Raw genomic sequence first — 113,301 nt, 5'->3', positions numbered from 1 at the left:
AGGTGGCGCAGGATGAAGGCTGGCGCTGGAGTGCAGGGCGACTGACTGCCGTCAGCCGCTATGACGATGCAGGGGAATACACCCTGCTGGACGTACCGGAGGAAGACTACTCCGACGAGGAAAGCGCGCGACTGGACGAACTGGCAGAGGCTCTGGATGCGCTTTCCGTCGATGATGGCGAGGAAGCGGCAAACATCAGCGACGAAATCGCGCAGATTCAGGCGATTGCCACGGCGCGTGGCTGGTCAGCGGAGTCGAGGGAACTGGCTGGCGTGGTGGTGTCCCTCGGGCGCGGGGGCGTGAATATCCGGCGCGGGGTGGTGCGTAACAGCGACCTGCCGGAGAGTGTCGAGGATGCGGGAGACAGCGATGATACGCCGGAAACAGCCGACCAGAACGCAGACGGTACGGAAAGCGTCAGCCTGAATGACACGCTTCCGGCTTCGCTCATTCGCAGCATGACCAGTGAGCGTACCTTTGCCGCACAGGCGGCGCTGGTACAGCAGCCTCGGGTGGCGCTGGCACTGATGACGTGGACGCTCTGCCTCGGCGTGTTCTCCTGCTATGGCAGCAACAGTCCGGTGCGGGTTCACACCGATGCCCGTCACTACCTGCTCACCGACCACGCCCTCAGCGGTCAGGACGGGAAAGCGTATCAGGCGCTCATGACGCAACGGGCAGCGCTGGCGGCGACCCTGCCGGAGAACTGGAAAACCGACTTCTCCTGGCTGCTGGCGCGAAGTGATGCCGATATTCACGCCCTGCTGGCGTACTGCACGGCTCATGCGCTCGACGGGCTGGAGGAAAAAATCAGCGCCCGAGGCCACAGTCTCGACCGCGTGGAAGCGGCGATGGACTTTAATTTGCGCGAATGGTGGGAGCCAACCGCCGAATCTTACTTTCGCAAGCTGAACAAAAAGCAGCTTTCTGCGACACTGGCAGAGATGGGGAATGAAACAGCGGCGCGGGAGGTGCTGGATATGAAGAAAGACACCGCCGCCGCCCGTGTCGAACGGGAAGCCGCCGCCCTGAACTGGCTGCCTGACTGGATGGTGCGCCGCGAAGTGGTCACGGCGACTGCGGAAAACACCTCAGCGACAGACGAAGCCGCAAATGACGCTGCCCCGAATGCTGAACAGGCCGCCTGACGGCGAATAATAATAAACCCACACGCCAGCCCTGCGGGGCTGGCAGTAAGGATAAACCAATGAGCGTAACCTATGCCCCTGAGTTTCTGAACCGTATGACCTCCGATGAACTGGAATTTATCCGTGATACGGGATTGCTGGGCCGTCAGGTACTCACTGACAGCGTCATCGCAGCGCTGAACATTCCTGATGGCTGGCATATTATCGGAGAATGGCAGAATGAATTCGGCGGTCTGTTTCCGGTTCACTGTCGCCTGACCCCCGCCCCTGAGAAACCGCTGACGCTCAGTTTATGTAGTCCGGGTGACGTCAGCCCGCTATGGGTACTGGTGATACAGGCGCATCCGGCGCAGCGGGTGCGGGTGCTGCACGCCGCCGCCGAATTTTATCCTGATACGCTGTCTGACCTGCTGGAGCAGGTGGGCGTCATGCTGCGGAACGGATGCAGCACGTACGCGATAGCCGATGAACTCGGGGAGGCGGTGACATGGTGATTTGGTTCGCGGCCTGCGTCCGCCGCCTTGCGGGGCGGTCAGGCGGAAAAACCGTGCCGCCTGTTCGCGTGGTGCGACAGGAAAACCCCGTTGTGGCGTGGAAATACGCCCTCTCCGTGGCCTTCGCCAGCCAGGGAAAACTCTGTCTCGGCCCGCTGACGGATGCGGAGCGCCTGATGCTGTTTCCCGGGGTGCTGCTGCCGGAAAGACCGGTCACGCATAACCGGCTGCCGTACCACACCTGCGCACACCGACCGGAAAAACGCAGCGTGGTGGCGCGACTGTACCGTCAGGAGGAGGCCGCCCGCGCGGCTGTTGCCATCTGCTCCGCCTCACCGCACACCCTGCGGGGGGAGGTCAGGCACTGGCTGCACCGGGTCAGCCCGGATGACCTTGCGGAGATGCTCGCGCAATGGCAGGAGTGCCAGCCCGACGCGGCCGACATTACCGCTATGCGATGGACAAAAAAACAGCGAAATATTTTGTTACATGCAATTCTTCGGGTGGCATAATCATCATACATTTGTTGTTTTGTCAGTTTTTCAGGAGGGGGTATGGGCATCTTTAAGCAGCGTTACCGCTACGTGGTGGCGGAAGAAGGCGGCGCACCGGAATGGGACGACGAGCATATTGCCCAGTTCCGTAACCCGGTATCGCCGGGCGATCAGATAAAGCCCCGCCGGGCGGGTGAAGGTCTGCGTAAAGTTGTCCGGGTGGTGCATTACACGGAAGGCTCCGTGTTGTTCACTGTATCAAACCGCAGTATGCAGGGCTGAAGCCGGAGCGACTGAATGTCGAAGTGGAATCTGGCGCAGTTGCCGGACGAGGAACGAAAGCAGGTGAACATGGACAAGGCCGCCGCCGCCGTGGCGTATCTGGAGCGTATGGGCAAGCCCGTGGTGCCGGAAATGGAGATGCGCCAGTTCCCGCCGAGTCAGTGGCCTTTGTTTCAGGAGCGGCTCGCACACTACCGCAACATCAGCACCACGCTGCCACGGGGCAGTGACCTGGTGTACCTGAAGCCGGACGAAAAGCCCGACACCGGGCAGTAAATCCGCACCATTCGGATGTCGCCTGCGTCCCGCAGCGGCTCCGCTTTCTCCCGGGGCGTTTCGCCCCTTTACCCTCTTCAGCCTGCCCGCTCCGTGCGCCTGCGGCATTCGCCGTGCCTTCACGCTAACCCGACCGCAAAAAATACAAGGGTGCGCTGTCGCCGCCGTCCTCGCCCGTCCGCCGTGTTTTTTTTGATGTTCCTCGCCTGTCCTGCCGTCGTTATCCCGCTCAGTTTTCGCAGGATAACCGTGCGGCCAGTCTCCGTGTTTTCCGGCTGACGGCCTGCGGGTGCGCCCTGGTATTTTTCGCTGTTCGTCGGGTTGTTGTGTCGGCACGGCGAAAGCCGGTTCCGTTCACTCTGACAGCGAGGATACCGCGATGAACACCACCACCACCATGACACAGCCAGCCGTGTATGTCGGCACGTACCACAAATACAACTGCGGGAGCATTGCCGGTGCATGGCTTACGCTCACCGATTACGACGATGAGGCCAGTTTTTACGCCGCCTGCCGCGCCCTTCATGCAAACGAACCCGACCCCGAGCTGATGTTTCAGGATATCGAGGGTATCCCTGATGCGTTCGCGTCGGAATGTTCTGTTGACTGGTCTTTTGTTGAGGGCTTCAGGGAAGCCAGCGAGGCCGGAAAGGCGGGGGCGTATGTGGTCTGGACAGAGCTGACGGGCCGCACAGACTTTGACGAATTTGACGACGTCTACCTCGGAGAAACCACCTGCGAGGAAGCGTATGCGATGCACTACGTCGAGGAGCACGGTCTGCTGGACGGGATGCCGGAAGACATGCGCGACTATTTTGATTATTCCGCCTACGGCCGCGACCTGTTCCTGAATGGCCTGACGCTGGCAGACGGCTACGTGTTTGGCGCATAACCCACAGGGCGGGGCGCAGCCCCGCCAGATACCGGAGGACATATGACACTCACACCCTACAGCCGCGAGATTTTGCGTCACTACCGGACGCTGATTAACGCGCAACGCAAAGCGGCGGGCCTTTCACCGCTGACGACCGCGCAGGTGCTGGATGAGATTTGCGAGTACCTGAAACATCAGCCCGCGCTGTATATCGGGGGCCAGTATATCCGGCAGTGCTGAAGCGGAGCTGGTAACGACACGGGCGGAGGAGGCCGCCTGTCAGCCCGCCGAAAACCCCGGGGTGCCTGCGGCACCGCGAGGGCGGTGCTGTCGCACCGCTCACGCATGGAGGAGGTATGGTAGTGGAAAAGGGCATTGTTCAGTGCGGGTGGGAGAGTTTGTTCCTGGTATGGGTAATTTTGCTGCTGATAGTGCTGATACTGCTGCTGTCGGTATTAATACTGTTCTGGCGGTGGATGTGGATTTTTTGTTTCCACTCCCCTGTAAAAAGCCACAGTCGGGCGTCCTGTCGGCTGTCATGCTTCGCACTGAGCCAGCTTCGCTGTCTCCGCCCGGCCCTGCGGTAAACCGCCGGGCAGCGGGTATCCATCCTGACGCAACGGCAGGCTTGCAGACTCCGCCAGCGGCGTCGCCGCCCCTTTACGCGCCGTGGCCTGCGCTTGTCGCATCCCGGCAAAAAACGCCGGGATGTAAGGTGCAACGCCGTTTCGCTCGCCGCGTCTCGTCGTTGCCGGGGTGCCTGCCCTGCTGTTCCGTGCGCCCTTTCACCGTTTAAGCCCCTTCGCCCGGGAATATCCCGCCACAACCCGCCTGGCTGTCCAGTACCGCTGACACTCGCCGCCCACATTTTTTGCCGAAAACCCGGCAAATAATGTCGTCGCCGTACCGGACACCTGCACCGGGCCGTGTCCGTTCTTTCCCTTTGCGGCGAAGGTTCTCAAACGGGTGAGGTTCACAACCCGAAACAGACCGCCAGTCACCCCCAAAACGTCAACACCGCAGCGAAAGAAACTCAACGGGTGATGTTCTTTAAAAAACAGGAGAAAGCGAAATGCAGACACAGGCGATGCGTGTTTATCAGATTGCGTTTACCGGATGCGATGCAAAGGGCGTTTTACCGATGTTTACCCGCGTAAAGGCCATGACCGGAAAGGGGGCGATAAAGGCATTCACTGAACGTTACAACCCCGTTCGCGGCTGGTTTTTAGGCGACCCCGAAGACATTACCGACAAAGTGCAAAAGGAGGCAGAAGAAGCAGAACACAACGCGCAGAAATGAAAAAAGCAGGGAAAACCCTGCTTAAATCACGCCGTAAAAATCGCGCTAACGGTTTTTGCGGCTGTTTAGAACTCAGAAAAGGAGTCATCAAATGACGCCGATTATTGTCACACCTTCCGATGAGGCTGTAAAGCCCCGTCGTCATATCCGCATCCATCGCGATGATATCCCCGCACCGCTGATTGACCCCTCGCTAAAAGCGTTCGGGCGGCACATCGCTAAGAGTATCCGCAAGGGGCGCGGGGTGCGTATTCCCGCTATGAAAAACGCTGATTTTGGTCAGGTGCTCCGCACGCTGGAACTGAAACGCGCATTTAATTAACAAGGTGAGCCGCTCCGAAAAAGGGGCGGCAACAGCAGGAGGGAAAAGCACATGACACAGGCCACAGCAGAGGCGATTACCGTTGAGTTACAGCCCCACAACAGCGCAGGGGAGGTTATCCCTTCCCTTCCGGTAGAGCGCATTGTCGCGCAGCGCGACAGCGGCGTGACGATGTTTCTGGAGGCTATCGAACGGCTACGTGAGGCGCAGAAAATGTTCTTTGAAGCATCGGGGAGAGGGTGGATCTCCGGCATGACAGAAATCATCGAGCGCAGCCTGTCAGCCGACCGCAGCGCCACGCGGGAGGCGGCTTTAAAGCGGAGCGTACATCTCTATGCCGACCGTGATATCTGGACGCGACTGATGAATGACACGGGCATGTTTACGCTCATGAGCGAGGCGCAGCGCAAGGAATGGGATGCGCAGTTATACAGCAACGACTGCCCGGAAATCACCCTGGACAACGTGATCGCCACGTTTCGCCTGCTTAACGCCAGCAAGGGCGTCACGTTTGAACAAGGCGTGATCGACGTCTTCCGCAATCTGTCATGGGACTACAAAACGCATAACCCATGTTTGCTCGGTAAGCGCATCATCATTGACGGCGTTCTCGACAATCATCGCGGGCTGTATTTTTCCGTGCGCACGTATGCACAGAACCGGATCGACGATCTGGCGCGTCCGTTCTGGATTCTGGACGGAAAAAACGTGCCGGATAACCGGATCTCCGAGGGGGCGAATTTTAGCGCGTTTATCAGTCAGGGGGGCGCGGCGAGCGTGGGCGCGGTGTTTACGTGCGAGTATTTCTCGATCCGCGCCTACAAAAAAGGCTCCGCGCATATCACGTTTACCCGCCCTGACCTGGTGGAAAAGGTGAACGACATCATCGCGCGGCATTATCCGGGGGCGCTGCCGCCGGTTGTCTGACAGTACGGGCAGAAAGCGGGAAACCCCGCTTTCTGTTACCCTGACGGCAGAACGCAGAGAGAGGCGAATCATGCCAGAGAAGAAGCAACACAAAATCAGCCATCATGACCGGGTATTCAAGGCCGTGATGAGCGACCCTGCCGCGATGCGCGACCTGCTGAACGTGCATCTTCCGGCACAGTGGCGCGAGCGCTGCGACCTGAACACGCTGCAACTACAGCCGGGTTCGTTCATCGAGCCAGACCTGAAAGCGTACTACAGCGATATTCTGTACCGGGTGAACATCGACGGCGGCGAAAGCGGCTACATATACGTGACCGTGGAGCACCAGAGCCGCGCAGATGAACTCATTGCCTTCCGGCTGATGCGTTACGCCATCGCCGCGATGCAGCAGCATATCACGCAGCACAAGAGTAAAACGGTGCCGGTAGTGATACCGCTGTTATTCTACGCGGGGCAACCGTCGCCGCATCCGTACCCGATGAACTGGCTGGCCTGTTTTGACCAGCCGGAACTGGCGCGGGAAGTCTACAGCCGCGATTTTCCGCTGGCCGATGTGACGGTGATACCGGATGAAGAACTGATGCAGCATAAGAGCATGGCGCTGCTGTCTCTGGTGATGAAGCATATCCACACCCGCGACATGGCGGAGTTGTTCGACCGCTTTGCGCTGCGGGAGATGGAAAGAATACTGACAAGCGACCAGTTCAGCGCCATCATGCACTATATTTTGTGGGTAGGGGAAAACACAGATCCGGTTGTTTTCCTGGAAAAGATGAGAGAGAAGGCGCCACAGCGCGAGGGGGAACTGATGACAATGGCAGAACAGTTGATCAGCAAAGGGAAGCTGGAAGGGAAACTGGAAGGGAAACTGGAAGGGAAACTGGAAGCCGCCGAGAATATCGCGCGTAACCTGCTGAAAAATGGGATGTCAGTGGAATTTGTCCATCAAATGACACAATTGCCTACTGAAAAAATCGAAGCCCTGAAGCATTAATCCCGCTGACCGCGCCAGCAATGGTGCGGTTTTCGATTATCCCCAGGACTATGCCACCCTGGCGTGGTTCTGACCTTCCGATAATTCTTCCCCAAAACCGCCTGCGGCACGGTGGCGTTGCTGCGCTGACGCGCTGCCACGGCCACCTTTAACTCTGTCATGCTGCTTATCTCAGGCAAAGAGTCACCCTGTACTGATGTGTTGATGCTTATTCCTGCTGTTGTGCTTGCTGTTCTTCTTCCTGCTGTCGTTCTTCTGTTACCTGTGCTGACAAACAACACCAACCCGGCGACACCTTCGGCTCCCGACCGCGAAGCGTCCGGTCGTCAAGCCACACTCCGCTAACCGCGAAATGACGCGGTAAGCTCCGCCGAACCCGCTCGCGGTTTCGGGCCTCCCGGCTAGTGTCTGATGTCTGACGTCAACGGCAGGCTTGCAGACTCCGCCAGCGGAGTCGCCGCCCCTTTACGCGCCGTGGCCTGCGCTTGTCGCATCCCGGCAAAAAACGCCGGGATGTAAGGTGCAACGCCGTTTCGCTCGCCGCGTCTCGTCGTTGCCGGGGTGCCTGCCCTGCTGTTCCGTGCGCCCTTTCACCGTTTAAGCCCCTTCGCCCGGGAATATCCCGCCACAACCCGCCTGGCTGTCCAGTACCGCTGACACTCGCCGCCCACATTTTTTGCCGAAAACCCGGCAAATAATGTCGCCGCCGTACCGGACACCTGCGCCGGGCCGTATCCGTTCTTTCCCTTTGCGGCGAAGGTTCTCAAACGGGGGAAATTCAAAACCCAGAAAAGCACGGCAGACAGACCCAAAAGGTCAACACACGGCTCCTGATGCAAGCGGGAGATGCTCTTTAAAAAACGGGAGAAAGCGAAATGCAAAGACAGGCTATGCCCTTTTTGTCAGCCAGCAATTTCAGTCGCAGGGAAGCGGAAGCTGTCGCAGATGCGTGGGAAAACGCCTTTATCGAGGACGACCAGACAACGCATTTCAGGGTGGCGGTTCGTTATCCCGATGGAATGCTGATGGACAGAGCATGGAACTTTGAAGCGGGTGGCGGTGAAAAAATTAACCGCTATCTGGAGCAGAAAGGGATTCCGGCAAAGCAGGAGGTAAACGACACAGAACGTAAACCGCAGAGATGAAAAAAGCAGGGTAAACCCTGCTTAATCCACGCCGTAAAAGCCGATGGCAACGGTTTTTACGACTACTAACCACCATAAAGGAGTCATAGAAATGACACCGATTATTCTTGCACCTTCGGATGAGGCTGTAAAGCCCCGCCGTCATACCCGCATCCCTCGCGATGATATTCCCGCCCCGCAGATTGACCCCTCGTTAAAAGCGTTCGGGCGACACATTGCCCGGCGTATTCGCAAGGGAAACGGGGTGCATATTCCCGCCATGAAAAACGCTGATTTTGGTCAGGTGCTCCGCACGCTGGAACTGAAACGCGCATTTAACTAACAAGGTGAGCCGCTCTGTAAAGGGGCGGCAATAACAGCGAGGCAGAATATATGGTTCACAATACAATATCGGAGCAGGCGGCGCAGGAAAAAGCCGAGGCGCTGAAAACGAAAATTAGCCAGGTTATTTTTCGCTACCAGACCGGAGCGGATAAAGAAATACTGGTCAGCGAAACCAAACAAATGATTGCAGCGGTCAGCCTGGTCTTTGACAGCCCGGACTATCCCGGCGCAATAACCTGCCCGTTAAGCAAAACCATCAATGATGTGTATCAGTTACTTTATGCGGCAGAAATGTTTTCCGGTCTGACAATTGATGCCGCACTGGAAAATGACCTGCATACCTTTGCAAATATTCTGAATGCAGAAATAGACAGCCTGATTGCAGAGCGCGAGCATATCAGTCGCTGCGAATATGAATACCATGAAGAAAGGCAGCGACTGGCAAGCTGGCAGCCTTTTTATTATCAGGAGAATCGTTGCGAGTTTTACGGGGATGATTTACTGATGTGGTTAAAAAGTCAGGCCCGCCGTTTGTGGGAGGCGGGGCATTATCCGCAGCGTTACCTGCAACATGACCCGGAATACTGAGAGTGTATGGCAGGACGGCCCGACGTCAGGGCCGTCGATTCAACTCTCCGGGTGTTGATTTTCTTCCAGAATCTCACACCGCAGGTCAGCAAGCGTGTTTTCCAGGCGGGAAAGCACGCTGTCGCTGTCCTTTTCCTGCGATACCCGCAGCACATCGATGGCAGAGAGCGCGGCGGTTGCAAGTTCCACACTGCGGCTGATTTCTGTTGCGTTCTCCCATGTGTGCCAGGTTCTCAATGACACGCCCATTTCCCGCGCAGCTTTTTCCCGACTCCAGAACAGTGATTTTCGCCACAGCCTTAAATCCCATCCGGTCATTTGTTTTCTCCATTCTTAAAAAAAAGTGCAGTATTTGCGCTTTTACACAATTTTCCCGTTGATTCAAAAAATGCCTGATAAAGTGCAATATCTGCACTTTATCGCAGAACAATTTTTTCTCATCTAAAACCCTCTCCGGCCCGCATTGCGCACGACAGAGAATTATTTCCAGCCGTTAATCTGCCGTTCTGATACAGAAAGACGGTATCTGATGACCGCCAGACTCCCGATTACGGCCTGCAGAATCCGCCTTTCAGTGTGGGGTGCCTGATGACCGATGTCGGGGAACGGATGGCATCTCTTGCTGGCGAGGTGGCGACGGAATAAAGCCGGACAGACAAACTGGCTGACCGCAGAACGCTGCTTCGCGATATGCAATACCGGGAAAAACCCGCTATCAACTCAGTTGCCAGTTTGAGAAAAAACTGACTGAAGACAGACAGGCCATCATTGTGTGGCAATATCACACCGATAATAGCCTGCTCTCCGCGCTTATGCCGCCCCGGTTTTTTTTGGTGATGTCTTGTTTTTTGCGCCAGTACCGCGTGAATTCTTCTGAAGCATCTCCCTGATAGCCTTTTCTCCGATGTCATACCCTGCCGTTGCCAGTGTGCTTTTGATGTCCGCTACACTGTATCCCTTCGTTTTCACCAGTGCCTGAATGTCATCAGCAATTGCTGCCAGAAAATCCGGCAATGATTTTCGCTGCGTGGACAAATCGGGCAATTCTGACAGTGCTGTTTTTGCCAGTTCAATGTCGTCATCTGAATACCAGCGTTTACGAACCATACTTCCTCTGGGTGTGAATTTAACTCAGTAGCCAAAACATAGCATAAATCCTCTACACGAGGCAGTGCCCGGCACTGCCGATGCCGTCAACTTAACGTTGTGCTGCGACAATACCAACGCGTATAATGCTGTTGAAAAGAGGACAGGATGTGTAATTGTAATACCGTCGCACGCGACAGCATTAAATTACCCTCTGGTCAGGGCTTTGCCCCGACACCCCAGCGTGGAGTTCAGTATGAGTGATGTGTCAAAAAAAAAGAAAAGTGAGACCCGGCAAAAGACCGTTGTGAGAACACTCAGGCTCTCGCCGTCAGAAGATAATGACATCCGGAAAAAGGCCGAAAAATCAGGCATGCCTGTCTCCACATATCTCAGAAAGGCTGCGCTGGAGAAACAGGTCAATGCCCGAATCGATGACACGTTTTTGATGGAGTTAATGCGGCTGGGAAGGATGCAGAAGCACCTGTTTGTGGAAGGGAAACGTACCGGGGACAAAGAGTATGCCAGCGTACTTGTCGCCATCACTGAACTGACAACCACGCTGAGAAATCAGCTTATGGAAAAGTAAACACACGGCAATGATACCTGTCATCCCACCAAAGCGTCAGGACGGAAAGTCTTCTTTTGAAGACCTGGTGTCCTACGTCTCCGTCAGGGATGATGTTGTGGATGATGACCTGAAAGCGGTGGTGGAAAAGGGCCGCAATGCCCCGCACCGGAACCGTTTTAGCCGTCTGGTTGATTACGCCACCCGCCTGCGGGAAGGGGCCTTTGTCGAACTGGTCGACACGATGAAGGATGGCTGTGAATGGATAAATTTCTATGGCGTCACGTGCTTCCATAACTGCTCGTCGCTTGAGACAGCGGCGCAGGATATGGCGTATACGGCAGATAAAGCCCATTTCGGTGGCGATGATTCAGACCCGGTATTTCATTACATCCTCTCCTGGCAGTCACATGAAAGCCCCCACCCGGAGCAGATTTACGACAGTGTCCGCCATACGCTGAAAGCGCTGGGATTGTCTTCTCACCAGTACATGTCCGCCGTGCATACCGACACGGATAACCTGCACGTCCACGTCGCGGTCAATCGTGTGCATCCGGAAACCGGCTACTACAATTGCCTTTCCTGGAGCAAGGAGAAGCTGAACCGCGCCTGCCGGGAGCTTGAGCTGAAGCATGGTTTTGCACCGGACAATGGCTGCTATGTGATAGCCCCGGACAAACGCATCGTGCGGCGCACCGGCGCAGAACGTAACCGTCAGAGCGGCTGGACGCGGGGCAAGCCACAGACGTTCCAGGCGTATATTGCGGACACGGCGATAATGGGATTACGTGAAGCGCCCGTGACGGACTGGGCATCACTGCATCAGCGGTTCGCGCGTGAAGGGCTGTATCTGGCGATGACCGAAGGGCGGCTGGAAGTGAAGGATGGCTGGGTGCAGACCCGTGCCGGTGTTGACCTCAGTGGATTCGGCCCTTCCTGGTCACTGGACAGACTCACGCAGCGGCTGGGCGCCTGGACGCCACCTGCACAGGATATCTTCCAGCAGACCCCGGACGTCGGGCGTTATGACCTGACCCGAGTGCCGCCGATCACACGACCGGAAGTGATGCAGGTCAACCAGACGCTGGCAGAGTATGCCACCGAACATCTCCGGTCGTCGCTTGCCTGGATTGATGCTGAGCCGTCACGCAGACGTATCGGCATGATCCATGGACTTCTTGCGCAGTCAGGGCTTTTCCTGAAGGAGCAGAATGACGGACTGGTTATCTGCGATGGGTTCTCCCCGGGGCGCACGCCAGTGCGGGCTGAATATGTCTGGCCTGTGTTGACGAAGCCCCTCCTCAGCACTTACGAGGGAGGATGGCGACCTGTTCCTTCTGATATTTTTCAGCAGATTAAACCAGCGCGACAGTATACCGGCGGGGAGCTGGTTCCAGCACCTGCTACGGACGATCGCTGGCTGAAAATGCGTACAGGCACCGGCCCAGCCGGGGCGCTCAAGCGGGAAATTTTCTCCGACAAAGAAAGCCTGTGGGGATACGCGGCTTCACATTGCCGCCTTGATCTCGACCGCCTCATCAGTGCCGGTCAGTTCACCTGGCAGGGATGTCATGAACTGCTGGCCCGCCATGGGTTATTGCTTCGCCGTCAGCATCAGGGACTGGCGGTCGTGGATGCGTATCACCCCCGTTCCACGGGGGTTAAGGCCAGTCATGTTCATCCTGATTTAACCCTGGCGCGGGCAGAGCCGCATGCAGGGCGTTTTGAAGAGGTGGCGGCAGATATTTTTGAACGCGTCCAGGTCACCCATCGATACGATCCGGAGCAGGCCGTCAGTGACCGGGATATTCCGGGCATGAAGCGCGATCCCGAACTGCGTCGTCAGCGGCGCGAAGCGCGGGCTGCTGCCCGTCAGGATCTGCGGGCGCGTTATGAACTGTGGCGTGAAAGCTGGCGTAAGCCTGATTTGCGCTATGGCGAACGCAGCGGTGAAATTCACCAGACCTGCCGGATGAAGAAAGCCCATGCGCGGGTTCAGTTCCGCGATCCGCTGGTCAGGAAGCTGCATTATCATATTGCGGAAGTGCAGCGAATGCAGGCGCTGATCGCACTGAAACAGTCAGTGAGGGAAGAAAGGTTAACTCTGGTGGAGGCCGGTAAATGGTATCCGCCGACATTCCGGCAGTGGGTGGCAGGGGAAGCGATGAAAGGGGACAAGGCCGCGATATCGCAGCTGAGAGGATGGGATTACCGTTCGCGCAGAAATCCGGCCGCCAGCCGGACGACAGACACGCGGTGCGTGGTTATCTGTGAGCCAGGCGGTGAACCGGTCTACAATCATTTCCCCGTTTCCGGGCTTCATGCAACGCTAAAGCATAACGGACGCGTGCTGTTTACGAAGAAAAAGACAGGAGAGTATGTCTGCACTGATTACGGGGACCGCGTGGTGTTCCGCAACCATGAGGACTATGAAACGTTCAAAAATGTGCTGGTCAAAACCAGCCCGATTTTGTTCAGTCGACCCGAGGATGTGGCGATGGCACCTGAAGGGGAGAATGAGCAGTTCAACACAGCGTTCGCCAAAATGGTGGCCTGTCGGAACGTCACGACGGGTGATGGCCTGGAATATCGCGTTGGCAGACCAGAGCTGGACAGGCAGCGTCTGGAGCAGGAAGAAAGATACCGGGATATGGTCAACCCGCGCACGAATTATGCCGGGCCGGTCGAAGATGAACGACCTCGCTGGACACCGCCGTCTCCTCGTTGATTTTCTGGTTCGCCCCACAAAAGAGTGTGGGTGCATACCACACAATGAAACAGACACGCCAGAGATTGCGAAAGTCATGCTCGGAAGTGAGGGGCGAATCTTCTAAAATATCGTTCTGAAGCATTAAGTTTCATCCCGGTACAGCACGAGAAGTGAGTGGCTGCAGACAGGTGATCCAGCATGCCACTTTTTATTTCGTGCTCAAATGACTGTATGAGTTTTTTTATTTCTCTGCGTTTTTTGTTTCGTCTTCTCTTTTCCTGTCGTGGCGAGATGCCAATAAATGTTTTAACCGGGTGGGATGAGTGCGTATCTTTTTGTCTAAAGATGAAATCATAAATGAAGTTACTGATGTCGTACTCTTCCGGAAGTGAAATGTACCATCGCTTTCCATGATTTAATGTAGTTTCGTCTGGCATTAGAAATTCATTTGTGAAGCGAAGGGTGACTGACAGATGTTGCATTTCACCTTTCAGGTATAGATGGTGAGTCATTGGGTTGTAACTGGTCCAGTAATATAAGTGTTGTATGGTTTTGATGCGCTTGTTTAATTTAAATCTCATTCCGTGAAAAGAGTATTCATATTCTTCTTTTTGTATTTTGATGGTTTTCACTGACGTTCTCTTATCGGCATGGTCAGATGTGTATGACTGAATGATGGCGGTCTGCATAAATGCGTACCCTCTCACCGGTTAAGCATAAGCGATATTTTTATCGCTTAGCTTACGGTGGTGTAATCATGTCGGGCCATGAAATTCATCTATATATCGGCGTTTTCGTCATGGCAGCAATACTTTTGCCGGTGTGTGGATCGGCTGGCGTCTGTCAATAGTAGGGCAAGGCCCTCCATGCGTAGAACGATAATATGACCGCGCAGGACGACAGGCATGAGAAAACCCATAGCGGCCATTCACGTCCCGGCTTTCCTGATACGGCGAAATGCACCACCAGTGCGTACAGCAGCGCAGGCAGTCCCCACGCCGATATAAGGACCCCTGACATATAGATATCGGCGAGCGCTGTACGGATTTGCGGGGTAAATTCAGGGTGAAACGAAAAGGTGAGCATCACCATCAACATGGTCAGCGGCGCGGCGACGATTAACGATACACCGTTAATGCAGAACGCTCTTTTGAGTTGTGTCTGTAAACGATTCATGATGGCAATCCTCTTATATTATTGCATATGGAGTGATGTGGTTGAGGCTGCATGATGGCCTGCAGCCTGCAGCCTGCAGCCTGCAGCAATGGCGATGACTAGAACCTGACTTCCACTACTGGCTGCTCGCACTGGTCTGGGTCCGGGCTACTCGCTTTTTCTTTTCTTACTTCGGGAGATTTTGGTTCCGGGAGCGTGACCTGCTTCACCCCGGCTACCTCTAGTTCCGGGTTTGTTGCTGCAGCGTTTAGCGTGATGTAGCGTATCCGACGGTCTTCCCGTGACGTGTGCTGCAGTATTTGCCTTGCCGTTTTCCAGATGTCTTCTTCTCTGGCCTCCGGGCTGGTATCGAATCGCGCCAGCAGCGTCCACGCGGCCTGACGGTTCGCCAGTGCGCTCTGGAAGGTGTCGATAACGGCCCTGATATCCTGTGTTTTCCTGCGTCTGCGCGACGGTTTCTCCGTCAGGACGCCGGTGACAGCGCTGACATTCTCCGGTACCGGGAGGCGGCGGCGGGCGGTGCGGTCGACCAGACGGGCAAGATGCGTCAGGGGCGGCGCATCAACCGTGATGTAGCGGTTGATGACCAACGGCTGCAGCGGGGTGCTTTTCTCTTCGTCGGGGATGTAGAACGAGGCTGACGGGACGGCATCGCCCTGGAACAGCGTGAAGTGCTCGCCCTGCTGAAGCCGTATCAGCTCTTCAATACGGATTTTGCTCTCCATCCGGATGCTCACCTGGCGACCGTCCGTCCAGGTTTCACCGAGCAGGCCGTCCTGACGCTGAAGGTTGTCCATCTGTGCACGGGCCACCTCGCCAGCCGCACTTTTCAGCGTTTTTGCCGTCTTCTCATCGCTGACCACGCGTCCGGCGATTTTGGTTCCGGCGTTCTGCATCAGTGTTGCGGTGTTGTTGGCGGTCGTCTGCTCCTCGATACGCTCCTGGTCCTGCGCCATCATGATGAGGGCAAACTCCAGCGAGCGAACCTGCGTGGCTTCCACCGCGATACGGTCGGTGTAGTAGGCACCGACTTCATCCAGAAAACAGAGGTACGGGAAACGCCCCTTGTACTTTCTGACTTCCAGCGTTTCGCTGTCGGTCCCTTCAAGGCGGTGGCCGAGGTCGCGGGCCAGTATCATGCTCTGCTGGGTGACGAACATGCGCCCCAGCGCGGACGTGGTGTGAGAGGACGTATCCATCGCCGGTATCATGACCAGCAGAATGCGGTCGCTGTGAATACTGTCCCGCAGGTCGATATCGCCCGCGTCGGCGGCAAAGATATCCCCGAAGGTTTCGGTGAACGTCGACAGGGTTTCCGAGAACTGGCCCGAGAGGTAGGCGTGCTGTTTGCGCGGCTCCTCAGTCCATTCTGACGGGGTGCGAACCAGCGCCATATCAAACCCCGGGACATCCTGCAGGTAGTTCCGCAACGGGGTGAGCGCTTCTTCCGGCCACTGTTCATCGAGCGCCGTGCAGTACAGCCCGGCAAGTTTCTCCAGCGGCATGTTGTCCCGCAGCTGCTGCAGGGACATGGCTTTACCGTTTCGCGTACACCAGAAGGTGGTCCCGAAAACCAGCGCCTTGTTCATGGCAATCGCCCGGGACTGCCATTCGCCGCCCTGGACGTTCTGCGGCAGCATGGACTGCATGGTCTCAGCCGTGAAGGCTTCGGTGCTGTGGCAGAACGGATTCCAGGTGTTGGACTGCGGTCGGGCTTTGTCGCCGCTCAGGATAATCTCGCTGCGGGATTTGCCCCCGTTCATGAAGTTGATGACTTCGACATCGTCTTCACGTCCAAAACGACGGGCCAGATACCAGAGCGTGCGGGTGGTGTCATTCTGCGCCTTGCCATCCACGACCGTATACCCGCGCGCCCAGCACAGGGGGTTGATGGTCCAGGCGTAAATCGTTTCGGTTTTCCCGCCCCCGGTCGAGGCGAAGAACATCACGTGACGGGTGAGGTCATCCATGCTCAGCCAGAGTTCGCGTCCGATGTCTGCCAGCCGGCGGTAGCCGAGATAAAAGATACCGTCAGCCCGGGAGGGCTGAACCGCTTCATACTGAAACAGCGTGGGCCAGAAGGGTAGCAGGCTCTTGCGCACCAGGCGGTCGCGGGAGGGGTCAATGACGTCGAGGGTGGCCGGAACGCGCAGCGGGCAGCGCCAGCGCCGAAGGGAAAACAGCATCACGGCGACCAGGGTGAACAACAGGCACAGCGGCAGGGCCAGCGGCCAGATAATCCCGGCCAGCAGGGAGAGCAGTATCGCCAGCGCATGGCCGGGGACGCTCTGCAGGATTTCAAGGGCCGGGTTTGCCCAGGCCTCCCGGTGTATCAGGGCCTGATTAACGGCGGGTCTGTTCATCGTCGGGGGTTCCTTTGTCGGTGGTGTTCAGAAACAGCTTCACGGTACCGGGCGATGCCAGCAGACCGGTGCTGAGGTGCCAGCCGGTATCAGAGATAACCCACGGAGTCCCGGCAAAGCCGAACTGGCGGAAAGCCAGATTGTTCACATCGATGGCAGCGTGAGCGGCTTTGAGGCAGTCTTCGTCCGGTGACGGGGTGGACGTCGCGTCCGGCTGCATGCCGGCATCGGCGGCGTAGAGGCTCTGCCAGCCTGCGATACGTTTCTGCGGGTCTTTTTCACACAGTAGCGGGGCGACCGCTTTTGATGACGCGTCCCCGCCAATCACAGATACCGGCCAGACCAGCACGTTGAACTCGCTGGCCAGTGTTTCCAGTGCAGGCTCCATCAGGCGGCAGTTCGGGCACTGCGGGTCCAGAAAGGCGTGGAGGGTGCGCTTGTGGCCGGATGAGAGCGCGATGGTGAACATGCCGCGCTCCGCGTTGCGTTTCAGCACGCTGGCCAGATTCTTGCGGGCCGCGATGGCATCGCTGTCAGGGCGCGTTCCCGGGGCGGCTGGCGTGGGGTGGGATGCGGCTTCAGGCAGCGGGCCTGCTGGCGGGGTCAGGCGTTGCGGCATGTCAGGCGGTGCGGTGATGAAGGCCGGTCGCGGGGCATTGTCCAGATTCACCGGTCTGAAGAAGTCCATCGCACGGTACACGCCCAGCGCAATCAGGAGCGCAAACGCGATAACGGCGATATGCCTCATCGTCGTCAGGAATGCCGTTCGCGCCCGTTGCCCGTCGCTGATTTCAGTGCTGCGGGTGATGGCATTCAGCATCGCGGCGGCGTTGTGTTCTGCCGGTTCGACCAGGACAGACTCGTGCACGCCTGAGACATCGTGAAAAAGCAGGCAGAGGCGCGCATCCCGGATAATCAGGTGCGATACCTCGCTGACTTTCAGCCACAGAAGCGTGGTGGGGCGTCCGCTTGCATCGGTCGCGGACAGGAGAATATGGCGGCCCTGGCGGGTCGCGGAATAGTGGTAAGCAGACATGAGAAACTCCGGGTTTGAGAGAGGGGTGAATCAGAATGTGTGGTTGTCAGGGTTTTGGGGGGCGCGGGGGAAAACATCACCGGTGATGGACCAGCGGGTCTGGACCCGTCGCTTCCTGTCGTGGTCTGGCTGCGGTTCATCCCAGATAAGACCGATGCTGACGAGGTCGGCCTGCAGGCCGTTGATAGCCTGCTCCACGCACGGCTCCGGGCACGGCAGTCCACGCCGGATGGCTTCTGCTTCCGCACGGGCCACGGCGACGACGCCTGCACCTTCAATAAACACTTTCGTGGTGTTGGCGCGATGCAGGGCGTAAAAGAGCGTCCGGTCATTGCTTTTCAGCCACAGCCAGTTGGGCGGCGTCAGGCGCAGGTCGTGCGCATACAGACAGACCAGACCGCTGCGAACGTAGCGATGCTGTTTCAGCCACTGACGGGCCCCTTCCGAACGGATTACGCGGGCAAAGGCGGTGCTGGCCAGGGAGTATACCGGAACGGACCGGCTGCCGTGGTCCCTGCGGCTGCGGACGCGGCAGGAGTCATTCAGGGCATTCATGAGGCCGACGGCAGCGGGACGGTCATTCAGAAAGTGCTGCAGGCCGAAAATGGCAAAGAGCGCCCGCTCATGCGGTGCCAGGCTTTTCCAGCCTTTCAGGGGCCTGCCGAGCTGGGCGGTGAAGCATTCGCGGGCGCGGGCGACATCGAGCTGCATATTGCTGACCAGCGCGTGTTGTGTCACGAACGCCTCCGGTGTGAGGGCGGGGGCGCGGGCTTTGAGCTTCTTTTTGTGGTAGAGCGTACCGGGGTGTCCTTCACGAATGACCGGCGCGAGCGCGGGTGACAGCGGTGCCATGATGGCGGGGAGGCTTCGGATATTCACCAGGCGGCGGGTAAACCGGGATTGTGCCGGGTGTGAGAACCAGTCACGCAGCGCCCACAGCGTCAGCGGAACCAGAAAGACGTGCAGGATATACACGGTCTGCCCCATCACTTCGCGCCACTGTGAGAAAGTTACCGCCTGTGCATGGTTGCCCGTCTCCGCGAGCAGGTTGTAGCGGGGAGCAACAAACGCATGAAGGGGTCCCCAGTCGAACAGCCCCCAGAGGGAGTGGAGCACGACGCAGCTGAAGTACACCAGTTCGGGGAGGAACAGGTACGCAATCAGAATGAACACGCCCAGGAGGGCGAGCAGGGCGACAAAGAGGACGGTCGGGTCCTCGTTGTTGTAAGAAGGGGATGAATACACAATTAATCTCCGGCGTCGGATATGCAGGCGTAAAAAAACCGGCAGGATGCCGGTTTTACAATGCGGGTGGGCTGCTAGCTGTTGTGGGCTATGTATGTGATCATGAACGCTATCCAGACAACAGCGAACTGAAGCAGCAACAGCAGCCAGGCCGCCCGGGCATAGTTGCGTTTGTTTGGATTCACCGACGAGGAAAACGTCCAGTACAGCAGGAATATCAGGTTAATCCCTGGAATGTATGTCAGTACCAGCGTCCAGCACCATTCAAACGTCGGGATAACAGGTTTCATTTCTGGCATCAGGTTCTCCTTTGTATATTTATTTGTTTCTGAAATGAGAAAGCCGGTTAATTACAACCGGCTTTCTTATCTGGTGTTAATGGATTTTCGGGACAGGAAGTTTTGAGATGTTTTCCCATTCCTGTCGTTTGTTCTGAATTAATGCCGGGAAGTTGACATCATAATTAAATCCCTTTTCGGCCATAGCGTGCATACAATTAGCTATGGAAGAAGCCGACCCTTTAAAAAACTCCATTACAATGCACGGCAGAGTGACATATTTGCTGTACACCGTTAGTTTATTTGCATCCACAACGGTACGGGTGAAGTTGTGAATATCAAAACCGATGACATCCATTACGCCACCGGGATAAATGCGGACATAAAGCATGGTGCCTTTACGTGTGTCGATCCCAAAATACATGCTCTGCCAGAACGAACCCGCTTCATAGCCTTCAGCCGGGTTGAAGTAGCCTGACGCCTTGACGGCATTCACCACAGACTGGAGCGTGACCTGCCGTTTCTTAGCAGCGTGCCGACGCCAGAGGATCGGGAGGATAGCTGCAGCGAGACCACCGTAAGCGTAGATGTATACTTCAATAGTTCTGTCATCTAAAAAGCAAAAGCCGATTAGTGAATAAAATAAAGCGAGAGGTATTCCTGCAATAAAATATAACCTGCGGGCTGCAAAATACCATATCCACCATTTTGGAAAGCGTTCTTTCATTTTATTTATCTCCAGTAACATCCAGATCTATTTTAATTCACCTGGGTGCTACTGACAAGGATATTGTTATTGTATTCCGTCTTTATTTCCTTCTTTTCCTGAAGGTAACATGGATTTTAATTTATCTTCACGAGCCCCCGGTGCATGCTGAATATTTCTGTTGCTGCCTGCGATAATATCTTTAACACCGGATGCCATATTACCGAGGGCATTTGACGCTTCCCTTCCGCCGAGGAAGCTGATCACCTGGTCAGGCAGGTATGCCTGAAGTGAAAATAGCCCTGCCACCATGGTGGTACACATTCGCGCATAGACAAGCAAAAAACCGACCGCAGAGAACACGCCGGTGAAGGAATTGGCCTGTACATTGACAAGCGCGGTACCAAACAGCGCGTGAAGGATGGTCCCCCCTGCGACGATGCCCACCGACGCGAAGAAGAAACCAAAAACCATCAGCGGTGGGCGGATCATGGTATCTATCAGGTAGATATAGCCGTAGGCAGCGCGACTCCCCCTGTCCTGACGGGTGCCGAGGTGGGTGGCACCCCACAGAGGTCCGGCTGCACAGCCGACCAGCACACTGACAATCCAGTTTCCCACCCCGGTCATCCAGAAGATAAACGGAATGAGGGGAAGATATACCGAGAGTGCAAAGCCTGCCGAGAACATCAGGAACAGCAAAAAGTAGACAGGCGGCGAGAGGGCATCGAGCAATTTGTCCACCCCTGCAAGGATGCCTGTTGTGGCATTAACCAGTTTCCCCCAGATGGAGCTGTCCCCGCCCGCAACCAGCGCGCGTGTCACGGTAAATCCAAATAACATGGTTTCGGCTGCTGTCAGAGTATAGTCGCCAACGTTCTTCATTTTGATTAAAGGATTGACCTGATCGGCATTTGTTCCAGAGCCTGATAATGAAGTCGCGATATAGTCAGTTAACCGGACTACATATAAACCGCTCGTTTTCATAAACGCACTTTTTGGATCACTCATATCGCCGGCTTTCATCTCATCGGCGGTGACCGTGGTGCCGAGTGCGGGGGCATAGGTGGTGTTCTGCAGTTGCGTTCGGTACGCCTGGTAGATATTCCCCAGCAAATCCATGTCACCGATTTCGCCGAGCTGCGATATTGAGGATACCTCTGGGGTCCGCTCGGCCAGTTCGCCCAGCCGCTGATTGGCCGTGGCAAACGTCTGGTACCACGCACCCAGCGACACCCAGCCGTAGGTGTTCAGGTACGATTTCAGCGCATCCTGCTTTTCCGTTTCGCCGTTGTCTTTCGGCAGCGCATTCTGCACCGCCTGCTCATAGTTGTTCGCTGCCTTCTGAATCCGGGCCTCCATATCAGGCAGGTTTCCTTCCCCGGTATCCCGGCGGGCGAGGTATCCACTCACGAACCCCGAGGCCGCGTCGTCGAGATCGGCCAGCATCGCATCCATCGCGCTGCGCTGGGTCGACACCACACCGCTGTATTCGGACGCACGAAAAGGATTAAAGAATTTGCCGATGGCGGTCTGATTATTTGTGCCGTCGCCATCGAGGACGAGACTGGCGCTGCCACACAGGGCGCTGCCGTTGGATATCGTGACAGTGTAACGGGATGACGTGGTCTGCTGGCTTTCCGTCATTGGTGCGGTGGTATTCCGCCCGCCCTGACGATAGTCCGACAGGGCCGTGTTGACGGCGTGTTTGCACAGTTGCATGTCAAGTATCGCTCTTGCCGCTGTGCGGGTTTCCCCCTGAACAGGCTGGACCGTCATCGAATAGCCGCTGGCGATGTTGTCCGCCGCCGTCTGCACCATCAGGTTTGCCGAACCCACGCCCATCACAGAACTGCCCCACAACATGATGAGCTGGGCCAGGCTCCAGCCATTCCCGGACGGCACGATAGACATGAACCCCCAGACAATACTGAGCGTACCCACGATATCGCGGTCGGCGCTGAAGACTTTTCCCTGGTGGCCGGTGCCCACAATGTGGCGCAGGCCGATAAACATAAACCAGACCACCGCCATAATGGCGATAATGCCGTTGAAAAGACCGAACATGTTGCCAATGATGGTGTCGCCACTGCCGGAAAGCGGGTCGGTCACGACGTCACCAAAAATTGTGACCAGCGCCTGACGGGAGAGATCTTCCCTGTTTGTGGCCGCAGATAAAATGTCCTGATACGTCACGGCCATTGCCGGAAACACCGGCAACATCAGGGCGGCACTGAGTGCGCGAAATGAGAATTTCACATGAACTCCGGTTTTAATAATGAGGCGCACAACGCGCGGAACAGGAAAAGGCGGGCATCTTCTGATACGCTGCCGGTTGTCAACAGAGAGGCAGGCTGATGCCGAAAAAAAACAAAAGACAGACGGACGCGCATGACGCCGTCTTTAAAATGATACTGTCGGACCCGAAGGCCGCCCGCGATCTGCTGGAAGTCCATCTTCCCGAAACATGGCGGGGCGTGTGCGACCTGAGCACGCTGCGCCTGCAGCCAGGGTCCTTTGTGGAGCCGGATCTGAAGAAGTATTACAGCGACGTGCTGTATCGGGTGAATATGACCGGGCGGGAGTCCGGCTACATTTACGTGACGGTGGAGCACCAGAGTTCGCCGGACAGGCTGATCGGCTTTCGCATGATGCGATACGCCATCGCGGCGATGCAGCAGCACATTACGCAGCACAAGAGCAAAACGGTGCCGGTGGTGATCCCTTTGCTGTTTTATGCCGGGAAAACCTCACCGCACCCTTACCCGGTGGACTGGCTGGCGTGTTTCGATGAACCGGAACTCGCGCGGCGACTGTATACGCAACCCTTCCCGCTGGCCGATATCACGGTCATTCCGGATGAGGCGCTGCTGCAGCACCGCAGCGTGGCGCTGCTGTCGCTGGTCATGAAGCATATCCGCACACGCGATCTGATGCTGTATCTGAAAGATATCGTGATGCTGGTTACCCTGGGAACGATGACAGAAGAGCAGTTTTTGACCATAATCAACTATATTCTCCAGTCAGGCGAAAAAACGCAGAGCCGCGCCTTTCTGGAACAACTGATCCGTGAGATACCGCAGCATGAGGAGGGTTTGATGACTATCGCCGAACAGTTACGTGAAGAAGGCAAACTGCAGGGCATCCAGCAGGGCATCCAGCAGACAGCGGAGAGTATCGCCCGTAATCTGCTGGCGTCCGGCGTGCCTGTTGAGACTGTGAAGCAGGCTACCGGTCTATCCCTGCAGCAACTGGAACAGCTTACGCACTGACGAGGGTTTGATGACCATTGCCGAACAGTTACGTGAAGAAGGTAAACTGCAGGGTATTCAGCAGGGTATTCAGCAGGGCATCCAGCAGACAGCGGAGAGTATCGCCCGTAATCTGCTGGCGTCCGGCGTGCCTGTTGAGACTGTGAAGCAGGCTACCGGCCTCTCCCTGCAGCAACTGGAGCTGCTTAAGCACTGAGACACAGACCGCGCCGTCAGGCGCGGTTCTTTCCGTTGATTGCGTCTCCGGCTATCAGCGACCGTCTGAGCGCCGTCCTCCATCCCCGGCGGTCATCCAGAAAATCCCGGAACGTTCCCTTTTCCTCCAGACTGACCCGTTTTTCCAGTAGCTGCCAGAGCCGGTACGTGGCCGTCAGGGCGCGGGTGGCGCAGTACCCACTGCAGGCCAGCAGGCAGAGCAGGGTAATGAACAACCGCGCCAGCGTCAGCGGCGGTAACGCCGACGCATGCAGGGCCATCCCCCCGATAAACCCGGACAGCGTCAGCAGCGTCCAGAACGCCACGCGCCAGCGCCGGCGAAGACGACTGAAACGTCGCGTCAGTTCAGGCACAGAACGACCGCTGGCCGCCACCGCCTCCGCCCACGACAGCGTCGCATGCGCATCGTTTTCGTCCTCGCCGGGCAGCGCCGCTTTCAGCCGCTGTCGATGGCTGTTGACCATGTAACTCACCGCCCGGATGACCCAGCCGGTCTCCTTTACGGGCAGCACGATATTCGCCGTGCCGCTCATCAGGCGACGCCCCACCGTCCGGCGTGGATTTTGCTCTTTTTTGCTCATTTTGCCGTCCCCTGACTCATTTTCATCTCCAGCGGCTGCAGCCTCTCCGTGTAGTACGCCCGGGCTGAGAGCGTCAGCTGCTGACCGGCGATGACGTTGCCCTGCCGGATATGCTCTTTCAGGTCGTTGAGCTGCCAGTTCATCTGCGCGGTGGTGCGCACCAGTTCGCGCAACAGATTGTCACCCTGCATTTCCTGAAGGTCTTTCAGCCAGTCCGTGCTGGCATAGCGACGCCCGGCCTCGAAGGCTTCAAATTCACGCTGGCTCATTATGCCGTTTGCTTTCGCCTCCGGAGAGGCCGTCTGGTCGAAGTACGCCGCAGCCGATGATGACTGCAGGGCCTCACGCAGACCGTCGCGGGTACTCTCATTCGGCGTACTGTCAGCAATCAGTGACTGCTGGGGCCAGGCGGCCGCGTCCGTGATGCCGTTATATTCATTCTGCAGGCCGACATAATTCCGGCCGGTGATGGTGCCGACCTCGCCTTTCCCCGGGGTTCTGCCGGCAGACGGCCGGGCGGTGTTCTTCATGTAGGCCATCGCGGCATCGACCTGGGCCTGGTTAAAGGTCAGCGCCGGTGGCGTGTCCGCATCGCCTGCGCCGTAGAGTACCGACCGCACCTGGCTGTCGCCCCCGGGAAGCTGGCCAACGGACGGGCAGACCTCCGTGCCGCCAAAACGGGCATACTCCGCTTCGGTGCAGTACGCCGCATGTACCGCACTGCCGTCATACGCATCGCGCGTCCGGCTGTCGGCGGCCTGCTCCAGACGCTGCTGTATGGGACGACTGCTGACACCGCCCCCGCGCGACAGCGTGGTGGCGTGTGATACCGAGGTGTGCTTTCCCTGCGTCGCAGAGCCGGAAGCCGACTCGCTGCAGATAGCATCCGGGACCGTGTAGCTCTGGCGGGCCGCTTCCAGACGGCGGGTTTCTTCATTAAAAATCATCTGCTGGCGTGTCGCCTGCCCGTCATGGGACACAATCGCGCCGAGTTTGTCAGCGCTCTGTGTGATGGCCGTGCCGGTGGCCTGCTGCATGGCGAGGATTTCACCGAGCACACCGCTGATAACGCCCAGTTCAGGCATTATCTGGGCGGTGACGGGCTGGCTGGCCACCACGGTCACGGGATAAGCTGCCGCAGCCGGGGCGGTCAGCAGCGCCGCCAGCGCGGCGGTCGTCAGTATGGCAACGGGGGCATAGCGGATTCGTTCAGACACAGGGCATTCTCCTTGCAGGGACCAAAGGGGTGAACGGCACGCCGGACGGGAGACAGTCATCCGTCAGGGGGGCCAGCGGAAAGGCCTGGTAGCGCCGGACAATGATGCCCGACCGGTCGAGGGTATCGATAACGGACAGGCTGCAGCGTCGTGGCCGGCGCTGCGCGGTGGCGAGGACGTCCATGCGCGGCCAGTCTCCCGGACTGATGCGGGGGGCGTCCGGGGACAGATGCCAGAGCCAGGTGTCGTCGGTCAGTACCGGTGCCGGCGTGGCGGGCAACAGCCAGTGAACCACGTGCGTGATGAGCACGGGCGCCGCGTGCGGTAACGTGACCTGCCAGCGGGCCGTGGTCAGCAGCGTCTGCGGCCAGTCCCGCAGCTTCAGCCGGAGGGCGGCGGGCGTGGCCGATGGCCGGGCTGACACCACCTCCAGCACAAGAGGGGTGGTGGCGGGCGCCAGCCGCGTGCTGCGGACGGACACCGCGTAGTTCGCCTGCGCCGTGTGCAGCCACAGGCCGTCCAGTCTGACCACGCCATCAGGCGGGCGACGGCAGCGAGGCGTCAGATGAATGACAGTCAAAGGTCGTACCCCTGCTTTTTGATGAGTTCACCGGCGAGTGAATGAATGACGTTGTCGGTGTCATGTTCACTCGCCCGGTGGTCGATGAAGGCCTCCGCATCGCCGCGCGGGAAGTGGGTGGCCAGAATTTGCCTGGCCCGAACGGAGCCGATTCGGGCGGTGAGTTCGCGGCGCAGCGCCGTGTTTTTAGGTGAAGAGTTCAGCGCCCAGAGGGCCAGCGGGCCGACGGTGAATTTGAGTATTCGCGCCAGCATTCCCCCCTTCACGCGGAACACGCCGAGGATGTAGATACCGCTGCCGTCCGGCGCAGGCCCCTCTGGTAACCGGAGAAAGCGCTGAAGTATGGCTTCGTCTATACGGAAATGGTTTTTCAGCAATGGAATATCTTCCTGCCGGTAGCGAATAAGCCAGAGGGTGTTGGCGGATTTGAGAATACTTTCCGGGTAGTCCTTCAGGAACTGCGAGGAGAGCACGGTGCGGATACCAAACTTGCGCTGCTCGCGGTCCTGCGTATCCAGCGCATCCCAGATGAAGTCAATCCCCCGGGCGTTGTGAAGCTCTTCGTAGACCTTTGTTTTGATTTCCTGGTCGAGCTGGGTGATGCGGCGCAGAGCGCCGGCATGGTACGCCTTCGGCAGCGCGTCAAACACCTCATCCTGATACTGCGGCAACAAAAAGTCGCCCCCGGCAATTTGTCCGGCAATCAGGTACATGATCCCCGTCCGCAGACGGCCTGCCGGGGTTTTATCGCCCGCCACGTTGTTGAGGTCGACCGCCATGATGCGGGTGTCCGGGTTCAGCATCAGGCGGGTGCAGCCGGATATCATCGGATAGTCGCTGTGGCCCTGGTCCAGACAGCGGCGGATATACTCCAGCAGCGGCTCCGATGAGTTGTCGCGCTGCACCATCCCGAACACATCCCGGATCGATTCGTCGCCCAGATACGAGGACATCTCGGCCAGAACCGGCATGGCCCGGCAGTGCGCCCGCTGGGCCGCCGGGATGAGGCCGGCTTCATGCAGCATATCGCGCACCTCGAACCAGCTGGTCTTCGACCACCACCGGGCGTCATGCTGCTCCGCCAGACCGCTGTCCTGCAAGGCGCGGTCAACGTCCGGCTCGTCACCCTGACGGTACAGACGAGGCTGAAGGTCGCTCAGCGTGCGGTACGCCAGTTCGGTCAGCCGCGTCATAATCTGACGGGTGTCGTTCGGGTTGCAGGGCTGTCCCGTGGTGGTATCAATACACAGGGAAACCAGCACCTGAATAATAAAGTTCTTCTCCGGCGTGATGGGACTGTGCGCCCCGTAGAGAATGTCGAACAGGTTGCGGGTATGCTCCGGGTTATTGCTCAGAATGAGGCCAACCGCCTCATCCTTCCTCTCCGGCGGCAGGTTGTCACGGATGAGCTGTATCAGCCCCATCGCGCTGAAACCTTTGTCGATGTAGGCGATGAAAGGCAGGCTTTTCTGCGCCGAACTGATCTGGACTTCCGAGAGGGTGTTAATCAGCACCGATTTCCCCAGCCCGGAGTCGCCGGGCGTGAGTTCGGTATGTTTGTTTTGCAGGGAAGAGGCCAGGCCCACCTCAAAGGCTGCGCCGTCTTCGGTGTGCAGCATCAGATTGCCTTTCCCGCGCCAGACTGACCCTGCCCGGTTCAGGGGAAGCAGGGAAAGCGCATGGGATAACGGCGGATAGAGAAGGGCAGGGCCGGAAGCGGCCGAGGCGGCGGGCAGCGTGTTCACCCAGCCTCTGCGCGGGTCCCCGAAGGTTGTGGTGGTGCCGCAGACGCCCCAGCCTTCCAGGGTTGACTGGAGAACCGACAGGTTGCGGGCGCAACGTTCGCGGGTCTCCGCCCAGGTGGTGGCCACGATGGTCATTACGCAGACCGGGTCGTACTGGTCCACCTTTGCCAGCGTCTGCACCGCATCGTACATCGGACGTACCGCACCAATAAAACTGGAATAGGACAGCAGCGTCCGTTTCCAGCCCAGCGCGTCCATGCCGCCGGGCATGATGTCCATACGAATACGCCAGGGGATGGCGCGGGGAACCTCTTTGACCAGCTGATTGAAGGTGCGCGGATTCTGCGGCCCCAGCGTGATGGTCACCATCCCGTGCCAGAGTCCGCCGCACTGCACCAGATTGCCCCGGGCCTTCGCGTCCCGGCTGAACAACTGGATATTGAGCGGGGGCGTGTGCAGCGCAGACGCGTCTTCCCCGCGCCGCATACCCGCAGGGCCGGTGTCGCCGGGCAGGAACGGGTGCCAGTGGCGTGGCGTATGGTCCCGGTCGGTCTGTCGGCGGATTTCATACCCGAGCTCATGGGTGTCCATCAGGTGCAGCAGCAGCCCATCTGACGATTTGTTCAGGGCCTGCTCCAGCGTATCGATAAAGGCGTCGTGGCGAATTTTCAGGGCCGACATGGCCCATCGCCACGGGTGCTGGGCATGGAGTGCTTTCGGGGCGCGGGCATCCAGATTACGGACGCGCTCTTCATGGCCGCGCCGGTCGCCCTGGCCAACCAGTTCCGGCGAACTCCAGACCGCCAGCCAGCAGCGCTCGCGGACCAGCCAGGGGGAGAGGGTTGTGACTTTTTCTCCCAGCACGTCCTGGAGCTGAATGCCGGTGTGGGTCAGTGACCGGTACTGTGGCGCCAGCATGTCGTTGATTTCATCCTGGCCGCGCGCGGGGTCGCGCTCAAAAATAAAGGCCATCTTGTGACCTTTTTTCCGGTAAGTCGTGTTCAGCGAATCGCTGAGGTGCGCTATCAGCGACTCCAGTGACCCTTCGCGGACATTTTCGGGGTCTTCGTCCATCTCGCGCTGGGCGCCGAGGATTTCCATCACGGAGAGGTACTCCCCCCGATGGGTGGTGGCAATGTAAGGTGCTTTCAGCCAGGGGCGGCGTTCGCGGTCGGCTTTATCAAGGCCGATGACCGTATCGAGATCGCAGTAATCTACAAAGTCAGCCGTGACGGAATGGCGCGACAGTGTGTGAAAGAAATCTTCGACGGCAAAGATAAGGCGGTTGATGTTCATAGGCTCGGTATGACGAAATGGGTGAAAAAGGAACGTTGACGGCATGGCGCCGGGAAAGGGGGCAAAAAGGTTTTTCCCCTTACGGTCGGTGTGGTAAATTGTTGGTCCCTCTTATGAGGTCTCCAGCAACACAAAATCTTATAAAAATACGTTGAGATAGCCACTTTCCAGCCCCGACCCGCAGTCGGGGCTTTTTTTTTGCCTCAGTCTGGCCGTACCCGGAACCAGTAGCATTCCGGGCCGTATTTTATCGGCTCGATCATCGTTTCTCCTGTCTAGGAAAGGTGGGGTGATTCCGGAAAAGCGTCCGGTGTCAGCACCAGTGCCAGTCCCTGCATGTTGTTTCGCAATGCATCCCGCTGCGAGGGCGGGTGGCGGCGCAGGACGTCGGCAAAATCCACCGGACGCCAGCTGCGGTACCTCTCCTCCACGGCCACGCGATTCTGTAACAGGGCGGAAAGCACGGCCTTCCCTTCACGCCGCACGGTCTTATCTCCGGTCAGAATGGCCTTCAGCGTCTGACGGTTCAGGGCCACCACGCTCGACGGATGCAGGTCCGGCAACCAGACCATCATCCCCTGCGCTGCGGCTGCGCCGTTCAGGGCATGCCACGCGTGGCAGAATGCGCACAGCGCGAACGGGGCGGCGGCAGGCGAAAGGGCGTCATGCTCCCCGGCACTCAATGGAGATGTCTGCGTTATCTGGCGGTGAGGAATGTGTCGCAGGGCCATGCGTCGGGCGGCAAGCTGAGCCTGCAACAGCCCGTTGCGGGCGGCGTCTAGCGCGGCAGTTTGCCGGGCCTGTGCGGCCGGGGACGCGGGGCGCGGGGCGCTGTTCAGTCTGTCGAGCGTGGCGGTTGCCCGCTCAAGACGCCCCCGGACATCGTCCATCGCCTGCGCGACCGGCGTCAGAACAGAAGACTCAGGAAGCAGGAAGCGATGATGGCACGTTGCGTGGCAGCAGAAACAGCGCCCGCCGTCCGTCTGTTCCGGGGCCGGTAACAGCGGCGCATTCGTCCAGACCACGTCCGGGCGCGGGAGGGGGTACAGCCAGGTGTCGGTCTTTTCCATGGGAGAGTCCCGGTGAGGGGCGGCAGGCCGCCCCGGTGTGAGAAACGTCAGTTAACGGTGACGGCGGAGGTGCCCATCTGCTTCTGGGTACGGCTCAGAATTTCCGGGACGATAACCAGCAGGGCCCCGCAGACGAGCGAAACGATGCAGGCGATAAGACTTCCACCGCCCTGCCGTCCGACCTTTTTGAAGCCGATAACGCCGCCAATAAACAGCACCACGCCGATGAACTGTGCAATGGTCAGTGAGGCGGACTGGCTGGTCTTTGCACCGTCGCCGACGGCGCGCACCATGTCGGCAAGGTCGCCGTCCGCAAGCACGGCTTTGGGCAGCAGGATCAAGGGGAGGGCCAGCAGCACCCGGGTGAGGCGTTCACGCGCGTCGTGCAGGCGAACCAGAACAGAAAACATGAACGCCCGTGCACGGGCAGTGACAGCACGTAAGTGCGACATAGTCGTAACTCCTGATATGAACAAAAAAATAACTGAGAGGGTGAAGCGGGGGTGGCGTAACGCCGGGGTCAGAACGCTATCCCGAGGCTGGCCAGTGAGGCATCAAGTACGCGGTCGATAAAGACGAGCAGGACGCCGGCAATAAATTTGACGTTACCCCGGCTGACGGATTCGCTGGCGCTCAGGCCGGTGTGGCCGTCAAGTGACACCTTCCGCCATTCGCTGATACCGGACATGGCAAATCCGACGCCCGCCAGACGGGCCAGTGACAGCACGGCGTTGGCTGCACCGGCCGCCGCCCCGAACGTCTGGGGTTGTACCCAGGCGATGGGGCCGAACGTCTGGGCGCTGAAGCCCATCTGTGCGCCCCCGGCATTCAGCATGGACGGCAACGAAACCAGCATGGCGCAGGTAAACAGCCCCCCGGTGAAGCGGCCGGGTGACATGGGCACGGCACGATGGCCTTTTGCCCGGGCCAGCAGTGCGATCAGGCCGAGAACCCCGAGGAACTCCGACCAGGTGAAGAAAAAATCCATCCCGGCCTGAAAGATACTGTCCGCAAAATGCTCGATGGCGCTGAGGGCATCAGTACTCATCAGCGGACGGCGCCTCCGGAGGTGTGCAGTGTGCGGGTGGCGGGATCAATGCGGGTGATTGTCACCTTGCCCAGCGTGTCGCCCTCCCGTACCGCCCAGGTGCTGCCCTGCCAGCGGACCCAGGCCATGCCCGCTTCCATCGACACCACCTTCATCCCGCTGACGGCGCTGACCTTTTTCTTTGCCACCGCGCCCGGCGTGCTGGCGGTCGCGGTCGCGGTCGCGGCCGGCGCGGTGGCCTGCATCCCCGCAAGTGTCGCCTGCAGGGTGGTGAGCTGCTGACGGGTTTCCCGCGCGTAATCCTCATCCCGGCGCAGCGCATCCCCCAGGCGTTTGATGCTGTCCTGCATCATGGTCAGGCTGTCGTTGAAGGTTTTATCCCGCGCATCCAGTTCGGCCTTCACGTCCGACATGACCCGGGACAGGTCTGGCATGACCGTGTCGGGCGGCGAGGCGGGCGGGAACGCAGACGTCCCGGTGGAGCCGGGCGCAACGGTCTCGACAACCACATCACTGAAGGCGTTGTCAGGCGGTACGGACTCCCCCAGCTGGCGCTGCAGGAGGTAAACGGCAGCGGCGACCAGTATCAGGGTGACCCCCGTCAGCCAGATGGCATCGAGGCCCATGATGATGGGGCGTTTCCACCACGGCAGTGACGGGGTGGCATCATCGGCGATGTAATCCTCTTCATCGGTGTGTTCAGGTGTGTTCGACATGATTATTGTTCCTCCTGCCAGGGGTAGCGCTGGCGCATTTCCGCCCGGCGAGTTTCTGAAATGTTCTGCAGACGACGCTGGACGTCCCAGGACGTCTGCGTGCCGGAAGAACGGACGTCCGACGCAGAAAGGCTTTCCTGCGCCGGTGAAACGGCAGGTGTGGTGTCGGTGACCGCGTCAACAAACAACACGGAGATGACTTCCCCCTGAGCCACGTTAACCTGCTTAAACGGCACATCGCCGAGGGCTTTTGTCAGTACCTCGCTGCCGCGCTGCGCCGTACCACCGAGCATGACGCCCGCCACGGCCGCGCCATCCGGTGAACCCACCCGGCTGGTGACATCGCCAAAGTTGCCCTGAACGATACGCGTATTGGCATCCCGGTAGAGCTTGCCGAGGTCCCCTCCGCCTGAGAGAAGGGACGGCAGAACAATCTGCGTCACCCAGTGGTGGCTGACGTCTGTCGCCACGGACGACTGGAGGTCGGACTCCCGCTGTGCCCAGGCGTTGACCTTCAGGGGCAGGCCGCGCCAGCTCATCGACGTGAAGTGGATTTGTACGCCGTTCCCCGCGAGCTTCACGCCCGGACTGTGCAGCACCGCCCCTTTCCACGGCCCGGCCTGAAGGGTTGCGGTGACCTGAGACTCCGCATTGTCGGAGTTAATGGCGGTGTCAATCGTGGCGGGGACGCGGGTCAGCGCCGGAATAATCGTGACAGGCCCCCTGTTACTGCCTGCCCCGGCAGAAACGGCAACAGACTCACCGGTCAGGGAGGCGGTGGTGCGGGGCGTTGCACCGCCCCACATGGCCTTCGCCACGACCGGGGCCTGTCCGGTCTGGTGGGCGCGCAGACGGCTCAACAGCTGCTGCAGACGGGCCTGTCGCTTTTCATCCTCCGCGCGGGTGTCGCCTGATGCCGGGGGCGTCGGGGTCGTTTCACGCGGGGAGGTCGGCGGAGGCGTCACGGGCGGCGCCGGGGTTTCGTGGCTGTCCAGTCCCATCGGCAGGCTGGCGATGAACGTGGTGTGCTGGCGTTTTGCTGCCGCGGCCCCCTGCTCATTGTCCGCTTTCAGCAACTCACGGTAGCGCGGGCTTTCCGGGGTGCTGCCGCCGCTGCCGGAGGTGGCCCGGTTCAGGTTGACCGCAGAGGCCCCGGCGTCGTTTTGCGGTCCCAGCCAGGAGATCAGCAGATACCCGCCACCCAGCACCGTTAGCAGACCCAGCCCAATCAGAGAAAAAAGTTTTTTGCCGGAAGAGCCGGCTTCCTGTTCTTCGCTCATGAGGACTCCAGATCAGGGGTGATGTGAACGGACCGGCCTTCGACAGAAAACGTCAGCAACGGACTGAGAGGAAGCTTCCAGACGTGCGTACCGTCCGCCGAGGAGAGCGTCTGTTCAAACTCATCCCGCAGCATGGCGCGTGAACGGACGATCAGATTATCGCCCTGCTGCCAGACCGTGGTGTCAGCCAGGTTTCCGGTGAACCGGAGTCGCCGGATAGTGGGATCTTTCGGCGGAATACCGTCGAGAAAAGCCTGCAGAGTGGTGTCATGCAGGGCGATTTTTGCAGCCGGTGCGTCCGCCCGGGGGCTGCCCGGTCCCTGTCGGGGGATGCGCAGGTCAAGGCGACTGTCCGTTTCCTGGCTGGCGGCAGGGGTGTCGGTCTCGCCGCTGTTGACATTCAGGATGACGGGCACCGCCAGTCCTTTCAGATAGACCGAGACATTGCCCGCCGCCCACGGCCGGGTTGGCGTGATGGTCACCATGTTGCCGTTGTACTGGACGTCGAAGAAACCCGGGGCGGCATTGTACGGTGGATCAGACTGCGGCCAGGGCGTGCCGTTGATGTCCGAAAACGTCACCACGCTCAGGTTGTTAACCGCCGTGCGGACCAGCGGGAGGCTGGCGCCGGGAGAGAGGTTGACGGTCAGGGAGCTGATACGCGGCACGACGCTTGTGACGGGGCTGCTGACGGCCCGTTCATTGTCGGCGACCATGCCCCGCAATGTCCGGATTTCATCGGGTGACAGCGCGGCATCAAGGCGGGCGGCGTCGATGACGTCCGCAGAATTTCCCGAGGGTACCGGGACGTCACCGGTCAGGCGATCGGCCGGCACGCTGTCCGGGTGGGGATTCGGACCCGCCGGGGCGCCCGTCTGTGGCCCCCGGGCTGGCCGCCATCCACTGTCGGCGGTTTCGGCGGCCGTAGCCGCCATGCTGCTGGCCATCAGCAGGACGCATAAAAGAGAACGAAGTCGCATAACACTTCCTTTACGGGCGAAAAACAGAGAGCAGGGAATGCGTGACGCGTCAGTTTGCTGGCGCGTTGCGGGAGATCATCTGACTGATCTCCATCCCTGCAGGTTTAAGGCGCGGGTCGACGCGAGTGAGGGTGATTTCAAAGGTGAACGTTTGTTCCGGGCGCTGGGTGTTCTGCCCGATAAGGCGCAGACGGACCGGGTACTGCGCTGTCCAGAACCAGACGCCATTGCTGAAGCGCCCCTGACGGACAATGACGCCAGCGCCCGTTGTACCACTCAGGTTCATGCGGTCTTTTTTCAGCGCATCCAGAATGTTGGAGGCGTTTAACGCATTGACGTATCCGGCGTACCCGGCTTCACTGAAGCGCGGGGACAGGCTGCTGACCTGCTCGCGGTAATGAACAAAATCGAGATTGAATGCCCGGGTCAGGGTCTGGCTGCCGTAGGCCAGAACATCCTCCTGGCTCCAGCCCGGCTCGCTGGTTGGCACGAGAGGCACCAGTCGCCCGCTGTCGGTGGCAAAATATTCCCGCTGGACGTCTGTCGCCCGCCAGTACTGCACCCCGTTGCCCAGAAGGCTAATCAACAATGCCACGCCGGTGTTGGTGGTGATTTTCATCAGCTTCTGTAGCGTGACGGCCCGCTCCTGGGACTTTTTCAGGCTGTCGGTCACCTCTTTCAGCGGGTCGTCAGGCGGAGAAGGGCGCGCGGTGGTTTTTTTTGTTGATGTCACAGACTGCTCCCGTAGCTTTTCCAGGGGTCAATATTGCCGGGAAGCTTGTCGTTGACGCGGTCGACGACGGCGTCGCAGACCTCGTTACCGAGCTTCTCCAGCAGGTCGTTGAGGTTCGGAAACTGCGGCAGGGAGATCGTGGTTTTTTTGATTTTTGACAGACAGGACTGCAGGGACGATGCCACATCATTCTCCCGTTGCGACCAGGCCTGTGCTGCCGTGCGGGCGCGTTCATACCCGGCCTGACTGCCCGCCTGAGCTGCGGTAGCCGCGCGACACGTTGCCGCGTTCGCGTGGGCTGAGAGGAGAAGGAAAGCAAGCAGCACCGGCGTGATACCTTTGCGTAACGTCATGATGGCTCCTTACCGGCTCATCGGCCGGGGTTGTGGGATAGCGCCTGATGATGATGTTTTTCCTGTCTGTCCTCCGGCTTTGGGCTTGCTGACCACTGCTGCCAGGTCTGCTCAAAGCCGAGGCGACGGAAAAGGGCATCCGGCTGTTTATCCGGCGTGTAAAGCTGTGCAATCAGGGGCGCTTCGCGCTGTTTTAACGTGAACACCATGTGTTCAGGTGACGGATTCGGGTTATCGCGGTGGCGGTTAATCGCTTCACCGTATCCGGCAAACCGCAGTCCGGTCTCCGTGACGGCATTGATGACCAGTTGTGAACCGTCGACGGTGGGGGTGGCGAGCGCGGGGTACAGCGTCCCGTTCAGACGCACGACGCCCTGAAGGTGGTCCCCGGCTCCCTGTACCAGCAACAGGTCGGTTTCCCGGGTCTGGTCATTCACCGCCCCCATCACCGGAGCGAACCCTTTCGGCGCCTCGCCCGCGCCGTGAACCGGCCCCGTCAGCCTGTCCGGGCGCGAGACAGGATGGCGGTCTTCACCGAGCAGCAGGTCGCCGGTGAAGCCCTGCGGGACTTTCAGACCACGGGTTTCATCCGGCCAGGCGGCAACCACCTTTTCCATCACGGCATTGAACGAGGCGCGGTCATAAGCTTCAACCGTCATTCCCTGCTCGGGCCGGTCGTGTGACACGGCGATGCCGGGCGTCAACGGCGTCAGCGACCAGTGATTGCGGACGCGAGGTTTGTCCTCGCCGGGGAGCGTGAAGGACTCGCGATTATTGAGGGTGAGCGTCACGGCTTCTCCCGTGCGGATATTCTTCACCAGCGCCTCCAGTTCCCGGCCCCAGTAGCGTTGCGATCCGTCGCGGTTGCTCAGTTCAATAAAGAAACTCCGGCCTTTTCCCTGTCCGTACTCGGCCTCGCCGTAGCGCGTCAGCTCCGCCGTGACACTCTGTCCCGGAGACAGTTTTGGGGGCGGGGAAAGTTCTTCCGCCGGTGGTTGTGGTTGTGGTGAGGACGAGGGTGCCGGAGCAGCCGACGATGCCGGCGCGGACGGCTCCGGGGCTGTCCCTGCGGCTGTCTCTGTCCGGGCGGCCGGGGCGGCTGCTGATGGCCGGGCGGCAGACGTCGTGACGGGCGGCGTTTCACCGGGCGTGTTCGCCGCGAACATATCCGGCGTCGGTATATGCGTTTTCACCGCATCGCCTGTGCTGGCGTGTGTCTGGCGCAGTGCATCGAGACGGGCGCGCTGTGCGGGTTGCTTCATGCGCACATTGATGTCGTTCGTCACGATCAGGTGCATCGCCCGCTCCCGGAAGGCTTCGCTGCCGGTCAGCTCAATCACCCCGCCGTAGAATTTCGCCGCTACCGCCAGGGCTGCGAGGATTTTTTTGTCGTCAGCCGACGCACCATCCGCCATTTCCAGCCGGTTTCCGAGGTCCCGGAATGCAGGCTGGTCGTCCAGGCGATACAACACCGTATTGTCAGGGAGGACATCCCATTTCAGCTGCCGGACGATGGCATCAAGGTCGGCTCTCTCCGTGGCCTCCGGGCGGCGCGGGCCGTACACGATGGCATCGGGCGGCGGGGACGATGCCGGTGCGGCGGCATCTTCCCCCGGCGAAAGCGGGTCACCGGCGGTCGGCTGTGGCTGGCGGGGGACCGCTTCTGCCTCAGCCATATCCGCATTATCGTCGGCGGTATTCCGTGCTTTTCCCGGTGCCGTATCGACGGGTTGCGCCTCTGGCGAAGACGTCGCGTCTGCGGTGCTGGCAGGTTCCGGGGTGTCAGCCTGCTGTAACGACTCATTGACGGCAGGTGCGGTGTCGACGGGTTGTACCTCTGGCGAAGACGTCGCGTCTGCGGTGCTGACGGGTTCCGGGCTGTCAACCGGCTGTAACGACTCATTGACGGCAGGTGCGGTGTCGACGGGTTGTACCTCTGGCGAAGACGTCGCGTCTGCGGTGCTGGCAGGTTCCGGGGAGTCAACTGGCTGTAGCGGCTCGCTGACGGCAGGTGCGGTGTCGACGGGTTGTACCTCTGGCGAAGACGTCGCGTCTGCGGTGCTGGCAGGTTCCGGGGTGTCAACTGGCTGTAGCGGCTCGCTGACGGCAGGTGCGGTGTCGGAAGGTTGTACCCTTGGCGAAGACGTCGCGTCTGCGGTGCTGACGGGTTCCGGGCTGTCAACCGGCTGTAACGTCTCGCTGACGGCAGGTGCGGTGTCGACGGGTTGCGCCTCTGGCGAAGACGTCGCATCTGCGGTGCTGGCGGGTTCCGGACTGCCAACCGGCTGTAACGGCTCGCTGAAGAGGAACTCAGGTATGACGGGGGGCCCCTGTTCAGGTGTGGCGATGTCCTGCACGTCTGCCGGCGTCATCGTGTCCCATCCGGGCAGTCTTTCTGCAGGGGCCGGGCTGTCGACCGGCGGACCGGGCGGGAATTCTGGCGTATCGGCGGCGCGATACGGCTCATCATCGCGAGACTCAGTATCCATAGTATGTACCTCTGTTATCGGGTCAGCGGGAAAGGTGATATCTGCGGTGCGCAGCATGTCATGCAGGGTTCGGGTGAAGACTTCATGGCCCCGGACAACGGCGAGGTCATTGAAATCAGTCAGGCCCTGCGCGGTTTCTTCCGGGGAAAATTCGGGGACGATATACTGCCCGAAAGCCAGAATGGCGGCCTGTTGCGCGCTGGTGACGCCTTTATTCACGGGCAGATGCGCGTCGTTGTCGGCGCAGAAGACCAGCGGGGTGGCCGGAAGCGCCTCGCGGACGTTCAGGGCCACGTCGACCATATTGGCCGCATCGACCGTCATCAGGACGGGCAGTCCGGTGGCCTCGTGCAGGGTGGCCGCCGTGGCGTAGCCTTCAGCGAACAGCACCGGTGCGCCGCTGCGGTAGTCGCCGAAGGCGAAGAAGTTGCCGGCTTTTTCGGCCTCTTTCAGAAGTCGTGCATCTTTGCCTCCGCTCTCAGGGATGCGCTGAAACGAACGGATCTCGCCGCGAATATTGCTTAACGGCACAACCAGTTCCTGCCTGTCGTTAATGCGAATGCCCGGTGCGGCATGAATGCCCTTCCGGGTCAGGTACGGGTGTTCCGTAGCCTGCCGTAAACGCCCCAGAACCCGGCTGGCATAGTCAGCCTGCCGGCGATACTGCTGCTCACGGTGACGCAGGCTGTCATCGCGGTTCTGCTGTGCCTGCGCCCGCAGATGGAGCCGGGTGCGGGGATCGGCTTCCTCCCCGCCGGAGAATACCCAGTTCGTGGGTTTTGCCTCTCCGCTGCGGTAGTCGCGATACCAGCCAGCAGGGCGACCGTCCATCCAGGCGCGATAGGCCCCGCTTTTCCCGTCCCTGCGGTCATCGCGTGTCGGAACCCGTTGCAGGGTCCCGTCCATCACCGGAAGCCCTTTCAGGACCAGCCCGGCTTTCTCCAGCGTGAGCGCAAACTCGCTCACCGGATCGCTTTGCCCGGCGGAAAATTCCTGCGGGCGCGGAAGCCATTGCGCCAGCCTGTCGAGCTCCGTCCCGGGCCGGGCGTACCAGAGCTTGTGTTCGCCATGCCAGACCAGGGCGGGGCGTCCGTCATCCAGCGGCGGGTGAGCCTGTTGTGCCGCCTCTTTTTCATCGGCAGAGATGGCAAGCCAGGTGCGGTATTCTGATTTCATCGGGCCTCCCGATTAGTAACGGGTGATGTCAGGAATGCGGCCTCTTTCCCAGCGCGACTGCCAGTGGGTCAGGTACAGCGCGGCGATGTCGGGCATATGGCGGAGCACGACCACGTTTTCCGAGTTGTTTCTGACGGCCGCCCGGGTGTAGTTGTACGACCCTGTCTCCACGGTGTGGCCGTCTGCGATAATGATCTTTGTAGTGGTCAACTAATTTTGGCCACACGACCTGACTGTTCGTGGAACAGCCGCTCTGATTCATTTGGCGTTAACCCACCGTTATACCAGTGGGGCCGGATGGCACTGTAATAGCCCGTGATGTAGCGGATTATCGCGCTCTGAGCTTCTTTGAAGCTGTTATAGCCCTTCGTCGGCACCCATTCGGTCTTCAGGCTCCGGAAGAACCGTTCCATAGGGGCATTATCCCAGCAGTTACCGCGTCGACTCATGCTCTGCTTTATTCGACAGCGCCACAGAGCCTGCCGGTACTGGCGGCTGGTATAGTGACTGCCCTGGTCACTGTGGAACATCACTCCTGTTGGCTTCCCCCGATGCTCCCAGGCCATCTGCAACGCTTTGACCGTGAGGGCCGAGTCCGGCGACGTCGACATCGCCCAGCCCACAGGTTTACGGGCGAACAGATCCAGCACGGCGGCCAGATAAGCCCAGCATTTTCCCGTCCAGATATAGGTCACATCGCCGCACCAGATCTGATCCGGCGCTGTTACCGCGAACTGCCGGTCGAGATGGTTAGGTATTTCAACGTGTTCGTTCCCGCCGCGTTTGTATTTATGCGCCGGGGCCTGACAACTGGCGATATCCAGCTCTTTCATCAGCTTACCTGCAAGCCATCGCCCGAGTCTGACGCCCCGGCCGCTGACCATCGTGGCGATACTTCTCGCGCCAGCAGAGCCACCACTGGCATTCCAGACTTCACTGACGAGACTCCGTTTGACGGCCCGCTCAGCGTCAGAATCCCTGCCATTTTTACGAATGTAACGATAACTGCTTCGGTGAACACCGAACAGCCGGCACAATGGCGCTACCGGGTAGTGCGCCCTCAGACTGTCGATTATCGTGAACTTTTCAGGGAGTCCGACATCAAGAGCGCGGTAGCCTTTTTTAGGATTTCATTTTCCATTTCAAGGCGTTGTATTTGTTTTCTCATTTCCCTGAGTTCCGTCTGCTCAGGCGTCAGAGGCAGCCCCGGGGGCGTTTTCCCCTGGCGCTCCATACGTAACGATTTAACCCAGCGGTTGATGGCGGAGAGGCTGACGTTCATCGCTTTAGCCGCTTCACCGTGAGTGTAGTTCTGATCAAGAACCAGTTTTGCCGCTTCGGCTTTAAATTCAGCAGTAAATATTTTGCTCATTGGTTCACCTGTAAGATGTTGAGGTGAGCATATCACCTCTACTCAGGTGGCCAAATTCAGTGTGCCACTACACTTGTCGTGATGGATGGCCCATGCTGACACGGTGCGTACCGGGACATGCTGCGTCACCAGATAGCGCACAGCCTCCCGACTGGCGGGGTTACTCAGGCTGAAACGCTGATCAATAACCACGGCCACATCCACGCCGCGTCGGTGTGCGGCGACCAGCGCCCCGATAACATCCGGGTCGGTCAGCGCGTATGCCATCATGCGCACTGACGACTGCGCGTCGTTCACCGTCTGCAGGACCAGACTTCGTGCCGAACCATGAGGCGAAAACCCGACGGCAATATCAGGCGGGGCAGGCGACGCCATCGCCGGAGCCAGGAGCAGCGCCGGAAGCAGGGCGGCGCACAGGACAGGGATGCGAGGAAAACGCATAAGCAACTCCTCAGAGTCCGGTGTGGTGGCGGGGGGCATCGGTGCTGTGGCGATACCACCACGGGCGCCCTGCGGCGAGAGTGCCTCTGAGGCGGCTGTACAGACGGGTACATAACGCCCGGAGACTCCAGCCAGACTTGTCCAGCAACACGAACATGACGAGGATGCCGGTGCAGATCCACAGGGTGGATTTCGCCGGAAACGGAAAGAGCAGGACATAAATCAGGGTGAACGGGAGCGGGACCCCCCAGATGTTGACCGGGGGAGAGGCGTAGCGCCAGAAACCTTCACGCTTCATCGGCATCGTCCTCCGTCAGATACAGCGCCGCTTCCTCTGCCGTGACGTCCCCGGCCTGCAGCATGTCCTGCACCTGATCGACTATCCGGCGACGCGCCTTGCGTAATATCTCATCGAGATGATACCCCCACTGTGCCGACGGCATCCGCGACAGTGTGGCCTGCAGGCCCGGCGTCATCACTATGTATTCCCTGACAGCCCGTCGTTTTCCGTCGGTGGTGCGGACCAGCACCTGAACCAGAATAAAGCGCAGGACGCCCAGCACGGCGCGGGCCATCGCCTCGCGGATTTCGGGAGGGAATAACCCCAGCAGCCTCGGCAGCGTTTCACCCGGAGAGTGCGTGTGCATCGTGGCCAGACACAGGTGGCCGGTTTCGCTGGCCTGAACGGCGGCAGCGGCGGTTTCTGTATCCCTGATTTCCCCGATGCCAATTAACTCCGGGTTTCGGCGCATGGCAGAGCGAAGACCGTCAGCGAAGCTGGCCACATCCCGGCCCACCTGCGCCTGGTGCGGCGGAAGCAGGTCATCTTCCCGGCCGATGATGTACTCCACCGGATCTTCATACGTCACGATTTTACGGTCCGGCTGTGTATCGGCGCAGTGACGGTACAGGGAGGCCAGCAGCGTGGATTTTCCTGAGCCGGTTTCTCCACATACAAACCCGAGGCCCGACTTTGGCAACATGCCGCGGCGCAGTGCGGCTTCGATATTCAGGCTGTCAAACGGCGGGATTTCCGAAGGGATCACACGCAGCGTGATGGAAATGACTTTGTCTTCGTCGGCAGACGTCCCCTGGATCAGATGCGCGCGAAGCCGCACACGCTCACCTCTGCCGAGGCCGTAAGTCCGGGCGACGTCGCCGTTAATCTGAATGGCCCTGTCGGTCGGTACGCCGGAGAGCACGCGGGGAAGCACTTCACGGCCGAACAGGTCATCAGTGAGCGGATTCAGGCTCGTCACCGGAACCGGTCTGTCAGACATGCGCTCGCGACGCCCGTGGCGGCTGACGGAAACCGGCGAGCCGCCTACAATATCGACATCGCTGACCTGATGCGCCGCGCACCAGACAAAAAACGCACGAAATTCGGCGGCAGTGAAACGTACGAAAGGAAACATTTTATCGTCCGGGCGGGTCATAACGGCAGCCCCCGTGCGGTGATTTTACCGACAAAGGTTGTGCCCGGCAGGATATGCAGCGGGTCAGTTTTTTTCATGGAAAGGTCCTTGTGACGGGAGAACAACGGGACGCCAGTGGGTTTTGTCGGGATCAAACTGCGCACGTTGTTTCATGCGACGAACGTGCTCGCCGGTGACCATTTTGCTGCCGTCGCCGGTGACCGTCTGACGCTGGTCGGTGACAACCGGACGGGTGATTTTTCCCTGACGCCAGAGAGTGGCCCAGAGCATCATTCCGCGATAATCGCGGGTGAGGGTGTTCATGTTGGCCTGGAGTGTGAGATCGGCGTTTTCACGGCCTTCTTCCCAGCCTTCGCGGATGGCGGCTTCCATGACGCGCCGCTGGGCGCTGTTCTGTGGCACGGCGCGGGCTTCCCCTCCCGGTGTGGCCGAGGTGGAAAGGCCGCGCAGCAGCCAGTCGCGCCAGCCGGGCGGGTTACTGACGAAACGCTCGGGGCGCACAATCGTCCATACGCGGGATGCGGTGCGGATCTGGTCCGGGGTGATATGTGCGACATCCTGAGCCTCCCCGATAACCGGCGGCAACCAGCCCTCGGGGCTGATGAGTGGCCGGAAATCAAAGAGGGCATTCAGGGTCGACTCCCGCAGGTTCAGCGCCTGAATTAATTCCCATGCGCGGTGGGCTTTCCCGCCGCGAAATCCCAGCGTTTTGCCGGATTCCGTCAGGATCTGGCGACGGGTGGGGGAAATGCCGTCATCCGGGGGCGTATCGGGTGTCAGCCAGGCATTCAGGTCGGCAGGCGGTGCGCCGGTATCCGGGCGGGAGGCATAGTCATGGCTGCTGCAGCCGCCGAGCAGGGCGACGCAGAGCAAAGCAGGCAGATAAGCATTCATGGTCGGGCAGGCTCCGGGGGCTGAAAACTGAGGTGCAGCAGGCCGGGCATCTGTTGTATTGATGCCCGCCAGGCTGTCTGTGCCGTCACCAGACGCAGGGCGTTTTCCCAGGTCATATCCCGCACATGGAGGCTGACCGGCAGCGGCAGGCGCACGCCGCTGTAGCTGAATGCCAGCCCGCGGACCCGGGCCAGCGCTGCCAGCAGTTCCACCGCGTCACCCTCCTGGTCGAAGGAAACCCGGTCGCTGTTGGTCGGGACAGCAGACGACGGGGTGGCCGGTACCGGGGGCTGCACCCAGTGCTGATACTGCGTATGACGGACAATGGCGACCTGTGATGCGGCACCGTGCGGGTTCACAGGCGTGGAAGGTGACTGGCAGCCCGCGAGAACGGCGAGGGCCAGCACCGGAGTAAGGTGTCGTTTCATGATGAATACCGGTGTGATATGAAGTGAAAACGCACGGGCAGGCGTCAGCAACAGAGTATGTAAAACAGGGCTTTACATGCTCAGTGGGCAGGGTAGAATGCGCGTGCTTATAGTGTCCCCAGGGACCGGGGAAGCGTAGTAAATCCCGGAGGTGCGGTGCCTTTCGGGGAGAAAAAACAGGCTCAGGCCTGTTTTTTTTCGTCTGTTATCCGCCGACGGCGCTGAATATCAGGGGCAGCGCCATCATCAGCACAAACCACAGGCCGCTGAACACCATCGACAGGGCGTTGCAGATGACATCGCAGGGCCACACCGCGAGGCGTGCAATCACATACCCTCCGGCGTTCGCGAGCAGAAGTTCCCGGTTTTCCGGGAACTGCACGAACAGCATGGTTGATGTACAGGTCAGCATCAGCGCGGTGAGCAGTGCCGATTCCCGGCAGGGGAAAAGGGACGAGAATCGTCCCCGGGGGCGTGCGTGTTCGTTGTTTTTCATCAGAGACAGTGGATGACGCCCCAGGAGATACCCCCCCAGAAGGCAGCAAGGAATACGGCAATGACCAGCCATGCCCGTCGACGTCCGCGTGTATCCAGTAATTTTCCCATAGAATCCTCCGCAGGCGGAAAACCGCCATGCAAAACAGCTAAAGTGAGCGTCGTCCCGGGTGAGAGGCGACGCTGAAAGACATCAGATCCGGCTCAGCCGTGACCTGAAGTGTGGTTGATGCCTGCCATTCCCGCCATGCTGTGACGGATGCAGCCACTCAGGGGACGCCGATCCTGCATGAAGCACGTCGTGGCCAGCAGCGGACGAATCTGAAAAACGCCCGGGGCAATCGTCGGGCCGGGATGCCGGTCCGGGCGGTGTGGCGGAAGGACTCTCCGGTCGCACCACCACAAGCCAGGCGGTATCGGGTACGGTTATCCATCGCCATTCCTGAAGAAGCATCTGAATCCGGATGGCATACCGGACTGACCGGCGCAGCGGGATCTGACGGCAGCGCCAGCGCCGTTCAGGATAGCGGGAGGACATCATGTCCCGCAGACTCCGGCGATGTGACGGGCGCAACAGGTGTGAAACAAAGAACACCGGGCGCTCCCTGTGCGCCAGCGCCTTCTCCATTGCAGCCAGAAAGCTGTCGTGAAAAAGTCTGGCCCGGACACGGTCGAGGTGGCCGACGCGGTCGAATGACGACAGGTGCAGGGTGATGTAGCGCCGTCGATGTCGCCGTGCGGTGGCCAGCCGGAATCCCCGCCACGGGGTCAGCAGACAAATGACGAACATGACGGGGCCGAGCAGGACCAGCGAAAAAATGAAAATAAGTAACCCGATCACGGTATCTCCTGATACTGGCATCACGTCGCCGCCCTCCCTGAATTGAGGGGGCAGACCAGAATGCGGTTTTCGGCTTCTGCGGGAAGTTCGCCGGGGGCCGGGACTCGCTCCCCTTTCTGCGCCGCCATCGCCAGCACCCTCAGCAACATTTCGCTCGCACGTTCAAGCGCCGCCGCCTGCGTGGGTTCACGCGCAACCAGCCCTTCAAAGTCGCAGAGGGCGATTTCCGTCATACCCGCAGTGGGGCAGTTGTGGGTGATGGTCGCCGGATAAGGGACAAAATAGGGGGCGATTTTTTGCACCTGACGGCGACGCGCATCGAGGCGGGGAACCAGCTGATACGCCCGCAGGTGGGTATAGCGTTTGAGCATATTCAGCGACCGGTGCCCGGATATCGCCGCAACTTCCATTACATTGAGCGTCCCCAGTTCAAACAGCCGGCTGATGGCCTCATGACGCAAATCGTGAAAATGCAGATTGACGATTTTCAGCGCCTGCAGGGCAAGTCGCCAGGCGCTTTTCAGCCCGGATGGCGTGCAAAGGAACACGTTGCCTTCCAGGTGCGCGGGTAGCATCTGGAGCAGATTGCGCGCCTTCCGGGATAGCGGCACATCACGGGAGGCCCCGTTTTTGGTGTGGGGCAGATGAGCCACACCGTGCTGCAGGTCGATATGCTCCCAGCGGAGGCTGAGGATCTCACCCTGTCGCATCGCGGTTTCGAGCGCCAGCTGGAAAATAATGAAATACACCCTGTTCCGCTCCTGAAAATACCGGGCTATCCGGCGCTCTTCGGAGGCGGTAAGCCTGCGGTCACGACCTGGCGGCAGTTTTGGCTTGCGAACACTGGCAACAGGATTGTGCCGACAGGTTCCCCATTCCACGGATGCGACGGCAAAGACGGACGACAACAAGGCCAGCTCGAGGCGAACGGTGTTGCCGGATATCGCTTTGCCTGTGCGGGGATTCGTTTGCGACAAACGGTCATCCCGATAAGCGGCAATATCAACCGAGGTGATATTGCTCATGTCCTTGTCCACAAGGGGGTGCCGGATGATCACGCGAATGCGATAGAACTCCTGCATATAGCCTTTTTTTTGCGATGACTCAGTATGCAGATACCGGGCAAGTCCTTTTCGAAGCGTCAGACTTTTTAGCCGAATGATTGATGACATCAGATTTCCCAAAAGCAGGAAAAGATCTGCCGTTATTCGTTCCGGGTCAATGTTTGTGCCAATCCGGTGCGTGGCAGGGTGTCGGTATCGGGGAGGTCACTTTCTCACGGGAAGTCAGGCAGGGCCAAAGCGTGAACATCGGCAGACACCAGTTTTGTGCGCTGTCACAGGCGCGTTATGACTACAACAATTACCGGGCCTGCATCCTGACGCGCAATGGCGACGGCACATGGGAGCTCGCTGGTCGTCATGTCGGAAACGGTGAAGCTGCCTGCGTTGCTGCGTGTTTCTGAGACCTCTCACTGATAGGTCATGCAAGAGGCGATACAGCCCGTCTTGTACTCCCACTTATACCAGCGACGGGAACCCGTCGGTTGTTCAACGACCTGGCAATAGTGTTTATTCTCTGCATTTCCCATCCTTGATACGGCACAGAAATCAAACAGACCGAGGAATCCTGTCGTTGAAACTTGCCTTGATATGACTTTTCCGCCAATGCCTTTCCACGCACCGGATTGGCACTCAGGCAAAGGGGGCGTCATTTTGCTTCGACAATGTAGTTGAACGCGACGTTTTTCGGTCGAATTTCATTTCCATTGCGATAGTTATGTTCCATTCCACTGTGGTGTCCATGAAGGCGGCCACCTGTGTTTAGCGTCATGTTGCTTTGGTCATTCTGGAAAGACAGGATACGGCGACCAGAATCAAGCCCACGACCGTTATCCCACCCCCTGACGAATACACCGCGAAGATCCGGCAGTACACAATCGGTATATACGCGGGCCAGTCTGGGGTATGAACCGCAAGAAAAGCGCTGGCCAGCCATAATGAAGTATCCTGGCGGAGCCGTCACCGAAGGCCACGGAATAGGGCTTCCTACCGGGTAGCTTTCCAGTCCCTGCCACACACCGGATTGGCACGAAAGTATGCCGCCTTTCGTATCGCGGCCAACAAGGCCATCGGGATAGCAGCTTTGCCCCGCCCATGCGATGCCGCCGAGCTGCAAATATTCACTGGTAGCCAGACGCCCGCTGAATAGCCCGCGCTGACCGCTGACGTCGCCATTGGCCGTCACATTGCCTCTGAAATTGCCATCCTGCCCGTTGACTGAACCGGTGGCATTGACGTCCTGGGCGTTAACGTTGCCGGAAAAATTGCCGGTGGCGGCATTGACCGAGCCGGCGTTGTTCAGGTTATTCCCCCTCATGTCGATGTGCGTGTTCATGGCGTTCAGTTCCGGTCGGCCGTCCGTTTTGTAGCGGTATAACCGGTCCGCGTCTTCGCGTGATGATGACTGCGCGGCAGTCAAATCGTCCGCACTCAGTAAAACCGCCATATGGCCGGGCTGGCCGTTCTGAATCCCGTAGCTGCCCAGCGCCGTCGTCCAGGCTTTTTGCGCCCCGGTGGCCACGCCGGTTTTTTCAATGTATCCCCCGTAGCCCTGACGAATGTCGCGGGAAGTCAGCAGCATGGCCTTAAGCGGCAGGGCGACACCGCTTTCCGATACCACCATGCCCTCGAGGCGGGTGTTGTCATTTTTGAGTGTCACCACGCAGGCTTTCAGCGTTTGTCCTTCGGGACTCTTCAGGGAAAAACCCGACGGCAACAGACCCGCGTCTTTCAGCCCTGCCGTGCTGAGGCAGTGAGGTGAGCCGGAGGTTGGTTTACGTTTGACTATCTCGTCATAGTGACTCCCCACGTACTGGCGGGCCGCCGCCGTCCAGGTGGTGATACGCAGCGCTTCCAGCTGCCAGTTCTTTTCGTCCAGATAGTCGTAATATCGGGTGGCACCATACATCGTCACGATGATGATGATGAGCAAAACGCCAGCGGCTTCAAGCGATGCAAAGCCCCTGTCGTAACGGGACATTTCGGAATTGATTTTCATGGCGTGACCCAGATTGGATGATAAAGAGCATGAAGTTGTTGCGCCGTCGCGGCGAGGCTCAGCCAGGGACCAAGAGGGCCTTCGATACGCCCCCTGATGCGCCAGGAACGGTGCCAGAGAATAAAGGCCACCACGGCGGCGAACGTTATCTGTAGTGCAGGCAGCAGTCCTGCCCAGGCCGCGAGTCCTGTTATCAGGAACAGGTCACCCCGGCCCAGATTCTCCCGGTGACGGTTCAGCACCAGGTGCAGCCCGGTGCAGAGCAGGGCAGCCAGTGCCGTGTCGATGACGGACGGCGTCTGCTGCAGCAGTCCGGCACAGAGTCCCGTTGCCAGCACGCTCAGCGTATCCCTGCGGGGAAGCTGGCAGGTCAGCGCATCGATGACGGCCAGACGGAGCAGCAGTGTCAGCAGGAGCAGCGACAACAGACGGGTCAGCAAAGGTGCCTGTGAGGCGAACACCCACAGCCCCGCCAGGCAGAATAACCAGAGTCCGGCCGACCTGACCGGTTCTCTGACGCACACGGGTAATGCGCTGGCGTCGCTAAAACGGCGGACATCCGCCAGCGACAGGCGGGCCAGCAGGTACAGAACACAAAGGGTGGCCAGCGCCGCCAGCGGCGACAGGCGCCAGACTATCAGCGAGGGCATCACAGGCCTGACTCCCGACGCAGGATATCTTTGATATACCCTGCATATTTCTGCCGTGCAGGCGTGTTGTTTTTGCTGAATCCGGCATTGTAGCTGCCCAGACAGGTCCAGGTCAGGCCGCACACCTGAAGATGTTGTGCGAGTATCCAAGCTCCGACCTGAATGTTGAGACAGGGCCGGGTCAGCAAATCCTGAGCTGAACGGATAACCCCCAGACGTATGAGTCGGGGGATGTGGATGGAGTTGATTTGCATGACACCGTAATCGGTACTGACGATTTTCCCCGCAGTATTGCGGTTGTCGTTTGTCACCCAGTGCCGTAGCGATGATTCACGTTTGCCGATGGCCCGCAGAAGTTGCGGCGAAATTTTGTATTTTTGCCCGGCAATCTGAAAGCACCGGTCAAGGTTAACGGAAAGGGGGCGAGGCTGAGATGGCGCGGCCCGGACCGCGCCTGATGCCAGAATGAGCATCATCAGCAGGCAAAACAGACGCGGACCGCGCATGAAACCTCCTTTATCCGGTAACGGTGAATATCATCGTGTTGAGCCCTTTGCCGGCACTGTCGGCGGTGCAGGCTGTCGCTGCTTGTGAGGCGCTCACGCGGCCGTCAGCAAACGTTTTGGCGTTAATTTTGGTTTCATTCACCAGACCACCGCGCCCAATCTGGGTGCTCAGACTGATACAGGCATCCTGCGGGACAGCGGCATAGGAAACGGTGAAGGTGTTGGTGCCCGTGCCTTTGACGATAATCTCCCCGCCCCATGTGTTGTACAGTTTGCTTTTGTCTGAGCTGATTGACATCGAGCGCGACACGCCGCCCGCTTTGATAAGGGTGCTGGTCAGTGCTGTCTGTTCATACCCCCCGCTGGCCTTCAGCAGTCCACGGGTGCTGGCAATAATCGTCTGGATGTTGGTCAGTTCGGTCCCGGTGTTGGTGCGGGATGTGAGGGCGAACAACCCCCCGAGGACAATAGCCAGCACCAGAATGATGCCCAGGGCCACGCCCCCCCACTCCATGATGCCAAAGCCCTTGTCCGTGGCGGTGTGTTCGTCGGCAGGACGCGTGTGACGAGGTGCTGCGGATAATACAGTCATAGATAACTCCGTTATGTTTAAGAAAAATGTGCGGGCAGGTTCCGGCTACGAGAGTCCGGCAGCGCTGCCCATGTTCTGGACTTCGGTAACAATAAGGACCAGCAGTCCGAGGGAACCCAGCAGGGCAAACAACATGACCAGCCGCAGGCGGACGGCCCGCTGGTTGATGTTGTCGAGAGACTGCTCCAGCCAGCGACGACCGTAGTTCGCCACGATGTCGGTGGCACCGTCGCCGTCGAGCAGGGAGAGAAAGTTCACCGCTTCTCTGGAGGGGAAATCCATGCCGCAGTCACGCAGGGCCTGCCCGGGGCCGGCCCCTTCACGCAGCGCCGCATGGGCTGCCAGCAGACGCTGAGACAGCCAGGGTGACGCCGTGCGGTCGAGTAGCAGCAGCGCGTCCCCGGCCCCCACGCCGGCCTTCATGAGCGCGGCAAGGTTCAGCAGAAACGCAGCGCCCTGTATGTCGCGGTAGAGTGACCACGGCAGCCACTGGTCAAGCGCCTTCCTGAACGCCACCGGGTGCGTCAGGCGGGGAACGGACAGGGCAATCATGACCACCAGACACACAATGGCGGCGGCGCAGGCTACCCCCCACGTGTCCAGAAACGCAGACAGGTGCCAGATGAATCCGATTGCGCCATCCCATGTGTCCGGCGCACTCATTCGCGAGAGTACCGGGATGAGTTTTGTGTTCACAACAAACAGCGTGCCCGAGAGCATGATGACCAGTCCCAGCGGATAGATGCTCATTTGTGCGACCGCAGCCATGATACGTTTGCGTGCACCGGTCAGTTCGGTGGCAAACTGCAGGGCGCCGGGCAGGTCTCCCCCGTGTATCCCGGCGCTCAGTACCGCCGCTTCGTCGGCGGGCAACCAGCGCCCGAGCGTCGCATCCAGCGTATTGTCCCCGGCGTTTTCCCTGAGCGCATCGGTCAGGTCATCCGTCAGTTCCGCGAACGGATGCCATTTCTGGCCGAAGTCGGTCCAGGCGTTGCGCATCTTGTCGAGGGCATCACGCAGGCTGATGTTGTTGTCCAGCATGAAACGCAGGGCGTCGTAGAAGCGGGTGCGGTACTCCCCGGAAAACGTGCGCCGGACAATACTGCGCCTCAGACGCAGCAGGAAAACGCGTATCGTCATGTCTCCTCCGGCGTAAGGGCAAAGCGGATATCCTCATCCAGCGGGATGATGTCGCAGGCCAGCAGCGGGTCGACGCGGCCTTCTGCACAACGCAACCGTAGATGCTCCACACGACTGATCCCGTTCAGCGATTTCAGCCAGTAGTCGCGGGCGGCAGGCAGGCCCTGACGGCGGTACAGGTCAAAGAGGCGGTTATCCGGCTCTATCACTTCTGCAATCACCGTCCGGCCCCGCAGCCCCTGACTGACCACCGCGCGCACCTCGCCATTGATGACCACCTTCCGGCGACAGTGATCGCAGCCGTCTGGATTGCGGAAAAACAGCTGCCCGGTGTGACATGAACCGGTGCTGCAGAACGTCTCCAGCATCTGGCGGTTCTCCGCGTCAAGCGTGGCCACGCGCACTGACCAGGGGATGCGGCAGTGCGGGCAAAGCTCCGGCACCAGTCGCTGGCTGACCATGCCGATCATCAGGCTTGCATCCGCAATCAGGTTGATGTCTGCGCCCATGGTCACCATGCGCGGAAGAATACCCAGCGCAGAGTTGGTGTGCAGCGTACTGAGCAGAAGGTGACCGGTCTGGGCGGCGTAAATGGAGGCTATCAGTGACAGCAGGTCCCGGATTTCGCCTTCCATGATGGCGTCAGGATCAAGCCGCATGGCCGATGACACCGCCCGGGACCACGCCAGCCTGACCGCGTTTTCGTCCGACTTGTCGGCCTGCAATGCGGTCTGGATCGCATCCAGAATCGCCCCTTCCACGGGGTCTTCGATGGTCAGCAGCGAGCGCCGGTTCTGGTTGTGCTCAATCCAGGCCCGGCAAAGGCTGCGCAGGGTGGTGGATTTTCCCGACCCCGTGGGGCCGGTGAGCAGAAACAGTCCTTCAGGGCGGCGGTACATCCGCACAAGCAGCCGGCACTGTCCGGGCAGAAAACCCAGTTGCTCAGGCGTGGGAACCCGGCTGGCATCGTCGGCAATCAGACGCATGACGGCATACAGACCATCCGGTGTGGGGCGATGGCTGTAACGTGCGCCAAACAGTCCGGCACGGCGCATAAAACTCGCCTGCAGCCGGGCGTCCTGCTCGCGTTTCGGGAAGAACATCGGTTCGGAAACGTCGCTGACGGAGAGGATAGCGGTCCCCAGCAGGGCGTAACCTTCGGCCGGTGGACGTTCATCGACGGTACACAGTTCGCCGTGGATGCGCATCCTGACGCGGAAAAGTTCGCCCGTGATCAGAAAATGGATATCCGATGCGCCAAGCTCCGCGGCGGCCTGAAAGTAGCGCAGCAGACGTCCTTCACTGCCGGAGAGGTCTGAGATGTCTTCCCGCCGCAGTCCGTCAGCCGCCTTGCGGGGCTGTTCGCGGGCGGCTTTTTGCAGGTCGGACAACGCGACAAATTCCACGGGGGTGCCCGGGCGGTCCGCCAGTAGCTGAACCAGACGGCTCTGGACGGGCGTTTCCGTTTTTCGGTTACGGTCGACCAGAATGACCTTTCCGTCGCTGCGGTGATGAAGCAGGACGGCATCAGAATGAGGCTCAGGTGTGTTCACGCAACCTCCTGTCAGAATGTGATGAGCGTGCCATCGCTGAGCGTGACACCTTCAGCGCCCATTGCCGTCACTGTGAGGCTGCTGCCCGGGTACTTACCGCCCCGTTGCAGGGTGGTGACCCGACCGTCCGGCAGCCTGACGCTGGCCTGCAGCTGGTTGCCGTGTCCGGTGATGGCGAGAACCTGACTGCGAACCGATACCGGGCGACCCGGCTCTGCCGTGCTGTCGATCGGCTGGGTGACGGAGGGGGTGCGGGCCTCGGAAATGGAGCGGTTCAGTTCCGCGCCCTGAAGCTCGGCCTGCAGCACCAGATTCCGGGCGTGGAGGTCTTCTATCTGGCCAAAGGTGTTATCCGGCGAAACGGCCGGACTGTCCTGCGTTTCGGACCAGACGGGGAGGGCGTGCAGGCAGGCCGCCAGCAGCACAATCGCGTGTACATGTTTAACGGGAGGCATAGAGTAACCCTTCTGTGGTGTAGCTCACGGTGGCACCGTTGAGGGTGAAAGAGACCGACCGGATGCGCAGCCCGGTGTCATCGTTGCGGGCGGTGACAGTGGACGGGCGGGCAGGGCCGGTCAGGGTGAAGGTAAATATCTTCCAGGGCAGCGGTGGGGGGAGCACGCCGTCTTCATCCGGCTCGGGGGCCGAGGTGATATCGGCAAACGGCACGGTCAGCCCCTGGCGTTGCCAGGCGGACGCGGCCCGTGCCAGCTGAGTGTCCTGGTCCGGTACCGTTTCATCGCGCCCCGGGGCGAACGTCACGGGAAGCCGGAGGGTGGCATCCCGCGCACCGCTCATCAAATCGATAACGGGCGGCGTTTCCGGCCAGTGCCGGGCCAGCGCCCGGGTCAGCGACTGCGCGGTGCCGCCCTGAAGCCAGGTCCAGTGTAGCGTCAGCCCGTCCGTGTCGCAGTGCCCCTCTTTCAGCAGCCAGCCGCCCGCCGACACGGGAACCCCCTTCCAGGCATTCTCACAGGCAAGAAGCATCCCGCGTGCGGGTGGCTGGTCTGCCCAGGGGTGAGGAAGCTGTGGGGGCGGAGGCGCTTCCTGTGCCAGCATCCGCGCCCGCTCAGCGACCTCAGCCGGTGAGGGAACGTCCGGTGGCGAATGGTGGATATACCCGTAAACCGCAAAGGCAACCAGAACCGGCAGCAGGACCGCAGGCAGAAGGCGTCGGGTCGCCTGCCCCGGTGGCCGCACACGCAGGCGGGACAGCGCGGCTGAAGTCAGACCTTCCGTCAGCGACCACCATTCCAGCGCATCATCGGGGGACACCTGACAGTCCCAGCCCTCTTCGGGCATGTCGTTCAGGGAGAGGAACAGGTCACGGGCCGCAACCGCCTCCTCCAGACTGCCACTCACATCCCCCACGACGGCGGGCAGGCCCTGCTGTGATGCCAGGAATACCCAGCGGTACTCGTCTATGCGCCAGATGCCGTACCCGTTGCGGTAATGACGGCAACAGGCCATCGCAAGGGAATACAGCGTTTCCCGGCGATAACGCACCGGAAGGCGTCCGCTGCCGTGACGGCGGGCATGACGGGCGCCGCGCCCCTGGCGCGCGATGACGCTGACGGGCATATCCCGGTTATTCCGCGGGGCGACTCTCCCCCGGCTGACCGGCTCCGTCCAGCGCAGTCCGACAACCCAGGCTTTTCCGGTTTCGGGGGCGCGCAGAACCGGATCGATATCATTCATGGCGAATGCCTCCGGCTGACGGGAACGTTGGCGTGATGATGACGATCATCGTGGAACGTCCTTTTTTGCCGGACTGTGCGCCACCGAACAGCGGATTGGACGGCGTGAATGTCCCTGAGAGCTGGGCATCCGTGCTGCGCTGGTCAAATCCGCTCAGGATGAGCGACTGCCCTTCGCGCAGATTCACCTTCTGGCTGAGTGAACGTACGCGGGTGGACGGGGTTTCCACGTAGCTGTTGCCGTTTTTCGTTTCAATATGGCGAATGGTCGGTGGATCGGAGATGTTGAGCGCCACCTGGAGCTGGACGTTGCCACCTGCCTGTATCAGCGGCAGCATGGTCATATTGAAGCCGGTGGTGATGGTGGCCGTTTCCAGCGTGGAGGTGTCCCCGCCATCGCCACTGGTGGTGGTGCTGGACGATGACGTCACGTAACCGGTCTGGTCCGCCATCTGCAGCGGCACCGGCGTCATGTTGGTGACGGTGCTGGCCTGGGAGGTGACGACGCTGACATCCCCCTGCTGTGACAGCGCGTTGACCAGCAGGTTGCTGCCGCTGAATTTCGCGGCCTGACCCCGGGCCGTATCGAGGATGGAAACCCCTCCGGACACCGCCCCGGCGATATCCCCTGCGTTGTTGTTGAGCGTGGCCCCGGCCGCATTCAGGGAGTTGTAGACGAGGTTCCAGTCAATGCCAAACTGCTCGTTGTGGGTGGTGTTCACATTCAGGATCTGAACGTGGAGTGACACCTGGCGGTTCATCACTTCATTTTGTGCGGCCACATACCGGGCCACGGCATCCTGGACGGCAGGGGTATCGGTGACGGTGAGCGATGCACTGGCGGCCGACAGCCAGAAGCGGCCGCGCCCCGGGGTGAGCATGGCCTGAATGGACTGGCGGATATCGCTGTAGAGGTCGTACTGCTGGCCAACCGTGGTGTTCTGCGAGGAGACCGCCGAGCCGCTCAGGGAGGAGCCGTTCCCGCCGTCATTTCCCGCAGACGTGGTGGAGCCGGAAGTGATGCTCGCCGAGCTGTTGGTCTGCGTGTTCAGCATGGCCAGCGTGTATGTCCGTGTTTCCAGGAAGTAGAAGACCACGCGCCCGTTGTCCATGCGCCAGGACAGTCCGGCTCGGCTGGCCACCAGGTCAAGGAAGCCGGACAGTTGCCCCTGCCAGAACAGGTTATCCAGACGCACTGGCGGGGCGGTATTGCCGGAACGCGAGGTTGTGGCGTCGTTCTGCGACGGAATAACCAGCGCGTCACCATTATCCGGAACGGGAACGGACCCGGTCAGCACGGCGGTCTCGCCACTGCTTCCCCGGGACATCATCGTGTCCGGCGTGAAGACCACCGGCAGACGGCATTCATGGGTGATGAACTGCGCCACTTCCTGCAGCGTGATGCCGGTTTTTCGCAGGTGCGTGATGCTGCATGAGGGCGCGGGTTTTGATGGTCTGACGACCGGTACCGGGCGGGTATTAATCCATTGCCTGTCCGTCCAGACCAGCGGGGATGAGGCTTTGGGGGCGGGCATGGACCGTCGGGCCTGCTCGCCCTCCGCGCGGGCCTCGTCTTTCATCCGGTGGATTTCAGCCACGGAACAGGCGCACAGCGAGGCGACAGCCAGCGCCAGGCACACCGGTCGCAGGCGTGTGGTGAGTATTTTCATGAAGGTATCCGTTAATTGAGGTAAACGATGGCGTTTTCTGGAATGGCAGCAGGAACCGACAGCCCCGATGCCTGACCATCAGAGAAGATGAAGTGGCGCTGACGGGCAAATCCCAGCAGATGCGAATGACGCGAGTGTGAGCGCAGGGATGACATCAGGCCCGGGCGCTCCGCCGTCCAGACCCACAGTCGCCCCGCCTGGAGCTGCCAGTGAATACGGCTGTCAGGGGGGAAACTCATCCCCGGCATCTGGTTAACGGGCGGTAATACGTCCTGGTCGGGGTGGTGGTGACGCCAGAGACTGATGGTGTTGGCGACCATCAGCATCTGTCGGGCAAGGGAAGCCGCTTCCGCCTGTCCGGAGAAGGTGATGGCGTCTGTCGTCTGCTGCGACTGAATCCCCCCGGCAATCAGCAGCCAGACCAGCGCGACGCTCCAGAGCAGCAGACCCATCAGCGTGCGCTCTGGTCAGACACCGCCACCACGCACTGGCTGCGGGAGGCCCTGGCGTTCAGCGGCGTGTCGGCGGTGGCGTACAGGGAGAACACCTGGCCGAGCATATCCTCAAACGTGCCGGAGAACGTCAGCGGGGCATCGAGGCGATAATCTGCCACGGTATCCGGCCAGATGACCGTCCAGAAGCCGCCAGAGGCGGAGCAGGACGCGGTGCCAGCCCAGCGCACGAGCGTTTCGCGCAGCGTACTGCCTGCCGCCGCCGTCCAGCGGGGTGCTGCGGGTGCCGGTGTTGCAACAGCCGTCGCCGCCGCAGACGACGACGCCGACGCCGACGAAAACGGATTGCGGGGTGCGGAAGATGGCACGGTGGTGACCGGTGCGGCAGTCCCCCCGTCAGAAGCGGCCCCCGGCGTGGTGGTGACCGTCAGCGTTTTTTTGTCCCAGTCGAGCGAGCCATACAGGTGCTGCTCTTCCAGCAGACGGTTGAGCGAGCGTGTCCACTGGTCGTTGGCGGACCAGGACGCCAGACGGGTATTCAGCGCGGGCGTCGCCGCGTTAGCCTGCAGACGCTGCCACCCCGGGGGCAGAAGTTTCTGCACCCACTGCGTCACGGTCAGGTTACGCACGGGGGGAAGCGCAATGACCGGCGCGGTGGCGGGCGTGCCGGACTGCTTCAGGCGCGAGAGTGCAATTGCTGATGACGGCGTCTGCACCGCTCTCGTTCCGGCTACGGCCGGGGAAGACACTGTCGGGGATATCAGGGCCGGTGGTGCCACCACCGGGGCGATACGCTGCTGCGCCTGTGCGATATCCCGGGTGCTTTCGAGGATTTGCCCGTCAATAAACACCAGTGCCGGCGTCTGTGGGGGCGGTGAAGCGTGAAGCCCTGCGCATCCGGCAACAAGCGGAGGCAGCAGGCAGGTCAGGATTTTTTTTGGCATGGAACAATAACTCCGGTACCGGTGAATGAACTGAATAAGCATTCAGTGATGGATGCGGGGCCGTCGTGGTGCCTGAACCGCAGGTACGACTCTGCGCCAGATGACGGGATAACCCGGGAGACGTTCAAACTGCACCAGAGGGGTGTTTCCCCGACTGACGCAGACCAGCCAGTTCTGTGGCTGGCAAAAAGGGCGACCGGCCTGCTCAGGGTCATCACCGGACAGGGTGTGGACCTGTTTCTCACAGGCGTTGGTCATGACCAGCACGGTCAGCGATTCGACGGCAGAGGAAGGTTGCATCAAATTCTCCTGGTAAAACGAATATTCAGGGGGCGTGCGCTTCTTAGTCATATCAGGGAAAGGGGGGGGGGAGCCGCTCAGACAGCGTCAGTTATCAAATCCAACGGCGGGCCGCGAATGCGTCATGGCCTTTCGGTGTCGTACAACCGATATCGCAGAAATAAGGCCTTATTCGTGTGCGTGCTCCGTAAATCCTTCTACAATGGCGCTTTATCTGTGGGGCAATAAGGTGCGGTATGTCGTTAAAAAATCAGTTGAAAATCCAGGTTTTTTTGATGTTTGCAATATGGGGGAGCTGGTTAACAACGCTCGGTTCATACATGATAGTCACGCTCCAGCTGGAAGGGGCAGCCGTGGGGGCGGTATTCAGTACCCTGGGGGTCGGAGCCCTGACGATGCCAGCCATCATGGGAATATTGGCTGACAAATGGGTCAGCGCAAAAAAACTCTACATGTTCTGTCATACCGGTTGCGCGGTCACGTTACTGCTGGCCACTCAGGCCAGTAGCGGCACGGCGATGTTTTGGGTGATTTTATTTAATTGCCTGACCTTTATGCCTTCAATGGCGCTCTATAACTCAATGGCGTATTACCGCCTGCAGCAAGTCGGCCTGAACGTAGTGGATACGTTTCCCCCGATACGGGTATGGGGTACCGTTGGCTTTATCGTCGCGATGCTGGGTGTGAGCCTGGCCGGGTGGGAACTGAGTGCTAACCAGCTCTATGTTGGCGCCACGCTTTCTGTTGTCTCTGTGCTGTTTACCGCTTTTCTGCCGCACATCCCGGTGTTTAACACCGGAGAGAGTAAATCTTTTGCCGCTCGTCTTGGCCTGGATGCGCTCTCTCTGTTCAAAGATCCGAAAATGGCCGTCTTCTTCATCTTCTCAATGTTGCTGGGCATCTTGCTCCAGGTCACCAACATCTTCGGGAATACGTTCATACACAGCTTTGATGCGGTGGCGGAGTTTAAAGGCAGCTACCTGGTCGAACATGCATCTTTAGTGCTTTCTCTCTCGCAGATGTCTGAAACGCTGTGCATTCTGATGATCCCGTTCTTCCTGCGCCGCTACGGAATTAAAACGGTCATGATGATCAGTATGTTTGCCTGGTTCTTACGTTACGGGCTGTTTGCCTACGGTGACCCGTCAGCGTTCGGTACTCTGCTTCTGGTGCTCTCCATGCTGGTCTATGGCGTAGCTTTTGACTTTTTCAACGTATCTGGTTCGGTGTACGTCGATAAAGAGGCCCCACCCTCGAACCGCGCGAGTGCGCAGGGCCTGTTTCAGATGATGGTTAATGGCATCGGGAATATTTGCGGCGGTCTGCTGAGTGGTTATGTGGTCCAGAAATATACGACTGCAGGCGTAACGCAATGGCATGATGTCTGGGTGTTTTTTGCGGCCTGCGCCCTCGGATTGTTTATCGTGTTCCCGTTTGTGTTCAGATACAAGCATAAGGGCTGACGGCTCGTCATTTCGTCAGTTCTGACATACCGGTGATGGCGCATCCATGATGCACGTCATCGGTAAAACATTACCGGAAATGGCAGCTCCCCCTCTACTTACACCCGTGCTGGTGCGGCGTGATTGTCAGGTCTGCTGTAACACGCCCTGTAAAATATGCAACAAACCCGAATACCCAATATTTGTTGCCAGGAATAAAAATAATGGAATCTACGAAAGCCGATTTACATACATCGCTCGGATATGCCAGGAAAAAACAAGAGCAGGAAGTATTACTCGCAGAGGTAAACGAAATACTGACTTATTTTCAAGCTAAACGATATGACCATCCTTACATAAGTATCGCGCTCATTACTCTCAGTATTTCATTACCTCTTGTTTTCATGATCACCGTCTATCTCTTGAAGGCGTTAAATGTAATAGCACGGCCCTATGACAGTATGTTGCCCTTGCTCAGCGTTGAACTTGTCATCAGCTATTCTTTTGTGGCGCTTTACCTGTTATTTAATAAGAAGAGGTTTGGGCGCACAGACAGCATTATCATGCTGTCATGTCAACATTCGCCAGCATGGTCATTTCCTGCATTAAAATCCGCATCCTTCATGATGGCATCTGTCTCCAGTGTGTATGAAAAGAGGTTATCTGCATTCAAACTTATATGCGCAGCTTTTCCGTTTATCGCAGCGTTAATAGCTGGCGGTATATTAAGGTCATTGCCCGACTGGTATCCGATGGTTTCAGCCAGTATACCGCTTACAGGGTTTGCTCTGATCATGGTTAGCATCAGTATACTATTACTTGTGGTTTCATATGTTGAATTTTTCATTCTTATATTTTACATAAATCATTGCGCACTTATCAGAACATCAATTGATCTTCTTATTTCTACGGCGGGCGATGACGCTTCTTAATGCGTGAAATACATGAATGAGGGCGTTTAAGACGGCTTCCATAAAAAAGGCGCCAGCGAGAATCATAATGAGAGAGCCGTAGATAATGATTAGCGCTCCGACATAACTATCGGCAAGGATAAGCGCCTCTAAAAACGAAATAAAATCAGCAATAATGAATCCCCTGACAGTCTGAATGACAGTCTTGTTGTGGACACCGGACAGCACAAGGTGCTTTCGCGCCAGCGGAAGCTGCGAAGCAGGCGTGGCGGCGTGCGGATACGCATCACGGCGAACCTCAGTGCAATGTTTTGTGTGCCGGGGACCATCTGTCCTCTGGCAATGTATGCACGCCGACATACAGCGTGTGGATATCCGTTTCCCGGTTAAACGAGAGCACGCGGCTACGCGTGACCTGAAAGCGTTCTTCTTCGAAGGCCTGTGATACCACTTCATCGCCTTCTCCTTTGCGCGTCACCAGTTGAAACGTCGCCGGCGCGGTCATTTCCCCCGTTGCCGAGAAGCAGTCCTCTGTTCCCGTCAACTGAAGCAGGTGATTCTTGCGGCCCCGGCAGCGCAGCAGAACTTCCCCGACCACCAGGTCAGGACTCACACAAAGCCCCGTTCTCCAGCCCGATTTCATGACGGTGTTGATTGCCGCCCGGAAGCGAAATAAATCGCACAGGTCAGCCTGCTCAGCCTGCCGGTAGAGCACAAGCAGGAGTTGGGTGACGGGGCAGTCCCTGTCAGTTGCGATCAGCGCCCGTAATGCCGCGATTTCATCGCCGAAACCGGCAAATGTGGGCGTCCTGCGGGCGTGGTGGAGCCAGTTATCGACAAAGCGGCGGCGGGCGGGTTCCGTCCGTAACCCGGTCTCTTCTTCCGCAGTTCGCAGGGCGACCAGCACGCACCAGAGCAGGTGGCTGACCGGATGTTCCGGCGAGGACATATAAACCTCCAGGGGCAACGGAAATGCTATTTCAGGCCTGGCGTCTTCATTGCCCCGGATGGGGCAAAAAACCGACAGGAGAGCAGAGGGTGCTCATCGGGACAGGCGGGCAGACACCAGGCCTGAAATAACAAAAAAAGCCTCCCGCAACGGGAGGTGGGATGAGGGGAATACGTCCCCCAAAGGGCGGTAATGAATCGGGGCTATTCGCAGAGTGCAACGGCGTCAGGTTGCCTGATGAGGTCAAGCAACATCGAAATGCGGGACACCGGCTGCGTGTTGTTTTCCAGGCGGATAAGGTGGCTGTACTGCGCCCGGGTGAGCGGAGGATGCGAACACCGCGTCCGGGGCGTCGCATCCTCGGGGTAGAGCGACATAAGCTCTTCCACCACACGGTCGCTGACCGTACAAGGCCCGCTCCCGAAGGAGACAAAATCCAGGAAAGCGCTGTGGCGGCGCAGCGTTGAAACAGAATGCACAGACAAATCTGCCTGAAGGAAAAAATAGCCGGGGAATACCTGTGAGATACGGTTCCTGCAGCCGTTCTCTCTGTCGGCGCGCGGAGATGATGTAGCGACAAGCGGCGTCCAGGGGGTGACGCGTTGCTCACTAAGCCAGGCGAAAAGCAGCTGGCGTTGTTTTCCGGTTGTGATGTGCTGCGCCAGATACCAGCGCAGATGTCTGTCTGTTTCTCTGCTCATAACCCAGAACGCTCCGCGCCCGGCCGATCCCATCCGGGACGACACGCAGTGATGCTTTCAAATCAGCCCCGAATGCGGGACTTTCGTATTGTTTCGTGTTGCTACTTAACGGCTACCCCTATCGCAAGCCTGGCGACACTTGCAGGTTAGCCATTTATTCTACTTGGCAGCATAAACACGATCTATTGATCTACCTAGAGCGCCAATAAAGGTATATAAGATCGGAAAACAAATCAAATATAGGTAAACATTCTATAGCCATGATCTAAAACGGGGTAATAGATCGCGAAAGAGAATTAGTACGATCTTTTCAACCAAAAGCGCATAAAAAGTCAGGCTGATGTGCTGCGAGAAATGAGGCGTAACATGGCAAAACTGGAAAAAAAAATGCAAAAATAACGGCATTCAGGGGGCTGAGCATCTCAGCAACCCGCTGATAGCTTTTAAAACACAGGTGGAAAAGGTATATTGCAGGAAACGTGCGACAGGCACAGTAAAATGGATTCATGGTTGAATGCGCCATAAGGCATTCGGGAATGGTTTGAAAGGGAAGTGACGGCGAGGCCGGAGACTTTTCAGAGGACCAGAAAAGCGAAAGCCCACTAATCTTTTCAGTTTGGCGACGTGAAGATTAAATGGGCGGTACTACAAATTCTGCATAGAAGCTGTTGCTCTATGCGGGGAGTATAATTCTATGAAAATCGGAAAGCAAACCCCGTTTTCAACTTTACTCCTTCTGTGCAACATAAGCGCAGACAGGCGTGACACATAATCAGGTATTTAGCCCACATTACAGCCAGGTAAAAAATCCGCACCCGGCGTTCACCTCGCGTGAAAACCGGAAGACGCTGCCGTTCTGTCAGAAGCTGATGACGAAGGCCGAAGGCTTCACCGCCCGTTTTGATTTTTCGATACACGTGGCGTTCGTGCGCTCGCTGGGCGAACGTAAGCGTAAGCCGCCGGTGCTGCGTCGTCGTGCCATCGATGCGCTGCTGCAGGGACTGTGCTTCCACTACGACCCACTGGCCAACCGCGTACAGTGCTCCATCACCACGCTGGCCATCGAGTGCGGTCTGGCGACAGAGTCGGACTCCGGCAATCTGTCCATCACCCGTGCGACCCGGGCACTGCATTTCATGGCTGAGCTGGGCCTCATCACGTACCAGACCGAGTATGACGCACAGACCGGCTGCAACCTGCCGACTGACATCACCTTCACCCGGGCACTGTTTGACGCGCTGGATATTTCCGAGAACGCCGTACTGGCTGCACGACGCAGCCGTGTGGAGTGGGAGAACAAACAGCGTAAACAGCAGGGCCTTGAGGCACTGGAAACCGACCAGCTGATAGCGAAAGCCTGGCGCTACGTCAGGGAGCGCTTCCGCACCTGGTGCGGGGAGCGCCGCGAGCACGGCCTGAAACGCCGTCAGGCACGCCGTGACCAGGACCGCAGCCGGAAAGATATTGAGGCACTGGTCAGACAGCAGGTGACGCGTGAGATGGCCGCAGGGAAGCTGGAGTGGAATCTGGACGCCCTGAAGCGTGAAGTGGCGCGGCGCGTCAAAGAGCGCATGCTGATGTCCCGGAACGGCCACTATACCCGACTGGCCACAACATAACCCCATTCCCCGAATTATCCGGCTGACGCCGGAGGCCGCCCCACGCCTGAACCTCATCACCGCACAAAAATCAGCCACTCAAACGCGCATCCACACGCCCTGACGTCAAAATCCCGGCCTCACCCCCCACCAAAACCCGCAGATTTCACACAGCATCACCGTCAATTTCCGTTATCCACTCATAACTGCAAGGGAGTTTCTCACTAACCACAAACCGAGAGCCTCAGTAACTGCCAGACGAGAGGCTTACAAACTGCGTGATTCCCTTTAAACCCCTGCTCTGTAGTTCATATAAAGAACTTAAATATCTTCGTCTAAGGGGAAAACCTGTCCGTTCCCGGCCCTGTGGACAGGGAACAACCCATGAAGTGCCTCCCACCGCACGCGGCGGGCCCCATTCTCACTGACCGTCGCAAAACACCTTTCATCACCACCCCGCGCAAACCCCGACCGTGCACAACTGCAGCAACAGAGCCGGAACCCACCACTGAAAAGCGCCCCCGCCCCGGGCGTAGCCCGGGATGAAGTCGCTTTTAATGATGGATGTTGTAACTATAGAATTGTGTGGCTGTGGGAAGTGTTGCTGTTGGGTCTGGTGTACACGCCCGTAAGCGGCCCTGATGGCCCGCTAACGCGGAGATACGCCCCGACTGCGGCTACGCCTTGTCGTGACCACTCCGACAGCGCACAGTGGCTCTGGCGTTGTTTTTATATGGGTTGGCTGGGCTTTGCAGTGAGGGGGATTATTACGGCTGAAGCCGTAATGCTTTCTTTGTCCTCGCTTCGCTGCGGGGGTCTCCGGCGCTCTGCGCCTCCCATGCGCTGACGCGCATCTAAAAACGGTTTCCGTGCTCAATTTACGCCTGTGTTTATTATGTAAATCATTATGTTATGGTAAAATATAAGCGTTATCCCCCTGCACCTGGAGCCGCTGATGCCTGAGAAAAAAGCCCCCGTGATTGTGGTTAAAAAATCACGACTGAAAGTGACTGAACCTGATGCCGTGCCTGCACAAATCAGCCCGGAAGCCGTGACGGCAGAGACTGCTCCTCGTGAGGCGAAGCCGCTCAACAAAGAGGCCCGGAAAAGCCGGGACAAAATAGCTCTTTTTGTCAGGACATTCCCCGCCCTGTGGCCTGAGTTTGATAAAGGGATTCTCCGTCCCATGAAAGTGGGTATCAAGGAGCAGGCTAAGGCGTATATCGAAGCCAACCCGGACTGCGGGATGACGTTCAGTCAGTGGATACAGGCTGTCATACGGGTAGTTCGCGGACTCCGGTATCAGCGATGCGTCAGAGAAGGGGAAACCCGCTACGATATCTACGGTGAACCAGCAGGTGTCGTCACGGCAAAGGAAGCGGCATATGCCCGCCTCCAGGTGAAGCGCATCAAAGCCAGACTGGATGCAAGGGAGAAGCAGAATCATGTCACAGCTGAATAAAGCCGGAGACCTGGCCTGGTGTGGGCTCATTGCCCTGGCGCTGGCTAAGCGGGACGGCATTGTACAGTCCGCCTCTCAGGAAAATCTCTTCCTGACCCGCTGGCTGGCCACGGCGCTGAAGCAGCGCCGCTTTCCCCGCAGCGTCACCCCGGATATCGAATGGCTGCTCGGACAGGGCCGAACGCTCGGCATGAAAGCCCGGCTGCCGGAGAAGCTGGATTATCTCTGGCGCTCCTGCCATGGCGATATTGCAGAACAGAATGACCTGTTCCGCCTGACGTATGCTTTCGAACTCGCCAAAGATGCTGGCTGGGTTTATAACCTGCTGACCGACCGTGAGTGGACCGGCCGCTACGCGGTGAAGCTGAACGCTGGCATTAACGGCATTTTTGCTTTGCGCAGCAGTATTGATAATGGCTTTGATGCAAACGGCAGGGTACGCTATCCCCTGGCAGTTCGTATTACCGGGAACATTGAGGCCGTGACGGAGCTGTTTGCCACATGTGGCTGGACGGTGACCCCGGATGATGAAGGTAATGTTCAGCACGCTTACAAACTGGTTATCCCGAAAGCAACGTTGTAGCCAATGTTTACCGCTGTTCGTTAGCTTTGAAAAGGATACGCCTGTATGAATATCACGCCCGACAACACGCTCTCCGTATTCGATTTTGACGGCACGCTCACCCGGCATGACAGCTTTATACCCTTTCTTCGTTTTGCCTTCGGCTACAGAGTATTTACCCGCCGCATTATCAGGATGGTGCTTCCTGCGCTTTCTTGTCTGACCGGCAGATTAACTCGTGACGAACTGAAAGGTATTCTGGTGGAAACATTTCTGACTGGCGTCGAAGCTGCCTGGGTAGCTGAACAGGCTGAACGTTTTTGCAAACGTTACTGGAACCGACTGATGCGCCCGGCTGGGCTCCTGGCCGTTGACGCCGAGATAAGTTCAGGCGCTATTGTCACACTGTGTTCTGCTTCTCCCGTGATAATTCTTCGGCCATTTGCTCAAAGGCTGGGAGTGAAGTTGATCGGCACAGAACTGGAGGTTGTCAACGGTCAGCTTACCGGACGCATTATCGGGGCTAATTGTCGATGCATTCAGAAAATAATCCATCTGGAACAAGAGTATGGCCCCCTCACTCACTACCATTTACGTGCGTGGGGTGACTCCCGTGGTGATTACGCTCTGTTGTCAGCAGCCGACACCGCACACTGGCGACACTTTCACCCATCGTTTCTGCGAAGAAAGCACCCAATCATGATAACGAACAATTAAGGTGTGTACATTGATAGGAATTAAAACCTGAAACTGAACAACAAATAACCACCATTTTTGACTCCCGGCCAGCGCTGACGGAGGCTAGGTGATTGTTTACTTCAATCGATAATCTCTGATTTATCGATAACGTCGATTAGCTGAGCGTTTTTTAAACTTTCCCTGCGCTGCGGACGGATCTTCCCTGCATCCGCGCCTAACCGCACATTTTCATCTGCGCCAGCTGCTCATGCCGTGCCACCAGTTCCGCAAGCCGCAGCCCCCGTTTCAGCCCGCTGAAACACATTATCTTCCCGCACAAAATGCACGCCAGTGGGTCCACTTTCAGCAGCCGCTGGTACAGCCCCCGCCATGTCACCTTCCGCGCCGTTTTACGCTGCGTCTCTGTTAACAGATACACGACTTCCAGCACGGCCCGCTTTGACGGGCTCAGAAAACCGTAATACCGCACCATCCGGAACCGTTTCTCCGGTACATGCCAGGAAAAGCGTTCCATAAACTCATCCCCGCTCAGCGTCAGCGTCTCCTCCTGCTTTGTCCGGTGACTGCGGTAGCGCATGATAATTTCATCCCGCCCGGCGTAGTGCTCCAGCCGGCTCATCGACACCGGGGGCTTCTTAAGGTAAGCCCCGAAGTACATCGCCACGTGCGTGGCGTTGTCCATCACCTTCGACACCCGCACATTCCATTTTCTCCTGTAGTGCCGGTCCAGAAAGCGATTCCAGTCCTGCCTGCTGCGACTTTCTGCAGCCAGGGTTGCCGGTATCTCCAGCCGCCAGAATTCCCGGCGCAGCAGGTCAGTGATACGCCAGCGCCACATCGGCATCACATTGCGGGCGAAAAACGGCACATTCTTCCAGGTACTGGCGTCAGTAATCCCGCCGGCCGTTGTGGAAAGGTGAATATGCGGATGCCACTGCTGGTCGCGCCCCCAGGTATGGATGACGCTGAAGCAGTCCGGTAGAAAGTCGCCCCGCCGGCCGGTTTCCAGAACAACATCAGCCGCGAGGCGGCTCATTTCGGCGAGCAGCCAGCGGTTATGGTCTATCAGGGGCCAGTACTCACAGGGGAGGGTGAAGGTGATGTGCTGCCATTCACCGTCGGGCACCAGGGCGAGAAGATACTGTATCCAGACTTCGCCGGCTTTTACGCCGCAGTGTGGGCAGGAGCGGCTTTTACAGCGAAAACAGACTTTTTTGAGTGACCACATCCGGGGTCAGGGCATTGCCAGCATGTGTATCCCATGAGCGTGGTGCCGCAGGCCATGATTTTAGTGACGGCCTCAATGACAGCGGGACGAACAGAACCTTCAGGCTGTTTGTGAAACCAGCTAAGCCAGCGGTTGCCTTGCTGAAAGATATCGGCGAAGCGGGGAAGCATAATCATTTCACAGAAGAAGTGGGAGCTGAAGTTATAACAGTCGCCGCAGGCCATAACAAGTCGCAGCCGTCAGGCTGCCTACTTGATTGATAGGAATTAAAACCTGAAACTGAACAACAAACAACCACCATTTTTGACTCCCGGCCAGCGCTGACGGAGGTCTGGTGATTGTTTGCTTCAATCAGTAATCGCTCATTTATCGGTGATATCGATTAACTGACCGTCTTTTAAACTTTCCCTGCGCTGTGGACGGATCTTCCCTGCATCCGCGCCTAACCGCACATTTTCATCTGCGCCAGCTGCTCATGCCGGGCCATCAGTTCCGCAAGCCGCTGCCCCCGTTTCAGCCCGCCGAAACACATTATCTTCCCGCACAAAATGCACGCCAGTGGGTCCACTTTCAGCAGCCGCTGGTACAGCCCCCGCCATGTCACCTTCCGCGCCGTTTTACGCTGCGTCTCTGTTAACAGATACACGACTTCCAGCACGGCCCGCTTTGACGGACTCAGAAAACCGTAATACCGCACCATCCGGAACCGTTTCTCCGGCACATGCCAGGAAAAGCGTTCCATAAACTCATCCCCGCTCAGCGTCAGCGTCTCCTCCTGCTTTGTCCGGTGACTGCGGTAGCGCATGATAATTTCATCCCGCCCGGCGTAGTGCTCCAGCCGGCTCATCGACACCGGGGGCTTCTTAAGGTAAGCCCCGAAGTACATCGCCACGTGCGTGGCGTTGTCCATCACCTTCGACACCCGCACATTCCATTTTCTCCTGTAGTGCCGGTCCAGAAAGCGATTCCAGTCCTGCCTGCTGCGACTTTCTGCAGCCAGGGTTGCCGGTATCTCCAGCCGCCAGAATTCCCGGCGCAGCAGGTCAGTGATACGCCAGCGCCACATCGGCATCACGTTGCGGGCGTAAAACTGCACTTTCTTCCAGGTACTGGCGTCAGTAATCCCGCCGGCCGTTGTGGAAAGGTGAATATGCGGATGCCACTGCTGGTCGCGCCCCCAGGTATGGATGACGCTGAAGCAGTCCGGTAGAAAGTCGCCCCGCCGGCCGGTTTCCAGAACAACATCAGCCGCGAGGCGGCTCATTTCGGCGAGCAGCCAGCGGTTATGGTCTATCAGGGGCCAGAACTCACAGGGGAGGGTGAAGGTGATGTGCTGCCATTCACCGTCGGGCACCAGGGCGAGAAGATACTGTATCCAGACTTCGCCGGCTTTTACGCCGCAGTGTGGCAGGAGCGGCTTTTACAGCGAAAACAGACTTTTTTGAGTGACCACATCCGGGGTCAGGGCATTGCCAGCATGTGTATCCCATGAGCGTGGTGCCGCAGGCCATGATTTTAGTGACGGCCTCAATGACGGCGGGACGAACAGAACCTTCAGGCTGTTTGTGATACCAGCTAAGCCAGCGGTTGCCTTGCTGAAAGATATCGGCGAAGCGGGGAAGCATAATCATTTCACAGAAGAAGTGGGAGCTGAAGTTATAACAGTCGCCGAAGGCCATAACAAGTCGCAGCCGTCAGGCTGCCTACTTGGACAAAACGGGTGAAGTCAATCACGTCATAGATACCTGTTAATAAAACTGGGCCCAATGTATAGCATTCTACAAAATCCCGGAAACGAACAAACTACCGGTCCTGCCTGTACCGGGTAAGCCTGCGACCGGATGAGCTATCTTTACACCACCGGAAACAACAATATAGCCTTCTACATGAAAAACATACTTACGCCAGTAGCCATAATCCCCACAGCAAAAGCTCGCGTCAGCCAGATACTGTTAGTAAACAGATTTTTTAATACGCGCCCCGCGACGGCATACGCCAGGAAGCACGCATAGGCAATCAGAGCTATAGGTAGAAGGATTATCACTGTCTGGCTCGCCACAGACGAACTTGTTTTGATGAATGACGGGAAAAATGCGACGAAAAAGATAATCGCTTTCGGATTGGCAATGGCCAGTAAAAACCCCTGGTTAAATGCCGTTAGCATTTGTGTCTTGATTCCACCATTATCATCGGTATCGATACGTGGCGCTATAAACAAGCGAATTCCGATATAAATGATGTACCCAGCACCAGCAGTCCTGACAACGGCCATTAGCCCGTCACTGACCCCGCCAATAGTATAGATAACCAGCAAAGAAATCAGCGCCTGTAGAAGAGATGCAACCACATTCCCCAGTGCCGCCATATTCCCCAGCATTAATCCGTGTTTCTGTTGACCGGTATTCATAGCGAGCATCATTGAAGGCCCCGGAATTATAGACGCAATAAAAATGGTAGCACAATATGTGATAAAAACAGGCTCAATCACATTTACCCTCCAGTGGTGAATATCTACTCATTATACCGTAATTATTCTTGTTTAGATGGTTTCTTCTCCTGCGCCAGAAATACCATGGTGGCGCTGTCGGCCGTGGCATCGACTGGGCACCGTTGCAAAGTTATTGATGAATTAGCCTTTCGTAGTATTTGAAGGTCTTATCTTTCAAAGACTCTGCTCACCAGACGCATCTCGCCCAGGGAATATCCAAAATAAAATGATTCTGCCTGACCTTTCCGGTAATGGTGCCAACTTACTGATTTAGTGTATGATGGTGTTTTTGAGGTGCTCCAGTGGCTTCTGTTTCTATCAGCTGTCCCTCCTGTTCAGCTACTGAAGGCGTGGTGCGTAACGGTAAAAGCACTGCCGGACATCAGCGCTATCTCTGCTCTCACTGCCGTAAAACATGGCAGCTACAGTTCACTTACACCGCCTCTCAGCCCGGTACACACCAGAAAATTATTGATATGGCCATGAATGGCGTCGGATGTCGCGCCAGTGCACGCATTATGGGCGTTGGCCTCAACACGATTTTACGACACTTAAAAAACTCAGGCCGCAGTCGGTAAACTCACGCATACAACCGGGCAGTGACGTCATTGTTTGCGCGGAAATGGACGAACAGTGGGGTTACGTCGGCGCTAAATCACGCCAGCGCTGGTTGTTTTACGCGTATGACAGGATACGGAGGACGGTTGTGGCGCACGTATTCGGTGAACGCACGTTGGCCACGCTGGAGCGTCTTCTTGGCCTGCTGTCGGCCTTTGAGGTCGTGGTATGGATGACGGATGGCTGGCCGCTTTATGAATCACGCCTGAAGGGAGAACTGCACGTTATCAGCAAGCGATATACGCAGCGCATTGAGCGGCATAACCTGAATCTGAGGCAGCATCTGGCAAGGCTGGGCAGGAAGTCACTGTCGTTCTCAAAATCGGTGGAGCTGCATGACAAAGTCATCGGGCATTATCTGAACATAAAACACTATCAGTAAGTTGGAGTCATTACCAGTCTATAGAATGGTATCAGCGAGCCGCCAGGCAGGGCTATCGACCCGCCCAGAAAGCACTTGCGGCGGTCTATGCCAGAGGTCAAGTAGGCAGCCTGACGGCTGCGACTTGTTATGGCCTGCGGCGACTGTTATAACTTCAGCTCCCACTTCTTCTGTGAAATGATTATGCTTCCCCGCTTCGCCGATATCTTTCAGCAAGGCAACCGCTGGCTTAGCTGGTTTCACAAACAGCCTGAAGGTTCTGTTCGTCCCGCTGTCATTGAGGCCGTCACTAAAATCATGGCCTGCGGCACCACGCTCATGGGATACACCTGCTGGCGCTGTCCTGACCCCGGATGTGGCCACTCAAAAAAGTCTGCTTCCGCTGTAAAAGCCGCTCCTGCCCACACTGCGGCGTAAAAGCCGGCGAAGTCTGGATACAGTATCTTCTCGCCCTGGTGCCCGACGGTGAATGGCAGCACATCACCTTCACCCTCCCCTGTGAGTACTGGCCCCTGATAGACCATAACCGCTGGCTGCTCGCCGAAATGAGCCGCCTCGCGGCTGATGTTGTTCTGGAAACCGGCCGGCGGGGCGACTTTCTACCGGACTGCTTCAGCGTCATCCATACCTGGGGGCGCGACCAGCAGTGGCATCCGCATATTCACCTTTCCACAACGGCCGGCGGGATTACTGACGCCAGTACCTGGAAGAAAGTGCAGTTTTACGCCCGCAACGTGATGCCGATGCGGCGCTGGCGTATCACTGACCTGCTGCGCCAGGAATTCTGGCGGCTGGAGATACCGGCAACCCTGGCCGGGAGTCAAAAATGGTGGTTATTTGTTGTTCAGTTTCAGGTTTTAATTCCTATCAATCAAGAATGGTTGATCATATTAAGCCACTGCTTAGACCAAAACGTGATCAGCAGTTTTCACACAGCCTGTGCCAACAGCGGACGTTATTCTAATCAATAATAAAGTGGTCGGGTTGGTGGATACGTTTAGCCAGTTTTTTTTGCAGTGCCATGACCATCAGGGGAAACCCAGTCGCAGCTAATGCGCAGACTACCAGTAATCGGTCTAAGTTCTGTGTCGTTATACCCTGGTCGGGCAGTAATAGGGACGACAAAAAGAATGCAAGAGTTGTTATCAAGGACATTATCGCAGCCTGTAACGAAGAAAAACTGGCACGTTGTTCATCCGCTGGATACTGGATCGTAACCGAAGATGATGAAACCAGTCGACTATACGAAGAACCCAGGAATAAGGTAATAAACAGAACTGCGTTATGATAGCCCATTGCAGGGACCAGTAAACTAAGCACAAAAAGTAGCGTTGAAACTGTAGCCAGAATCAGCGCAGAAAAACGCGATGTCAGAACTCCTGTTATTTTTGTAGACAGATAACCTGCAATCCCTCCGCTTAAGAACAGCAAAGGCAGTTGGTCTTGTTGTGCCCCTAAATGATGGGTCATTAATGGGGTCAAAATGGGGATGATCAGCATTGGGCTAAACTGTACCAGCGCATTACAAGAGGCGAAAAGCAGGGTCTGAGCATCAATAGATAGCTTGCCCTTAGCGCGTAATTGAGCTGCATCCTTGGGAATAAAAAGGACTATTAACGGTAAAGACAGCAGACACAGAAAACTGATTGACCACAGAGAAATATGCCAACCATAGTGTGTGCAAAAAAATAATATCGCTGGCATGCCAACGATACTCACCATTGAAAATGATGCAATTACCGTTGCTAACATTTTCCCACGCATGTTAACAGGGGAATAGTTTATCAAGATACTCGTCCCCACCCCCATCGTTGTGCCACCAACCAACCCTGCGCAAAATCGTAGAGCCAAAAGCGTGTGAAAATTTGTTGTAAATGTGGACACAAACGTTAGTGTTCCCAACAGCAGCATGTTCTGGATTAAGAATCGCTTCTTATTAAATCGGTCTATCCAATAAAAAGCAGCAACACCGGAAAGAACTGCACCTAATGTGTACATACCAGAGACATATCCAGAAAATGAAACCGGAACCGAAAACGCTTCTGACATAAAGGAAAAAACAGGTGCTAATGCCATGTATTCCAGCGCATTAGTAAACTGGATAAAGGCAATGATGATGGCTATCCGCATCAGGGTTTTATGATTAAACATCTGAGTGACCAGTGACATAGCAAGCAACCTATAAATGAAAGATGCTCAAAGTTTATCTGCTATCAACAATCGGCATAAGATGGTAAAAATGGCGGTAATCGTTATCAAAAATGGGATTTTCTATGCGTCCGGCTCTCGACTTTAATACCCTGAAAGTGTTCATCGCCGTGGTTGATAGAGAAAGTTTCGTTGGAGCCTCCAAAGCCCTTGAAATGCCGACATCAAACGTAAGCCGTTGTATTTCTCGGTTAGAAGAAAAACTGCATATTCAGCTAATCGAGCGCAGCACACGCCATATGAAGCTCACCCAGGCGGGGCAACTACTCTATGCGCGAGCAAAACCGCTGCTTGAAGCACTTGAACAAACGGAGTCTGAATTAACGCAGGGACAGGTCCAACTCAAAGGTCCATTACGTATCTGTATTCCAAATGAAATAGGACCTGCATTGATGGGCTCTGTTATTGCTGATTTCGCCTGTCAGTACCCAGATGTGGAGATCAGCTGTGTCACAAATTTGTCAGGTTTCGAATCTCTGCGAGATGATCTTGATTTAGCGATCATTGTTAGCCGTGGTCAGATGGATGACAGTGACTACATCGCCCGTCATCTGGTAACTATCCCTTGTACCATTGTTGCATCTCCCTCTGTCATTCAGCGTTATGGTACCCCTTCTCATATCCATCAATTTGAAGAATTACCCTGCATTACAACAGTAAGCGCATTGAAAGGGACACCCTGGCAGTTCGTCAGTGCAAAAGGTAGGTTCGAGACAATTGCAGTTAAAGGGCATTATCGGGTAAACAGCGGAGAGATGGCGGGACGGGCGGCAGTATCAGGTTTAGGTTTTGCAATTCTTTCGAAACAAGCCTGCCAGCCCTATATCAACGATGGGCGACTCATTGAGATTGAGTTTGAACAGTCGGCAGCCCCATTGCACTTGTTCGCGCTTTATTCCAATCGACGCTACTTGCCCGCGAAAACAAGAGCACTTATTGATTTTTTACATCAGAAGTTGAGCCATCTACCTCTGTTAACGTGATGTAGCCCCCTGAAACACCAGACAGTAGCGGTATCTCCAGATAAGAGATAGGCTTGAACATATGTCTAACACTAACGCCAATTTTGAGATGACCGGGATTCTATTAGGACAAGAAGTCCGTAAACGTAAAACCCCTCGCGAGAAGATCGCCATTATCCAGCAGACGATGGAGCCGGGCATGAATGTTTCCCATGTCGCCCGCCTGCATGGTATCCAGCCCAGCCTGCTGTTTAAGTGGAAGAAGCAATATCAGGAAGGCAGCCTCACCGCCGTTGCGGCCGGTGAGGAAGTCGTTCCTGCTTCTGAGCTTACCGCTGCTCTGAAGCAGGTCCGGGAGCTTCAGCGGCTTCTGGGAAAAAAGACGATGGAAGTTGAGATCCTGAAAGAAGCCGTGGAGTACGGTCAGTCGCGAAAATGGATAGCGCACGCGCCCTTGTTGCCAAAGGACGGGGAATAGCCCTGGTCAGCCGAACCATGGTGTAGTGGTCAACTAATTTTGGCCACACGACCTGACTGTTCGTGGAACAGCCGCTCTGATTCATTTGGCGTTAACCCACCGTTATACCAGTGGGGGCGGATGGCACTGTAATAGCCCGTGATGTAGCGGATTATCGCGCTCTGAGCTTCTTTGAAGCTGTTATAGCCCTTCGTCGGCACCCATTCGGTCTTCAGGCTCCGGAAGAACCGTTCCATAGGGGCATTATCCCAGCAGTTACCGCGTCGACTCATGCTCTGCTTTATTCGACAGCGCCACAGAGCCTGCCGGTACTGGCGGCTGGTATAGTGACTGCCCTGGTCACTGTGGAACATCACTCCTGTTGGCTTCCCCCGATGCTCCCAGGCCATCTGCAACGCTTTGACCGTGAGGGCCGAGTCCGGCGACGTCGACATCGCCCAGCCCACAGGTTTACGGGCGAACAGATCCAGCACGACGGCCAGATAAGCCCAGCATTTTCCCGTCCAGAGTAGAGTAAGAGGCAGGGCGTAGTCGGACTATTTCCCTGCCTCTCCTCCCCGAACCGGACGTGCACCTTTCAGCGCATCCGGCTCTCCATTTAAATGCTGGCGAACGCCATTGCCACTTCTGTAAAGCGCGATGTATACGTGTTTCTGGTCTCCGTCCTCAGATAGGGATTACCTTCGGGTAGCCGCCAGCGGAACAGCTTCTTGCCTTGCCCCACCAACCGGTACAGTATTTCGCCGCTGAGCTTGCCGTGATTGGTTTTACCAAATAAAACCCACGTTTTGCTCTGACCCGGTTTCGGTGATTTACACCACCACCTCATCAGGGAAGCGATACCTGTACGGTATTTGCGGGCCAGCCAGTGAGCCAGCTTCCAGAACACGACACGGTCGATATAACTGAAGACTTTGGCCTTAAAATCAACGAACTGATAGAACATGGCCCAGCCTTTCAGTTTTCGGTTGAGTTGTTCAGCCATATCGACTTTGCTTTCACTGTAGTTGCCTGATAACAGTGCTGTCAGCGATGCGGCGAAGTTTCTGGCTTTCTCCTGCGGGATCGTTGAGACCACTCGCATCTCGCCATAACGACTGCGTTTGCGAATGATCCTGTGCCCCAGAAAGATAAAGCCGTCATTAACATGGGTGATTTTAGTCTTATCCATGTTCAGCCTGAGTTTCAGACTGCCTTCGTGCACACCCCGACACTCCTCCCTGATGGCTTCCGCCTGTGCTTTGGTGCCTTTGACGATGAGGACAAAATCATCGGCATAGCGGCAGTACGCCACCGCGGGTTTCCACTGCCAGTTTTCTCTGACCGCCGTACTTCGGCCCCGTTGGATACTGTTATTCCAGTACCACCGATCTTTTCTGGCTTTCCCGCTCAGGTAGCGCTCATGCAGGTATTGATCGAACTCATTCAGCATGATGTTCGATAATAGCGGCGATATAACACCGCCCTGTGGCACACCTTCACTGGCCGCCCGAAAGAGACCGACATCGATATGTCCCGCCTTGATGGTTTTCCACAGCAGAGTCATGAAACGTGCGTCACTGATCCTGCGGCGTACAGCCTTCATCAGCAGTCGATGATGTACGGTGTCGAAGTAACTGGACAGGTCGCCTTCAATCACCCAGCGTCCCCGGGTTTCACCACAGTCTGTGAGCTGTAATTTCACCGTGCGGATCGCGTGGTGGACACTGCGCTCAGGCCGGAAGCCATATGAGAGCGTATGAAAATCACTCTCCCATATCGGCTCCATCGCCATCAGCATGGCCCGCTGAACAATACGATCCCGCAACGCGGGGATACCCAGTGGTCGCAGTTTGCCGTTGCTTTTAGGGATGTAAACCCGTCTGGCGGGCAAGGGCTGGTAGTGGCCTGAGAGTAATTCATCCCTGAGGATTTGCAGCTCAACAGCCAGTCTGGCCTGTAGCATTGTTTTGTTCACGCCATCAACGCCGGGGGTATGGGCCCCCTTTGATGAAAGCGTGATCCGCGCCGCTTCAGCCAGCCATTCTGGTTGTGTTATCAGACGCAGCAGCCGTTGAATCCGTAGGGACGGATCGGTGACTGCCCATGTGGCAAGCTTGCGTTGCATTTCGCTGATTATCAAAGGTCTTCACCTCGTTAGGTCAGTTAATTCACGTCGCAAACACATTCAAACTGCTTCCCTTCGCCATGTAATGGGCTTTCCCCATCGCGGACTACTACGGAAGCTCCGCCAGCCAGCGCGTCATCGGAGCCATGCCCCCTTAACATCCGTCGCTGACCTTCCCCGGTTTACCTGCCTGGACTCAGGCATACTGAGGAGGCTGCCCGTCGCACTCTTTATCCTTGCTTGCCGCAAGTTGGCAGAAGTCAGCAACGCAAGCGTGATAGACGCTGCTGCCCCGGTGTTTCGCATACATGTCAAAACACCTTCGACCGGCAGTGCTTACGTATCACTGCCAGTTCCTCCTGCACGGCCTGTCAGATCACGTAGGCCGTGGTGACGTTTTCAACCCACAGAGGCGGATTAACGGGTTCATGTTCTTCAGCCTTTCAGTACTTAACCTTGAGGATCATCTCGGCTTAGTGATCTCGCCTCAATCCCCGTTGTCAGCGGGTTACATCACCCTGCGGGCATGCCGCAGGTCACTGCCGCTCAGGTTCTCCACCGTCACACCCGGTGGGATTGTTGGGTTTCTCATCGTGAGTTACCGGTTCAATATTCCAGACAGACTCGCGGTTCATTTAAGCATCCATGCCCGCCCTGAACTCCGGGCACACTATAGGTCACATCGCCGCACCAGATCTGATCCGGCGCTGTTACCGCGAACTGCCGGTCGAGATGGTTAGGTATTTCAACGTGTTCGTTCCCGCCGCGTTTGTATTTATGCGCCGGGGCCTGACAACTGGCGATATCCAGCTCTTTCATCAGCTTACCTGCAAGCCATCGCCCGAGTCTGACGCACCGGCCGCTGACCATCGTGGCGATACTTCTCGCGCCAGCAGAGCCACCACTGGCATTCCAGACTTCACTGACGAGACTCCGTTTGACGGCCCGCTCAGCGTCAGAATCCCTGCCATTTTTACGAATGTAACGATAACTGCTTCGGTGAACACCGAACAGCCGGCACAATGGCGCTACCGGGTAGTGCGCCCTCAGACTGTCGATTATCGTGAACTTTTCAGGGAGTCCGACATCAAGAGCGCGGTTGTAGATTCAACCTGTCAACGCAACACCCTTTTCAATTATCTCTTTCGGTGTTTTGAACTTCAGTGTCTTTCTCGGCCTGGTGTTTAGTTGCGCTGCAACCTGATCCAGCTCCTGCTGTGTGTATTGAGCAAGGCATGTTTTTTTGGGGAAGAACTGTCGTATTAGTCCATTCGTATTTTCGTTGGTGCCTCGTTGCCAGGGACTTTGAGGATCGCAAAAATAAACTTTCACTCCCGTGCTGCTGCTAAATTCCAGATGCCTGGCCAGCTCCATTCCTCTGTCCCACGTCAATGATTGCCTGAGTTCGGGCGGTAAGCTCAGGAATTTTTCAGTAAGAGCCTGATTCACTGAAACAGCATCTTTCCCCTTTAACCTGAGAATAAGCGTATAGCGCGATTTACGATCTACCAGAGTGGCAATATGCGAGTTTTTTGTGCCCGAGACTAAATCCCCCTCCCAGTGTCCAACAGAGCGCCTGTTATCAATATGCCGCGCGCGCTCATGGATTGGCGTGCCATTCACGATATTGATTGTTCCTCTTTCCCCTTTGCGGGTGTGGCGTCGCCCATGCCTCAGGCTGTGCGAACGCCGCAGATGCTGAATATTCAGGTGGTGCAGAGCTTCACGACAACGAAAGTACAGCGTCTTATAAATTGTCTCAGCTGATATTCGCATCGTTTTCTGACGCGGCTTCGTTCGTTTTAACCATCCCGAAATTTGCTCCGGAGACCACTTTAATTCCAGCTTTTCCAGAACAAGGTCCCTCAGCGGCTCATTCTGATCCAGCAAACACGGTTTGGGACGTTTAGCCATCCTGTTGGCGCGATTATTAGCATCAACAGCTTTGTAATAGCGCCTGCCACGATTACGCTGGACTTCTCGCGAGATCGTCGAAGGAGAGCGTCTTAATGCAGTAGCAATCGCCCGAATACTCATTTTGGCTGACAGGCCAGCGCGTATTTCCTCACGTTCAGACAAGGTCAGGTGTGCGACGGCCCGCTTACGCTCATTGGGTTTTATGCCGCCGGTGTCCCTCAACATGGTGAAAATAGTTCCGGGTTTTGAATCCAGAATCTTAGCTATTTCACTAAATCCTGTCCCACTCTTCCACAAGTCGAAAACGAGCGATTTTTCTTTTGCTGTAAATGTACGTTTCATCAAACGATCCTCCGCAACCACATGTTTTCACATGGTTGTTGCGTTGACCAATTGAATCTACAGTAGCCTTATTTAGGATTTCATTTTCCATTTCAAGGCGTTGTATTTGTTTTCTCATTTCCCTGAGTTCCGTCTGCTCAGGCGTCAGAGGCAGCCCCGGGGGCGTTTTCCCCTGGCGCTCCATACGTAACGATTTAACCCAGCGGTTGATGGCGGAGAGGCTGACGTTCATCGCTTTAGCCGCTTCACCGTGAGTGTAGTTCTGATCAAGAACCAGTTTTGCCGCTTCGGCTTTAAATTCAGCAGTAAATATTTTGCTCATTGGTTCACCTGTAAGATGTTGAGGTGAGCATATCACCTCTACTCAGGTGGCCAAATTCAGTGTGCCACTACATTTCGCCGGTCACAGACGATACTGGCAGGTATTGAGTTAATCCACATGATACCCAAAGGGCAGTATCAGCTTCTGCAAGGGGATGGATTGTCACCTGCAGAACAATTTTATCTGTAGGCGGCCTGAATAACCGACAACGCGAGGCTTTACTGACTTACCTCCGTTAATGCGACAGAGCCGCCAAAGGTGAATGCATTCTGTGCGGTAACCGGCTGCGTTTTGTCAGCGCAGAAGCGGGCAGGCATGCTTCGGTGTTAGTGGCCGAAAGGTTGCATAACATCGACCGTAAACGATGGCTTCAGGGACTGGCTGCAGGATAAGTGCGCCTGAAAAATGGCGTTCAGGTCAAAAAACAATCGAAAGCGGTATTTTATTAACATAAGAGTCACCACCACGCGCCATCAGTGCGCTGCCGGTGATGACATTCATGGCCAGGAGATTTTTGAAACGATGCTTCAATTTCCTAACCATGAACATCCCGTCACTGGAGCCAATAGACCCTATTATTGAGACGCTCCATCAACAGATGATTGTCCAGGCATGGCTGATATTATGTAATCAACATTTTGTTGATTACAAGGTTTTTGGCTGATAAGTTATTCAACAATGTGTTTAAGTGAGGTCATGCATGAACGTGTCAGATGAACCAAATTATGCCGAGGGCATGATTCTTATGTTGTCGGCCACGGTGCGTGCTCTGGGAAGTGTGCTGGCAGGTAACGCCGAAATTGTTCTGCATGACCTGCGGAATCCAACTTTTTCAATTGCCGAGATTGCTAACGCGAGTGTAACGGGTCGTAAAAAGGGGGATTCGGTGCTGGCTGGTATGCGTACTGATCGTGCATTTATCAGTGCAATGGAAAATAAAAGCGAACCCGTGTCTTTACTGCTGGATTACGAAACGTTAACCCGCGACGGAAAAGTACTGCGTAGCAGTACAGCTTTATACCGTGACCGCACTGGCAAACCATACGCAGCACTCTGCATCAATGTCGATAACTCGGGCATTGACGAGGCACTCAGGCTGCTCCAGTCACTCGCTGGGGTCCGATCTGATGTGCCGTCAGGCATTCAGGAAGACGCATCTACTGATGCCAGTCACGACAATATTGAAGATTTGATGCGTGACATCATTAGTACCACTACAGCATTGAGTTCTGGGAGCTGCCGCGCGGATACCAAACGGGCCAACTTGCTGGCGGTTAAAAATATGCAGGAAAAAGGCATTTTCCTGATCAAAGGCGGGGTTGAAAAAGCAGCTGCAGCCCTAGGGGTCACCCGCTACACCATTTACAACTATCTCGATGAACTTAAGTGCGGTGATGAATAATCCACCCGCAAGGAAAACCAATGAAAAAATATCCAAGCACAATGCCCTTTCCGTTTTCACGCGCAGTTGAAGCGAACGGATTCCTTTTTCTTTCAGGGCAATTATCCATGAATGATGCAGGTGAACCTGTTAAAGGGTCAGTGGAAGAACAGACCCGCCTCGTTCTACAAAACGTTGAAGCGACGCTGAAAGCATGTGGTTCCTCTTTCGAGAAAATTGTTCGTATCACTGTCTGGTTATCCGATATGGCTCATTTCCAGGCTTTCAATAATGCCTATCGTACTCACTTTCCTGACGGATTTCCGGCGCGTACGACTGTCGTGAGCCGTCTGGCGTTCGATCTTGATGTCGAACTGGAAGTTCAGGCACTGGCCTGAGCCCGACCGAAATTTACGGAGTTAACCCCCATGTCTTTGAGTATCAATACGCCTTTGCTGGAGTCGTTGCCCCTGGGTCGTCTGAATAAGACCCGCGTCTGGATGAAGATGGAAGCAATGCAACCATCAGGGTCATTTAAGATCCGTGGTGTAGGACACGCCTGTGAGCAGCATTATGCCCGTGGCGCACGCCGTTTCATTTCCTCTTCCGGTGGAAATGCCGGTCTTGCGGTAGCATATGCCGGGCGTAAGCTGGGTGTGCCTGTCATTGTTGTTGTACCTGAATCCACCTCAGAACGTGCGCGTCATCTGCTGAACCTGGAAGGTGCTGATGTTAGAGTGCATGGTAAAACCTGGGCAGAGGCCAATGAGCTGGCTCTGTCTCTCCTGAATAATGAAGATGCATTTATTCACCCTTTTGACGATCCACTCCTCTGGGAAGGCCATGCGTCAATGATCGACGAAGTTGTCGCCGAAGGATTGCGTCCTGACGCTGTCATTCTCTCTGTTGGAGGTGGTGGCCTGCTTGCCGGTGTTGACGCAGGACTTCGTCGCAATAATCTCAATATCCCCGTCTTCGTTGTTGAGACGGTCGGTATGTCATCCTTCCACGCGGCGTTGAAAGCGGGCCACCCGGTATCATTGCCTGAACTGACCGGTGTGGCAACGTCTCTGGGAGCTCGCCAGGTATGCCAGAGGGCGTTTGATCTTGCGAATGAGAGAGAGATAATTTCACTAACGGTTAGTGATAAGCAGGCTGTTGATGCTTGCCTGACCTTCCTGGATGACCATCGTACGCTGGTTGAACCCGCCTGTGGCGCATCCCTTGCCGCGCTATATGATTCACAAATTGATGTCAGCAAAATGGATAACGTGCTGGTCATTGTGTGCGGCGGATCGACAGCCACCACTGCATCCCTGCAAGGATTTAAGGGCTAAACGAGCCATGTCCACATCCTTTTACCCGGATTTAACCGGGTAAAAGATTTAAGCCAAAATCACCGGAGTCAGGCATGGATCCTCGTGCGAGAAAACAATTTATTTCTCCGGCGCTGCTGTTGATCCTGCTGCCCCCCTTATTCTGGGCGGGTAATTTTATTACTGGTCGCGCGGTACACAGCTTTGTTCCCCCGATGACGCTATCACTCTGGCGATGGGTCATTGCTATGGTCTGCGTACTGCCTTTTGCCTGGAAACCCATGTGTCGGGACTATCGACTGTATCTGGTACACAAGTGGCTGATTGTAAGACTCTCCTTGTCCGAGGTAGTGGCGTTCAACTCGCTGGTATATGTGGGGCTCCATCAGACCTCAGCCTCAAATGCCCTGCTGCTCAACTCATTTATTCCTGTTCTGATAGCCTTGTTGGGAGCGGCATTTTTGGTCGTGACGCTGATTTAGTGCTGGTGTATTATTTTGTCTTTTGAGTTCATTGATGGCAAAGATAGATGTGGTTTGTCCCCGTTGCTCTGATACGAGCGGGGTGATACGAAACGGTCATTCTGGCTCAGGTGCGCAACTTTACCGCTGTAAGCACTGCCTGAAAACCTTCCAGCTCAGCTATTCCTGCAACGGCGCTAAACCCGAAACCCACCAGACCATTATTGATATGGCGATGAACGGCTCCGGATGCCGTGATACGGCAAGAGTACTGAAAATAAGCCTCAACACCGTTCTTCGTCATCTAAAAAACTGGCCCCCTGCCAGGTAGCCCAAAACCAAAACGTTGAGCCGGGCGCCGAGGTCGTCATCTGCTGTGAGGCCGATGAACAATGGTCTTACGTGCGGTCTAAGGGTAATCCACGCTGGCTATTCTACGCTTATGACCGCATCCGCAAGCGTGTCCTCGCCCATGTATTTGGACCACGCAATGCCCAGACGTTACGCCGGCTTCTGGCTTTACTGAGCCAGTTTAACATTGCGTTTTACATGACGGATGCCTGGGCTGTGTACCGAACTTTACTGGCTTCAACCAGTCATGTTGTCAGCAAAAAATACACTCAGCGGATAGAGCGTCATAATCTTAACTTGCGAACCCATCTCAGGCGGCTGACTCGTAAAACTATCTGCTTCTCAAAATCAGAAGAAATGCACGATAAGGTCATCGGCTGGTATCTGACAATCCATCACTATCACTAAATCTGCGTCACGACCCTATAGACTTTGGTTCATTACGCCGCGGATAAAATTTTTCGTAATCGGGATTTGCTGCCAGTATTGTCGCGAAATCGTACTCCGCTTGCACATCGCCGGATTTAGCCCGTACTTCTATTTCGTCATAGCGGCCACGAAGAGCACTTAATAGTGCCCTCGCTTCTTCTGACCTACCGAAATGAATCGTTCGCCGGTAATAAAAAGTTGCCTGACCAAGATTTTTCTCTGTTCCATCCCCTCTTTCTAAACGTTTAGCCAGTTCGAGATTGGCAGCAGCATCACCACGACTTGCTTTTAATCCTAATGCTTGAATTTCATCTGAATTTGCAAAGGCTACTGATACAGTCATTAATGGCAGTATCAGAACTATGAAAGGTGATTTTTCTGTTTTTTTTATTTCTACTTCTCTTTGGGTTCGATTTACGAAATCGCAAACACATCTGAATTTTTAAAAATCTGAAATTGAGAATATGTATTTAAGGCCTGCTGTTGATTCAGGGATACCTATAATTAACAATCCTATTTTTTTCCATCAAATATCTTGTTTTGCGGCACGATTATCAACGCGCTGGCGATGTATCCCAGCGGATGATGGTTCCGGAGCTGTAGGGCTATTTTTCCCAGGGGGCCATCGCTAATCTGCCACTTGTTGCGCTCCACACTTCGTCCTCAGAAATTATCTTAGCTCAGTATACGATAATCCGTTTAGGCTAGGCTCTAAAACTGTTGCCTATATTGGGGTCCGCATGGAAAAGGAAAAGCAACCTACGCTAAGGCTACTTTTTAACCAAATAGCTATTGGCTATCCCTCGAATTACAGGGCTACAGCGCTTCTGTGTCCGAAACCTATCGTACACATATTACCTGTTCGTTATCATGAGTGGATATTCAGATTCCCCCGATGCAAAACTCTGCAACCTGCAACAGATTGATTAAATGCGCGAAGCGCATAAAAGGCGGCTCACAGGACTTACGTTCTGCGCTATTGCTAATCCGCCGAAGCCCGGCGAAGCCGGTACTGATTGAAAGGTAGCACCTATCAACCCTCCACCCTTGTATGTAATAGGTGCGTGGTGGTTAGCTACTACCATATGAAGCGAAGTGAGCCAGCCCCCCTCCCGAAGGTAATACCTTGCTTAGCAAGCTTATGGTCCTTCGCTTCACCTTTCACGCCAGCAATAATCTTGAACGGTTACCATGGTATGCATGGGAGCCACGATTGAAACGAATTATCGGCCATGATTTTGGTTCCCGAAGCAAGAAAACCCTTTGTAAGCTGTTGAAACTGCTATCGGGATTCAATGTCGTTTTTTGGTGTACGGATGGTTACAGGGCCTACAACGACGCTTTGCCTGCAGCAAAACATATCGTTGGCAAGCTTTATACACAGCGTATTGAGCGTGAAAATCTGACGTTACGTAACCGATTGAAACGCCTGAATCGTAAGATGCTGGGATATTCAAAATCTCCCGAAATGCACGACAGGATCATCGGCACTTTCATTGAACGCGAGTATTACTCCTGATTCAGAATCAACTTATTGAATACACACCCCCATTAATGCGACAAAACCCGTTTTAATTCCTATCAATCAAATCGCAGTCGTCAGGCTGCGTACTTGCTCACCCCCTGTCAGACAGGGGGAGAACAATATCAGGTCTTAAAAAAAGTATTTAAACCGGACACGGGCACCGTATCGATCATCATCGCCGCTGCTGTTAAATTTATTATCGCTATCGAGAATGGAATAATATGCTCCGAGATAGATATTGAAGTTCTGCATATTCATCACGTTCGGTATTTGATACGAGGTGTGGAAGGTATGAATGTTGTATGTCCCTTTACCTTTAATCCAGCAATCGTCATCACAAATCACCCTGTAATTATAATCGCTGATTTTATTATGCGCGTAGATATATCCCAGCTCAAAGCGCTGCCATAGAGCATTCACCCCAGTAGTGAAATCCTTCTCGTTGCTGGCGTCCATATAAGCAGTATTCAGGTTCACCACCACACCGTCTTCCGGGTCGCTCTTCAGGCCATTCCAGGTCATGGTCAGGCCGTAGCCGGTGCGATCGGACTGATCGACAAAGCTATCCTGCCCGTTTTTATAGCCATAGGCGTTTTGTACCACATTCGCCTCCATTGCTGCCGCAATAGAGAATTCATCCTTCGCCCATGATACGACAGGACGCAGATACGCAACGTTCTTTTTCTGCTCCATCTTACGACCGTGGTAGCCGTTTTCGGTATACAGCGATGTTCCATCTTCCAGAAGCGTGTTAAGTTCAAAATACCAATTGTCTATCTGTTTACTCAGCAGGAAGTTGCCACCTGCATCAGAGCGACCGCGCCCCTCTTTCATCATGTAGATATAGCCGTGACCGTCGTTGTATAGATCGTTGGCAGTATTACCCGAATGTTCGACGAAGGTATCCTGGTTTAGCGGGAACATATCGTAAGCTTCAAAACGTCCTATTTTAACCTTCCAGTCATTTTCCTGACCAAAGAAGAAAGCGGCATCATCAAGATTTACAGAACCGGTCATATCGGCGAGGGGTTGAACGGAGAATCCGGCAAAATATTCGTTGTCCAGTTTACGTATCCCGTCAAAACCCAGCAGAATACGGCCATTTAAATCCCACCTATCATAAGTCTGATCCCTGCCAATGTCGGCATTGGTCATTGCCAGCAAGCCTCGTTTACTTTCTGCATCCATATTAAACTCAACATCGCCGTAAATTTTCAGGTCACCGTAACCAGATAATTCTAATTCAGGGGGCGTAATATTTTTTTTACTTTCCGTGGCGGGGACCTGATTTTTTATCTGAATTGCATTTTGGGAAGGGGACATAGTGGCGTTTTGTCTGTTCTGCAATTCTTTTACTTGGTTTTCCGCCACAGTCGCCCGCCCTTCGGCTGCCGCAAGGCGTGCTTCAAGCTGCTCCATACGTTGTTCGAGCGTCAGGTTGCCACTTTCAGCAACAGATGAACCAGCGACTAAACACAAACCTATGGCAATTGATAATGCTTTGATTTTCATTTCACATTCCTTGATATGCAAATATTTGTAAGGGATTGAGTGAAAATGTAATGCTGTTTTGTCTCTTTGGGGGAGTAATTTCGAAGGGAATCAAGTGTTTTGAGAAATAGTTCACAAATACATTAAAATCCGAAGGATTGCCAAAGAGTCGCGTTCAGTCTTTGACTGTAGGGAGCAGGGTATAAGCACGCCCAACTGCGTTGTCTTTATCCAGGGTCACTGTCCAGCCACATGTGGCAAACAGCTCCGTCACGGCGTCAATATTCCCGGTAATGCGAACTGCCAGGGGATAGCGTACCCTGCCGTTCCCTTCAAATCCATTATCAATACTGCTGCGCAAAGCAAAAATGCCGTTTACGCCGGCATTCAGCTTCACCGCATAGCGGCCGGTCCACTCGCGATCAGACATCAGGCGGTAAATCCAGCCGGCATCTCTGGCGAGTTCAAAAGCGTAGGTCAGGCGGAACAGGTCATTCTGGTCGCAAAGTTTTCCGTTACAGGAACGCCAGAGGTAATCGAGTTTTTCAGGCAGCCGGGCCTTTGTGCCGAGAGTTCGCCCCTGGTCGAGCAGCCATTCGATATCCGGGGTAACGTTGCGGGGAAAACGGCGTTGCTTCAGGGCTGTGGCCAGCCAGCGGGTCAGGAAGAGGTTTTCCTGAGAGGCGGACTGTACGATGCCGTCCCGTTTAGCCAGCGCCAGGGCAATGAGCCCACACCAGGCCAGGTCCCCGGCTTTATTCAGTTGTGACATGATTCTGCGTCTCCCTTGACGTATAGGAAATTGAAACCTTTTCTGTCCAGGTATGAGGTGGTTGAAATTTAATCATTATTTGATTTGTGTGTCCGTGAGGAATTCGGTGATCCACTGGCTGGTGATGATTTGCGCTCTTTCTGGTTGTATTTCAGGCAGCCAGAGTGCTCAGGGCGGATCTTCCCTGCGTCAGGCCGGGATATACCTCATCAGGCTAATGTCCCGCGCGTGGATTTTCAGCCCCTGCAGATTCAGACCCGCCACAGCCCGGCGGTACACCATCCGGCTACCGCACAGTACGCAGGCAAACGGGTCACGCCGCAGGAACTGCTTACTCATCTGCGCGTAGCAGACCTTCGGCAGCTGCGCCGGGTTATCCATCCCCAGCGCGCTGTAGACCACCGGCAGCTTTTCTCCGAACACACGGTTGGCCAGAAAACCAAAATACCGCACCATCCGGAAGAACTTCTCCGGAATATGCTGTTTCAGCCGCGCCACCATTTCCCGCTGTGTCTGCGTCTCTGTGGCCTGCTCACCGGTGTTGTGGTCGTGGTAGCGGAAGCTCAGCGTGGCACCGCCTGCATAGTGTGCCAGCCGGGAGCCCGCTATCGGCGGCTTTTTCAGGTAACGGCCCAGGTATTTCACTGTGTTTTTGCCGCCGGCCGTCTTTTTTGACATGTACACATGCCAGTAATCGCCACCCGCGATCAGTATCAGGCTGCGCCACTGTGATTCGGTGGTGATATGTGACAGGGACGGCGGCAGGGCCACGCCTTCATACCAGGTGCTCAGCAGCAGCTGGCGAATATTCCACATCCAGCGGGTGCGCATGGCGTCCTTCCTGAAGCTGATTTTCTTCCATTGACCATGCTCATCAATGCCGCCGCAGGTGACAGAGACGTGCACATGGGGATGCCAGTTGAGACGACGACCATAAGTGTGAATGGCGCAGAAAATGCCGATATCCAGCGCCCTTTTGCCAGCGGCGTAAAGCAGGTTATCGACAGCCAGGCGGCAGAGGTCGTTAAGCAGCCAGCGATTGGCTTCAAACAGGGGCCACAGTGTATCGGGGAGAGTGAAGACGAGGTGTATCCAGTCGCAGTCCGGCAGACGGTTAAGCTGAGCGGCAATCCACAGGTCGGTGGCCTTTTTACCACAGGACGGGCAGGCCCGGCTGTGGCAGGCATTGGTGATGTATTTAACATGCCGGCAGCCGGCGTTATCGCAGCCGTATTCCTTCACGCCGCTGATGCGGGTGCCGCAGGCGAGCATTTTGGTGACGGCTTCGACTTCGATATAGCGCAGACCGCCGGCGTCGAGGAAAGAGGTCCAGCACTGGTTGGCCGTGAACAGCTTTTTAAGTGGTCGTGGAGTAAAACCGGACAGCATGGGGGAAATTAAGCGTCAGTCGTCTGCAGGCGGGAAAGAGCTGCGGTGTCACCCCGGCGCTCCAGCATGGATTTGGCGGCCATAACAGGCGGCGGGTCCATGGGTTTGCGCATCTTCATCCAGTCCCATTCACGGTGAGAGAGCTTATCTGCGCCAACGGAGAGCAGAATGGTATCGATACTTTTACGGGTCATCATGGTGGAACGGCTCTGAGGGAAATATGTAGCCAGATCATACATATTCAAATCGGGTTATAGCAACTCAGAGCCCGGCAAATGGCACGGTTTTCAATTTGCAGCCGTCAGGCTGCCCTGTTCTACTAATTTCAATCACCTCTGATTGTGCAAATGTTAGGCTGGAAAAGAATAACATTGCTACTAATATATTTTTATTCATTTATGACTCACTTTTTTCGCAACAGAAAACGAGGCCAAAAGAAATCCTGATGTCAGCAGAGCGATAAAATATACTGGTTTAATTACAGCTGGAATAAGTGAGCCAAGGCTGGCACCTATGAATAATATGCATGTGTATAATGAAACAGCAACACCTCTGTTGGTCTGGTCAGAAAAAAGTGCTACGCAATAAATCATTGCAGGTACTGCAAGTGATACGGCGCACGAAAAAATAAAATGAACAATAACTGCCGGGAAAAACCATGATCCTTCAGCGATGGACATTGCATATTGAACTGGTACGGTTATGGCAATAACCAGTAACATAATGGACAGTAGTTTTGCTGGCTGAATATGCTGGAATATGAATCCTGAGAAAAGGCATGCCATCATTCCCAATGTGGCTGTATTTCTTAGTATATTAATGTCGATATTTGCTAAGGCATCTGTCCTGATATGTGACAGGGTTATATAGTAGAAAGAAACAAAGCTCATCAAAACGAATAGACTTGCAAGATAAATTCTGGAGAGAGAACGATCAGATAGAGTCGATAACAACGTCTTTAGGGCTAAACCGGCATGATTTTTCTTCCCGGGTATTTGTGTTTTTTTTCCTTTATCTGCCCACATAGAAAAGCAGATGGCTCCAACGCAATACATTATGCAGAGAAGCAGCATAGCTTTTTCCAGTGATTCGTTGACCATCAATGAACCGTAGAGTTGTCCCAATGTACCAGCAAGAAGGAACGAGCAGCTTAGGAGCGAAATTAGAAACTTCTTTAACCTCTCTTGGAAATTCTCAGCAACCCAGGCCAACACCACTGGTGGGAAAGAGGAGGCTATAAACCCCTGTATGCATCGTAGGGCAAGGATACTGTGAAAATCACTTTGAAATGCAATCAACGCTGTTACTGCTGCCAGGGCAAAGAGTCCTGAAACAATGATTTTTACTCTACCGAATTTATCTGAAAGAAAGCCCCAGACTAGAAATCCGACAGCATAAAACCCCCCAAATGCTGACGTAAGTAACCCTGTCAGTGAAGATTTAGTTCCCAAAAAATGATTCATGATATCGACTACAGGCAGTAGCAGATACAACTGTGTAACAACGGACAATGCAACCAGCGGGACAAGTAACACCACTAAACTATGCTTCACAACACTTTTTGATGATACAAATTCTACACTAGACATTATACAACCTCTACTTTGCGATACAGCAATACATCGTTTGAAGATAAACTACAATTATTGATTCAAGTGGTCAAGTCTTGATGTTTATCTCCTGAAAAACTAAAATAGATTCAGTAGATAAATGCATTATTGATGAGGACCCCTTACATATGGATCTACAAAAGGTATCTGACTCTTATGAGGAATTTTTATCTAAAATAATCATAGGGATAGGTGAGGTTTCGGAAATTACAGGAATTCCTATTAGGAAACTGCGTTATTGGGAAAGTAAAGGAATCATTAAAACCATTGATGGTGAAGCAGGAACACGTCAGTTCAGCCTTTTTGAAGTTAAAAAAGCATTATTGATTCTTGAGCTGATTGAGGATGGGTACACACTTGACGGCGCAGCTGCGAAGGTAGAAAAGCGACTGTCAAGAATCAAAAATATTATGGATATGTTGAGTATTTCTTAAAACTTTGGCTCTTGACCTGTCGTCCTGGCAGGTCAAGGGGTTTGACGCTCAACGGAACGGTTACACCCGTTAAGGCCTTTTTGTCCGATAAATCAAAACATTGTGGACAGTGCAAAACGCACTCAAAACAGTGTGTTTTTAATCGCTAAATGGCATTTAACGGACATCGTTGTCCATAAATCGACTTTTAAGACAATCTTTCACGCCTAACGTGAGTTTTCGTTCGACTGAGCATCAAACCCCTAAAAGCTTGCGTTACTGTGTCCGTACAGCAAATCAATCTGCCGTTTTCATGCCGTAAGTTTGTCACCAGATTGGCGATCTGGGTGGCCGCAAAGAACCATGAAATGCGCACTTATACAAACTCACCTTTGGTTAGTTTGTCGTACGGTCTGCGACAAAGAAACAAAACGGCAGCAAGGACAGGATGTGCAATTGTATAACCGCGCACGCGCAGCCGCACAATTACCCCTGGTCAGGGCTGCGCCCGACACCCCAAAAAATCAAAAGCGTCTATCAGGTGGAAGGCGTCGCAGGGCTCCCCCCCACCCCTGATAAGATAAGGGTGTTTTGTCTGCCGCGTCGTCAAGGGCAAGCGGAGCGAGTGTAGTTCACCCTTGACGAAATCAGGCAATGAATAGCCGTTTTTGGGGTGAGTTTGGAGATCGGAAATTATTGTACGTTTAGCGCATAATTAACCAACCCAACCCGTAAGGGATTGATTTAGAGCCAGTGGCTATCGCTTTTAAATTATCGCGTATTCCGTATCGCATTTAGGTTATCCGATTAGACAAAATCCACGGAAAACGGCGTATAGCGAGGGGGTACACCCTATTGCGATAGGTAAGCCTGTTCAAAAAACAGGCTTACCGTACAATAATTCTCTATATCCAAACTGACCCCTTTTTGCATAAAAAAGCGTACGCACGGTGCGTGCAAAAACCCGCATGTGCGCCGTCTTTTAACTCGGACCAAAGATATAGTATCAACCTGCTTTAATCCGCATGGTCACGGAGAAAAATATGACCTTATTATTTATGTAGTGCCTACTGAACCAATGAAATCAAGAATGGAAATAATATTTGATGACCTTGCGGCACAAGGCCGATTCTTTGTCATGACAATGGAAGTATTCAAGCAAAGATTCACTAAAACAGACCTTGGTTCCCGTCTTGAAGCCATCGAACTACGCCGAACACGGGATAAAATTGCAGAACAAAAACGGGAACAACAGAAAGCAGGACTAGACAAGATTGATAGAAAGGAACTTGCAGAAAGAGAAAGACAAGCGCTGCTTAAAGGGGTTTGAAGCCCAATGGCGCGGAAACGTACGTTAAGAACTTAACTATATGATTTTAAGTCAATAAATCCGTGGTATTGTTGGGCTGGTTCACGTTGATTTGATTACCGAGTTTATTAACACGGAAAGTCCCTGAAACCGCATGGCTACTGGCATTGGCGGAAAGAGTAAACAAAACCCTCGTTTTCTTTACTCACCTGATCTGCTCAAAAAATACACTTATCGTACGATCTCGTACGGTTGGGCCTCAACCCCCGTTTACCGGTGTCATTCCGCTGTTATGGCCGCGTTTGTCTCATTCCACGCCTGACACTCAGTTCCGGGTAGGCAGTTCGCTCCAAGCTGGACTGTATGCACGAACCCCCCGTTCAGTCCGACCGCTGCGCCTTGTCCGGTAACTATCGTCTTGAGTCCAACCCGGAAAGACACGACAAAGCGCCACTGGCAGCAGCCACTGATAACTGATTTAGAGGAGTTAGTCTTGAAGTTATGTGCCCGTTAAGGCTAAACTGAAAGGACAGATTTGGTGACTGTGCTCCTCCAAGCCAGTTACCGCGGTTCAAAGAGTTGCTGCTCTGGAAACGAAAAAACCGCCTTGCTGGGCGGTTTTTTCGTTTCCAGAGCAAGAGATTACGACGCAACGAAAATGATCTCAAGAAGATCATCTGCGATATTCAACAGATACCTATCTGTTGAGTCATAAAAAAGCCACATAAGTGGCTTTTTTATGGGTGGTACGTCAATTTAAGAGACTGTGTACTACAAAGATCAGACACAGAATGATGGTCAGCACCTGGCTTATAAGTGGTGCTTTAATAAACGCCGTAAGCAGTTCGGCCATACGTTTATTCCTTCATTTTGATAGAAAATAAGGAATACCGGTTCACGTTGACGTAGATTCACCCAGGGGGTAACATTACCTTGTTTAAAAGTAACGACAACGTGAACTTCGGTACATGTTTTCGGGCAGCAGTCGGCGATTCGCACTCGCTGACTGAGGCGAGAAAAAGAATCCTTACGGATTCTTTTTTTTTGCCCTTTCGTCCGTCGCTCGGATTATATCATAACGGGAAATGTGGCGGGCGAATCGCCCTAGCAGCTAGATTTACCATAACATCCCTTGCGTGCACCGCCTGAGAGGCCCTCAGGGCGTTTCTGACGGGAAACCGGTAAAAGGGGTTTGAAGCCCAATGGCGCGGAAACGTACGTTAAGAACTTAACTATATGATTTTAAGTCAATAAATCCGTGGTATTGTTGGGCTGGTTCACGTTGATTTGATTACCGAGTTTATTAACACGGAAAGTCCCTGAAACCGCATGGCTACTGGCATTGGCGGAAAGAGTAAACAAAACCCTCGTTTTCTTTACTCACCTGATCTGCTCAAAAAATACACTTATCGTACGATCTCGTACGGTTGGGCCTCAACCCCCTAATACCGCACCATCCGGAACCGTTTCTCCGGCACATGCCAGGAGAAGCGTTCCATAAACTCATCCCCGCTCAGCGTCAGCGTCTCCTCCTGCTTTGTCCGGTGACTGCGGTAGCGCATGATAATTTCATCCCGCCCGGCGTAGTGCTCCAGCCGGCTCATCGACACCGGGGGCTTCTTAAGGTAAGCCCCGAAGTACATCGCCACGTGCGTGGCGTTGTCCATCACCTTCGACACCTGCACATTCCATTTTCTCCTGTAGTGCCGGTCCAGAAAGCGATTCCAGTCCTGCCTGCTGCGACTTTCTGCAGCCAGGGTTGTCGGTATCTCCAGCCGCCAGAATTCCCGGCGCAGCAGGTCAGTGATACGCCAGCGCCACATCGGCATCACGTTGCGGGCGTAAAACTGCACTTTCTTCCAGGTACTGGTGTCAGTAATCCCGCCGGCCGTTGTGGAAAGGTGAATATGCGGATGCCACTGCTGGTCGCGCCCCCAGGTATGGATGACGCTGAAGCAGCCCGACAGAAAGTCGCCGCGTCGGCCGGTTTCCAGAACAACATCGGCCGCGAGTCGGCTCATTTCGGCGAGCAGCCAGCGGTTATGGTCTATCAGGGGCCAGAACTCACAGGGTAGGGTGAAGGTGATGTGCTGCCATTCACCGTCGGGCACCAGGGCGAGAAGATACTGTATCCAGACTTCGCCGGCTTTTACGCCGCAGTGTGGGCAGGAGCGGCTTTTACAGCGAAAACAGACTTTTTTGAGTGACCACATCCGGGGTCAGGGCATTGCCAGCATGTGTATCCCATGAGCGTGGTGCCGCAGGCCATGATTTTAGTGACGGCCTCAATGACAGCGGGACGAACAGAACCTTCAGGCTGTTTGTGAAACCAGCTAAGCCAGCGTTTGCCTTGCTGAAAGATATCGGCGAAGCGGGGAAGCATAATCATTTCACAGAAGAAGTGGGAGCTGAGGTTATAACAGTCGCCGAAGGCCATGACAAGTCGCAGCCGTCAGGCTGCCTACTTGGTTAAGCTCAGACTACCTCAGTGCAGATCAAAATTTCAGTGCACCGAATAGCCAGTGCACAACTCCAAAATGTAATGCTGCCTACCAGCCTAAAGAGAGCAGTGACAGAGTGGCCGGTTCTGTCGCATTAAGGGATCGTGGGGTAACATGCTATTTTTTAAGATGTTACCTGACCATGCCTTTGATCCAAAATGCCTTCAGGCGGCTGCATTATCCCGTCGATATTATTGCCCAGAGTGTTCGCGGGTACCTGGCTTATGCCCTGAGCCTGCGTAATCTGGAGGAAACGATGACTGAGCGCGGCATTGTCGTTGATCATTCCACGCTCCATCGCTGGGTTATCCGCCTGGTGCCGTTGCTGGATAAGGTCTTTCGCCGACATAAGCGCACAGTCGGTCGGCGATGGCGTATGGATGAAACCTACATCAGAATCAAAGGTCAGTGGAAGTATCTGTACCGCGCAGTGGATACCGACGGCCAGACCATCGACTTTTTGCTTACCGCCAGACGGGATGCGGCAGCAGCGCTGCGCTTCTTCCGCAAAACTATCCGTAACCACGGCGGGCACTGTTGCAAAGATCTGGTGATGGTAACTGATGCCACTGTTTAGTTGACGGAGCAGCACATGAACCCATTCAAAGGTCGACATTTTGAGCGTCATATCATCCAGTGGGCCGTCCGCTGGTACTGCAAATATGGCATCAGTTATCGTGAGCTGCTGGAAATGCTGGCTGAGCGAGGGGGAAATGTCGACCACACCACGATTTATCGCTGGGTTCAGCGTTATGCACCTGAGATGGAAAAGCGGCTGCGCTGGTACTGGCGCCAGCCTTCCGTTTTTGGCTCATGGCATCCAGATGAAACCTACGTGAAGGTCAACGGACGCTGGGCTTATCTGTACCGCGCTGTCGACAGCAGGGCTGCACCATTGACTTTTACCTGTCTTCACGTCGTAACACCAAAGCCGCATATCGCTTTATGGGTAAACTTCTGAATAATACGAAGCGCCTGCAAATTCCACGGTTGATCAACACAGATAAAGCCCCGACGTATGGGCGGGCGCTGGCATCGCTGAAGCGGGAAGGTAAATGTCCGCAGCATGTGTAGCACCGGCAGATAAAGTACCGGAATAATATAATCGAGTGCGATCATGGCAAACTGAAACGGATAATCAACGCCACGCTGGGCTTCAAATCAATGAAGACGGCATATGCCACAATCAAAGGGATTGAAGTTATGCGTGCGCTACGGAAAGGTCAGGCAGAATCATTTTATTTTTGGCATCCCCTGGGCGAGATGCGTCTGGTGAGCAGAGTCTTTGAAAGATAAGACCTTCAAATACTACGAAGGGCTAATTCATCAATAACTTTGCAACAGTGCCAAAAAACAGCATCTTATCTGACGACTTCTAGATGCGACAGAGCCATAATATACGGGAGGGTAAATAATTGCAGTCCTCTCATACATATGGGAAGAACTTATTATTTATTAATTCGTTATTCCTTTTTATTATGAATAGTGGTAAAGGTATTAAAAATGGGAATATTAAACTTTGTGAAAGATGCTGGTGAAAAAGTTCTGGATGCCATATCTGGTGGTAATAAGGAAGATAAGGCCGAAAAACTGAAAGACCATATTAACAACCTTAATCTGCCAGGAACAGACAAAGTCAATATTATCGTAGAAGATAACGGCAGCGCTGTGGTGATCGGGGATGTCGACACTCAGGAAGATAAGGAAAAAATTCTGGTAGCCGTAGGTAACGTGGCTGGCGTGGAGCAGGTCACTGACAGTGTGGCTGTGATACAAAGTGGCGCTGAAAGTCGATATTACACGGTGAAACCAGGTGACACGCTGAGTGCTATTGCGAAATCGATGTATGGCTCTGCCAGTGATTATCAACGTATTTTTGAAGCAAATAAACCAATGCTGATGGATCCTGATAAAATCTATCCAGGGCAGGTGCTGATTATCCCAGACACCAGGCAGTGACTCCGGTATGCCAATATTATTTGAGGAAGAGTCTCAGTAAGAGGGTATTCGGATAATATGAGCCTGTACAAAAAATTATGTACAGGCTCGGACCGTTTTATTATCGAGTTCGATGACTGCCTGGACGATCACTTCTGAGAAAGGTATTTACACAGAATGTGTATACTGGGTCACAGGCTCAGTTCTGGTTTTTTTCACCGACTTCGTCGGCCTTCTCATTTGCCGTGGTAGCCATATCAGATGCTTTTGCTGCTGCCGAATCTTTCATTTCAGTGGCTTTTTCACCGACAGCACCAGCCTTCTCCTTTGCCGTGGCAGCCATATCAGATGCTTTTGCTGCTACCGTATCTTTCATTTCAGTGGCTTTCGTACCGGCGGCATCGGCCTTTTCTTTTACAGTTGAAGCCATATCGGATGCTTTCGCTGCTGTCGTATCTTTCATCTCAGTGGCTTTCTCACCGGCTGCATCGGTCTTTTCTTTTACAGTTGAAGCCATATCAGATGCTTTCGCTGCTGCCGCATCTTTCATTTCAGTGGCTTTTTCACCGACAGCACCAGCCTTCTCCTTTGCCGTGGCAGCCATATCTAACGCTTTTTCAGCCGCCGCATCTTTCATTTCAGTGGCCTTCTCACCAATGGCGTCGGCCTTCTCTTTTACTGTTGAAGCCATATCAGTAACGTCACCTTTAGCTTCCTTTGCGGAGTCAGTCACTGCCTCTTTTGTCGAGTCATCACACCCTGCAAGAAATAAAAATGCCGGCAAAAATACGGAAGCCAGTTTCAGCTTACTCATGATAATACCCTTAGTTTATTAGTTGAAAATTATATCCCAGACCATTGTGCTGCATCCGGACAAAAGTAAAGTCCATGCAGATGCAGTTACCAGGTTTACTGTATTTTAAGTACACTTCCATCCATTGTAATGAACGTCAGCCTGCCGTCCCAGAACTCAGCAATATAGACATCATCAGCCTTAATCCCGGCTTTCTGTATGCTCGCTGAAAGCCAGGTTTCATCCCTTTCAATCCTCTCCAGCTCTCTGGGCCTTACGCCACCGTCTTTCATGACAATAACAGAAGGCATACTGCCCCCTTCACATACAGCAGTAACCTGGCCATCCGGCTCAATTTGCGCGTAGATAATCTCCTGAAAAGAATGTATCCCCTGGGAATGGAGTTGCGAGGAAATGGCCAGGATGTCAATCTTATTCTTTTTATCTGCGATGATATCGGTCAGGAAGCGTCCGTCTTTGATAATGGGAATAGAGTCACCGATGGCAACGCTACGGAAGAAACTGACTCGCCTGGCCAGAGCATTAAGAATGGATATCAGCGACACTCCCATAAGCAGGACAATAACATACTGATAAAAAGGGATGGCATCGCTGTAGATAACGCCACCAATAATTCCACCGATGACAAAGTTACCGATAAGGTCAACAGGCGTCATCTGCGACAACTGCGTTTTCCCCGACAGGTTAAGGTGAGTAATGACAATAACGAATCCCGTAAGAAATTTGAGTATGACCCAGCCGTAATATTCCATGTATACCTTCTGCCTGCATTGTACTGTAATGGACATGATTTTTGATGTAACGCGAAGAGGCCTGTTGCGCAGTCAGCAGAAAATTAGAGCTACACTATCTGCTGCCACCACGGATAACATCAATTATTTATCGTCTGATATCTGTTTTTTTTCTTTCAGAAGGTCACGTATCTCCGTAAGTAGGACCTCTTCACTTGATGGCTGAGGGGCTGGAGCTGACTCTTCATGGTTCTGGTGGAGTTTATTAATAATTTTAACCATCACAAAGATTGCAAACGAGACGATAAGAAAGTCTGAAACATTTTGCAGGAACAGTCCATAATGCATCACGATGGCCGGCGTTTCACCGCTGGCAGCCCGGATAGTATAAGCGAATTGCCGGAAGTCCACTCCGCCAATCAGGACCCCGAGAGGGGGCATGATAATATCTGCGACGAGAGAGGAAACGATTTTTCCAAAAGCCCCGCCGATGATGACCCCCACAGCGAGGTCAATAACATTACCACGCATTGCAAATTTTTTGAATTCCTGCAGAAAACTCACCATTTTCTCCTTAAGTTATCTGGCATAAAAATAGGGCATTAACCTGGCCCTGGCGTAAAATATATCGTTAGTAGATAATGAGCGACATTTCCAAATAAATTACTCATCGGCCTCTGCGTGCAGTGAATGTTTAGTCCTCGTCCGCAGACGCTGTTCTTTGTCAAAATCATCACCACAGTCAGCAGAGCAGAAAGCGGTCCCCGGTATAACAGGCATATCCCGGCACCATATACACATGCCGTCAGGGCTGCTTAACCGGAATCTCCTGCGGGAAAGCGCAGCAGTTAATATTTCATGCTCCCTGATTTGGGCTAAATCGATTTCGTCCATAACGATGCTCTGAAGTATATGTCTCAGTGAATGTACTGAGACCGCCCTGCTTAGCCCGCGCCAGGGCGACGAGGCTATACAAGGACAGACCTCAGGTTTTATTCAGTTGAAACAGGGTTCTGCCTCCCCCGATATCCGATGCCGTATTCGGGACAAAACATTCAGGAATGGCGTTTTCTGCCGCCTCTGGCGGGACAATCCCCGAAGAGGCGGCAGGGCTTACGCGTTCCGGTCAATGCGGTCTTTGACATCAGAAACAGTGTCGCTGACGGCCTCGCCTGCTGCGGCAGCTTTTTCTTCCGCTGCGTCTACTGCGTCCCGTGCGGCCCCCGCAACATCCTCTGCTTTGTCGGTTGCTGTAGCCCTGGCATCAGCGGCTTTGTTTTCAGCAGAGCTGGCGATATCTTTTGCCGTATCAGACGCCGTTTCTGCTTTACCAGCGACAGCATCTTTTACACCGGTAACAGCGTTATCCGTGTTTTTTTTGATTTTATCGGCAGTGGCATTGATTTCATCTGCAACATCATCCACGAACTTTTTTCCTTTGTTCTTCAGGTCATCCAGAAAACTCATACTGTATCTCCTTGCTGTAAAGTAAAAAATGGCAGCTGACGGTATCAGCTGTCGAAGAGGTGCGTGATATTCATAAAGTTATGAGCTATCAATTTCAGGCCACCCTGAGTGCTATTTTCCCGGAACCGGAGCCCGCTGCACAGACGGTCTAATTGATACGCTTACGCAAGTGCGACAACTTAAAAGCGATATCCGCTGACGCAAAATCAATCCGTTACGCATCGCGCTTGGTTAAATAACGTACTTAACGTACAAAAAATTCCGATCTCCAAACTAACCCCCCCCCCTTCATCGTCAATTGAGACGGTATTCCATCTCATGGGTATCTACTGGGTCTTCATTGCTGATCATCGTAAATACGTAATCGAGACAGTGATGCAGCCCCCAGATATCCACATAGTCATAGGTTCCCCGGAGTGCCTGTTTTTGAGCATCCTTCTCTCTCAACTGGGCATATGCATACCATTCACGAGCACTTCCAAAGCGGTGATGCCAATCATGACAAACCAACGATCCCTGGACGATCAGCATTCTGCATGGCAAATGGAAGAACAGATGTGCAAGGCCCCATCTTATCCAGCGACCGCTGTTTCCCAGAGAGAAATCTGCCGGGCATCGGGAACCACAGAAACGTGCCTGGCAATTTTTCACATGGCTATCACGCACGGTTTCATCCGATCTCCGCAACAACCATACATGCTCGGTTAACAGGTGCAGCAATGAGGCCATCTGGTACACGACGACAAAAGGCACGAGAATGACGAGGGTGAAGAACAGTGCCCCATATTTCACCGCGACGCCAACCAGGAACGCCGTCCACACCAGCGACATGATGCGGCGGTAAAAAGCCACATCGGCGTAGTTGGACAGGATCCGCCCCCACAAGTATGACAGATGGAAAGATGGATTGAGCAGCGTCAGGAGGAGATTTCTGTATAGCGCTCTCTTGCTTTTTCCCGGAGTGAAGCCGAGCTTGTAGATAGCGGCCAGATCCTTGTCCTGAAATGTAGAGAAGTCCTTGCCATGGTGTTCGTAGACATGGAACCTGCGATACGGTCCATACGGCTGCACGATGAATATCGTTGACAGGATTTCACACAGAATTTTATTTACAAGCTTGCTCCTGAATAAATGTCCGTGGACGCCGTGATGAATAATTGTTGCGACCACGTATCGTGCGCCTGAGGCGGAAAATATCACACCGACGGAATACAGCGCGATCGCAACGGCAATATTACGACTGCCACGAAACGAAAACGCTGTCAGAAAAACACCTATGGCAACCCAGGCTAGCGACCACAAAACCATTTCCACAGAGGTTGAGCGCCAGAGTTGATCCCGATTGAGAATTTCCTTGCCCGTCAACCACGTCCATACCCCTTGAAGCGGCAGTCTTTCGTAAGATTTTCTTATTTCTGTAGATTCATCATATCCCTTTATTAATGTCTCCATGGCACCTCCCTTTGATTTCTTCAGTTACAACACATAAACGAGTACGTAGAACACCAGCAAACTCGTGAGTACCGAGGCCACCATCTGCCGGATAAATATGGCGCTCACCACAGCGTAGATTGCTCCCAGAAAATACGGATTCCCCGGGAACGCCCTTACGATGCCGTTCTCCATAAGAATGATCGGGCCGCAAATGGCGGTGAGCAGACATGGCGCGGAATACCGTAATGCATCGTGGAATACCTGCGGCATCTTCAGCGGCGTGTTCGGGTCGAGAAAAACGTAGCGATTGACAAAGACAACCGCAGCCAGCGTCAACAAGAGAGCCCAGGTCATAGCCGCTCCTTCGCGATACGGGATACAAAGACAGAAATCATCATGCTCGCGCAGCCCGCGATCACAATCGCTCCTTCGATATCCAGATACGTGAGCAGCATGGAAAGCAGGAGCGATGAGATGACGCCAACGAGCGTGCTGATGTTCTTGATCATTGGCACGACAATCGTGATGAAGGTCGCGATGATGGAGAAATCCAGGTGGTATTTATCGAGGTTCGGGATGGACGTCGCCATCGCGATACCCATCAGGCTGAAAACAACCCATCCGATATAGAACGTAATCCCTGCGCCCAGCAAATAACTGAACGTCAGATCACGCTTCCGCTCCTCCTTGCTGCTCAACGCGAACAGTTCGTCGGTCAGCAAAAATCCGATCGGCAACCGGAATCGTAGATGCAGCGTTGAAACGAATTTCCGAAGATTCAATCCGTAAATCAGGTGCTGCGAGGTGATGAAGAACACCGAAATGATGACCGTGAGTGCATTTGCTCCCGACATTATCAGTCCCAGGGTGACCAGCTGAGCGGCACCCGCAAAGAAGATCGCGGACATGCCGACGCTCTGCCAAAAATCGAGCCCGGATTGAACTGCCATCGAGCCCGCGAGTATTCCCCATGGAATCACTGACACGCAAAGCGGCAGCATCTCTATGACACCGCTAAAGAACTCCCGTCGCCGTGAATGCTGATGCCTTGATGAATGTTCATCAGGTATTGTTTTTTCCATTATTGGCTTGTCATTCTGAAAGATAGAAGTTGACTGAGGCTAACAACGTGGAAGGCCGGCGTATTGGATGAATTTGCTCATCACATCGGCGGTCATGCTTGGACTTCTGGCGCAAGTGGTGGCCGGCTACATGGCCACAGATTTCATCGCTAGCAGACACGCGCTCGGATGTTCCCGGCGCGATGGCACCCAGGTGGCTTGCTGCCACGCACAGAGGCGGTAGTGAGTTCCGAAGCTACCGGGGCGGTTCTTCGAGAACCGGATTTTGCGGGCCGGTATGCTCGCGCCCGGCCGGAAGCTTATGAGATGCTTCGGACAAACTCGCCCGGCGTGATGCCTACCGCTCCTTTGAAGTGACGGCTGAGATGGCTCTGATCCGTAAAGCCGCATAGCGTGGACACGGTTGCAATGGGGTACCCTTTTAGCAGCAACTCTTTTGCCTTACGGACTCGGGCCTGAACCAGGTACGCATGAGGCGGTATACCGACCGCCGTTTTGAACTGTCGCAGGAAATGCCAAGGGCTCAGCCCGGCGATTTCAGCAAGCTCCAGCAGGGACAAATCCCTTTCAGGACAACTGTCGATGATTTCCTTGATCATCATGATGCGCTGCTCTGCGGGCGGCAGTTCACGAGGAGATAGCCGTGTTTTGCCGTGGCGCATCATCAGCCAGGTTAGTGATGACATCAACAACGTCTCCTTGAATAGCGTATTTCCCGGCTGCGCAAGCAACGTAAAGGTCATCATAAGCTGTTGTGCTAGTCCCGGGTCGTGCAGCACCGCGTCGGGAAACCACGGCACACTTCCCTCCGACTGGCGGATGTCCCTAGAAATGGACTTGAACAAATCGGGATGAGGATAAATGGCCCTGTAAGCCCAGCCGTTTTCCAGTTGGGAGCAACCGGTATGCACGTCATCGGCATTGACAAGAATGATGTCCCCTCTGGGTGCCACATGTTCCCCTCCGGAGCGATAGAACCGCTGGGCTCCTTCCTCGATCACGCCTATGCAATAGGTCTCATGAACGTGCCGCGGAAAGCGCTGGCGAACGTAACGGGCCTGAAGCATCTCCAGACCACCCAGTTCGCTAAGGTGACGATACCTAGCTTTCTCCTCGGTCCGTTTTTTTCCTGCCATCCGGCGATCTCCTTTTTTGTACAAAATTGCTGATCCTAGCTCCAGAAAAATGCGCCATGTGGTAGCGATTCAGATGCACTCAACAAAGTTGCGTTGCGGCATGCATGCACACCAGTTGACCTTGAGTACGCGAGCACACCCGTGCCAGTCTTTACTGATGAGGTGTGCCGACCTGGGGCAACGGAAGCTTGCGTGCATCCTTCAACAACAGCAGTAGCTGCTGCTCCCGTACGGACGATGTCTCAAAGCCGAAGCACTGGTAGAAGCGTGCGGCTTCATCATCGATCGGATGCGTCAGCATGGCCCGCACGCCAGCTTGCTCGGAGATGATGACCGTGCGCCGGATTGCTTCCTACAGAAGCCCCACGCCAATACCGCGCCATGCATATGCTGGTCGACAGCCAACCGCGCCAGAATGACAACGGGCACGGGATACGCCCCCATTCCCTTTCGCACACGGTCAGGCGCTTCCAGGGTATCGATCTGGCCCACAGTCAGGCTGAAATACCCAACGACCCGCTGTTCGTCAGCCACGACATAGGTTTTGGCTGGGCCGCAGGACTGTGACTGCCGGGCATGCCGCACCAGCCAGTCGTAAAAACTGGCTTTGCCGCAATCGAATTCTTCGAGCACATGACCTGCAGCCAGCACTGACGGCACCGTCAATGCCATCAGCTACTCCACGGTGCAAAGCGCGAGAACAGATCCTTCAGTTCTGCATTGTCCTGCGCCGGTAGATCCAGTAGCTCCAGAAACGCATGCGACTGGCTGTGCTTATCCGACTTTATTCATGTGAGGCATCAGCCAACAGCCCGTTACTCCTTGCCCGGAACAATCAGGACATCAAGCCGCTCAGCTAGGTCGAGCACGTCGTCGTAAGTGGTCGGATCGTTAACCAGGCTGAGCGACTCACCAGTCTGGCAAAGCGATTCCGGGGAAATCCGATCACCAAACAATATCATCGCCCGTGCGGTGTCATCCTGCCTTGAAACCCATGACATCCCCAGCGCCGTCGGGCATTCCTGATAAATCTTTTCGGCCCATTTGCGGGTCGTTGGGTACTGATCCTTCTCCGTATCGATTAACGCGTTACGAGTAATACCCAACTTACGCAACGGCACGGTGGCAAGATCCACCAGTTCCAGATCCTGGGTAACCTCAAGCGTGGAGTGTACCTGCCCTTCCAGCTTACTTTTATCGTAGGTTTTAACCCCAGGTGTAAACGGGACATCGTGGAAGACCGTCTCCATCATGGCGCAGTCTTTGGTCACACCCGCGTAAATAGTCGGAATGGGCTCACCTTCCGCATTCTGAATAGGACTGAAGCGCGCGTTGCCGAGCCGGCCAGGATTAAACTGCTCGGCTGCGTACCGCTCAGGGTGAACACGGTGCAACACGGTCCCTTTCTTCAGTGAGTACGGGGTGGTCTTCAGGGAGCCTGCGGGCGGCAGTGGCGTGGTCCCGGCCTCACGCTGCTCCGCCGGCTCCGCTGCCGCTTTATCCCTGGCAAGAGGCTTAGCCATGCTCTACCCCCTGAACTTCATCCCTGGCGGCGGCAATCACCCGCTCGGGCTGTGTAGCCAGCAGGTCCTGCGGCCGTCTCCCGCCCAGAAAGCTGTTGGCCGACAAGAACCAGAACGCCATCCCCCAACCATCCTTATGACCTTCAAACACCTCGATCACCTGCGCCAGTGCTTTCAGTGGCCGGAAGCCCTCATCCTTGTCCAGACCATAGGCCGGGAAATAATCAACACCATTATGGCGGATAGCGAAGATGCGTCCGGCCTTCTTCCATTTATTCGGCTGCGCGCTCGGATTGGCAGTGCTTAACTGTGCCAGTTGGGTCAGTTGGGCCGCCGTCAGCCAGTCGCCACTCTCCAGAACGGCCTTGCGCGCTTTAATCAGCATCGCTGCTTCTTTGAGAATGCGCGGTGGTGCAGGTGTCGACGGCACAAACACCTCCGCCAGGCGCTCCAGCGTTGCACGGCTTTGATGTTGCTGTTGAAACAGTCCAAACATGGAATACGCCATGTTTGACAGGTTTTCCATCAGAACCTTGGTACCGCTGTGGTTCTGATGTTCAAACGAGAAAACCAGTACGTGCTTGGCATGGGATTTACCGAGGCGGACCGTCACTTCTTTCGGGGTTCCAATCAGAGTGGAAACCCCAGGGTGCTCTTTGTGGACACTCATGGATGCTCTCCCGTGTGGGTTATGAACACGATATAATAATAGCATATCCGAAATAACCTTCCAAAGGATTACTACCGACTCTGTCGCATTAAGAAGTTGTCAGATAACATATTGTTTTTTTGCGATGTTACCTGACTATGCAGCTGATCCGACAAGCCTTCAAACGCCTGCACTATCCTGTTGATATTATTGCTCAGTGTGTTCGCTGGTATCAGGCATACTCACTCAGCCTGCGAAATCTGGAGGAGATAATGGCAGAGCGTGGGATTATCGTTGATCATTCCACACTTCACCGTTGGGTCATTCGCCCGGTACCGCTTCTGGATAAGGCCTTTCGTCGGCATAAACGTACCACAGGACGGCGCTGGCGAATGGACGAAACCTACATCAAAATCAAAGGCCAGTGGAAATATCTGTACCGGGCAGTCGATACGGCAGGCCAGACTATCGACTTCCTGCTGACAGCGAAACGGGACGCCGCTGCCGCCTTACGCTTCTTTCGCAAGGCAATTCGCCATCACGGCGAACCGGTAGTAGTCACTGTCGATAAAAGTGGCGCTAACACCGCAGCGCTGGTCAGGCTCAACGCCGACAAACCTGATGAGGAAACGATTAGCATCAGGCAAAGCAAGTATCTGAACAACCTGGTCGAGCAGGATCACCGAAATATCAAATGTCGAATACGCCTGATGCTGGGATTCAAATCGTTTCGGCGGGCACAGACGATTCTGGCCGGCATTGAGTTAATTCATATGATACGAAAAGGGCAATATCAACATCCGGCAGGTGACGTGATCTCACCTGCGGAACAGTTCTCTTTGCTGGCAGCCTAAACAACCGACAGCGCAACTTTTGCTGGCTCCACATCACTAATGCGACAGAGCTGTTGTGTGCCAGGAACGGGCGTTGCTGTCAGTTCAGTATATTAATCAATATAGGGATTATTGGTTGTTACCGACCCAAACCAATACCACGCCTTCAACATCATTTTTCCCCTTTGTCCAAAATGCGTTCACCTTGCCACAGTCTGGCTACGTACGACTCATCATTATGCAGCGAATTGGGGGAGGATGGAGGGGGAGGAGACTCTCCTGTCATGGCTTTTACTTCTCGATAAACAACAACGCGAGAACATTTTCGAGCATGGTGAGAACGACCTGCGGATCGGGCTTATCGAGCGCCCCTAACGCCAAGCCGCGCTCGAGCGTAACGATAAAGCTGGCAAATGTGGCGGGCGTCATGTGATAAGGCAACTCCCCAACTTTCTGTGCCAGACGAGCTTCTTCTTCCAGCCACTGCACGAACGCGGCACGTTCATCCCGCAACTGGTTGGATAATTCCCCTTCCCCGGTCTGAAACGCCAGAGCGGAAAAAGTCATCATGCAGCCCAAAGGTTTGTCGTTACAGCTAAACAGGATGAAAGCGGCCGTCAAAAAGGCAGTGATGCGCTGTTGAAAGCTTAACCCTTTATTCTCGAGGGTTTGCTGAAGCCCTTGCAGCCACGTCTGCCGATAGTAGGCCAGGGCTGCAGCGTACATCCCTTCTTTGTTGCCAAAAGCCAGGTACAAAGAAGCGGGTTTCATGCCTGTCGCTTGTGTCAAATCGGAAATGGAGGTTGACGCATAGCCTTTTGAAGCAAAGACCTGGAACAAAGCCCCGACCAATGCCTCTTCCGACATGAGCTTGGGCCGCCCAGTTTTCTTACTTTTTATCATGATGTTACCTTACATTTTAATAGTTTCGCATAACGTATTTTACCTTATTTTTGAGCAATCGCTAAAAAAATATTTGCACCCACAATCCAGCCAGGCTATATATTTTAGCGACCACTAAAAAACGTCCTCTAAGGAGAACATCATGAAATAGATCATCATTGCTTCAATCCTGGCATTCAGCGCAGTCCCTGCTTTTGCACAAAACACGACAGAAATTACGCAGTCGCACCAATGTGAACTGTTGCGCATCGGGAGTATCACCGCCTCTATCGGCACCATTGATGAGTTAACGCATCAACTTGCGGCAAAAGCTCAGAATGCCAGGGCTGATTATTTTCGGATCAACCATCTGAATACCAATCAACTCGGTTATGCCACGGCAACGCTTTATAACAATGCCGATGCCAAAGCGTAATTAGAAACAACTCTCTTGTTGATATTAAAAATATGTAGCCACACATGCTGCAGCAATTTCAACCAGGAAATACATTATGAAAAAGTCACTGAAAATTGCACTTATCGCCTCTCACCTCGCACTATTTGGTATTGGTTTCGGCGCAGGAATATATATCTTACCAGTCCTGACCGCGGAAAAAAATTCCACCACGGAAGAGATCCAAACCGTTAAAGACAATGCACGCTATAACGGTGTCTTTGATAAAAACCAGAAAGGCAGCAATGCTGTGCACTGGGCAGAAGGCAAGCTGTATGTGAATGATAAAGAGATAGCCTTTGAAGGCAGCGTCGCGCCCGGACCGGATTACAAGATCTACTTGACCAAAAACCAGGCCAATGATCGTGAATCCTTCATGAAAATCAAAGAAGACTCACTTTATATTGGCGACCTTAAAAACTTCGGTAATTTCAAAAAGAGCCTTCCGAATGGTGTCAATATTGACGAATACACCACCGTACAAATCTGGTGTGAGAAATTTGAACAGTTTATTTCTTCGGCTTCGTTCAAATAAACAAGTTCATAGCGGAATCACTTATCCTGGCTCTGTCGCATTAGTGATGTGGAGCCAGCAAAAGTTGCGCTGTCGGTTGTTTAGGCTGCCAGCAAAGAGAACTGTTCCGCAGGTGAGATCACGTCACCTGCCGGATGTTGATATTGCCCTTTTCGTATCATATGAATTAACTCAATGCCGGCCAGAATCGTCTGTGCCCGCCGAAACGATTTGAATCCCAGCATCAGGCGTATTCGACATTTGATATTTCGGTGATCCTGCTCGACCAGGTTGTTCATTAATAGGAATTAAAACCTGAAACTGAACAACAAACAACCACCATTTTTGACTCCCGGCCAGCGCTGACGGAGGTCTGGTGATTGTTTGCTTCAATCGGTAATCGCTCATTTATCGGTGATATCGATTAACTGACCGTCTTTTAAACTTTCCCTGCGCTGCGGACGGATCTTCCCTGCATCCGCGCCTAACCGCACATTTTCATCTGCGCCAGCTGCTCATGCCGTGCCACCAGTTCCGCAAGCCGCAGCCCCCGTTTCAGCCCGCTGAAACACATTATCTTCCCGCACAAAATGCACGCCAGTGGGTCCACTTTCAGCAGCCGCTGGTACAGCCCCCGCCATGTCACCTTCCGCGCCGTTTTACGCTGCGTCTCTGTTAACAGATACACGACTTCCAGCACGGCCCGCTTTGACGGACTCAGAAAACCGTAATACCGCACCATCCGGAACCGCTTCTCCGGCACGTGCCAGGAGAAGCGTTCCATAAACTCATCCCCGCTCAGCGTCAGCATCTCCTCCTGCTTTGTCCGGTGACTGCGGTAGCGCATGATAATTTCATCCCGCCCGGCGTAGTGCTCCAGCCGGCTCATCGACACCGGGGGCTTCTTAAGGTAAGCCCCGAAGTACATCGCCACGTGCGTGGCGTTGTCCATCACCTTCGACACCCGCACATTCAATTTTCTCCTGTTCGCCGCAGGCCATAACAAGTCGCAGCCGTCAGGCTGCCTACTTGATGAGGCAGACAAGGAATTTATCGGAAAAAGCAGAGGCGATCACAATCGTCTGGGAATTGCCCTGCAAATAGGGTGCGTGCGTTTTCTGGGCACCTTTCTCACCGATATGAATCATATGGCTCTGTCGCATTAACGGAGGTAAGTCAGTAAAGCCTCGTGTTGCCACTTATTCAGGCAGCCAACAGATAAAATTGTTCTGCCGGTGACAATCCATCACCTTGCAGATGCTGTCCTTTGCGTATCATGTGGATTAACTCAATACCTGCCAGTATCGTCTGTGACCGGCGAAATGATTTGAATCCCAGCATCTGACGTATCCTGCGTTTGATATTTCGATGATCCTGCTCAATCAGGTTATTCAGATACTTGCATTGCCTGATGGTAATGGCTTCTTCCTCAGGGTTGTCGGCATTGAGCGTGGCCAGAGCCGCAGTATTCGCGCCGCTTTTATCTATCGTGACCACTTCAGGCTCGCCGTGGTTACGGATAGTTTTGCGGAAGAAGCGCAGCGCTGCTGCCGCATCCCGTCTGGCGGTAAGCAAAAAGTCGATGGTCTGGCCGTCGGTATCCACTGCGCGGTACAGATACTTCCACTGACCTTTGATTCTGATGTAGGTTTCATCCATACGCCATCGCCGACCGACTGTGCGCTTATGTCGGCGAAAGACCTTATCCAGCAACGGCACCAGGCGGATAACCCAGCGATGGAGCGTGGAATGATCAACGACAATGCCGCGCTCAGTCATCGTTTCCTCCAGATTACGCAGGCTCAGGGCATAAGCCAGGTACCCGCGAACACTCTGGGCAATAATATCGACGGGATAATGCAGCCGCCTGAAGGCATTTTGGATCAAAGGCATGGTCAGGTAACATCTTAAAAAATAGCATGTTACCCCACGATCCCTTAATGCGACAGAACCACGTTTTGTACGGTTGGCCCTCAAACCCCGTTATTGGGTAAGCTATAAGTTTTGCAAGGAAAAAGGATTAAAAATGGCTGTTACATGCCCAAAATGTGGTTCAGACAAAACACAGAAAAGAAACATTGGTACAAAGGTAGCAGGTGGAGCTGGTGCAGCCGCTGGAGGAATTGGCGCAATCGCCGGTGGGAGTGAAGGAGCCACCGTAGGAGCTGCAATTGGTTCAGCAATATTCCCAGGTATCGGGACTGTTGCCGGGGGGGTTATCGGTTTTCTTGGCGGTCTGGCAGCAGGTGCGGCTGTGGGTGCTGCTGCAGGAAAAGCAGTAGATGAATACATCTTAGATAAGTACAAATGTAATGCCTGTGAAAATACCTTCAGTGATGACTGATTTACCATAACATCCCTTGCCCGCACCGCCCCTGCCGGGTTCGCCGCGACAGGGGCGGAAGTCAGGTATAAAGGGCAACAAACCACCCGATAAACCGCCCCTGTCACGGCTGATATAATTTAAACACATGCATATTCATGCAGCCAGACGCATCAGCATTACTTACGTCACAAAACAGAGCTGTAACCGCCATTTCTGGTGGTTTTCTGTGTGAAAAACACCTAATCGCCATACTCCCTCTCTCCGAGCGTTTTTATCCGCTGCGGAACACTTCTGATCACCTCTTCGTGCCGTATAGGGGTTGTAAGCAGGAACCCGCCAAAATTTTGTGGCGTCAAAAATTTAATTGGCCCAGACAGCAATAGGGGATTCTTCGCCGGAAATCTGGATTTTTCTACGACCTGTAACGCCGAGCGTTAACCCCAGTTACTGGCTGACCCGTTTCGCGATAATTGAAAAAATCAGAGGCTCGACCTCAGTCGGCTTCCCGCCGTTAAAGTTGGGATTGTGGACCTGTTGATACGGAAACTGGCTTTTATCAGCAGCCCAGGTGGAAGTGTCGGTCGAGTCCGTCAAGGTGGTGTAAATTCAGATCCGGCCTTCCGGTCCGGTAATATGTCTGTTAAGCGCTGAGTGGCAGCGCCTCGATTACTTCAGTTTCAGCGGCCTGGTCTATCTCCGTCATAGTATGTTGTGGCAGATAACGGTTCTGCAGCAGCCATTCCGTTCTGTTCCGTCAGCACGGCCCCCAGAAGTCGGGTTATGCTCTCTTCATTGGGGAAGATGCCCACTACGTCAGCACGCCGCTTCACCTCTTTGTTCAGGCGTTCCAGTGTGTTGGTGGAGTGGATCTTCACCCGATGCGCTTTAGGGAAGCTGAAGTATGCCAGCACATCTGCTTCGGCCTCGTCCATTGATAGGAATTAAAACCTGAAACTGAACAACAAACAACCACCATTTTTGACTCCCGGCCAGCGCTGACGGAGGTCTGGTGATTGTTTGCTTCAATCAGTAATTGCTCATTTATCGGTGATATCGATTAACTGACCGTCTTTTAAACTTTCCCTGCGCTGCGGACGGATCTTCCCTGCATCCGCGCCTAACCGCACATTTTCATCTGCGCCAGCTGCTCATGCCGTGCCACCAGTTCCGCAAGCCGCAGCCCCCGTTTCAGCCCGCTGAAACACATTATCTTCCCGCACAAAATGCACGCCAGTGGGTCCACTTTCAGCAGCCGCTGGTACAGCCCCCGCCATGTCACCATCCGCGCCGTTTTACGCTGCGTCTCTGTTAACAGATACACGACTTCCAGCACGGCCCGCTTTGACGGGCTCAGAAAACCGTAATACCGCACCATCCGGAACCGTTTCTCCGGCACATGCCAGGAAAAGCGTTCCATAAACTCATCCCCGCTCAGCGTCAGCGTCTCCTCCTGCTTTGTCCGGTGACTGCGGTAGCGCATGATAATTTCATCCCGCCCGGCGTAGTGCTCCAGCCGGCTCATCGACACCGGGGGCTTCTTAAGGTAAGCCCCGAAGTACATCGCCACGTGCGTGGCGTTGTCCATCACCTTCGACACCCGCACATTCCATTTTCTCCTGTAGTGCCGGTCCAGAAAGCGATTCCAGTCCTGCCTGCTGCGACTTTCTGCAGCCAGGGTTGCCGGTATCTCCAGCCGCCAGAATTCCCGGCGCAGCAGGTCAGTGATACGCCAGCGCCACATCGGCATCACGTTGCGGGCGTAAAACTGCACTTTCTTCCAGGTACTGGCGTCAGTAATCCCGCCGGCCGTTGTGGAAAGGTGAATATGCGGATGCCACTGCTGGTCGCGCCCCCAGGTATGGATGACGCTGAAGCAGTCCGGTAGAAAGTCGCCCCGCCGGCCGGTTTCCAGAACAACATCAGCCGCGAGGCGGCTCATTTCGGCGAGCAGCCAGCGGTTATGGTCTATCAGGGGCCAGAACTCACAGGGGAGGGTGAAGGTGATGTGCTGCCATTCACCGTCGGGCACCAGGGCGAGAAGATACTGTATCCAGACTTCGCCGGCTTTTACGCCGCAGTGTGGCAGGAGCGGCTTTTACAGCGAAAACAGACTTTTTTGAGTGACCACATCCGGGGTCAGGGCATTGCCAGCATGTGTATCCCATGAGCGTGGTGCCGCAGGCCATGATTTTAGTGACGGCCTCAATGACGGCGGGACGAACAGAGCCTTCAGGCTGTTTGTGATACCAGCTAAGCCAGCAGTTGCCCTGCTGAAAGATATCGGCGAAGCGGGGAAGCATAATCATTTCACAGAAGAAGTGTGAGCCCGGGTTATAACAGTCGCCGAAGGCCATGACAAGTCGCAGCCGTCAGGCTGCCTACTTGGGCAGGGCCGAACATACGGCATGAAGGCCCGGCTGCCGGAGAAGCTGGATTATCTCTGGCGCTCCTGCCATGGCGATATTGCCGAACAGAGTGACCTGTTCCGCCTGACGTATGCCTTCGAGCTCGCCAAAGATGCTGGCTGGATTTACAATTTGCTGACCGACCGGGAATGGACCGGCCGTCATGGGTGAAGCTGAATGCCGGCATTAACGGCATTTACGCCCTGCGCAGCAGCATTGATAATGGCTTTGATGAGAACGGCAGGGGCGCTATCCCCTGGCTGTTCGCATCACCGGGAATATTGAGGCTGTGACGGAGTTGTTTGCCATGTGTGGCTGGATGGTGACGCCTCGCGATGGAGACGTCATGCCTTATGAATTTTTGCTGACGGTTATCGTTTAACTATCTGGCTGAGAATGAATTTTTTTTCAAAAAAGGAGTGAAGGGTATGAGAATTTCCTGGGCTGCGCTGTTGCTGTTTTTAAGTACGGCAACAGGCGCTGCAGATAATTTTATTACTTTTGTTTGCACTGGTAATACGGACGGAGCCCTATGGGTGAAGCACTGAGTAAACATTATATATCAGAACGAAACCTCGATATTGTTGCTCAGTCTCGTGGTGTTAATGTTGACCCTGGTGAAATCACGCCAGAGCAAGGGACCGTCATTACGCTTAAAGCAAGGGGTATTGATGTTTCATCTCACAGGGCTACGCAACTGACCGGGAACGACATTTCTGAATCCGGCCTGCTGCTGACAATGACCGGGAAACACCGTGATAAAATACTGTCTCAGTACCCGGAAGCTAAGGGCAAGGTATTTACAGTCTATGAGTATGCAAAAGGAAACAGTGAAGATTTAAGTGACCCGTACGGGATGCCTCTTTCAGCATATAAAGCCCTTGAAACTCAGCTTGATGAGTTATTACCTCTGGCTCTGGATAAATTTGATAAACAAAACCGCGTCAGCAAACGTTAAGTTTTTTCTATTTCAGGTCAAATGAAGACATGAGGCTCATGATTGAAAATTATTTTAATGCGACATGGTAAGCCTGCCTATTCCAGCAGTAGAAGACTATTAAGCGATGAAATGTTCGGATGGATAAATCAATATAACTTATCGGACATTGGCAGTGACGTTCCACCTGAAAGCTGTAAGCGTGCTGCAAGCATCGCATCAAAGGTTGTGTGCAGTGATTTGCCCAGGGCGGTTTCATCAGTTTATGCACTGGGATGTGAACCTGGCCT

The 113,301-nt window shown here is 55.3% G+C and carries 111 protein-coding genes and 20 pseudogenes (1 of these 131 only partly in view); 48 read left to right on the top strand and 83 right to left on the bottom strand.

The genetic code is table 11. The annotated features are described in order from the left end of the window. The 7 genes from MKleb_RS28155 to MKleb_RS28125 all read left to right on the top strand — a co-directional run. On the top strand, positions 1-1,148 hold the 3' portion of the coding sequence (locus MKleb_RS28155) for a ParB/RepB/Spo0J family partition protein (RefSeq protein ID WP_217076868.1). The gene continues 889 nt to the left of window position 1, outside the view; 1,148 of the gene's 2,037 nt are visible here — the last part of the coding sequence; its start codon lies beyond the left edge, outside the window; the stop codon is at positions 1,146-1,148. A gap of 59 nt (positions 1,149-1,207) precedes the next feature. After that, complete coding sequence (psiB, locus tag MKleb_RS28150; protein ID WP_217076867.1) at positions 1,208-1,642, top strand: conjugation system SOS inhibitor PsiB; 435 nt, start codon at positions 1,208-1,210, stop codon at positions 1,640-1,642. Then, entirely contained in the window at positions 1,636-2,154 is a 519-nt protein-coding gene (locus MKleb_RS28145; protein WP_217076866.1) for a plasmid SOS inhibition protein A, read from the top strand. The genes psiB and MKleb_RS28145 overlap by 7 nt, the downstream gene beginning before the upstream one ends. A 42-nt stretch (positions 2,155-2,196) precedes the next feature. Beyond that, positions 2,197-2,418 carry a hypothetical protein gene (locus MKleb_RS28140; RefSeq protein ID WP_217076865.1) on the top strand — a complete coding sequence of 74 codons (222 nt, stop codon included), beginning with the start codon at positions 2,197-2,199 and terminating at the stop codon, positions 2,416-2,418. Between the two features lie 15 nt (positions 2,419-2,433). After that, complete coding sequence (locus tag MKleb_RS28135) at positions 2,434-2,694, top strand: DNA polymerase III subunit theta (protein WP_217076864.1); 261 nt, start codon at positions 2,434-2,436, stop codon at positions 2,692-2,694. Positions 2,695-3,073: 379 nt separating this feature from the next. Beyond that, positions 3,074-3,586, top strand: coding sequence for an antirestriction protein ArdA (locus MKleb_RS28130; RefSeq protein ID WP_217076862.1), 513 nt, complete (start codon positions 3,074-3,076; stop codon positions 3,584-3,586). Positions 3,587-3,628: 42 nt separating this feature from the next. Further along, the gene (locus MKleb_RS28125) at positions 3,629-3,808 is read left to right on the top strand and encodes a CAP domain-containing protein (protein WP_217076861.1); all 180 of its coding nucleotides are present in this window, start codon (positions 3,629-3,631) and stop codon (positions 3,806-3,808) included. Between the two features lie 296 nt (positions 3,809-4,104). Here MKleb_RS28125 and MKleb_RS28120 read toward each other — a convergent pair whose 3' ends face one another. After that, entirely contained in the window at positions 4,105-4,257 is a 153-nt protein-coding gene (locus MKleb_RS28120; RefSeq protein ID WP_217076860.1) for a hypothetical protein, read from the bottom strand. 383 nt (positions 4,258-4,640) lie between these two features. On the opposite strand from MKleb_RS28120, the gene MKleb_RS28115 reads away from it, so the two are divergent. The 7 genes from MKleb_RS28115 (at position 4,641) to MKleb_RS28085 (ending at position 9,171) form a co-directional block, all read left to right on the top strand. Beyond that, on the top strand, positions 4,641-4,868 hold the full coding sequence (locus tag MKleb_RS28115; RefSeq protein WP_217076859.1) for a hypothetical protein: 228 nt from the start codon (positions 4,641-4,643) through the stop codon (positions 4,866-4,868). 91 nt (positions 4,869-4,959) lie between these two features. Next, positions 4,960-5,190 (top strand): hypothetical protein, encoded by a 231-nt coding sequence (locus tag MKleb_RS28110; protein ID WP_217076857.1) that lies wholly within the window; start codon positions 4,960-4,962, stop codon positions 5,188-5,190. 51 nt (positions 5,191-5,241) lie between these two features. Next, positions 5,242-6,117 (top strand): DUF4942 domain-containing protein, encoded by an 876-nt coding sequence (locus MKleb_RS28105; RefSeq protein ID WP_217076856.1) that lies wholly within the window; start codon positions 5,242-5,244, stop codon positions 6,115-6,117. Positions 6,118-6,187: 70 nt separating this feature from the next. After that, positions 6,188-7,114: an Rpn family recombination-promoting nuclease/putative transposase gene (locus MKleb_RS28100; protein ID WP_217076855.1), complete on the top strand. Its 927-nt coding sequence runs from the start codon at positions 6,188-6,190 to the stop codon at positions 7,112-7,114. Between the two features lie 875 nt (positions 7,115-7,989). Beyond that, positions 7,990-8,259, top strand: a complete 270-nt coding sequence (locus MKleb_RS28095; RefSeq protein WP_228740811.1) for a DUF905 family protein — start codon at positions 7,990-7,992, stop codon at positions 8,257-8,259. A 91-nt stretch (positions 8,260-8,350) separates the two neighbouring features. After that, a complete protein-coding gene (locus MKleb_RS28090; RefSeq protein WP_217076854.1) occupies positions 8,351-8,581 on the top strand; it encodes a CCDC81 family HU domain 1-containing protein in 231 nt (76 codons plus the stop codon). A 182-nt stretch (positions 8,582-8,763) separates the two neighbouring features. Further along, on the top strand, positions 8,764-9,171 hold the full coding sequence (locus tag MKleb_RS28085) for a hypothetical protein (protein ID WP_217076853.1): 408 nt from the start codon (positions 8,764-8,766) through the stop codon (positions 9,169-9,171). A gap of 39 nt (positions 9,172-9,210) precedes the next feature. Here MKleb_RS28085 and MKleb_RS28080 read toward each other — a convergent pair whose 3' ends face one another. Together MKleb_RS28080 and MKleb_RS28075 are read right to left on the bottom strand one after the other, a co-directional pair. Next, the gene (locus MKleb_RS28080; protein WP_217076851.1) at positions 9,211-9,489 is read right to left on the bottom strand and encodes a helix-turn-helix domain-containing protein; all 279 of its coding nucleotides are present in this window, start codon (positions 9,487-9,489) and stop codon (positions 9,211-9,213) included. A gap of 492 nt (positions 9,490-9,981) precedes the next feature. Next, on the bottom strand, positions 9,982-10,278 hold the full coding sequence (locus tag MKleb_RS28075) for a molybdopterin-guanine dinucleotide biosynthesis protein MobC (protein WP_217076849.1): 297 nt from the start codon (positions 10,276-10,278) through the stop codon (positions 9,982-9,984). A 235-nt stretch (positions 10,279-10,513) separates the two neighbouring features. Between MKleb_RS28075 and mobA the strand changes: the two genes are divergently transcribed. Both mobA and MKleb_RS28065 read left to right on the top strand, forming a co-directional pair. Next, positions 10,514-10,846: a plasmid mobilization protein MobA gene (gene mobA, locus MKleb_RS28070; RefSeq protein ID WP_217076847.1), complete on the top strand. Its 333-nt coding sequence runs from the start codon at positions 10,514-10,516 to the stop codon at positions 10,844-10,846. A 10-nt stretch (positions 10,847-10,856) separates the two neighbouring features. Next, on the top strand, positions 10,857-13,553 hold the full coding sequence (locus MKleb_RS28065; protein ID WP_217076845.1) for a relaxase/mobilization nuclease domain-containing protein: 2,697 nt from the start codon (positions 10,857-10,859) through the stop codon (positions 13,551-13,553). A 74-nt stretch (positions 13,554-13,627) separates the two neighbouring features. Here the strand turns inward: MKleb_RS28065 and MKleb_RS28060 are convergent, their stop codons facing one another. From MKleb_RS28060 to MKleb_RS28025, 8 genes are all read right to left on the bottom strand, one after another. Continuing rightward, positions 13,628-14,224, bottom strand: coding sequence for a hypothetical protein (locus tag MKleb_RS28060; protein ID WP_217076843.1), 597 nt, complete (start codon positions 14,222-14,224; stop codon positions 13,628-13,630). Between the two features lie 154 nt (positions 14,225-14,378). Beyond that, the gene (locus tag MKleb_RS28055; protein ID WP_217076842.1) at positions 14,379-14,711 is read right to left on the bottom strand and encodes a hypothetical protein; all 333 of its coding nucleotides are present in this window, start codon (positions 14,709-14,711) and stop codon (positions 14,379-14,381) included. 98 nt (positions 14,712-14,809) lie between these two features. Continuing rightward, positions 14,810-17,074, bottom strand: coding sequence for an F-type conjugative transfer protein TrbC (gene trbC, locus MKleb_RS28050; RefSeq protein WP_217076841.1), 2,265 nt, complete (start codon positions 17,072-17,074; stop codon positions 14,810-14,812). Continuing rightward, entirely contained in the window at positions 17,055-18,110 is a 1,056-nt protein-coding gene (locus tag MKleb_RS28045) for a DsbC family protein (protein WP_217076840.1), read from the bottom strand. Before MKleb_RS28045 ends, trbC begins: the two co-directional genes overlap by 20 nt. Positions 18,111-18,140: 30 nt before the next feature. Further along, positions 18,141-19,355 (bottom strand): secretion/conjugation apparatus DotM-related subunit, encoded by a 1,215-nt coding sequence (locus tag MKleb_RS28040; RefSeq protein ID WP_217076839.1) that lies wholly within the window; start codon positions 19,353-19,355, stop codon positions 18,141-18,143. A gap of 74 nt (positions 19,356-19,429) precedes the next feature. Continuing rightward, entirely contained in the window at positions 19,430-19,654 is a 225-nt protein-coding gene (locus tag MKleb_RS28035; protein ID WP_217076838.1) for a hypothetical protein, read from the bottom strand. 76 nt (positions 19,655-19,730) lie between these two features. Beyond that, positions 19,731-20,360, bottom strand: coding sequence for a plasmid IncI1-type surface exclusion protein ExcA (gene excA, locus MKleb_RS28030; RefSeq protein WP_217076836.1), 630 nt, complete (start codon positions 20,358-20,360; stop codon positions 19,731-19,733). Between the two features lie 66 nt (positions 20,361-20,426). Further along, positions 20,427-22,598, bottom strand: coding sequence for a DotA/TraY family protein (locus MKleb_RS28025; RefSeq protein WP_324110093.1), 2,172 nt, complete (start codon positions 22,596-22,598; stop codon positions 20,427-20,429). Positions 22,599-22,696: 98 nt separating this feature from the next. Between MKleb_RS28025 and MKleb_RS28020 the strand changes: the two genes are divergently transcribed. Together MKleb_RS28020 and MKleb_RS28015 are read left to right on the top strand one after the other, a co-directional pair. Continuing rightward, positions 22,697-23,611, top strand: coding sequence for an Rpn family recombination-promoting nuclease/putative transposase (locus tag MKleb_RS28020; protein ID WP_217076834.1), 915 nt, complete (start codon positions 22,697-22,699; stop codon positions 23,609-23,611). 10 nt (positions 23,612-23,621) lie between these two features. After that, positions 23,622-23,807 carry an RpnC/YadD family protein gene (locus MKleb_RS28015; RefSeq protein ID WP_217076832.1) on the top strand — a complete coding sequence of 62 codons (186 nt, stop codon included), beginning with the start codon at positions 23,622-23,624 and terminating at the stop codon, positions 23,805-23,807. Between the two features lie 16 nt (positions 23,808-23,823). Here the strand turns inward: MKleb_RS28015 and traX are convergent, their stop codons facing one another. The 36 genes and pseudogenes from traX to MKleb_RS27840 form a co-directional block, all read right to left on the bottom strand. Then, positions 23,824-24,408 (bottom strand): conjugal transfer protein TraX, encoded by a 585-nt coding sequence (gene traX, locus MKleb_RS28010; RefSeq protein ID WP_217076828.1) that lies wholly within the window; start codon positions 24,406-24,408, stop codon positions 23,824-23,826. Continuing rightward, positions 24,405-25,592, bottom strand: coding sequence for a conjugal transfer protein TraW (gene traW / locus MKleb_RS28005; protein WP_228740821.1), 1,188 nt, complete (start codon positions 25,590-25,592; stop codon positions 24,405-24,407). Before traW ends, traX begins: the two co-directional genes overlap by 4 nt. Before the next feature lie 25 nt (positions 25,593-25,617). Beyond that, complete coding sequence (locus MKleb_RS28000) at positions 25,618-26,205, bottom strand: conjugal transfer protein TraV (RefSeq protein WP_217076825.1); 588 nt, start codon at positions 26,203-26,205, stop codon at positions 25,618-25,620. Continuing rightward, positions 26,202-29,246 (bottom strand): ATP-binding protein, encoded by a 3,045-nt coding sequence (locus MKleb_RS27995; RefSeq protein WP_217076823.1) that lies wholly within the window; start codon positions 29,244-29,246, stop codon positions 26,202-26,204. The genes MKleb_RS28000 and MKleb_RS27995 overlap by 4 nt, the downstream gene beginning before the upstream one ends. Before the next feature lie 275 nt (positions 29,247-29,521). Beyond that, complete coding sequence (locus MKleb_RS27990; RefSeq protein ID WP_217076822.1) at positions 29,522-30,316, bottom strand: conjugal transfer protein TraT; 795 nt, start codon at positions 30,314-30,316, stop codon at positions 29,522-29,524. A gap of 47 nt (positions 30,317-30,363) precedes the next feature. Beyond that, positions 30,364-30,768 (bottom strand): DUF6750 family protein, encoded by a 405-nt coding sequence (locus MKleb_RS27985; RefSeq protein WP_217076821.1) that lies wholly within the window; start codon positions 30,766-30,768, stop codon positions 30,364-30,366. A gap of 68 nt (positions 30,769-30,836) precedes the next feature. Beyond that, entirely contained in the window at positions 30,837-31,364 is a 528-nt protein-coding gene (traQ, locus tag MKleb_RS27980; protein WP_217076820.1) for a conjugal transfer protein TraQ, read from the bottom strand. Continuing rightward, positions 31,364-32,080, bottom strand: coding sequence for a conjugal transfer protein TraP (gene traP, locus MKleb_RS27975; protein WP_217076819.1), 717 nt, complete (start codon positions 32,078-32,080; stop codon positions 31,364-31,366). Before traP ends, traQ begins: the two co-directional genes overlap by 1 nt. Before the next feature lie 2 nt (positions 32,081-32,082). After that, complete coding sequence (traO, locus tag MKleb_RS27970; protein ID WP_217076818.1) at positions 32,083-33,360, bottom strand: conjugal transfer protein TraO; 1,278 nt, start codon at positions 33,358-33,360, stop codon at positions 32,083-32,085. Further along, the gene (locus MKleb_RS27965; RefSeq protein ID WP_217076817.1) at positions 33,357-34,340 is read right to left on the bottom strand and encodes a DotH/IcmK family type IV secretion protein; all 984 of its coding nucleotides are present in this window, start codon (positions 34,338-34,340) and stop codon (positions 33,357-33,359) included. Before MKleb_RS27965 ends, traO begins: the two co-directional genes overlap by 4 nt. A gap of 49 nt (positions 34,341-34,389) precedes the next feature. Then, positions 34,390-34,959, bottom strand: coding sequence for a DotI/IcmL family type IV secretion protein (locus tag MKleb_RS27960; RefSeq protein WP_217076964.1), 570 nt, complete (start codon positions 34,957-34,959; stop codon positions 34,390-34,392). Positions 34,960-35,069: 110 nt separating this feature from the next. Beyond that, positions 35,070-35,426, bottom strand: coding sequence for a conjugal transfer protein (locus MKleb_RS27955; RefSeq protein ID WP_217076816.1), 357 nt, complete (start codon positions 35,424-35,426; stop codon positions 35,070-35,072). Between the two features lie 17 nt (positions 35,427-35,443). Then, the gene (locus MKleb_RS27950; protein WP_217076815.1) at positions 35,444-39,091 is read right to left on the bottom strand and encodes an LPD7 domain-containing protein; all 3,648 of its coding nucleotides are present in this window, start codon (positions 39,089-39,091) and stop codon (positions 35,444-35,446) included. A gap of 12 nt (positions 39,092-39,103) precedes the next feature. Continuing rightward, positions 39,104-39,289: pseudogene (locus tag MKleb_RS27945) on the bottom strand (phospholipase D-like domain-containing protein); the annotation flags it as partial. An 8-nt stretch (positions 39,290-39,297) separates the two neighbouring features. Further along, positions 39,298-40,463 (bottom strand): IS3 family transposase gene (locus tag MKleb_RS27940; protein ID WP_217076029.1). Its coding sequence is split into 2 segments (ribosomal slippage): positions 39,298-40,208 and positions 40,208-40,463, totalling 1,167 coding nucleotides; the frame shifts between segments, so codons are not numbered across the junction. Positions 40,464-40,505: 42 nt separating this feature from the next. Further along, positions 40,506-40,904, bottom strand: a complete 399-nt coding sequence (locus MKleb_RS27935; protein ID WP_217076813.1) for a phospholipase D-like domain-containing protein — start codon at positions 40,902-40,904, stop codon at positions 40,506-40,508. 10 nt (positions 40,905-40,914) lie between these two features. Next, positions 40,915-41,202 carry a conjugal transfer protein gene (locus MKleb_RS27930; protein ID WP_217076812.1) on the bottom strand — a complete coding sequence of 96 codons (288 nt, stop codon included), beginning with the start codon at positions 41,200-41,202 and terminating at the stop codon, positions 40,915-40,917. After that, the gene (traJ, locus tag MKleb_RS27925) at positions 41,192-42,340 is read right to left on the bottom strand and encodes a plasmid transfer ATPase TraJ (RefSeq protein ID WP_217076811.1); all 1,149 of its coding nucleotides are present in this window, start codon (positions 42,338-42,340) and stop codon (positions 41,192-41,194) included. The genes MKleb_RS27930 and traJ overlap by 11 nt, the downstream gene beginning before the upstream one ends. 63 nt (positions 42,341-42,403) lie before the next feature. After that, complete coding sequence (locus tag MKleb_RS27920) at positions 42,404-43,234, bottom strand: type IV secretory system conjugative DNA transfer family protein (RefSeq protein ID WP_217076810.1); 831 nt, start codon at positions 43,232-43,234, stop codon at positions 42,404-42,406. Then, a complete protein-coding gene (locus tag MKleb_RS27915; RefSeq protein ID WP_217076809.1) occupies positions 43,231-43,662 on the bottom strand; it encodes a DotD/TraH family lipoprotein in 432 nt (143 codons plus the stop codon). Before MKleb_RS27915 ends, MKleb_RS27920 begins: the two co-directional genes overlap by 4 nt. Before the next feature lie 205 nt (positions 43,663-43,867). Further along, complete coding sequence (locus MKleb_RS27910) at positions 43,868-44,158, bottom strand: hypothetical protein (protein ID WP_217076808.1); 291 nt, start codon at positions 44,156-44,158, stop codon at positions 43,868-43,870. A gap of 192 nt (positions 44,159-44,350) precedes the next feature. After that, on the bottom strand, positions 44,351-44,998 hold the full coding sequence (locus MKleb_RS27905; protein ID WP_217076806.1) for a hypothetical protein: 648 nt from the start codon (positions 44,996-44,998) through the stop codon (positions 44,351-44,353). 20 nt (positions 44,999-45,018) lie between these two features. Continuing rightward, positions 45,019-46,170: a site-specific integrase gene (locus tag MKleb_RS27900; RefSeq protein WP_217076959.1), complete on the bottom strand. Its 1,152-nt coding sequence runs from the start codon at positions 46,168-46,170 to the stop codon at positions 45,019-45,021. A 299-nt stretch (positions 46,171-46,469) separates the two neighbouring features. Further along, positions 46,470-46,694 (bottom strand): annotated as a pseudogene (locus MKleb_RS30245) (shufflon system plasmid conjugative transfer pilus tip adhesin PilV); the annotation flags it as partial. Between the two features lie 14 nt (positions 46,695-46,708). Further along, a complete protein-coding gene (gene pilV, locus MKleb_RS27895; RefSeq protein ID WP_217076958.1) occupies positions 46,709-48,058 on the bottom strand; it encodes a shufflon system plasmid conjugative transfer pilus tip adhesin PilV in 1,350 nt (449 codons plus the stop codon). After that, positions 48,055-48,708: a prepilin peptidase gene (locus tag MKleb_RS27890; protein ID WP_217076956.1), complete on the bottom strand. Its 654-nt coding sequence runs from the start codon at positions 48,706-48,708 to the stop codon at positions 48,055-48,057. Before MKleb_RS27890 ends, pilV begins: the two co-directional genes overlap by 4 nt. Continuing rightward, the gene (locus MKleb_RS27885) at positions 48,708-49,214 is read right to left on the bottom strand and encodes a lytic transglycosylase domain-containing protein (protein WP_228740818.1); all 507 of its coding nucleotides are present in this window, start codon (positions 49,212-49,214) and stop codon (positions 48,708-48,710) included. Before MKleb_RS27885 ends, MKleb_RS27890 begins: the two co-directional genes overlap by 1 nt. Positions 49,215-49,224: 10 nt before the next feature. Next, the gene (locus MKleb_RS27880; protein WP_217076953.1) at positions 49,225-49,806 is read right to left on the bottom strand and encodes a type 4 pilus major pilin; all 582 of its coding nucleotides are present in this window, start codon (positions 49,804-49,806) and stop codon (positions 49,225-49,227) included. Between the two features lie 45 nt (positions 49,807-49,851). Beyond that, the gene (locus tag MKleb_RS27875; protein ID WP_217076951.1) at positions 49,852-50,946 is read right to left on the bottom strand and encodes a type II secretion system F family protein; all 1,095 of its coding nucleotides are present in this window, start codon (positions 50,944-50,946) and stop codon (positions 49,852-49,854) included. Further along, positions 50,943-52,499, bottom strand: coding sequence for a GspE/PulE family protein (locus tag MKleb_RS27870; RefSeq protein WP_416381400.1), 1,557 nt, complete (start codon positions 52,497-52,499; stop codon positions 50,943-50,945). The genes MKleb_RS27875 and MKleb_RS27870 overlap by 4 nt, the downstream gene beginning before the upstream one ends. Positions 52,500-52,510: 11 nt before the next feature. Next, positions 52,511-52,954: a type IV pilus biogenesis protein PilP gene (pilP, locus tag MKleb_RS27865; protein ID WP_217076949.1), complete on the bottom strand. Its 444-nt coding sequence runs from the start codon at positions 52,952-52,954 to the stop codon at positions 52,511-52,513. Continuing rightward, the gene (gene pilO2, locus MKleb_RS27860) at positions 52,941-54,197 is read right to left on the bottom strand and encodes a type 4b pilus protein PilO2 (protein ID WP_217076948.1); all 1,257 of its coding nucleotides are present in this window, start codon (positions 54,195-54,197) and stop codon (positions 52,941-52,943) included. The genes pilP and pilO2 overlap by 14 nt, the downstream gene beginning before the upstream one ends. After that, the gene (locus tag MKleb_RS27855; RefSeq protein ID WP_217076947.1) at positions 54,190-55,866 is read right to left on the bottom strand and encodes a PilN family type IVB pilus formation outer membrane protein; all 1,677 of its coding nucleotides are present in this window, start codon (positions 55,864-55,866) and stop codon (positions 54,190-54,192) included. The genes pilO2 and MKleb_RS27855 overlap by 8 nt, the downstream gene beginning before the upstream one ends. A gap of 11 nt (positions 55,867-55,877) precedes the next feature. Further along, positions 55,878-56,318, bottom strand: coding sequence for a type IV pilus biogenesis protein PilM (gene pilM, locus MKleb_RS27850; protein ID WP_217076946.1), 441 nt, complete (start codon positions 56,316-56,318; stop codon positions 55,878-55,880). Beyond that, entirely contained in the window at positions 56,318-57,262 is a 945-nt protein-coding gene (locus MKleb_RS27845) for a toxin co-regulated pilus biosynthesis Q family protein (protein WP_217076945.1), read from the bottom strand. The genes pilM and MKleb_RS27845 overlap by 1 nt, the downstream gene beginning before the upstream one ends. Before the next feature lie 42 nt (positions 57,263-57,304). Then, positions 57,305-57,562, bottom strand: coding sequence for a type IV pilus biogenesis protein PilI (locus MKleb_RS27840; RefSeq protein ID WP_217076944.1), 258 nt, complete (start codon positions 57,560-57,562; stop codon positions 57,305-57,307). A gap of 236 nt (positions 57,563-57,798) precedes the next feature. Between MKleb_RS27840 and MKleb_RS27835 the strand changes: the two genes are divergently transcribed. After that, positions 57,799-59,025, top strand: coding sequence for a nucleoside permease (locus MKleb_RS27835; protein WP_217076943.1), 1,227 nt, complete (start codon positions 57,799-57,801; stop codon positions 59,023-59,025). A gap of 203 nt (positions 59,026-59,228) precedes the next feature. Beyond that, positions 59,229-59,936 (top strand): hypothetical protein, encoded by a 708-nt coding sequence (locus MKleb_RS27830; protein ID WP_217076941.1) that lies wholly within the window; start codon positions 59,229-59,231, stop codon positions 59,934-59,936. Between the two features lie 277 nt (positions 59,937-60,213). Here MKleb_RS27830 and MKleb_RS27825 read toward each other — a convergent pair whose 3' ends face one another. Both MKleb_RS27825 and MKleb_RS27820 read right to left on the bottom strand, forming a co-directional pair. Then, entirely contained in the window at positions 60,214-60,864 is a 651-nt protein-coding gene (locus MKleb_RS27825) for a conjugal transfer protein TraC (protein ID WP_217076940.1), read from the bottom strand. 203 nt (positions 60,865-61,067) lie between these two features. Further along, the gene (locus MKleb_RS27820; protein ID WP_217076938.1) at positions 61,068-61,565 is read right to left on the bottom strand and encodes a transcription termination/antitermination NusG family protein; all 498 of its coding nucleotides are present in this window, start codon (positions 61,563-61,565) and stop codon (positions 61,068-61,070) included. Between the two features lie 761 nt (positions 61,566-62,326). Here MKleb_RS27820 and repA point away from each other — a divergent pair. The 4 genes from repA (at position 62,327) to MKleb_RS27800 (ending at position 65,904) form a co-directional block, all read left to right on the top strand. Next, positions 62,327-63,184 carry an incFII family plasmid replication initiator RepA gene (repA, locus tag MKleb_RS27815; protein ID WP_217076937.1) on the top strand — a complete coding sequence of 286 codons (858 nt, stop codon included), beginning with the start codon at positions 62,327-62,329 and terminating at the stop codon, positions 63,182-63,184. A gap of 934 nt (positions 63,185-64,118) precedes the next feature. Next, on the top strand, positions 64,119-64,625 hold the full coding sequence (locus MKleb_RS27810) for a ProQ/FINO family protein (RefSeq protein ID WP_217076935.1): 507 nt from the start codon (positions 64,119-64,121) through the stop codon (positions 64,623-64,625). Further along, positions 64,609-65,208 (top strand): DUF2913 family protein, encoded by a 600-nt coding sequence (locus MKleb_RS27805; protein ID WP_217076933.1) that lies wholly within the window; start codon positions 64,609-64,611, stop codon positions 65,206-65,208. The genes MKleb_RS27810 and MKleb_RS27805 overlap by 17 nt, the downstream gene beginning before the upstream one ends. Positions 65,209-65,253: 45 nt before the next feature. Then, entirely contained in the window at positions 65,254-65,904 is a 651-nt protein-coding gene (locus MKleb_RS27800) for an HAD family hydrolase (protein ID WP_217076932.1), read from the top strand. Between the two features lie 196 nt (positions 65,905-66,100). Here the strand turns inward: MKleb_RS27800 and MKleb_RS27795 are convergent. The 4 genes and pseudogenes from MKleb_RS27795 to MKleb_RS27780 all read right to left on the bottom strand — a co-directional run. Continuing rightward, positions 66,101-67,284: pseudogene (locus MKleb_RS27795) on the bottom strand (IS91 family transposase). A 272-nt stretch (positions 67,285-67,556) separates the two neighbouring features. Continuing rightward, a pseudogene (locus MKleb_RS27790) lies at positions 67,557-68,739 on the bottom strand (IS91 family transposase). Positions 68,740-68,996: 257 nt separating this feature from the next. Next, positions 68,997-69,602, bottom strand: a complete 606-nt coding sequence (locus MKleb_RS27785; protein WP_228740817.1) for a LysE family translocator — start codon at positions 69,600-69,602, stop codon at positions 68,997-68,999. A gap of 167 nt (positions 69,603-69,769) precedes the next feature. Next, positions 69,770-69,850: pseudogene (locus tag MKleb_RS27780) on the bottom strand (IS6 family transposase); the annotation flags it as partial. A gap of 54 nt (positions 69,851-69,904) precedes the next feature. On the opposite strand from MKleb_RS27780, the gene MKleb_RS27775 reads away from it, so the two are divergent. Then, positions 69,905-70,602, top strand: a protein-coding gene (locus MKleb_RS27775; protein ID WP_223274117.1) for an IS1 family transposase whose coding sequence is annotated in 2 segments (ribosomal slippage) — positions 69,905-70,154 and positions 70,154-70,602 — 699 coding nt in all. Because the reading frame shifts where the segments join, the coding sequence is not laid out codon by codon here. A gap of 183 nt (positions 70,603-70,785) precedes the next feature. Continuing rightward, positions 70,786-71,429 (top strand): annotated as a pseudogene (locus MKleb_RS27770) (transposase zinc-binding domain-containing protein); the annotation flags it as partial. A gap of 133 nt (positions 71,430-71,562) precedes the next feature. Here MKleb_RS27770 and MKleb_RS27765 read toward each other — a convergent pair. Continuing rightward, a complete protein-coding gene (locus MKleb_RS27765; RefSeq protein WP_217076930.1) occupies positions 71,563-72,771 on the bottom strand; it encodes an MFS transporter in 1,209 nt (402 codons plus the stop codon). 104 nt (positions 72,772-72,875) lie between these two features. On the opposite strand from MKleb_RS27765, the gene MKleb_RS27760 reads away from it, so the two are divergent. Further along, complete coding sequence (locus MKleb_RS27760; RefSeq protein ID WP_217076929.1) at positions 72,876-73,793, top strand: LysR family transcriptional regulator; 918 nt, start codon at positions 72,876-72,878, stop codon at positions 73,791-73,793. A gap of 88 nt (positions 73,794-73,881) precedes the next feature. Then, a pseudogene (locus MKleb_RS27755) lies at positions 73,882-74,270 on the top strand (transposase); the annotation flags it as partial. A 9-nt stretch (positions 74,271-74,279) separates the two neighbouring features. On the opposite strand, the pseudogene MKleb_RS27750 reads toward MKleb_RS27755, so the two are convergent. The 5 genes and pseudogenes from MKleb_RS27750 to MKleb_RS30040 all read right to left on the bottom strand — a co-directional run. Continuing rightward, positions 74,280-74,768: pseudogene (locus tag MKleb_RS27750) on the bottom strand (IS3 family transposase); the annotation flags it as partial. 80 nt (positions 74,769-74,848) lie between these two features. Continuing rightward, positions 74,849-76,357: a group II intron reverse transcriptase/maturase gene (gene ltrA, locus MKleb_RS27745; protein WP_217076961.1), complete on the bottom strand. Its 1,509-nt coding sequence runs from the start codon at positions 76,355-76,357 to the stop codon at positions 74,849-74,851. A gap of 672 nt (positions 76,358-77,029) precedes the next feature. Further along, a pseudogene (locus MKleb_RS27740) lies at positions 77,030-77,455 on the bottom strand (IS3 family transposase); the annotation flags it as partial. Between the two features lie 9 nt (positions 77,456-77,464). After that, a complete protein-coding gene (locus tag MKleb_RS27735; protein WP_045261367.1) occupies positions 77,465-78,616 on the bottom strand; it encodes an IS30 family transposase in 1,152 nt (383 codons plus the stop codon). Between the two features lie 67 nt (positions 78,617-78,683). Next, positions 78,684-78,938, bottom strand: a pseudogene (locus MKleb_RS30040) (transposase); the annotation flags it as partial. 69 nt (positions 78,939-79,007) lie between these two features. Between MKleb_RS30040 and MKleb_RS27725 the strand changes: the two are divergent. The 6 genes and pseudogenes from MKleb_RS27725 to MKleb_RS27700 all read left to right on the top strand — a co-directional run. Next, positions 79,008-79,127, top strand: a pseudogene (locus tag MKleb_RS27725) (IS6 family transposase); the annotation flags it as partial. A gap of 511 nt (positions 79,128-79,638) precedes the next feature. Next, positions 79,639-80,340, top strand: a complete 702-nt coding sequence (locus tag MKleb_RS27720; RefSeq protein ID WP_217076926.1) for a helix-turn-helix transcriptional regulator — start codon at positions 79,639-79,641, stop codon at positions 80,338-80,340. Between the two features lie 20 nt (positions 80,341-80,360). Continuing rightward, entirely contained in the window at positions 80,361-80,717 is a 357-nt protein-coding gene (locus MKleb_RS27715; RefSeq protein ID WP_217076925.1) for a RidA family protein, read from the top strand. 30 nt (positions 80,718-80,747) lie between these two features. Beyond that, a complete protein-coding gene (locus MKleb_RS27710) occupies positions 80,748-81,656 on the top strand; it encodes a pyridoxal-phosphate dependent enzyme (protein ID WP_217076924.1) in 909 nt (302 codons plus the stop codon). A gap of 74 nt (positions 81,657-81,730) precedes the next feature. Beyond that, positions 81,731-82,117: a DMT family transporter gene (locus MKleb_RS27705; RefSeq protein ID WP_217076923.1), complete on the top strand. Its 387-nt coding sequence runs from the start codon at positions 81,731-81,733 to the stop codon at positions 82,115-82,117. Between the two features lie 34 nt (positions 82,118-82,151). Further along, positions 82,152-82,855, top strand: a protein-coding gene (locus MKleb_RS27700; RefSeq protein ID WP_416381399.1) for an IS1 family transposase whose coding sequence is annotated in 2 segments (ribosomal slippage) — positions 82,152-82,410 and positions 82,410-82,855 — 705 coding nt in all. Because the reading frame shifts where the segments join, the coding sequence is not laid out codon by codon here. A 7-nt stretch (positions 82,856-82,862) separates the two neighbouring features. On the opposite strand, the gene MKleb_RS27695 is transcribed toward MKleb_RS27700, so the two are convergent. Then, a complete protein-coding gene (locus tag MKleb_RS27695) occupies positions 82,863-83,219 on the bottom strand; it encodes a hypothetical protein (RefSeq protein WP_217076922.1) in 357 nt (118 codons plus the stop codon). A gap of 846 nt (positions 83,220-84,065) precedes the next feature. Between MKleb_RS27695 and MKleb_RS27690 the strand changes: the two are divergent. Continuing rightward, positions 84,066-84,395, top strand: a pseudogene (locus MKleb_RS27690) (IS1 family transposase); the annotation flags it as partial. Positions 84,396-84,530: 135 nt separating this feature from the next. On the opposite strand, the gene MKleb_RS27685 reads toward MKleb_RS27690, so the two are convergent. From MKleb_RS27685 to MKleb_RS27665, 5 genes are all read right to left on the bottom strand, one after another. Further along, entirely contained in the window at positions 84,531-85,913 is a 1,383-nt protein-coding gene (locus tag MKleb_RS27685) for a carbohydrate porin (RefSeq protein WP_217076921.1), read from the bottom strand. Between the two features lie 154 nt (positions 85,914-86,067). Next, complete coding sequence (locus MKleb_RS27680; RefSeq protein WP_217076920.1) at positions 86,068-86,664, bottom strand: DUF2913 family protein; 597 nt, start codon at positions 86,662-86,664, stop codon at positions 86,068-86,070. 189 nt (positions 86,665-86,853) lie between these two features. Further along, the gene (locus MKleb_RS27675; protein WP_217076918.1) at positions 86,854-88,053 is read right to left on the bottom strand and encodes an IS91 family transposase; all 1,200 of its coding nucleotides are present in this window, start codon (positions 88,051-88,053) and stop codon (positions 86,854-86,856) included. 8 nt (positions 88,054-88,061) lie between these two features. Next, complete coding sequence (locus MKleb_RS27670; protein WP_217076917.1) at positions 88,062-88,250, bottom strand: hypothetical protein; 189 nt, start codon at positions 88,248-88,250, stop codon at positions 88,062-88,064. 195 nt (positions 88,251-88,445) lie between these two features. Continuing rightward, complete coding sequence (locus tag MKleb_RS27665; RefSeq protein ID WP_217076916.1) at positions 88,446-89,642, bottom strand: MFS transporter; 1,197 nt, start codon at positions 89,640-89,642, stop codon at positions 88,446-88,448. Between the two features lie 149 nt (positions 89,643-89,791). On the opposite strand from MKleb_RS27665, the gene MKleb_RS27660 reads away from it, so the two are divergent. Together MKleb_RS27660 and MKleb_RS27655 are read left to right on the top strand one after the other, a co-directional pair. Beyond that, positions 89,792-90,097, top strand: a complete 306-nt coding sequence (locus MKleb_RS27660; RefSeq protein WP_217076915.1) for a MerR family transcriptional regulator — start codon at positions 89,792-89,794, stop codon at positions 90,095-90,097. A gap of 1,069 nt (positions 90,098-91,166) precedes the next feature. Further along, on the top strand, positions 91,167-91,406 hold the full coding sequence (locus MKleb_RS27655; protein WP_217076914.1) for a hypothetical protein: 240 nt from the start codon (positions 91,167-91,169) through the stop codon (positions 91,404-91,406). Between the two features lie 1,424 nt (positions 91,407-92,830). Here the strand turns inward: MKleb_RS27655 and MKleb_RS27650 are convergent. Then, positions 92,831-93,768 (bottom strand): annotated as a pseudogene (locus tag MKleb_RS27650) (IS91 family transposase); the annotation flags it as partial. Between the two features lie 260 nt (positions 93,769-94,028). Between MKleb_RS27650 and MKleb_RS27645 the strand changes: the two are divergent. From MKleb_RS27645 to lysM, 4 genes and pseudogenes are all read left to right on the top strand, one after another. After that, positions 94,029-94,415: pseudogene (locus tag MKleb_RS27645) on the top strand (IS6 family transposase); the annotation flags it as partial. 63 nt (positions 94,416-94,478) lie between these two features. Continuing rightward, positions 94,479-94,960: pseudogene (locus MKleb_RS27640) on the top strand (IS6 family transposase). A gap of 9 nt (positions 94,961-94,969) precedes the next feature. Further along, complete coding sequence (locus tag MKleb_RS30330; protein ID WP_416381402.1) at positions 94,970-95,182, top strand: DDE-type integrase/transposase/recombinase; 213 nt, start codon at positions 94,970-94,972, stop codon at positions 95,180-95,182. Positions 95,183-95,389: 207 nt separating this feature from the next. Continuing rightward, complete coding sequence (gene lysM, locus MKleb_RS27635) at positions 95,390-95,845, top strand: peptidoglycan-binding protein LysM (RefSeq protein WP_217076913.1); 456 nt, start codon at positions 95,390-95,392, stop codon at positions 95,843-95,845. A gap of 178 nt (positions 95,846-96,023) precedes the next feature. Here lysM and MKleb_RS27630 read toward each other — a convergent pair whose 3' ends face one another. The 11 genes and pseudogenes from MKleb_RS27630 to MKleb_RS27580 form a co-directional block, all read right to left on the bottom strand. Next, positions 96,024-96,638, bottom strand: coding sequence for a hypothetical protein (locus tag MKleb_RS27630; RefSeq protein ID WP_217076912.1), 615 nt, complete (start codon positions 96,636-96,638; stop codon positions 96,024-96,026). A 95-nt stretch (positions 96,639-96,733) separates the two neighbouring features. Continuing rightward, positions 96,734-97,390: a DUF421 domain-containing protein gene (locus tag MKleb_RS27625; RefSeq protein ID WP_217076911.1), complete on the bottom strand. Its 657-nt coding sequence runs from the start codon at positions 97,388-97,390 to the stop codon at positions 96,734-96,736. 123 nt (positions 97,391-97,513) lie between these two features. Then, positions 97,514-97,933, bottom strand: a complete 420-nt coding sequence (gene mscL, locus MKleb_RS27620) for a large-conductance mechanosensitive channel protein MscL (protein WP_324110127.1) — start codon at positions 97,931-97,933, stop codon at positions 97,514-97,516. Between the two features lie 549 nt (positions 97,934-98,482). Continuing rightward, positions 98,483-98,836: a hypothetical protein gene (locus MKleb_RS27615; protein ID WP_217076907.1), complete on the bottom strand. Its 354-nt coding sequence runs from the start codon at positions 98,834-98,836 to the stop codon at positions 98,483-98,485. Positions 98,837-99,130: 294 nt separating this feature from the next. Next, entirely contained in the window at positions 99,131-100,288 is a 1,158-nt protein-coding gene (locus MKleb_RS27610) for a hypothetical protein (protein WP_228740815.1), read from the bottom strand. 24 nt (positions 100,289-100,312) lie between these two features. Further along, positions 100,313-100,624 carry an AzlD domain-containing protein gene (locus tag MKleb_RS27605; protein WP_217076906.1) on the bottom strand — a complete coding sequence of 104 codons (312 nt, stop codon included), beginning with the start codon at positions 100,622-100,624 and terminating at the stop codon, positions 100,313-100,315. Further along, positions 100,621-101,352 carry an AzlC family ABC transporter permease gene (locus MKleb_RS27600; RefSeq protein WP_217076905.1) on the bottom strand — a complete coding sequence of 244 codons (732 nt, stop codon included), beginning with the start codon at positions 101,350-101,352 and terminating at the stop codon, positions 100,621-100,623. Before MKleb_RS27600 ends, MKleb_RS27605 begins: the two co-directional genes overlap by 4 nt. A gap of 299 nt (positions 101,353-101,651) precedes the next feature. After that, positions 101,652-102,488 (bottom strand): AraC family transcriptional regulator, encoded by an 837-nt coding sequence (locus MKleb_RS27595; protein ID WP_217076904.1) that lies wholly within the window; start codon positions 102,486-102,488, stop codon positions 101,652-101,654. A gap of 151 nt (positions 102,489-102,639) precedes the next feature. Beyond that, positions 102,640-103,160: pseudogene (locus MKleb_RS27590) on the bottom strand (GNAT family N-acetyltransferase). A 143-nt stretch (positions 103,161-103,303) separates the two neighbouring features. Continuing rightward, complete coding sequence (locus MKleb_RS27585) at positions 103,304-104,011, bottom strand: RES family NAD+ phosphorylase (protein ID WP_217076903.1); 708 nt, start codon at positions 104,009-104,011, stop codon at positions 103,304-103,306. Beyond that, positions 104,004-104,681 (bottom strand): hypothetical protein, encoded by a 678-nt coding sequence (locus tag MKleb_RS27580; RefSeq protein WP_217076901.1) that lies wholly within the window; start codon positions 104,679-104,681, stop codon positions 104,004-104,006. Before MKleb_RS27580 ends, MKleb_RS27585 begins: the two co-directional genes overlap by 8 nt. A 137-nt stretch (positions 104,682-104,818) precedes the next feature. Between MKleb_RS27580 and MKleb_RS27575 the strand changes: the two genes are divergently transcribed. Further along, positions 104,819-105,514, top strand: a complete 696-nt coding sequence (locus MKleb_RS27575; protein ID WP_217076900.1) for an IS6 family transposase — start codon at positions 104,819-104,821, stop codon at positions 105,512-105,514. Between the two features lie 270 nt (positions 105,515-105,784). Here the strand turns inward: MKleb_RS27575 and MKleb_RS27570 are convergent, their stop codons facing one another. Continuing rightward, positions 105,785-106,396, bottom strand: coding sequence for a TetR/AcrR family transcriptional regulator (locus MKleb_RS27570; protein ID WP_217076899.1), 612 nt, complete (start codon positions 106,394-106,396; stop codon positions 105,785-105,787). Positions 106,397-106,637: 241 nt separating this feature from the next. Between MKleb_RS27570 and MKleb_RS27565 the strand changes: the two genes are divergently transcribed. Both MKleb_RS27565 and MKleb_RS27560 read left to right on the top strand, forming a co-directional pair. Next, a complete protein-coding gene (locus MKleb_RS27565; protein WP_217076897.1) occupies positions 106,638-106,811 on the top strand; it encodes a YdgH/BhsA/McbA family protein in 174 nt (57 codons plus the stop codon). 76 nt (positions 106,812-106,887) lie between these two features. Then, a complete protein-coding gene (locus MKleb_RS27560) occupies positions 106,888-107,364 on the top strand; it encodes a DM13 domain-containing protein (RefSeq protein ID WP_217076895.1) in 477 nt (158 codons plus the stop codon). 80 nt (positions 107,365-107,444) lie between these two features. Here the strand turns inward: MKleb_RS27560 and MKleb_RS27555 are convergent. Then, a pseudogene (locus tag MKleb_RS27555) lies at positions 107,445-107,642 on the bottom strand (DDE-type integrase/transposase/recombinase); the annotation flags it as partial. A 185-nt stretch (positions 107,643-107,827) separates the two neighbouring features. Then, entirely contained in the window at positions 107,828-108,397 is a 570-nt protein-coding gene (locus tag MKleb_RS27550) for a transposase (protein ID WP_416381401.1), read from the bottom strand. Here MKleb_RS27550 and MKleb_RS30030 point away from each other — a divergent pair. After that, positions 108,372-108,494: pseudogene (locus MKleb_RS30030) on the top strand (DUF4158 domain-containing protein); the annotation flags it as partial. The gene MKleb_RS27550 and the pseudogene MKleb_RS30030 overlap by 26 nt on opposite strands. A gap of 52 nt (positions 108,495-108,546) precedes the next feature. Here the strand turns inward: MKleb_RS30030 and MKleb_RS27540 are convergent. Beyond that, positions 108,547-109,236: an IS6 family transposase gene (locus MKleb_RS27540; protein WP_217076891.1), complete on the bottom strand. Its 690-nt coding sequence runs from the start codon at positions 109,234-109,236 to the stop codon at positions 108,547-108,549. A gap of 133 nt (positions 109,237-109,369) precedes the next feature. On the opposite strand from MKleb_RS27540, the gene MKleb_RS27535 reads away from it, so the two are divergent. Then, positions 109,370-109,687: a hypothetical protein gene (locus MKleb_RS27535; RefSeq protein ID WP_217076890.1), complete on the top strand. Its 318-nt coding sequence runs from the start codon at positions 109,370-109,372 to the stop codon at positions 109,685-109,687. Between the two features lie 622 nt (positions 109,688-110,309). Here MKleb_RS27535 and MKleb_RS27530 read toward each other — a convergent pair. Next, positions 110,310-110,601: pseudogene (locus MKleb_RS27530) on the bottom strand (transposase); the annotation flags it as partial. 185 nt (positions 110,602-110,786) lie between these two features. Next, positions 110,787-111,969, bottom strand: a pseudogene (locus MKleb_RS27525) (IS91 family transposase). Positions 111,970-112,074: 105 nt separating this feature from the next. Here MKleb_RS27525 and MKleb_RS27520 point away from each other — a divergent pair. Then, the gene (locus MKleb_RS27520) at positions 112,075-112,245 is read left to right on the top strand and encodes a hypothetical protein (protein WP_217076889.1); all 171 of its coding nucleotides are present in this window, start codon (positions 112,075-112,077) and stop codon (positions 112,243-112,245) included. A gap of 361 nt (positions 112,246-112,606) precedes the next feature. Then, positions 112,607-113,032: an arsenate reductase/protein-tyrosine-phosphatase family protein gene (locus tag MKleb_RS27515; RefSeq protein WP_217076902.1), complete on the top strand. Its 426-nt coding sequence runs from the start codon at positions 112,607-112,609 to the stop codon at positions 113,030-113,032. The last annotated feature ends 269 nt before the right edge of the window (positions 113,033-113,301 follow it).

Source organism: Klebsiella sp. PL-2018 (assembly GCF_019048985.1).
Classification (GTDB): domain Bacteria; phylum Pseudomonadota; class Gammaproteobacteria; order Enterobacterales; family Enterobacteriaceae; genus Klebsiella; species Klebsiella michiganensis.
The sequence above is the reverse complement of the archived record's forward strand: the minus strand, read 5'-3'. Positions and strand labels throughout refer to the sequence as shown.

Bases quoted from the DNA above. Each gene is read 5' to 3' on its own strand.
- psiB (WP_217076867.1), top strand. From the start codon at position 1,208: ATGAGCGTAACCTATGCCCCTGAGTTTCTGAACCGTATGACCTCCGAT.
- MKleb_RS28145 (WP_217076866.1), top strand. From the start codon at position 1,636: ATGGTGATTTGGTTCGCGGCCTGCGTCCGCCGCCTTGCGGGGCGGTCA.
- MKleb_RS28140 (WP_217076865.1), top strand. From the start codon at position 2,197: ATGGGCATCTTTAAGCAGCGTTACCGCTACGTGGTGGCGGAAGAAGGC.
- MKleb_RS28135 (WP_217076864.1), top strand. From the start codon at position 2,434: ATGTCGAAGTGGAATCTGGCGCAGTTGCCGGACGAGGAACGAAAGCAG.
- MKleb_RS28130 (WP_217076862.1), top strand. From the start codon at position 3,074: ATGAACACCACCACCACCATGACACAGCCAGCCGTGTATGTCGGCACG.
- MKleb_RS28125 (WP_217076861.1), top strand. From the start codon at position 3,629: ATGACACTCACACCCTACAGCCGCGAGATTTTGCGTCACTACCGGACG.
- MKleb_RS28120 (WP_217076860.1), bottom strand. From the start codon at position 4,257: ATGCGACAAGCGCAGGCCACGGCGCGTAAAGGGGCGGCGACGCCGCTG.
- MKleb_RS28115 (WP_217076859.1), top strand. From the start codon at position 4,641: ATGCAGACACAGGCGATGCGTGTTTATCAGATTGCGTTTACCGGATGC.
- MKleb_RS28110 (WP_217076857.1), top strand. From the start codon at position 4,960: ATGACGCCGATTATTGTCACACCTTCCGATGAGGCTGTAAAGCCCCGT.
- MKleb_RS28105 (WP_217076856.1), top strand. From the start codon at position 5,242: ATGACACAGGCCACAGCAGAGGCGATTACCGTTGAGTTACAGCCCCAC.
- MKleb_RS28100 (WP_217076855.1), top strand. From the start codon at position 6,188: ATGCCAGAGAAGAAGCAACACAAAATCAGCCATCATGACCGGGTATTC.
- MKleb_RS28095 (WP_228740811.1), top strand. From the start codon at position 7,990: ATGCAAAGACAGGCTATGCCCTTTTTGTCAGCCAGCAATTTCAGTCGC.
- MKleb_RS28090 (WP_217076854.1), top strand. From the start codon at position 8,351: ATGACACCGATTATTCTTGCACCTTCGGATGAGGCTGTAAAGCCCCGC.
- MKleb_RS28085 (WP_217076853.1), top strand. From the start codon at position 8,764: ATGATTGCAGCGGTCAGCCTGGTCTTTGACAGCCCGGACTATCCCGGC.
- MKleb_RS28080 (WP_217076851.1), bottom strand. From the start codon at position 9,489: ATGACCGGATGGGATTTAAGGCTGTGGCGAAAATCACTGTTCTGGAGT.
- MKleb_RS28075 (WP_217076849.1), bottom strand. From the start codon at position 10,278: ATGGTTCGTAAACGCTGGTATTCAGATGACGACATTGAACTGGCAAAA.
- mobA (WP_217076847.1), top strand. From the start codon at position 10,514: ATGAGTGATGTGTCAAAAAAAAAGAAAAGTGAGACCCGGCAAAAGACC.
- MKleb_RS28065 (WP_217076845.1), top strand. From the start codon at position 10,857: ATGATACCTGTCATCCCACCAAAGCGTCAGGACGGAAAGTCTTCTTTT.
- MKleb_RS28060 (WP_217076843.1), bottom strand. From the start codon at position 14,224: ATGCAGACCGCCATCATTCAGTCATACACATCTGACCATGCCGATAAG.
- MKleb_RS28055 (WP_217076842.1), bottom strand. From the start codon at position 14,711: ATGAATCGTTTACAGACACAACTCAAAAGAGCGTTCTGCATTAACGGT.
- trbC (WP_217076841.1), bottom strand. From the start codon at position 17,074: ATGAACAGACCCGCCGTTAATCAGGCCCTGATACACCGGGAGGCCTGG.
- MKleb_RS28045 (WP_217076840.1), bottom strand. From the start codon at position 18,110: ATGTCTGCTTACCACTATTCCGCGACCCGCCAGGGCCGCCATATTCTC.
- MKleb_RS28035 (WP_217076838.1), bottom strand. From the start codon at position 19,654: ATGCCAGAAATGAAACCTGTTATCCCGACGTTTGAATGGTGCTGGACG.
- excA (WP_217076836.1), bottom strand. From the start codon at position 20,360: ATGAAAGAACGCTTTCCAAAATGGTGGATATGGTATTTTGCAGCCCGC.
- MKleb_RS28020 (WP_217076834.1), top strand. From the start codon at position 22,697: ATGCCGAAAAAAAACAAAAGACAGACGGACGCGCATGACGCCGTCTTT.
- MKleb_RS28015 (WP_217076832.1), top strand. From the start codon at position 23,622: ATGACCATTGCCGAACAGTTACGTGAAGAAGGTAAACTGCAGGGTATT.
- traX (WP_217076828.1), bottom strand. From the start codon at position 24,408: ATGAGCAAAAAAGAGCAAAATCCACGCCGGACGGTGGGGCGTCGCCTG.
- MKleb_RS27995 (WP_217076823.1), bottom strand. From the start codon at position 29,246: ATGAACATCAACCGCCTTATCTTTGCCGTCGAAGATTTCTTTCACACA.
- MKleb_RS27990 (WP_217076822.1), bottom strand. From the start codon at position 30,316: ATGGAAAAGACCGACACCTGGCTGTACCCCCTCCCGCGCCCGGACGTG.
- MKleb_RS27985 (WP_217076821.1), bottom strand. From the start codon at position 30,768: ATGTCGCACTTACGTGCTGTCACTGCCCGTGCACGGGCGTTCATGTTT.
- traQ (WP_217076820.1), bottom strand. From the start codon at position 31,364: ATGAGTACTGATGCCCTCAGCGCCATCGAGCATTTTGCGGACAGTATC.
- traP (WP_217076819.1), bottom strand. From the start codon at position 32,080: ATGTCGAACACACCTGAACACACCGATGAAGAGGATTACATCGCCGAT.
- traO (WP_217076818.1), bottom strand. From the start codon at position 33,360: ATGAGCGAAGAACAGGAAGCCGGCTCTTCCGGCAAAAAACTTTTTTCT.
- MKleb_RS27965 (WP_217076817.1), bottom strand. From the start codon at position 34,340: ATGCGACTTCGTTCTCTTTTATGCGTCCTGCTGATGGCCAGCAGCATG.
- MKleb_RS27960 (WP_217076964.1), bottom strand. From the start codon at position 34,959: ATGAAAATCACCACCAACACCGGCGTGGCATTGTTGATTAGCCTTCTG.
- MKleb_RS27955 (WP_217076816.1), bottom strand. From the start codon at position 35,426: ATGACGTTACGCAAAGGTATCACGCCGGTGCTGCTTGCTTTCCTTCTC.
- MKleb_RS27950 (WP_217076815.1), bottom strand. From the start codon at position 39,091: ATGAAATCAGAATACCGCACCTGGCTTGCCATCTCTGCCGATGAAAAA.
- MKleb_RS27935 (WP_217076813.1), bottom strand. From the start codon at position 40,904: ATGCGTTTTCCTCGCATCCCTGTCCTGTGCGCCGCCCTGCTTCCGGCG.
- MKleb_RS27930 (WP_217076812.1), bottom strand. From the start codon at position 41,202: ATGAAGCGTGAAGGTTTCTGGCGCTACGCCTCTCCCCCGGTCAACATC.
- traJ (WP_217076811.1), bottom strand. From the start codon at position 42,340: ATGACCCGCCCGGACGATAAAATGTTTCCTTTCGTACGTTTCACTGCC.
- MKleb_RS27920 (WP_217076810.1), bottom strand. From the start codon at position 43,234: ATGAATGCTTATCTGCCTGCTTTGCTCTGCGTCGCCCTGCTCGGCGGC.
- MKleb_RS27915 (WP_217076809.1), bottom strand. From the start codon at position 43,662: ATGAAACGACACCTTACTCCGGTGCTGGCCCTCGCCGTTCTCGCGGGC.
- MKleb_RS27910 (WP_217076808.1), bottom strand. From the start codon at position 44,158: ATGAAAAACAACGAACACGCACGCCCCCGGGGACGATTCTCGTCCCTT.
- MKleb_RS27900 (WP_217076959.1), bottom strand. From the start codon at position 46,170: ATGTCATCAATCATTCGGCTAAAAAGTCTGACGCTTCGAAAAGGACTT.
- pilV (WP_217076958.1), bottom strand. From the start codon at position 48,058: ATGAAAATCAATTCCGAAATGTCCCGTTACGACAGGGGCTTTGCATCG.
- MKleb_RS27890 (WP_217076956.1), bottom strand. From the start codon at position 48,708: ATGCCCTCGCTGATAGTCTGGCGCCTGTCGCCGCTGGCGGCGCTGGCC.
- MKleb_RS27885 (WP_228740818.1), bottom strand. From the start codon at position 49,214: ATGCGCGGTCCGCGTCTGTTTTGCCTGCTGATGATGCTCATTCTGGCA.
- MKleb_RS27880 (WP_217076953.1), bottom strand. From the start codon at position 49,806: ATGACTGTATTATCCGCAGCACCTCGTCACACGCGTCCTGCCGACGAA.
- MKleb_RS27875 (WP_217076951.1), bottom strand. From the start codon at position 50,946: ATGACGATACGCGTTTTCCTGCTGCGTCTGAGGCGCAGTATTGTCCGG.
- pilP (WP_217076949.1), bottom strand. From the start codon at position 52,954: ATGCCTCCCGTTAAACATGTACACGCGATTGTGCTGCTGGCGGCCTGC.
- pilO2 (WP_217076948.1), bottom strand. From the start codon at position 54,197: ATGAATGATATCGATCCGGTTCTGCGCGCCCCCGAAACCGGAAAAGCC.
- MKleb_RS27855 (WP_217076947.1), bottom strand. From the start codon at position 55,866: ATGAAAATACTCACCACACGCCTGCGACCGGTGTGCCTGGCGCTGGCT.
- pilM (WP_217076946.1), bottom strand. From the start codon at position 56,318: ATGGGTCTGCTGCTCTGGAGCGTCGCGCTGGTCTGGCTGCTGATTGCC.
- MKleb_RS27845 (WP_217076945.1), bottom strand. From the start codon at position 57,262: ATGCCAAAAAAAATCCTGACCTGCCTGCTGCCTCCGCTTGTTGCCGGA.
- MKleb_RS27840 (WP_217076944.1), bottom strand. From the start codon at position 57,562: ATGCAACCTTCCTCTGCCGTCGAATCGCTGACCGTGCTGGTCATGACC.
- MKleb_RS27835 (WP_217076943.1), top strand. From the start codon at position 57,799: ATGTCGTTAAAAAATCAGTTGAAAATCCAGGTTTTTTTGATGTTTGCA.
- MKleb_RS27830 (WP_217076941.1), top strand. From the start codon at position 59,229: ATGGAATCTACGAAAGCCGATTTACATACATCGCTCGGATATGCCAGG.
- MKleb_RS27825 (WP_217076940.1), bottom strand. From the start codon at position 60,864: ATGTCCTCGCCGGAACATCCGGTCAGCCACCTGCTCTGGTGCGTGCTG.
- MKleb_RS27820 (WP_217076938.1), bottom strand. From the start codon at position 61,565: ATGAGCAGAGAAACAGACAGACATCTGCGCTGGTATCTGGCGCAGCAC.
- MKleb_RS27810 (WP_217076935.1), top strand. From the start codon at position 64,119: ATGCCTGAGAAAAAAGCCCCCGTGATTGTGGTTAAAAAATCACGACTG.
- MKleb_RS27805 (WP_217076933.1), top strand. From the start codon at position 64,609: ATGTCACAGCTGAATAAAGCCGGAGACCTGGCCTGGTGTGGGCTCATT.
- MKleb_RS27800 (WP_217076932.1), top strand. From the start codon at position 65,254: ATGAATATCACGCCCGACAACACGCTCTCCGTATTCGATTTTGACGGC.
- MKleb_RS27765 (WP_217076930.1), bottom strand. From the start codon at position 72,771: ATGTCACTGGTCACTCAGATGTTTAATCATAAAACCCTGATGCGGATA.
- MKleb_RS27760 (WP_217076929.1), top strand. From the start codon at position 72,876: ATGCGTCCGGCTCTCGACTTTAATACCCTGAAAGTGTTCATCGCCGTG.
- ltrA (WP_217076961.1), bottom strand. From the start codon at position 76,357: ATGCAACGCAAGCTTGCCACATGGGCAGTCACCGATCCGTCCCTACGG.
- MKleb_RS27735 (WP_045261367.1), bottom strand. From the start codon at position 78,616: ATGAAACGTACATTTACAGCAAAAGAAAAATCGCTCGTTTTCGACTTG.
- MKleb_RS27720 (WP_217076926.1), top strand. From the start codon at position 79,639: ATGAACGTGTCAGATGAACCAAATTATGCCGAGGGCATGATTCTTATG.
- MKleb_RS27715 (WP_217076925.1), top strand. From the start codon at position 80,361: ATGAAAAAATATCCAAGCACAATGCCCTTTCCGTTTTCACGCGCAGTT.
- MKleb_RS27710 (WP_217076924.1), top strand. From the start codon at position 80,748: ATGTCTTTGAGTATCAATACGCCTTTGCTGGAGTCGTTGCCCCTGGGT.
- MKleb_RS27705 (WP_217076923.1), top strand. From the start codon at position 81,731: ATGGATCCTCGTGCGAGAAAACAATTTATTTCTCCGGCGCTGCTGTTG.
- MKleb_RS27695 (WP_217076922.1), bottom strand. From the start codon at position 83,219: ATGACTGTATCAGTAGCCTTTGCAAATTCAGATGAAATTCAAGCATTA.
- MKleb_RS27685 (WP_217076921.1), bottom strand. From the start codon at position 85,913: ATGAAAATCAAAGCATTATCAATTGCCATAGGTTTGTGTTTAGTCGCT.
- MKleb_RS27680 (WP_217076920.1), bottom strand. From the start codon at position 86,664: ATGTCACAACTGAATAAAGCCGGGGACCTGGCCTGGTGTGGGCTCATT.
- MKleb_RS27675 (WP_217076918.1), bottom strand. From the start codon at position 88,053: ATGCTGTCCGGTTTTACTCCACGACCACTTAAAAAGCTGTTCACGGCC.
- MKleb_RS27670 (WP_217076917.1), bottom strand. From the start codon at position 88,250: ATGATGACCCGTAAAAGTATCGATACCATTCTGCTCTCCGTTGGCGCA.
- MKleb_RS27665 (WP_217076916.1), bottom strand. From the start codon at position 89,642: ATGTCTAGTGTAGAATTTGTATCATCAAAAAGTGTTGTGAAGCATAGT.
- MKleb_RS27660 (WP_217076915.1), top strand. From the start codon at position 89,792: ATGGATCTACAAAAGGTATCTGACTCTTATGAGGAATTTTTATCTAAA.
- MKleb_RS27655 (WP_217076914.1), top strand. From the start codon at position 91,167: ATGGAAATAATATTTGATGACCTTGCGGCACAAGGCCGATTCTTTGTC.
- lysM (WP_217076913.1), top strand. From the start codon at position 95,390: ATGGGAATATTAAACTTTGTGAAAGATGCTGGTGAAAAAGTTCTGGAT.
- MKleb_RS27630 (WP_217076912.1), bottom strand. From the start codon at position 96,638: ATGAGTAAGCTGAAACTGGCTTCCGTATTTTTGCCGGCATTTTTATTT.
- MKleb_RS27625 (WP_217076911.1), bottom strand. From the start codon at position 97,390: ATGGAATATTACGGCTGGGTCATACTCAAATTTCTTACGGGATTCGTT.
- MKleb_RS27615 (WP_217076907.1), bottom strand. From the start codon at position 98,836: ATGAGTTTTCTGGATGACCTGAAGAACAAAGGAAAAAAGTTCGTGGAT.
- MKleb_RS27610 (WP_228740815.1), bottom strand. From the start codon at position 100,288: ATGGAGACATTAATAAAGGGATATGATGAATCTACAGAAATAAGAAAA.
- MKleb_RS27605 (WP_217076906.1), bottom strand. From the start codon at position 100,624: ATGACCTGGGCTCTCTTGTTGACGCTGGCTGCGGTTGTCTTTGTCAAT.
- MKleb_RS27600 (WP_217076905.1), bottom strand. From the start codon at position 101,352: ATGGAAAAAACAATACCTGATGAACATTCATCAAGGCATCAGCATTCA.
- MKleb_RS27595 (WP_217076904.1), bottom strand. From the start codon at position 102,488: ATGGCAGGAAAAAAACGGACCGAGGAGAAAGCTAGGTATCGTCACCTT.
- MKleb_RS27585 (WP_217076903.1), bottom strand. From the start codon at position 104,011: ATGGCTAAGCCTCTTGCCAGGGATAAAGCGGCAGCGGAGCCGGCGGAG.
- MKleb_RS27580 (WP_217076901.1), bottom strand. From the start codon at position 104,681: ATGAGTGTCCACAAAGAGCACCCTGGGGTTTCCACTCTGATTGGAACC.
- MKleb_RS27575 (WP_217076900.1), top strand. From the start codon at position 104,819: ATGCAGCTGATCCGACAAGCCTTCAAACGCCTGCACTATCCTGTTGAT.
- MKleb_RS27570 (WP_217076899.1), bottom strand. From the start codon at position 106,396: ATGATAAAAAGTAAGAAAACTGGGCGGCCCAAGCTCATGTCGGAAGAG.
- MKleb_RS27560 (WP_217076895.1), top strand. From the start codon at position 106,888: ATGAAAAAGTCACTGAAAATTGCACTTATCGCCTCTCACCTCGCACTA.
- MKleb_RS27540 (WP_217076891.1), bottom strand. From the start codon at position 109,236: ATGCCTTTGATCCAAAATGCCTTCAGGCGGCTGCATTATCCCGTCGAT.
- MKleb_RS27535 (WP_217076890.1), top strand. From the start codon at position 109,370: ATGGCTGTTACATGCCCAAAATGTGGTTCAGACAAAACACAGAAAAGA.
- MKleb_RS27520 (WP_217076889.1), top strand. From the start codon at position 112,075: ATGAAGGCCCGGCTGCCGGAGAAGCTGGATTATCTCTGGCGCTCCTGC.
- MKleb_RS27515 (WP_217076902.1), top strand. From the start codon at position 112,607: ATGGGTGAAGCACTGAGTAAACATTATATATCAGAACGAAACCTCGAT.